106 protein-coding genes (1 of these 106 running past the window's edge) are annotated in these 115343 nt (G+C 59.2%); 57 read left to right on the plus strand and 49 right to left on the minus strand.

Translation table 11 applies throughout. The features are described 5' to 3' along the window. The 8 genes from ADS46_RS12995 to ADS46_RS13030 form a co-directional block, all read left to right on the plus strand. Positions 1-235 (plus strand): enolase C-terminal domain-like protein (locus tag ADS46_RS12995; protein ID WP_324611689.1); only part of this gene is annotated, 235 nt, incomplete at its 5' end. Between the two features lies 1 nt (position 236). Further along, entirely contained in the window at positions 237-1100 is an 864-nt protein-coding gene (locus ADS46_RS13000; RefSeq protein ID WP_066320778.1) for an amidohydrolase family protein, read from the plus strand. Positions 1101-1154: 54 nt separating this feature from the next. Then, positions 1155-1952 carry an NAD-dependent epimerase/dehydratase family protein gene (locus ADS46_RS13005; protein WP_066320779.1) on the plus strand — a complete coding sequence of 266 codons (798 nt, stop codon included), beginning with the start codon at positions 1155-1157 and terminating at the stop codon, positions 1950-1952. Between the two features lie 30 nt (positions 1953-1982). Then, entirely contained in the window at positions 1983-2999 is a 1017-nt protein-coding gene (locus ADS46_RS13010; protein WP_066320781.1) for an Ldh family oxidoreductase, read from the plus strand. Between the two features lie 98 nt (positions 3000-3097). Continuing rightward, a complete protein-coding gene (locus ADS46_RS13015; protein ID WP_066320782.1) occupies positions 3098-4423 on the plus strand; it encodes an enolase C-terminal domain-like protein in 1326 nt (441 codons plus the stop codon). A gap of 72 nt (positions 4424-4495) precedes the next feature. Next, positions 4496-5236, plus strand: coding sequence for a FadR/GntR family transcriptional regulator (locus tag ADS46_RS13020; protein WP_234346834.1), 741 nt, complete (start codon positions 4496-4498; stop codon positions 5234-5236). Between the two features lie 49 nt (positions 5237-5285). Beyond that, entirely contained in the window at positions 5286-6863 is a 1578-nt protein-coding gene (locus tag ADS46_RS13025; RefSeq protein ID WP_066320785.1) for an aldehyde dehydrogenase (NADP(+)), read from the plus strand. 147 nt (positions 6864-7010) lie between these two features. Further along, positions 7011-7613: a glutathione S-transferase family protein gene (locus ADS46_RS13030; protein WP_066320786.1), complete on the plus strand. Its 603-nt coding sequence runs from the start codon at positions 7011-7013 to the stop codon at positions 7611-7613. A gap of 16 nt (positions 7614-7629) precedes the next feature. On the opposite strand, the gene trmB is transcribed toward ADS46_RS13030, so the two are convergent. From trmB to thiS, 3 genes are read right to left on the minus strand one after another with little or no spacing between them, the layout of a single operon-like run. After that, a complete protein-coding gene (gene trmB, locus ADS46_RS13035) occupies positions 7630-8358 on the minus strand; it encodes a tRNA (guanosine(46)-N7)-methyltransferase TrmB (protein ID WP_066320788.1) in 729 nt (242 codons plus the stop codon). Positions 8359-8370: 12 nt separating this feature from the next. Then, positions 8371-9165: a thiazole synthase gene (locus tag ADS46_RS13040; RefSeq protein WP_066320789.1), complete on the minus strand. Its 795-nt coding sequence runs from the start codon at positions 9163-9165 to the stop codon at positions 8371-8373. Positions 9166-9176: 11 nt separating this feature from the next. Next, positions 9177-9398, minus strand: coding sequence for a sulfur carrier protein ThiS (gene thiS / locus ADS46_RS13045; RefSeq protein ID WP_066320971.1), 222 nt, complete (start codon positions 9396-9398; stop codon positions 9177-9179). Positions 9399-9538: 140 nt separating this feature from the next. Here thiS and ADS46_RS13050 point away from each other — a divergent pair, with 140 nt between their 5' ends. Next, positions 9539-9931 (plus strand): DUF423 domain-containing protein, encoded by a 393-nt coding sequence (locus tag ADS46_RS13050; RefSeq protein ID WP_066320794.1) that lies wholly within the window; start codon positions 9539-9541, stop codon positions 9929-9931. Between the two features lie 12 nt (positions 9932-9943). Here ADS46_RS13050 and ADS46_RS13055 read toward each other — a convergent pair whose 3' ends face one another. The 3 genes from ADS46_RS13055 to ADS46_RS13065 all read right to left on the minus strand — a co-directional run bounded on the left by ADS46_RS13055 (position 9944) and on the right by ADS46_RS13065 (position 15967). Continuing rightward, positions 9944-11677 carry an HD domain-containing phosphohydrolase gene (locus tag ADS46_RS13055; RefSeq protein ID WP_066320795.1) on the minus strand — a complete coding sequence of 578 codons (1734 nt, stop codon included), beginning with the start codon at positions 11675-11677 and terminating at the stop codon, positions 9944-9946. A 178-nt stretch (positions 11678-11855) separates the two neighbouring features. Continuing rightward, positions 11856-13352, minus strand: coding sequence for a methyl-accepting chemotaxis protein (locus tag ADS46_RS13060; RefSeq protein WP_066320796.1), 1497 nt, complete (start codon positions 13350-13352; stop codon positions 11856-11858). Between the two features lie 101 nt (positions 13353-13453). After that, positions 13454-15967: an EAL domain-containing protein gene (locus ADS46_RS13065; protein WP_066320797.1), complete on the minus strand. Its 2514-nt coding sequence runs from the start codon at positions 15965-15967 to the stop codon at positions 13454-13456. Positions 15968-16228: 261 nt separating this feature from the next. Between ADS46_RS13065 and ADS46_RS18895 the strand changes: the two genes are divergently transcribed. Together ADS46_RS18895 and ADS46_RS13070 are read left to right on the plus strand one after the other, a co-directional pair. Next, entirely contained in the window at positions 16229-16378 is a 150-nt protein-coding gene (locus tag ADS46_RS18895; RefSeq protein ID WP_199825235.1) for a hypothetical protein, read from the plus strand. Beyond that, on the plus strand, positions 16375-16818 hold the full coding sequence (locus ADS46_RS13070) for a DUF411 domain-containing protein (protein ID WP_066320799.1): 444 nt from the start codon (positions 16375-16377) through the stop codon (positions 16816-16818). The genes ADS46_RS18895 and ADS46_RS13070 overlap by 4 nt, the downstream gene beginning before the upstream one ends. Before the next feature lie 12 nt (positions 16819-16830). Here ADS46_RS13070 and ADS46_RS13075 read toward each other — a convergent pair whose 3' ends face one another. Together ADS46_RS13075 and ADS46_RS13080 are read right to left on the minus strand one after the other, a co-directional pair. Further along, positions 16831-17247 (minus strand): PaaI family thioesterase, encoded by a 417-nt coding sequence (locus ADS46_RS13075; RefSeq protein WP_066320801.1) that lies wholly within the window; start codon positions 17245-17247, stop codon positions 16831-16833. Between the two features lie 66 nt (positions 17248-17313). Beyond that, positions 17314-19488, minus strand: a complete 2175-nt coding sequence (locus tag ADS46_RS13080; RefSeq protein ID WP_066320802.1) for a malate synthase G — start codon at positions 19486-19488, stop codon at positions 17314-17316. A gap of 230 nt (positions 19489-19718) precedes the next feature. On the opposite strand from ADS46_RS13080, the gene ADS46_RS13085 reads away from it, so the two are divergent. Continuing rightward, positions 19719-20750, plus strand: a complete 1032-nt coding sequence (locus ADS46_RS13085) for an alpha/beta hydrolase (protein WP_066320803.1) — start codon at positions 19719-19721, stop codon at positions 20748-20750. 105 nt (positions 20751-20855) lie between these two features. Then, positions 20856-21437 (plus strand): NADPH-dependent FMN reductase, encoded by a 582-nt coding sequence (locus tag ADS46_RS13090; protein WP_066320804.1) that lies wholly within the window; start codon positions 20856-20858, stop codon positions 21435-21437. On the opposite strand, the gene ADS46_RS13095 is transcribed toward ADS46_RS13090, so the two are convergent. The 5 genes from ADS46_RS13095 to ADS46_RS13115 form a co-directional block, all read right to left on the minus strand. Beyond that, the gene (locus tag ADS46_RS13095) at positions 21434-22942 is read right to left on the minus strand and encodes a YifB family Mg chelatase-like AAA ATPase (protein ID WP_066320806.1); all 1509 of its coding nucleotides are present in this window, start codon (positions 22940-22942) and stop codon (positions 21434-21436) included. The genes ADS46_RS13090 and ADS46_RS13095 overlap by 4 nt on opposite strands. A 99-nt stretch (positions 22943-23041) precedes the next feature. Next, a complete protein-coding gene (locus ADS46_RS13100) occupies positions 23042-23926 on the minus strand; it encodes an ABC transporter substrate-binding protein (protein WP_066320807.1) in 885 nt (294 codons plus the stop codon). A 136-nt stretch (positions 23927-24062) separates the two neighbouring features. Continuing rightward, positions 24063-26117 (minus strand): TonB-dependent siderophore receptor, encoded by a 2055-nt coding sequence (locus ADS46_RS13105; protein ID WP_234346837.1) that lies wholly within the window; start codon positions 26115-26117, stop codon positions 24063-24065. Positions 26118-26270: 153 nt separating this feature from the next. Further along, positions 26271-27245: a helix-turn-helix transcriptional regulator gene (locus ADS46_RS13110; protein WP_066320809.1), complete on the minus strand. Its 975-nt coding sequence runs from the start codon at positions 27243-27245 to the stop codon at positions 26271-26273. 129 nt (positions 27246-27374) lie between these two features. After that, positions 27375-27737 carry an accessory factor UbiK family protein gene (locus ADS46_RS13115; protein ID WP_066320811.1) on the minus strand — a complete coding sequence of 121 codons (363 nt, stop codon included), beginning with the start codon at positions 27735-27737 and terminating at the stop codon, positions 27375-27377. Between the two features lie 332 nt (positions 27738-28069). Between ADS46_RS13115 and ADS46_RS13120 the strand changes: the two genes are divergently transcribed. The 3 genes from ADS46_RS13120 (at position 28070) to glnK (ending at position 30207) form a co-directional block, all read left to right on the plus strand. Then, entirely contained in the window at positions 28070-28408 is a 339-nt protein-coding gene (locus tag ADS46_RS13120) for a P-II family nitrogen regulator (RefSeq protein ID WP_027337181.1), read from the plus strand. Between the two features lie 45 nt (positions 28409-28453). Beyond that, positions 28454-29701, plus strand: a complete 1248-nt coding sequence (locus ADS46_RS13125; protein WP_066320812.1) for an ammonium transporter — start codon at positions 28454-28456, stop codon at positions 29699-29701. 167 nt (positions 29702-29868) lie between these two features. Next, positions 29869-30207 (plus strand): P-II family nitrogen regulator, encoded by a 339-nt coding sequence (gene glnK, locus ADS46_RS13130; protein ID WP_066320813.1) that lies wholly within the window; start codon positions 29869-29871, stop codon positions 30205-30207. Between the two features lie 124 nt (positions 30208-30331). Here glnK and ADS46_RS13135 read toward each other — a convergent pair whose 3' ends face one another. Further along, positions 30332-31108: a ferredoxin--NADP reductase gene (locus ADS46_RS13135; protein ID WP_066320814.1), complete on the minus strand. Its 777-nt coding sequence runs from the start codon at positions 31106-31108 to the stop codon at positions 30332-30334. A 175-nt stretch (positions 31109-31283) separates the two neighbouring features. Here ADS46_RS13135 and ADS46_RS13140 point away from each other — a divergent pair, with 175 nt between their 5' ends. Beyond that, complete coding sequence (locus ADS46_RS13140) at positions 31284-32210, plus strand: LysR family transcriptional regulator (RefSeq protein ID WP_066320815.1); 927 nt, start codon at positions 31284-31286, stop codon at positions 32208-32210. Positions 32211-32225: 15 nt separating this feature from the next. Here the strand turns inward: ADS46_RS13140 and ADS46_RS13145 are convergent, their stop codons facing one another. The 3 genes from ADS46_RS13145 to ADS46_RS13155 all read right to left on the minus strand — a co-directional run bounded on the left by ADS46_RS13145 (position 32226) and on the right by ADS46_RS13155 (position 36741). Next, positions 32226-34325: a methyl-accepting chemotaxis protein gene (locus ADS46_RS13145; RefSeq protein WP_066320816.1), complete on the minus strand. Its 2100-nt coding sequence runs from the start codon at positions 34323-34325 to the stop codon at positions 32226-32228. Between the two features lie 14 nt (positions 34326-34339). After that, positions 34340-36187 carry a methyl-accepting chemotaxis protein gene (locus tag ADS46_RS13150; RefSeq protein ID WP_066320818.1) on the minus strand — a complete coding sequence of 616 codons (1848 nt, stop codon included), beginning with the start codon at positions 36185-36187 and terminating at the stop codon, positions 34340-34342. A 122-nt stretch (positions 36188-36309) separates the two neighbouring features. Beyond that, positions 36310-36741 carry a host attachment protein gene (locus tag ADS46_RS13155; protein ID WP_066320819.1) on the minus strand — a complete coding sequence of 144 codons (432 nt, stop codon included), beginning with the start codon at positions 36739-36741 and terminating at the stop codon, positions 36310-36312. A 137-nt stretch (positions 36742-36878) separates the two neighbouring features. On the opposite strand from ADS46_RS13155, the gene ADS46_RS13160 reads away from it, so the two are divergent. Further along, complete coding sequence (locus ADS46_RS13160; protein WP_066320820.1) at positions 36879-37472, plus strand: histidine phosphatase family protein; 594 nt, start codon at positions 36879-36881, stop codon at positions 37470-37472. Here ADS46_RS13160 and ADS46_RS13165 read toward each other — a convergent pair. The 7 genes from ADS46_RS13165 to hemE all read right to left on the minus strand — a co-directional run bounded on the left by ADS46_RS13165 (position 37469) and on the right by hemE (position 44434). Further along, a complete protein-coding gene (locus ADS46_RS13165; RefSeq protein WP_066320821.1) occupies positions 37469-37867 on the minus strand; it encodes a RidA family protein in 399 nt (132 codons plus the stop codon). The genes ADS46_RS13160 and ADS46_RS13165 overlap by 4 nt on opposite strands. Before the next feature lie 127 nt (positions 37868-37994). Continuing rightward, a complete protein-coding gene (locus ADS46_RS13170) occupies positions 37995-38756 on the minus strand; it encodes an amino acid ABC transporter ATP-binding protein (protein WP_281244494.1) in 762 nt (253 codons plus the stop codon). Between the two features lie 48 nt (positions 38757-38804). Beyond that, the gene (locus ADS46_RS13175) at positions 38805-39905 is read right to left on the minus strand and encodes an amino acid ABC transporter permease (protein WP_066320822.1); all 1101 of its coding nucleotides are present in this window, start codon (positions 39903-39905) and stop codon (positions 38805-38807) included. A gap of 15 nt (positions 39906-39920) precedes the next feature. Continuing rightward, the gene (locus tag ADS46_RS13180; RefSeq protein WP_066320823.1) at positions 39921-41111 is read right to left on the minus strand and encodes an amino acid ABC transporter permease; all 1191 of its coding nucleotides are present in this window, start codon (positions 41109-41111) and stop codon (positions 39921-39923) included. 91 nt (positions 41112-41202) lie between these two features. Further along, positions 41203-42228, minus strand: a complete 1026-nt coding sequence (locus ADS46_RS13185; protein ID WP_066320825.1) for an amino acid ABC transporter substrate-binding protein — start codon at positions 42226-42228, stop codon at positions 41203-41205. A gap of 227 nt (positions 42229-42455) precedes the next feature. After that, the gene (gene speE / locus ADS46_RS13190) at positions 42456-43322 is read right to left on the minus strand and encodes a polyamine aminopropyltransferase (RefSeq protein WP_066320827.1); all 867 of its coding nucleotides are present in this window, start codon (positions 43320-43322) and stop codon (positions 42456-42458) included. Beyond that, on the minus strand, positions 43319-44434 hold the full coding sequence (gene hemE / locus ADS46_RS13195) for a uroporphyrinogen decarboxylase (protein WP_066320829.1): 1116 nt from the start codon (positions 44432-44434) through the stop codon (positions 43319-43321). Before hemE ends, speE begins: the two co-directional genes overlap by 4 nt. Before the next feature lie 228 nt (positions 44435-44662). Between hemE and ribA the strand changes: the two genes are divergently transcribed. Beyond that, a complete protein-coding gene (ribA, locus tag ADS46_RS13200; protein WP_066320830.1) occupies positions 44663-45298 on the plus strand; it encodes a GTP cyclohydrolase II in 636 nt (211 codons plus the stop codon). A gap of 23 nt (positions 45299-45321) precedes the next feature. Then, positions 45322-46017, plus strand: a complete 696-nt coding sequence (gene trhA / locus ADS46_RS13205; RefSeq protein ID WP_066320832.1) for a PAQR family membrane homeostasis protein TrhA — start codon at positions 45322-45324, stop codon at positions 46015-46017. On the opposite strand, the gene ADS46_RS13210 is transcribed toward trhA, so the two are convergent. The 6 genes from ADS46_RS13210 to ADS46_RS13235 form a co-directional block, all read right to left on the minus strand. After that, positions 46014-46637 carry a glutathione S-transferase family protein gene (locus ADS46_RS13210; protein ID WP_066320834.1) on the minus strand — a complete coding sequence of 208 codons (624 nt, stop codon included), beginning with the start codon at positions 46635-46637 and terminating at the stop codon, positions 46014-46016. The genes trhA and ADS46_RS13210 overlap by 4 nt on opposite strands. Then, positions 46634-47011 carry a hypothetical protein gene (locus tag ADS46_RS13215; RefSeq protein WP_066320835.1) on the minus strand — a complete coding sequence of 126 codons (378 nt, stop codon included), beginning with the start codon at positions 47009-47011 and terminating at the stop codon, positions 46634-46636. Before ADS46_RS13215 ends, ADS46_RS13210 begins: the two co-directional genes overlap by 4 nt. A 73-nt stretch (positions 47012-47084) precedes the next feature. Beyond that, positions 47085-47846, minus strand: a complete 762-nt coding sequence (gene djlA / locus ADS46_RS13220; RefSeq protein WP_066320836.1) for a co-chaperone DjlA — start codon at positions 47844-47846, stop codon at positions 47085-47087. Positions 47847-47876: 30 nt separating this feature from the next. Then, complete coding sequence (dxs, locus tag ADS46_RS13225) at positions 47877-49814, minus strand: 1-deoxy-D-xylulose-5-phosphate synthase (RefSeq protein ID WP_066320838.1); 1938 nt, start codon at positions 49812-49814, stop codon at positions 47877-47879. Positions 49815-49855: 41 nt separating this feature from the next. After that, on the minus strand, positions 49856-50749 hold the full coding sequence (ispA, locus tag ADS46_RS13230; RefSeq protein WP_066320839.1) for a (2E,6E)-farnesyl diphosphate synthase: 894 nt from the start codon (positions 50747-50749) through the stop codon (positions 49856-49858). Then, positions 50743-51030 carry an exodeoxyribonuclease VII small subunit gene (locus tag ADS46_RS13235; RefSeq protein ID WP_066320840.1) on the minus strand — a complete coding sequence of 96 codons (288 nt, stop codon included), beginning with the start codon at positions 51028-51030 and terminating at the stop codon, positions 50743-50745. The genes ispA and ADS46_RS13235 overlap by 7 nt, the downstream gene beginning before the upstream one ends. Positions 51031-51294: 264 nt before the next feature. Between ADS46_RS13235 and serA the strand changes: the two genes are divergently transcribed. Next, entirely contained in the window at positions 51295-52539 is a 1245-nt protein-coding gene (serA, locus tag ADS46_RS13240) for a phosphoglycerate dehydrogenase (protein WP_066320841.1), read from the plus strand. Between the two features lie 70 nt (positions 52540-52609). Here the strand turns inward: serA and ADS46_RS13245 are convergent, their stop codons facing one another. Continuing rightward, positions 52610-53299, minus strand: coding sequence for a pirin family protein (locus ADS46_RS13245; protein ID WP_066320842.1), 690 nt, complete (start codon positions 53297-53299; stop codon positions 52610-52612). Positions 53300-53495: 196 nt separating this feature from the next. Here ADS46_RS13245 and ADS46_RS13250 point away from each other — a divergent pair, with 196 nt between their 5' ends. From ADS46_RS13250 to ADS46_RS18770, 5 genes are all read left to right on the plus strand, one after another. Continuing rightward, complete coding sequence (locus tag ADS46_RS13250) at positions 53496-54461, plus strand: rhodanese-related sulfurtransferase (RefSeq protein WP_066320843.1); 966 nt, start codon at positions 53496-53498, stop codon at positions 54459-54461. Positions 54462-54600: 139 nt separating this feature from the next. Next, positions 54601-55425, plus strand: a complete 825-nt coding sequence (locus tag ADS46_RS13255; protein ID WP_066320848.1) for an IclR family transcriptional regulator — start codon at positions 54601-54603, stop codon at positions 55423-55425. Next, on the plus strand, positions 55425-55856 hold the full coding sequence (locus tag ADS46_RS13260) for a YqaA family protein (protein ID WP_066320849.1): 432 nt from the start codon (positions 55425-55427) through the stop codon (positions 55854-55856). Before ADS46_RS13255 ends, ADS46_RS13260 begins: the two co-directional genes overlap by 1 nt. Before the next feature lie 121 nt (positions 55857-55977). Further along, complete coding sequence (gene ybiO, locus ADS46_RS13265; RefSeq protein ID WP_066320850.1) at positions 55978-58368, plus strand: mechanosensitive channel protein; 2391 nt, start codon at positions 55978-55980, stop codon at positions 58366-58368. Between the two features lie 153 nt (positions 58369-58521). Next, positions 58522-58881, plus strand: coding sequence for a hypothetical protein (locus tag ADS46_RS18770; protein ID WP_156524520.1), 360 nt, complete (start codon positions 58522-58524; stop codon positions 58879-58881). A gap of 232 nt (positions 58882-59113) precedes the next feature. Here the strand turns inward: ADS46_RS18770 and ADS46_RS13275 are convergent, their stop codons facing one another. Then, positions 59114-59860 carry an SDR family oxidoreductase gene (locus tag ADS46_RS13275; RefSeq protein ID WP_066320854.1) on the minus strand — a complete coding sequence of 249 codons (747 nt, stop codon included), beginning with the start codon at positions 59858-59860 and terminating at the stop codon, positions 59114-59116. 158 nt (positions 59861-60018) lie between these two features. On the opposite strand from ADS46_RS13275, the gene folK reads away from it, so the two are divergent. The 7 genes from folK (at position 60019) to ADS46_RS13310 (ending at position 69115) form a co-directional block, all read left to right on the plus strand. Continuing rightward, positions 60019-60462: a 2-amino-4-hydroxy-6-hydroxymethyldihydropteridine diphosphokinase gene (gene folK / locus ADS46_RS13280; RefSeq protein ID WP_066320856.1), complete on the plus strand. Its 444-nt coding sequence runs from the start codon at positions 60019-60021 to the stop codon at positions 60460-60462. Between the two features lie 77 nt (positions 60463-60539). After that, a complete protein-coding gene (locus tag ADS46_RS13285; RefSeq protein WP_066320858.1) occupies positions 60540-61361 on the plus strand; it encodes a flagellin in 822 nt (273 codons plus the stop codon). A 170-nt stretch (positions 61362-61531) separates the two neighbouring features. Next, entirely contained in the window at positions 61532-62443 is a 912-nt protein-coding gene (locus ADS46_RS13290) for a DUF4123 domain-containing protein (RefSeq protein ID WP_066320860.1), read from the plus strand. Further along, positions 62440-65913, plus strand: a complete 3474-nt coding sequence (locus ADS46_RS13295) for a toxin VasX (RefSeq protein WP_199825236.1) — start codon at positions 62440-62442, stop codon at positions 65911-65913. Before ADS46_RS13290 ends, ADS46_RS13295 begins: the two co-directional genes overlap by 4 nt. Before the next feature lie 13 nt (positions 65914-65926). After that, positions 65927-67258 carry a hypothetical protein gene (locus ADS46_RS13300; RefSeq protein WP_066320862.1) on the plus strand — a complete coding sequence of 444 codons (1332 nt, stop codon included), beginning with the start codon at positions 65927-65929 and terminating at the stop codon, positions 67256-67258. A gap of 7 nt (positions 67259-67265) precedes the next feature. Next, entirely contained in the window at positions 67266-68609 is a 1344-nt protein-coding gene (locus tag ADS46_RS13305; RefSeq protein ID WP_066320863.1) for a hypothetical protein, read from the plus strand. Positions 68610-68656: 47 nt separating this feature from the next. Then, complete coding sequence (locus tag ADS46_RS13310; RefSeq protein ID WP_234346835.1) at positions 68657-69115, plus strand: LysR substrate-binding domain-containing protein; 459 nt, start codon at positions 68657-68659, stop codon at positions 69113-69115. A 39-nt stretch (positions 69116-69154) separates the two neighbouring features. Here ADS46_RS13310 and ADS46_RS13315 read toward each other — a convergent pair whose 3' ends face one another. After that, complete coding sequence (locus ADS46_RS13315; protein WP_066320864.1) at positions 69155-70714, minus strand: BCCT family transporter; 1560 nt, start codon at positions 70712-70714, stop codon at positions 69155-69157. A gap of 174 nt (positions 70715-70888) precedes the next feature. After that, a complete protein-coding gene (locus ADS46_RS13320; protein ID WP_066320865.1) occupies positions 70889-71641 on the minus strand; it encodes a DUF481 domain-containing protein in 753 nt (250 codons plus the stop codon). Between the two features lie 122 nt (positions 71642-71763). Between ADS46_RS13320 and ADS46_RS13325 the strand changes: the two genes are divergently transcribed. The 10 genes from ADS46_RS13325 to urtE all read left to right on the plus strand — a co-directional run bounded on the left by ADS46_RS13325 (position 71764) and on the right by urtE (position 83571). Then, positions 71764-73461, plus strand: a complete 1698-nt coding sequence (locus tag ADS46_RS13325) for an ATP-binding protein (RefSeq protein ID WP_066320866.1) — start codon at positions 71764-71766, stop codon at positions 73459-73461. Positions 73462-73519: 58 nt separating this feature from the next. After that, positions 73520-74251 carry a response regulator gene (locus ADS46_RS13330; protein WP_066320867.1) on the plus strand — a complete coding sequence of 244 codons (732 nt, stop codon included), beginning with the start codon at positions 73520-73522 and terminating at the stop codon, positions 74249-74251. A gap of 230 nt (positions 74252-74481) precedes the next feature. Beyond that, positions 74482-75483, plus strand: a complete 1002-nt coding sequence (locus ADS46_RS13335) for a Bug family tripartite tricarboxylate transporter substrate binding protein (RefSeq protein ID WP_082926084.1) — start codon at positions 74482-74484, stop codon at positions 75481-75483. After that, positions 75483-75935 carry a tripartite tricarboxylate transporter TctB family protein gene (locus tag ADS46_RS13340; RefSeq protein ID WP_066320869.1) on the plus strand — a complete coding sequence of 151 codons (453 nt, stop codon included), beginning with the start codon at positions 75483-75485 and terminating at the stop codon, positions 75933-75935. Before ADS46_RS13335 ends, ADS46_RS13340 begins: the two co-directional genes overlap by 1 nt. Next, on the plus strand, positions 75935-77461 hold the full coding sequence (locus ADS46_RS13345; protein WP_066320872.1) for a tripartite tricarboxylate transporter permease: 1527 nt from the start codon (positions 75935-75937) through the stop codon (positions 77459-77461). The genes ADS46_RS13340 and ADS46_RS13345 overlap by 1 nt, the downstream gene beginning before the upstream one ends. Positions 77462-77792: 331 nt before the next feature. Further along, positions 77793-79145 (plus strand): urea ABC transporter substrate-binding protein, encoded by a 1353-nt coding sequence (urtA, locus tag ADS46_RS13350; RefSeq protein ID WP_066320874.1) that lies wholly within the window; start codon positions 77793-77795, stop codon positions 79143-79145. Positions 79146-79298: 153 nt separating this feature from the next. Beyond that, the gene (urtB, locus tag ADS46_RS13355; protein WP_066320875.1) at positions 79299-80888 is read left to right on the plus strand and encodes an urea ABC transporter permease subunit UrtB; all 1590 of its coding nucleotides are present in this window, start codon (positions 79299-79301) and stop codon (positions 80886-80888) included. Between the two features lie 6 nt (positions 80889-80894). Continuing rightward, a complete protein-coding gene (gene urtC / locus ADS46_RS13360) occupies positions 80895-82028 on the plus strand; it encodes an urea ABC transporter permease subunit UrtC (protein ID WP_066320877.1) in 1134 nt (377 codons plus the stop codon). Beyond that, positions 82025-82861 (plus strand): urea ABC transporter ATP-binding protein UrtD, encoded by an 837-nt coding sequence (urtD, locus tag ADS46_RS13365; protein ID WP_066320878.1) that lies wholly within the window; start codon positions 82025-82027, stop codon positions 82859-82861. Before urtC ends, urtD begins: the two co-directional genes overlap by 4 nt. After that, a complete protein-coding gene (gene urtE / locus ADS46_RS13370) occupies positions 82861-83571 on the plus strand; it encodes an urea ABC transporter ATP-binding subunit UrtE (RefSeq protein ID WP_066320879.1) in 711 nt (236 codons plus the stop codon). The genes urtD and urtE overlap by 1 nt, the downstream gene beginning before the upstream one ends. A 27-nt stretch (positions 83572-83598) precedes the next feature. Here urtE and ADS46_RS13375 read toward each other — a convergent pair whose 3' ends face one another. Genes ADS46_RS13375 through ADS46_RS13390 form a run of 4 tightly spaced genes read right to left on the minus strand, consistent with a single transcriptional unit; the run spans position 83599 to position 87400 of the window. Continuing rightward, positions 83599-84519: a metal ABC transporter permease gene (locus ADS46_RS13375; protein WP_066320880.1), complete on the minus strand. Its 921-nt coding sequence runs from the start codon at positions 84517-84519 to the stop codon at positions 83599-83601. Continuing rightward, positions 84516-85622: an iron chelate uptake ABC transporter family permease subunit gene (locus ADS46_RS13380; RefSeq protein ID WP_066320882.1), complete on the minus strand. Its 1107-nt coding sequence runs from the start codon at positions 85620-85622 to the stop codon at positions 84516-84518. Before ADS46_RS13380 ends, ADS46_RS13375 begins: the two co-directional genes overlap by 4 nt. Positions 85623-85625: 3 nt before the next feature. Beyond that, positions 85626-86408, minus strand: a complete 783-nt coding sequence (locus ADS46_RS13385) for a metal ABC transporter ATP-binding protein (RefSeq protein WP_066320884.1) — start codon at positions 86406-86408, stop codon at positions 85626-85628. 23 nt (positions 86409-86431) lie between these two features. Beyond that, positions 86432-87400, minus strand: a complete 969-nt coding sequence (locus ADS46_RS13390) for a metal ABC transporter solute-binding protein, Zn/Mn family (protein ID WP_066320886.1) — start codon at positions 87398-87400, stop codon at positions 86432-86434. A gap of 441 nt (positions 87401-87841) precedes the next feature. Between ADS46_RS13390 and ADS46_RS13395 the strand changes: the two genes are divergently transcribed. The 8 genes from ADS46_RS13395 (at position 87842) to ADS46_RS13430 (ending at position 95243) form a co-directional block, all read left to right on the plus strand. After that, entirely contained in the window at positions 87842-88726 is an 885-nt protein-coding gene (locus tag ADS46_RS13395; RefSeq protein WP_066320887.1) for an urease accessory protein UreD, read from the plus strand. 23 nt (positions 88727-88749) lie between these two features. Further along, the gene (gene ureA / locus ADS46_RS13400; protein ID WP_066320888.1) at positions 88750-89052 is read left to right on the plus strand and encodes an urease subunit gamma; all 303 of its coding nucleotides are present in this window, start codon (positions 88750-88752) and stop codon (positions 89050-89052) included. A gap of 24 nt (positions 89053-89076) precedes the next feature. After that, positions 89077-89397, plus strand: coding sequence for an urease subunit beta (locus tag ADS46_RS13405; protein ID WP_066320976.1), 321 nt, complete (start codon positions 89077-89079; stop codon positions 89395-89397). Next, positions 89394-91109, plus strand: a complete 1716-nt coding sequence (gene ureC, locus ADS46_RS13410; RefSeq protein WP_066320889.1) for an urease subunit alpha — start codon at positions 89394-89396, stop codon at positions 91107-91109. Before ADS46_RS13405 ends, ureC begins: the two co-directional genes overlap by 4 nt. A gap of 156 nt (positions 91110-91265) precedes the next feature. After that, positions 91266-91814 carry an urease accessory protein UreE gene (ureE, locus tag ADS46_RS13415; RefSeq protein ID WP_066320890.1) on the plus strand — a complete coding sequence of 183 codons (549 nt, stop codon included), beginning with the start codon at positions 91266-91268 and terminating at the stop codon, positions 91812-91814. Then, positions 91804-92517, plus strand: coding sequence for an urease accessory protein UreF (locus ADS46_RS13420; RefSeq protein WP_066320892.1), 714 nt, complete (start codon positions 91804-91806; stop codon positions 92515-92517). Before ureE ends, ADS46_RS13420 begins: the two co-directional genes overlap by 11 nt. Positions 92518-92529: 12 nt before the next feature. Next, positions 92530-93159 carry an urease accessory protein UreG gene (gene ureG, locus ADS46_RS13425; RefSeq protein ID WP_066320893.1) on the plus strand — a complete coding sequence of 210 codons (630 nt, stop codon included), beginning with the start codon at positions 92530-92532 and terminating at the stop codon, positions 93157-93159. Positions 93160-93458: 299 nt separating this feature from the next. Then, complete coding sequence (locus ADS46_RS13430) at positions 93459-95243, plus strand: methyl-accepting chemotaxis protein (RefSeq protein ID WP_066320894.1); 1785 nt, start codon at positions 93459-93461, stop codon at positions 95241-95243. A gap of 100 nt (positions 95244-95343) precedes the next feature. Here ADS46_RS13430 and ADS46_RS13435 read toward each other — a convergent pair whose 3' ends face one another. From ADS46_RS13435 to ADS46_RS13455, 5 genes are read right to left on the minus strand one after another with little or no spacing between them, the layout of a single operon-like run. Beyond that, positions 95344-95589: a formate dehydrogenase subunit delta gene (locus tag ADS46_RS13435; protein ID WP_066320896.1), complete on the minus strand. Its 246-nt coding sequence runs from the start codon at positions 95587-95589 to the stop codon at positions 95344-95346. Positions 95590-95600: 11 nt separating this feature from the next. After that, entirely contained in the window at positions 95601-96449 is an 849-nt protein-coding gene (gene fdhD, locus ADS46_RS13440; RefSeq protein WP_066320897.1) for a formate dehydrogenase accessory sulfurtransferase FdhD, read from the minus strand. Then, positions 96446-99352, minus strand: coding sequence for a formate dehydrogenase subunit alpha (gene fdhF, locus ADS46_RS13445; RefSeq protein ID WP_066320898.1), 2907 nt, complete (start codon positions 99350-99352; stop codon positions 96446-96448). The genes fdhD and fdhF overlap by 4 nt, the downstream gene beginning before the upstream one ends. Continuing rightward, complete coding sequence (locus tag ADS46_RS13450; RefSeq protein WP_066320899.1) at positions 99349-100905, minus strand: formate dehydrogenase beta subunit; 1557 nt, start codon at positions 100903-100905, stop codon at positions 99349-99351. Before ADS46_RS13450 ends, fdhF begins: the two co-directional genes overlap by 4 nt. Further along, entirely contained in the window at positions 100902-101396 is a 495-nt protein-coding gene (locus ADS46_RS13455) for a formate dehydrogenase subunit gamma (protein ID WP_066320901.1), read from the minus strand. The genes ADS46_RS13450 and ADS46_RS13455 overlap by 4 nt, the downstream gene beginning before the upstream one ends. A 129-nt stretch (positions 101397-101525) precedes the next feature. Here ADS46_RS13455 and ADS46_RS13460 point away from each other — a divergent pair, with 129 nt between their 5' ends. Then, positions 101526-102581 (plus strand): substrate-binding domain-containing protein, encoded by a 1056-nt coding sequence (locus tag ADS46_RS13460; RefSeq protein ID WP_066320902.1) that lies wholly within the window; start codon positions 101526-101528, stop codon positions 102579-102581. 69 nt (positions 102582-102650) lie between these two features. Here the strand turns inward: ADS46_RS13460 and ADS46_RS13465 are convergent, their stop codons facing one another. The 3 genes from ADS46_RS13465 to ADS46_RS13475 are packed head-to-tail and all read right to left on the minus strand — an operon-like array spanning position 102651 to position 106798. Beyond that, entirely contained in the window at positions 102651-104642 is a 1992-nt protein-coding gene (locus ADS46_RS13465) for an aconitate hydratase (protein WP_066320903.1), read from the minus strand. Between the two features lie 26 nt (positions 104643-104668). Then, complete coding sequence (locus ADS46_RS13470) at positions 104669-105586, minus strand: hydroxymethylglutaryl-CoA lyase (RefSeq protein WP_066320904.1); 918 nt, start codon at positions 105584-105586, stop codon at positions 104669-104671. 15 nt (positions 105587-105601) lie between these two features. Further along, positions 105602-106798: a CaiB/BaiF CoA transferase family protein gene (locus ADS46_RS13475; RefSeq protein ID WP_066320905.1), complete on the minus strand. Its 1197-nt coding sequence runs from the start codon at positions 106796-106798 to the stop codon at positions 105602-105604. A gap of 175 nt (positions 106799-106973) precedes the next feature. Between ADS46_RS13475 and ADS46_RS13480 the strand changes: the two genes are divergently transcribed. The 5 genes from ADS46_RS13480 (at position 106974) to ADS46_RS13500 (ending at position 113115) form a co-directional block, all read left to right on the plus strand. Further along, positions 106974-107888 carry a LysR family transcriptional regulator gene (locus ADS46_RS13480; RefSeq protein WP_066320908.1) on the plus strand — a complete coding sequence of 305 codons (915 nt, stop codon included), beginning with the start codon at positions 106974-106976 and terminating at the stop codon, positions 107886-107888. Positions 107889-107999: 111 nt separating this feature from the next. Then, complete coding sequence (locus tag ADS46_RS13485; RefSeq protein ID WP_066320909.1) at positions 108000-108896, plus strand: LysR family transcriptional regulator; 897 nt, start codon at positions 108000-108002, stop codon at positions 108894-108896. Between the two features lie 229 nt (positions 108897-109125). Then, entirely contained in the window at positions 109126-110103 is a 978-nt protein-coding gene (locus ADS46_RS13490) for a TAXI family TRAP transporter solute-binding subunit (protein WP_066320911.1), read from the plus strand. A 100-nt stretch (positions 110104-110203) separates the two neighbouring features. Then, a complete protein-coding gene (locus ADS46_RS13495) occupies positions 110204-112165 on the plus strand; it encodes a TRAP transporter permease (protein WP_066320913.1) in 1962 nt (653 codons plus the stop codon). Beyond that, the gene (locus tag ADS46_RS13500) at positions 112162-113115 is read left to right on the plus strand and encodes a D-2-hydroxyacid dehydrogenase family protein (RefSeq protein ID WP_066320915.1); all 954 of its coding nucleotides are present in this window, start codon (positions 112162-112164) and stop codon (positions 113113-113115) included. Before ADS46_RS13495 ends, ADS46_RS13500 begins: the two co-directional genes overlap by 4 nt. A 22-nt stretch (positions 113116-113137) precedes the next feature. On the opposite strand, the gene ADS46_RS13505 is transcribed toward ADS46_RS13500, so the two are convergent. The 3 genes in view from ADS46_RS13505 to ADS46_RS13515 are tightly spaced (each overlapping or abutting the next) and all read right to left on the minus strand, a layout consistent with a single transcriptional unit that may run on beyond the window. After that, positions 113138-114397, minus strand: a complete 1260-nt coding sequence (locus ADS46_RS13505; protein ID WP_066320916.1) for a TRAP transporter large permease — start codon at positions 114395-114397, stop codon at positions 113138-113140. Then, a complete protein-coding gene (locus ADS46_RS13510) occupies positions 114394-114918 on the minus strand; it encodes a TRAP transporter small permease (RefSeq protein WP_066320917.1) in 525 nt (174 codons plus the stop codon). The genes ADS46_RS13505 and ADS46_RS13510 overlap by 4 nt, the downstream gene beginning before the upstream one ends. Further along, positions 114919-115343, minus strand: partial view of a TRAP transporter substrate-binding protein gene (locus ADS46_RS13515; protein WP_066320918.1) — the 3' end only. 568 nt of this gene lie beyond the right edge of the window; the window shows 425 of its 993 coding nt (coding positions 569-993); the start codon falls outside the window, past its right edge — the gene reads right to left on this strand; its stop codon occupies positions 114919-114921. It abuts the gene before it with no gap.

Below are 115343 nucleotides of genomic sequence, written 5' to 3' on the forward strand. Positions count from 1 at the left end.
GGTTTGTATTGCCGCCAGCCTGCAATTTATGGCGGCATTATTACCGAACCCGCCGCGGCGAGAGCCACGCCCACCCATTCTCGAATTTGACCGTACGGAAAACCCTTTCCGGCAAGCCGTGGTGAAAACCCCGATTGAACACCACCAAGGCATTGTGAAAATACCCGACGGCCCAGGGTTGGGCATCGAGATTGATCGTCAGGCACTTGAAACCTATGCCATGAAGGAGGTGTAAGTTGGCCCTCATTCCAGATAATACACGCCCCCTCGACGGCCCTCAGCCAGCGTTAGCGACGCCGCCGGGGGCAACCGACTGCCATATCCATCTTTATCTCCCGGGTTATGAGGCACAGCCCGGCGGTCCTCAAATACCAGAGCTTGCCACCGTAGAGCACTATCGGCGCGTACAAAAGCGGTTGGGCCTTGAGCGCGTTGTGGTGACACAGCCGAATGCTTACCAGTTTGATAATGGCGCTTTGCTTGAAAGCTTGAAAACCCTTGGAGCAAATGTGGCACGAGGCGTTGCCGTGGTAAGCCCTGATACACCCGTACATAAGCTTGAGGAGTGGCATGCAGCGGGGGTTCGTGGTGCGCGCATTATGAACTTGCCCGGTGGGGCGGTAACAACCGAGAAGATGCACGCGGTGGAGCGCCTTATTCGCCCGTTCGGGTGGCACTTAATGGTGCAATTCAATGGCGTTCACCTTGACGATTACCTGGATGGCCTGCGTCAGATCGAAAGCGATTACATCATCGACCATATTGGCAAGTTCATGCCACCGGTGCCTGCTGACGACCGCCGTGTCGATGAGATCCTGCGTCTTCTGGACCGTGGCAATGCGTGGTTCAAGATTTGTGCAGGCTATGAGGCGAGTGTCACCGGAGGCCCCCATTATGAGGATATCGGGGCGATTGCCAAGCGGGTTATCGCCCATGCACCTGAGCGCATCATCTGGGGTAGCAACTGGCCGCATGTAGGGGTACCCCGCGAGCAGTATCCCGACGATGCCGAGCAGCTCGATGTTCTTTTGCCCTGGGCAAGCGAGCCTGTCCGGCAAAAGATATTGGCCGAAAACCCGGCCTACCTTTATGGATTTTAGAGGATTTATCGCAGTTTTATGCTGTGATTTATTATTTCATTCAAGGAGAACAACATGCTCGAACGTCTTTTAGTGACCGGCGCCGCGGGTGGTTTAGGCAGTAGCTTGCGCCCTCATCTGGCAACACTAGCCAAACGGGTAAGGCTTTCAGATATTGCAGATTTGGGTGCTGCCGATGCGCACGAAGAAGTCGTGCAGGCCGATTTATCTGACCCGCAGGCAGTTAACGCATTGGTAGACGGCTGTGATGGTATTATTCATTTAGGCGGCATGTCGGTAGAAAGCCCTTGGGAGGCCATTCTCAACGCCAACATCATGGGCACTTACCATCTTTATGAGGCGGCAAGAAAGCAGGGCAAGCCACGTATTGTATTTGCCAGCTCTAACCATGCCATCGGCTTTTATCCACGCACCACACGACTTGATACCGACGCTGCGCACCGCCCTGATTCTCTATACGGTGTCTCTAAGTGCTTTGGCGAAGACCTGGCCAGCCTGTATTTCCACAAGTTCAATATTGAAACCCTGAGTGTACGCATTGGCTCATGTTTCCCTGAGCCTGCCGACGCGCGAATGATGACTACCTGGATGAGTGTCGAAGACTTTATGAGCCTACTTGAACGCGCCTTTGTCGCGCCCAAGCTAGGTAACACCATCATCTATGGTGCATCCGCCAACCATGAATCATGGTGGGATAACAGCAAGGTGTCTTTTCTGGGTTGGGTGCCGAAGGACAGTTCCGAACCATGGCGCGGTAAAATCAACCAACAGCCTGCTCAGGATCCGGATGATCCGGCGGTTGTGTATCAGGGTGGCAAGTTCGTCGCCGCTGGTCACCCTGATGATGCCTAAAAATGACGGGCAACTAGGCTAGGAATGGATATGCAAAAAACGGCGAAGCTCTCGCTTGAGGAGGCCTGGACCTTGAGCGTCAATCTTCTCGAGCGTCATGGGTTTGCAGCTGCTCACGCTCAGGCGATTGCGCGCAGCGTGGTGGCTGCTCAACGTGACGAGTGCCACTCACATGGCTTATATCGGCTCCTCGATTGCGTGCGCACCTTAAAACAGGGAGGTGTTGAACCACACGTTGTTCCCGAAATCATTGATCAGGCACCTAGCGTGGTCCGGGTTGATGCTAAAAGAGGGTCTTCACTGTTGGCGTTCGAACACGGGCGTCGGCTCTTAGTAGAAAAAGCGCGTGCAAGCGGTGTGGCGATACTGGCTATCAATAATGCGTTTCATTTTTCGGCGCTGTGGCCAGAGGTGGAAGCATTGGCTGAGCAAGGCTTGGTGAGCTTGGCGATGACACCGAGCCACGCCTACGTTGCGCCTGCAGGTGGGGATTCACCGTTGTTGGGGACGAACCCGGTTGCCTTCTCATGGCCACGGCCCGAGGGCCCGCCCTTTACGTTCGATTTTGCTACCAGCGTGGCTGCCAGGGGTGAAATCGAGCTTCATCGCCGAGCCGGAAAATCACTTCCTGCGGGTTGGGCGCTGGATAATAAAGGTCAGCCAACCACCGACCCAACGGACGCGCTCGCCGGGGCATTGCTGCCGTTTGGCGGCCATAAAGGCTCTGCGTTATCGATCATGATCGAGTTACTTGCCGGGCCGTTGATTGGCGATCAGTTAGGGCACCAAACACGCCCAGCGGATGGCAGCCGAGAAGGGGGGCCGCAACACGGTGAGTTTATATTGGCGATAGATCCTGCTCGTCTGCTTGGTCCTGAGGCAGAGGCGCGCCTGGCCCAGGCCGAGGTACTGTTCGAAGGGATTATCGATCAGGGAGCTCGCCTACCGTCACAGCGTCGTCACGAAGCAAGGCGTCGCAGCCAGCTTGAAGGCGTCGAAATTCCGGCTGAACTCTATCAAGAGCTGACTGAGCTAATGACTGGTTAGGCATTCATAACGACCTAGTCCTTTTTAAACCAGCCTTAATGACCGGATCTCAGTAGGCCGTTATTTCGCAGTATCAATGCTTTAAGAGGTAAAAGTGCATGTTTCCTTCTATCAAGACGATGCGTGTTGTGCCGGTGGCTGGCTACGATGGTTTTTTGCTCAACCTGAGCGGCGGCCATGCCCCCTGGTTCATCCGCTGCGTGCTGATTCTAGAAGATGACGCTGGCAATAAAGGGGTCGGGGAAATCCCGTCCAGCGACGGTATCATCAAGGGGTTGGAGCAGTGCCGCTCCCTTGTTGAAGGCTCGCAAGTCAACAACGTCAAGCAGACACTGAACCAGGCGCGCCATATCCTGGCCCAAAATGGGCGTGAAGAGCGTGGCCGTCAGACCTTCGATCTACGCGTTGCGGTTCACGTTATTACCGCTATTGAATCGGCATTGTTCGACCTGTTCGGTCAGGCGCTGGGTATGCCGGTGGCAGATTTGCTGGGGCAGTACGGGCGCCAGCGCGATGAAGTCGAAGCGCTTGGGTATCTCTTTCTGCTGGGTGACCCTGCAAAGACGGACCTGCCGTACCCCAAGGCCGAGAATCCCAAGGATGCCTGGGACGAGGTGCGCTACAAAGAGGCGCTCACGCCAGACGCCATCGCTAACCTGGCAAAGGCCGCCTATGATCGCTACGGCTTCAAGGACTTCAAGCTCAAGGGCGGCGTACTGCGCGGCGAGGAAGAGGCCGACTGCATTCGAGCGCTCCACGAAGCTTTCCCGGAAGCGCGTTTGACCCTCGACCCCAACGGCGCCTGGAAGCTCGACGAAGCGGTACGCGTGCTCGATCCGATCAAGCACCTGCTAAGCTATGCGGAAGACCCCTGCGGTCAGGAAGAGGGTTACTCCGGTCGCGAGACCATGGCCGAGTTCAAAAAGCGCACCGGTCTGCCTACAGCAACCAACATGATCGCGACCGACTTCAAGCAATTACAGTATGCCGTGCAGCTTAATTCCGTCGACATTCCGCTGGCGGACTGCCATTTCTGGACCATGCAGGGCGCTGTGATGGTCGGCGAGCTGTGCAACGAGTGGGGCATGACCTGGGGCTCGCATAGCAACAACCACTTCGACATTTCCCTGGCGATGATGACCCACGTAGCGGCCGCCTGCCCTGGCGAGATTACCGCCATCGATACCCACTGGATCTGGCAGGATGGCCAACGCATCACCAAAGAGCCGTTCCAGATCCGTGATGGCAAGCTGACCGTACCAAAAACGCCAGGCCTCGGCGTCGAGCTGGATGAAGAGAAGCTGAAAGAGGCACATGCGCTTTACAAGAGTCTCGACGTGACTCAGCGCAATGACGCCATGGCCATGCAGTTCTTGATTCCAGGATGGGAGTTTGACCCCAAGCGTCCTGCGCTTGTGAGGTAAGAGCCACTCTGCTCTGATATGATGTATATCATCATACTTTAGGCGAAGGTGTTTATGGTCAAGGAAAGCGAAATGACATCGGTTCAACCTCCCCTTAACGTAAGCAAGGTCGCGAAGCAGGGTAGCCTCTCCCAATATGTCGCCGAACAATTGGAGGCCTTGATCGTGCAGGGCAAGGTGGCAGTGGGCAATAAGCTGCCCACCGAAAACAGCTTGTGCGACTCCTTCGGTGTCAGCCGCACTGTGGTGCGAGAGGCCATTACCCACCTGAAGTCCCTGGGGCTGGTAGAGACGCGCCGGGGAGTGGGCACCACAGTGCTGCGGGCCAAGGCAGAGGAGCCAAGACCCGCGCAGCATATCAACCCGACGACCGTGGCCGATATTCTGCACCTGCTCGAACTGAGGTTAACCCTGGAGCCTGCCGCGGCCGAACTGGCGGCGCTGCGCCATGACGACGCCGACCGAGAGCAGCTGAGGGCCCAGCATAACGCCTTTATCAAAGCCCATGCCGAGAAGCGGCTGGCGCGGCAAGAGGATTACCTTTTTCACTTTGCGATTGCAAAGGCGACCAAGAACCCCTTCTTTGCATCTTTTTACGAGCAGTGGAGCAAGAGTGTCATTCCCCGTGCCAAGCTGCTCAGTATCGAAATCGACCCTAAATCATCCGATCGTTACCTGGAGCGTGTTCAGGCCGAGCATGACGAGATCATCGAGGCGATTCTGTCGCGTGACGCACAAAAAGCCCGCGAAATGATGTTTCGGCACCTTGATCGCGCCAAGAACATGTATGCCCAGTATCGCGACCAAACGTAGCACCATCGGGCATCCAAAGCGCCCGATAAACTAAGCTAAGGAGGAATCTATGACGATCCGTGGTGAAATGCTGATCGGTCAGCAAGCCGTTAGTGGCAATCAAGCCGACATTCATGCGGTTAACCCCGCTACCGGCGAGACGATGGAGCCGACCTACGTGGGAGGTAGCAAGGCAGAAGTTGAGCGTGCCTGCGAACTCGCCGAAACCGCCTTCGCCAGCTACCGCGAGACCGGCCTTGAAGCGCGTGCCACCTTCCTCGAAACCATTGCCTCCGAAATCGAAGGCATCGGCGATGAGCTCATCGAGCGTGCCATGGCCGAAACCGGTCTGCCTCGCCCACGCCTGGAAGGTGAGCGCGGCCGTACCTGCGGTCAGTTGCGCTTGTTCGCTTCCGTGGTACGCGCTGGTGAGTGGCTCGACGTGCGCATTGACCCGGCCCTGCCAGACCGTTCGCCCATGCCGCGGACTGACCTTCGCCAGCGCCATATCGGTCTTGGCCCGGTCGCCGTTTTCGGCGCCTCAAACTTTCCGCTGGCGTTCTCCGTGGCCGGTGGTGATACCGCTTCAGCGCTTGCCGCTGGCTGCCCGGTGGTGGTCAAGGGCCACTCCGCCCACCCCGGTACGTCCGAACTGGTGGGCCGCGCCGTTCAGCGCGCCGTGGCCAAGTGCAACCTGCCTGATGGTGTCTTCTCGCTATTGTTCGGTTCGGGTAAAGAGATCGGCCAGGCGCTGGTCAATGACCCGCGCATCCAGGCCGTTGGCTTCACCGGCTCGCGCAGTGGCGGCACGGCGCTGATGGCCACGGCCCAGGCGCGCCCGCAGCCGATCCCGGTCTACGCCGAGATGAGCAGCATCAACCCCGTCTTCCTGCTGCCGGAGGCCCTGGAAGCGCGTGGCGAGAAGATCGCCGAAGGCTTTGTAGGGTCTCTCAACATGGGGGCTGGTCAGTTCTGTACCAATCCAGGGCTTGTGATTGCTGTTAAAGGCAAGGCGCTGGACGCCTTTATCGACGCCGCTGGCGACGGCGTTAAAGCGAGTATCAGCCAGACCATGCTCTCTCCGGGCATTCATCAGGCCTATGAGCAGGGGGTTAACGCCCTCTCCTCGCATGCCAAGGTACGCGAAGTGGCGCGTGGTCAGGTTGGCGAAGGCGCTAACCAGTGCTGCGCGGGCTTGTTCGTTGCCTCTGCGGCCGACTTCCTCACCGATGAGGCCCTGCAGGCCGAGGTATTCGGTGCCAGCTCGCTGGTTGTGGAGTGCGCCGATCAGGCTGAAATGATGCGCGTGGCCGCCGAGCTCGAGGGGCAGTTGACCATTACCCTGCAAATGGATGATGGCGATGTGGACGCGGCCAAAGCGCTGCTGCCGACCCTGGAGCGCAAAGCGGGCCGTATCCTGGCCAACGGCTGGCCGACCGGTGTCGAGGTGTGCCACGCCATGGTTCACGGCGGCCCTTACCCGGCCACATCGGATAGCCGTACGACCTCGGTGGGCAGCGCGGCGATCCATCGCTTCCTGCGCCCTGTTTGCTACCAGGCACTGCCGGAAGCGCTGCTTCCCGACGCCCTGCAAGATGCCAACCCCGAGGGTGTCAGCCGCTTGGTGGATGGTAAGCGCGAAGCCTGATTCAGCAAGCTGTCAATCGTAAAGAGACGGTTTTGTAAGCACTCAACTAAGCGGCCTTCGGGCCGCTTTTTTTTACCGATTGGCCTATTGCGTTGCGCACGTTAGCCACGCAAGCTGCGGTTAACGTGCCCATCCAAGGAGACTCCCATGCAACTCTACCTGAACGCGACTTCCCCTTATGCCCGCGTGGCGCGGGTTTGCCTGTATGAAAAGCAGTTGATCGAGCGTACCGAGCTTTGCTGGTGTGACCCCTGGGCGACGGATAGCGAACTTTTGCAGATTACCCCGCTCAGTCGCATCCCGACGCTGGTCACCGATGATGGCGAGGTGCTGACCGAGTCGCTTTTGATAGCGCTCTATTTGGATGCCCAGGGCGAAGGGGATTCACTGTTGCCACACAAGACATATGCGGAAACCCTGGCGCTGGCCGGGCTTGGCCATGGCTTGACGGACGCGGCGTTCAATGTGGTGATTGGCCGCAAGCACAATGGCCATGAGGTCGATACAACGGTATTGGGCAGCCGTCGCTTGAAAGCCATCGAGCGCACGCTGGCAACGCTTGATGCGCACCCCAGCGTGCTGGCGGGCAATGCGGAACGAACGCTGGGGGCGATTACCGTTGCCGTGGCGCTTTGCTATATCAGCTTTCGCTTACCGGCCTTTGATTGGCCTAACCGCTTTCCGACACTTCAGGCCTGGCATGCCAAGGTGGTGGAGTGCGAGAGCTTTGCGATGACGGCGTTTGAGTAGCGGCTAAGACAAGCAGCTAGTCTTCTCGCCGGTAAATCAAATCCCACACCCCATGGCCGAGCTTTTCGCCGCGGGCTTCAAACTTGGTCAGCGGGCGGAAGGCCGGGCGGGGCACGTAGGGAGCGGTGTCAGCGCCAGCCGTATTGGCGTAGCCAGGGGCGTTTTCCATCACGTCTGCCATCCACTCGGCATAGGCTTCCCAGTCAGTGGCCAGATGAAAGGTGCCGCCGGGCGTAAGACGGGTGCGAATCAGCTCAACAAACGCAGGCTGAACGATGCGCCGCTTGTGGTGCTTCTTTTTTGGCCAGGGGTCAGGGAAGAACAGCTGAACGGTGGTCAGTGAGCCTTCCGGTAGACACTGTTCCAATACTGCCAGGGCGTCTTCGCGGTAAACGCGCAGGTTGGTGAGGCCGCGTTTATCCGCTTCATCGAGCAGTTTGCCCACGCCGGGGGCATGCACTTCAATGCCGATAAAGTCGGTTTCCGGATGGGTTTCGGCCTGCTCAATCAATGAGTTGCCCATGCCGAACCCGATCTCGACGACGCGAGGCGCCTGGCGGCCAAAGAGGGCGTCCGGATCTTGGCGACCGTCGGCGATTGTCAGCCCCAGGCGTGGCCAAACGTCTTCCAAACCCCGCGTTTGTGCTGGTGTCATGCGTCCGGCGCGAATCACATAGCTTTTAATGCCCCGTCGGTGCAGTGGGGCGTCGGCGTTTTCGGGCGCGGTGTCTTTCGTATCGGTCATGGTGTCTCTGTATCAGCCGTTAATCCGGCCAGCAAAAGGCGAAGAGGGGTCGGCGGTCTGGCGGCGCGGCATGCGGCCTGACAAAAAGGCGTCTCGGCCTGCCTGCACGGCAAGCTTCATGGCGTTGGCCATGCGCAGCGGGTCGCGGGCATGGGCAATCGCGCTGTTCAGCAGTACGCCGTCGCAGCCCAGCTCCATGGCCATGGCGGCATCGGAAGCAGTGCCAATGCCTGCATCCACCAGCACCGGCACCTGGCTTTGTTCAATGATCAGGCGCACATTGTGCGGGTTTTGAATGCCGTGGCCGGAGCCAATCAGCGAGCCCAGCGGCATGATGGCGCAGCAGCCCATGGCTTCCAGCTCGCGTGCCACAATGGGGTCGTCGCTGGTGTAGACCATGACGTCGAAACCGTCGGCGAGCAGCGTTTCCGCGGCTTGCAGGGTTTCAACCACATTCGGGTAGAGGGTGGTGTCATCGCCCAGCACTTCCAGCTTGACCAGGTTATGGCCGTCAAGCAGTTCGCGGGCCAGTCGGCAGGTGCGTACGGCGTCTTTGGCGGTATAGCAGCCAGCGGTGTTGGGCAGCAGGGTGTAACGCTTGGGCGAAATCACATCCAGCAGGTTGGGGGCCTCGGTATCCTGACCCAGGTTGGTGCGGCGCACTGCAAAGGTGACGATTTCAGCACCGCTTTGGGCAATGGCCGCACCGGTTTCGTCGAAGTCCTTGTACTTGCCGGTGCCGACCAGCAGGCGAGAGCTGAAGTCGCGTCCGGCAATGGTAAACGGTGTGTCAGTGAGTGACGTCATCATGGGTTCCTTTAGCCGCCGCCAATAGCGTGGACGACCTCTATATGGTCGCCATTGGCCAGGCGGGTGTCGGCAAGCTGGCTTTTGGGCACAATTTCTTCATTGATCTCAACGGCAATGCGTCGGCCACTGAGCCCTAGTTCTTCCACCAGGTCAGCCGCCGTCGCCCCCGCAGCGAGAGAGTGCGGGTCACCGTTGAGCGTAAGCTGTATTAACTCATCAGGGGTAGACATAAACTGGCGCGTCCCATTGTGTGCAACAAAACGTGTAGGGCCAAACATCGTCTATTGTAGCGGTTTCGTGCCGCTCAAGGTATGTGGCAGCGTTAAACTGCACAATGAAAGCTGATAAATCGGTAGACAAGGAGTGCAAGGTGCAGCGAATAGATAAACTGTGGTGGCTCGGGGTCGCGCTTTCAGGGGCGTTGTTGGTATTGCTGGGCGCCTACGCTGCCCATGGACTGGCGTCGCGGACCAGCGCTGATATGGTCAGTGCAGTAGAAACCGGGGTGCGCTACCAGGCCTGGCATACGCTGGCCATGCTGGCGGTATTGGTATGGCGGAGAAGCATCCCAATCGCCGGGCAGCGCTGGGTGCTTTCACTCTGGGCGCTGGGCATCGCGGCCTTTTCGGGCTCTCTTTACCTTATGGCGCTGGCGGGCTGGAACCTGGGTATCGTGACCCCCATTGGCGGGCTTTTGCTTATCACCGGCTGGCTGGCGCTGGGCGTAGTGGCGATGTTCGATCGCCTTCCTGCCAAGCCCTAGCCGTCACACGACTCAGTGCTTTAACACCTTCACCCCGTAATCTGCAGGGTTGACGATACCTTCTAGTTTACCAATCTGCGATAAATCCCCCTGGGTGATAACACTGCTGATGTTCGTGTCAGGAAAGCGCAGATTCTTGACCACGTGAACCTGGCTCGGCATGCCCTTGCCGTTGATGTCCATGACCCAGGCGAGGAAGCCACCCGAGAACTTGGCCAGGCTGCCAATGGGGTACAGGCCATAGATCTGGATATATTCCACCAGAACGGTTTTGTCGTAGGCGGCGCCTGCTTCGTGAACTTTACGGTAAGCGTCAATGGGCGCGCGGGGTGGTAAGCCGTTGCGAGCGTGGAGCAGTTTGTTGATCGCCTTGATGACTGAAACGAGCCGCACGGTCTCCGATAGCTGTTCGCCTCGCTTGCCCGCCGGGTAGCCAGAGCCGTCCAGGCGCTCGTTGGCATTCTCGATCACATCGCGGCAGATGGGGCTGGGTGTCCAGTCCAGTTCATGCAGCTTATCGAGTAGCTGATGGACATGGCCGCTGAGAATGTCCTTCTGTGCCGGGTTCATATTCACCTTGAGTGATGGCAACTGTTCGCTGATCAGCAGCGGCTTGCCCATGGTGTGCAGCAAGGCACCCAGGGCGGCCCCACGTACATCTGGGGAGTGCGGGTCGCGGGCGACGAGCATGTCGATAAGTTGGCCGGTTACCTGCACGGCGTGTCTTACCCAGTCTGGTTCATCACGCAAAAGCGCCAAGGCGAATAGAAACGTCTTGCGATCCTGCTCCACAAGATAGCGCAGGGTATCGACACAATCGTAAAAGAGCTCGGCCGGAAAAAATTGGCGGGTCTTCATGTACATCAGCCCTATTTGCAGCTGATGAGACACGTCCATGACGCCGCGTTCCATGGGTGATTGATGAGAGCGCTTTTCACTCTCCTGAGCCTCTCGATGCTGGATACTCTTCTCCTTGGTACCGGGAATAAACAGGGGAGAGTGATACATCATTTTGTCGTTGGTGCCGGTGCGGTAGGCGGCCTCTCTTTCCGACTCATTCACGTAATGGAACAGGGCTTCACTTTTGGCCGTTGATACATTGGTGAACTGAATACCGACGGCGGCATAACCGTGGTGCCCGAAAGGGCGTATATGGCGGATATTGCCTTCAGTAAAAAAGTTCTCGCCGTTTGGAAACGAAAGCGTAATGCCGGGAATTGCTTGCCCTACGCCGATTGCAATGCTGTCGGCCAGATCGATATCGACCATGCAACCGCCAATAGACAGGTTACGCAGCCTGCCCGGTACGTTGAGCTCATGCAGATACACTTCGATGTTGACACGGGCATGCATGCCTAGAATGAAAGGAATACGCACGGCGCCTCGGTTTTCATGAACGAAAACCGATTCAGGCAGTTGGCACTCCAGGCGGTACAGCGTACTGTCTGCCTTGAGCAGCTTGACGGCGACGTTGCTGAGGCTATAAGTCTCGCGCTCAACGGCATGTGGTCCTTTCAACGCCTCCAGGTCAAAACTCAGGCTATCGCTGGTCAGGTAGCGCTCGATATCCGAGCCAGCGTATTCCACCTCCAGTACCATTCGCCCATTACCCAGATTCAGCTCAATAACTTCAGCCTTCAGGGCATAAGGCATGGCATGGGAATAAATAGACAGTTCGTGGGTGTGCTGAAGCAATGAGCGAATCACGCTTGCTGAGGGATTTTCGTGCAGGGTTGGAGCCGCCATTTGAAACACCTCAGTGATTAATTATTATTCGCCTATTTTCAAGATATAGGTCATTTTTAATGAGTATGGACGACTATATAGACTTTAAGTAGCAGGACAATCACTCCAACGGTAAATTTTTGTTCCTGCCCCTTCAATGGAAATCTCTTGATGAAGGAAGAGGGAAAAACGCCTGGTGCTAAACCGTGGACGGTGCGATCAGCATTTGTTTATTGGCCAGTGAGGAAGATGCTGGGAGTGTGAAGCCGCTCACTGCCTGCATCATGGTGTCGGCAGTCGCTGAGAGCTGCTCGGCCATGCTGTGCGAGTTATCCACCGCTTCGCGTGAAAGCTCCAACGCATTATAAATTTCATTAACGCTTTGCTCGAGCTCTTCGACGCCCTGATGCTGCTGCTGGACAGCGTTGTCCATATTGGTCAAGCGCATCGCCACTTGCTCAAAACTTTGAATAAGTGACTGTGTGGTGTCGGCAATCGTGGACGTCTGGCCAACACCTTGCGAGACCTGGTCGGTCGTGTTGGCGATGGTCTGGCGTATCCGAGACGCCGTGTTTTGGGTGTTCTTTGACAGCGTACGGACTTCGTTAGCCACAACGGCAAAGCCCAGACCGTGCTCACCCGCACGTGCGGCTTCCACCGAGGCATTCAGCGCCAGCAGGTTGGTCTGGAACGTAATGTTATCAATTTCGCTGAGCATTTCATGGATGTTGCCAGTGTGCTGATTTAGCAGGTGCATCATTTCGCGCATTTCTTCAACTTGCTCGCCGTTTTGGCGCGCGATTTTTTCGGCGTGCTGCGCCAGCGTGCGTATCTGCTGGGATTCTTCCGCTGTCTCGCGCGTTGTCGCAGCAAGTTCCGCGGTGCTGGTCGATATGCGTTCGGTTTGGCTGCTATTGCGCGCCGTTTGCGTCCGTAACTGTTCCTGAGCAATGAAAAGCTGCTGGCTGTAGTCCGTAACGTGGCTGGCCGCCGTTTGTGTTTTGCGCAGGCTTTCGGCGACCTGGTCGCGCATGCTGACCACTGCGGCGACGGCTGGAAGCTGCTGCTCTTTATCACTGAAGCTCATGTCCAAATTACCTCCGCCTGCGGCGACCGCAAAGCGGGTGACGTGAAGCCCTTCTTTCACCATGCTTTCCAGCACCTTGGCCAAGTAGCCAAGAATGATCACCTGGACAACCACAGCACCACCATGCATCAACAAACAATAGAGCAAATCCGTAAAGCCTTCACCACCACTGGTCATGCCCTCCATATCGCCCATGCTGGTATAAAGCTGGACAACGCCCTGGTATTGAAGCCAGGTAAACAAGGCGTGGTGCAACGCAATCACCAAGCCACCCAATGCAATGACTCGCCAATCGCTATAGAGAATCAGGACGGAGAGCAGGATAAAGATACTGAAGTGGGCTTCGATCAGCCCGCCGCTTTGTTCGATTAATACCGCAGACCAGGCCATCATGACGGCGGCTTTGACAAAGCCATTGGCGATATGACCGCGCCACTGGTGTTGGACGATATACGTCAACGGTAGCGTCATTACCCCCGCCACAAGGGCCAATAGCAAGGTTTGGGTGAAGATACCCACGATGACGCATAAAAAAACGACAAAGCCCAAGGGGAACCACATGAGTCTGTCGGTGCGTGCGATATGCCTGGAAAGGGATGCATCAGTCATTGTTGTAATGTCCTTTCGTGTTATGGGAAGCGCTAGGGTTGTATAAGTTTTGTAAAGCTTTTATAAAATTATATTTATAATAATGAGCTAGATGCAAGAAGTCATTTGTGTGGAAGGCTGGCGTGGTCGGCGGCGGGGTCGTCTTCGACAATGGTGCGCAAAAACGCGTCTACAGGGAGGGGGCGACCAAACAGAAAGCCCTGATAGATATGGCAGCCCAGTTGAGCGAGCACCAGGCGCTGGTCATCGGTTTCCACGCCTTCGGCCACTACTCTAAGCCCCAGGCTTTGTGCAAGGGCGATGATGGTGGCGGCAATCGGCGTGGCTTGCATGCCCAGGGCCAGATCCCTGACGAAAGCAATGTCGATTTTAAGCGTGTCGAGGGGCAATACCTTGAGATAGGCAAGCGATGAATAGCCCGTGCCGAAGTCATCCAGAGCAAAGCTGACGCCTGCACGCTGTAGCTGCTGCATTTTTTCGATGGTGCCATCAGGGTCACTTAATAACAGCGACTCGGTAAGCTCCAGCGTCAGGCGTTCGGGGGGCACATCATGTTGTTGGATGACTGACAGCACCTGATCGGCAAAGTCAGGCTGCTGGAACTGGCGAACGCTGACATTCAAGGATAGCTGAAGCCCTTGAAGCGCCGGAATATTACGCCATTCGCCCAGCACCCGGCAGCCTTCCTGAATGACCCAATGCCCCAACGGCAGAATAAGCCCGGTCTCCTCGGCGATGGGGATAAAGTGACCCGGTGAAATCATGCCGCGCTCGGGATGCTGCCAGCGAACCAGGGCTTCAGCGCCTATTATGTTTCCAGCCTCATCGACTTGAGGCTGGAGATAAAGGCACAGCTCATCGTGGTCAATCGCGAGTCGTAGTTCGCGTTCAAGGCTCAAGCGTTCTTCTAGCTCGTCTTCTTGCGCTTGACGAAAGAGCCTGGGTTTACCATCCCGCTGGCGCTTGGCTTCCAGCAGGGCCAGACCGGCGCGTTTGAACAGCTGCTGTGTCGCCTCCCGGTCGAGGGGCTGGAAGATAAGCACGCCCACATTAAGCCTGCACGGATAGGGATGGCCTTTTAGCAGATAGCCAGCGGTCAGCGACGCCACTATCTCATCAATGAGGCGCGTCATTTCCTGCTCGGCGCTGGGCGCGTCGCGGCTGGCAAGCGTGCCCACCAAGGCGAACTCGTTGCCGTCCAGCCGGGCGACCAGCCACTCAGCCTCTGCCCATTGCTGAAGGCGTCCGCCCAGTTGGCGTAGCAGTTCATCGCCAATATCCTGGCCCATGCTGTCGTTGAGTACCTTGAAGCGGTCAATATCAAACAGCGCCAAAAAAGCGAACGGGTGGGTAAGTGTCCTTGAAGAACCAAGCCCGGCGAGCCGCTCCTGCAGCGCCCGCCGGTTAGGCAGCTCTGTCAGTATGTCGTGATAGGCGAGGTGGCGAATACGCTCCTGGGCCTGCTGTTCTGTAGAGCGGTCGCTGAGCAGCGCGACGTAGTCACGGTCTTTACTATCGGCATAGGTGACGCGGCTCACGCTCAGCCAGGCGGGAAAGCCTTCACCGTTGGCATCCAGGGCGGTGATCATGCCGCTCCATTCGCCCTTTTTTGCCAATGCTTGGCGTATGTGCTGGCTGAGTTCGCGGCCTTCTTCGGCGTAGTCAAGTTGTGAGGCCGACATGCCTTCAAGCTGCTGGCTGCTGAGGCCCATCAACCGTTCAAACGCTGCGTTGCAGAGGCGAATCCGGGCCTGTTCATCGAGCAGTATCACGCTATCCTGCAGTGCAGAAATGACTTCGAGCAGGCGCGTCTGTGTCATGTGTTCATGGCGCTTGCTGTCATGCAGGCGACGCTGTACGCGGGTGGCGACTAACGCGAGTATGGCGGTCAATACGGCCGCGCCACTAATAAGGAAAATAATCCAGTGGGAGGCTGGCGATACCGAAGGTGCCACGGCATCCGGGGTAGGCACAAACCAGGCGGCCTGCATGGCGACGTAATGCATCCCACAGACGGCAGTGGCGAAACACAGTGCCGCAATGAACGCACAGGTTCTGGCGCGTTTTATGCCCCACTCGTGCTGGCATAGGCGGTAGGCATAGACGCACGACATGCCTAAGCCCACCGCGACCAGCAGTGAGACCACGAACAGCCCCGGGGCGTGATGCAGCTCAGCGGGCATACGCATAGCGGCCATGCCGCTGTAGTGCATTAGACCAATGCCGGCACCAAGGCCGACACCTGCCAGTAGAAGCGCTCGCTGCGGCGGTTTTTCATGGGAAAGTGCGACCATCACGCCAAAGCTACCCAGAATGGCGGGCACAATGGATATCAGGGTAAGCCCCGGTGCATGGCTTACCGGAAAATCAAGCTGATAGGCGTGCATGCCGATAAAGTGCATGCTCCAGATGCCAAGCCCCATGGCGCTGGCCCCGGCGAAAAGCCAACCCAGGCGCCACCAAGGGTTAGATCCCTTTCTCACCAGCTTGATGATATCCAGGCCAGCGTATGAAGCGGCCAGGGCGACCAGCCAAGAAACCAGTACCAGGAAATTATCGTGTTCTCCCTGAACCGCATTTAAGGCGCCAGGGTCTGACAAAAAATTGATTAACATTTATAGACCGCCGACCCTTTAACTAGTGGTAATACGGTTAATATCGACACATGACCTTTAATCTGTAATAGATTTGTTCAATAGCGTTTGAAACGATGACCTTGGTGGAAACGGTCTAAGCTAACATGAACAAAGCGTGATCGGCGTCATGTCGATCAAACGGTAGGAACTGGCGAGTGGGCAGATCGCAACGAGCGCTTGACCTTGGGGTAGCCCCAGGGTTGTAAGCTTGGGCTGTGCCCACTTGTCAGGAAAGTTGCCATGATGAATGCAGATTGTTTTGCTTTGATGAGTTCCATGGGCTGGTTTGGCTGGCTGATGCCGCTGGCTTTTCTACTGCTTGTCGGCTTGGGTATCGCCGCGCTGGCAAAATATGTGTTTAGCCGTACCTCCAAGGGAGAGCCCTCATGAACCGTTTAACTGCCTCGCTGCTATCCAGCGCATTGCTTTTCGGTGCCACTGCGGCCCAGGCCGCGCTGCCCGATGAAGCCACGCTCTACAAAAACCCCCAGTGCGGCTGCTGCGATGAGTATGCGCGTCATCTGGAAGAACAGGGCGTTGACGTCACCATTGTCGATGATGCTCAACTCGGCGAGATCAAGCAGCAGGCGGGCGTGCCCTATGGGCTTGGCTCCTGCCACACCATCGAGATGGGTGAGTACTGGATTGAGGGCCATGTGCCGATGGAAGCCGTTACCAAGCTGTTTGAAGAGCAGCCTGACGTCGATGGTATTGGCCTTGCCGGTATGCCCATCGGCACGCCGGGTATGCCAGGTTCGCAGGAAGCGCCCTATGAAGTTTACAGTTTTACCGATCAGCAAGACGCGCCGTTTATGACGCTTGAGCCCTGATTGAAGGTCGCGTCACGGTTTATCCGGCAGCACATAGCTGGCGGTAACGTGGATGACCGGTTTGGTTTCATCGGCGGTTGAGACGATCTGCACTTCGCCCACCGCCAGGCGGCGGCCGAGCTTGATCAGCTTGGCGTGGGCGATGATGTCGTGATCGCCGGAGGCGGCGCGAAGAAAGTGGCAATTCAGGTCGCTGGTCACGGCCATCGGCTCCGGGCCAATCTGCGCCAGAATGGCGACGTACATGGCCACATCGGCAAAGCCCATCATGGTAGGGCCGGAAACACGCGGCCCTGGTCGCAGGTGCTCGTTACCAATCGTCAGGCGCATGGTGGCGCTCATTTCCCCCACGCTTTCAATCGTGCCCATGCGCTGGGGAAAGACCTCATCGAGAAAATGTTCGATCTGTTCGACGGTCATCACGGTCATTGTTGTTTTCCTTCATAAAAAAGCCCCGAGGCAAACGCCCCGGGGCTGATAGTACCTTTGGCGAGTTTACTTCGCCTTGTGCACCTGGCGCCACTCGTGGAGTAGCGGTTCGGTGTAGCCAGACGGCTGGACGCGGCCTTTGAAGATCAGGTCGGACGCCGCCTTGAAGGCCGTCGAGTCGGCAAAGTTAGCGCTCATGGCGGTGTAGGTAGGGTCGCCGGCGTTCTGCTCGTCCACTACCTTGGCCATACGCTTGAGCGTCTCTTCGACCCGTGGGGCGTCGACAATGCCGTGATGCAGCCAGTTGGCAATGTGCTGGCTGGAGATACGCAGCGTGGCGCGGTCTTCCATCAGGCCGACGTTGTGGATATCCGGCACTTTCGAGCAACCCACGCCGTGCTCTACCCAGCGCACCACGTAGCCCAGAATGCCCTGGCAGTTGTTGTCCAGTTCCTGCTGAATTTCCTCGTCGGACCAGTTGGCGTTTTCGGCCACCGGCACGGTGAGCAGGTCATCCAGGAAGTCCGGCTCGCCCTGGGCTTCCAGTTCGCGCTGAACGTCGGCGACGTTGACCTGATGGTAGTGCAGCGCGTGCAGCGCGGCGGCGGTGGGCGAGGGCACCCAGGCCGTGTTGGCGCCTGCTTTCGGGTGACCGATTTTCTGCTCAAGCATGTTGTGCATCAAGTCGGGCATCGCCCACATGCCCTTGCCGATCTGGGCGCGACCGCGCAGACCACAGGCGAGGCCGACCTGGACGTTGCTCTTCTCGTAGGCCTGGATCCAGGCGGCGCTCTTCATGTCGCCCTTGCGCACCATGGGGCCCGCTTCCATGGCGGTGTGCATTTCGTCGCCGGTGCGGTCGAGGAAGCCGGTGTTAATGAACACCACCCGCGACGTGGCTTCGGCAATACACGCCTTGAGGTTGACCGTGGTGCGGCGTTCTTCGTCCATGATGCCCATTTTCAGGGTGTCGCGGTTCATGCCCAGGATGTCTTCCACGCGGCTGAACAGCTCGTTGGCAAACGCGACTTCTTTGGGGCCGTGCATCTTTGGCTTGACGATATACACCGAGCCCGCACGCGAGTTGCGTGGCTGGTCGGCGTCTTTCTTGAGGTCGTGCAGCGCCAGCAAGGAGGTAACGACGGCATCGAGGATGCCTTCCGGCAGTTCGTTGCCGTTCTCGTCCAGTACCGCCGGGGTGGTCATCAGATGGCCGACGTTACGCACGAACATCAGCGAGCGGCCTGGAAGCGTCACGCTGCTACCATCGGTGGTTTGCCAGGTCCGGTCGGCGTTCAGCTTGCGAGTAAAGGTCTTGCCGCCTTTCTCGATTTTCTCTTCCAGGTCGCCCTTCATCAGGCCGAGCCAGTTGCTGTAGACGCCCACTTTATCTTCCGAGTCGACGGCGGCCACTGAGTCTTCGCAGTCCATAATCGCGGTCAGCGCGGCTTCAGCCACCACGTCTTTGACACCCGCCGGGTCGGTTTTACCGATGGCGTCGTTGGCGTCGATCTGGATTTCCAGGTGCAACCCGTTGTTGCCCAGCAGAATCGCGTCAGGTTTGGCCTGTTCGCCGGTAAAGCCGATCAGTTTATCCGGGTCTTTCAGGCCGGTTTCGCGGCCACCTTCCAGGGTGACGACCAGGTGCTCATCGCGAATCGCGTAGTTCACCGCATCACGGTGAGAGCCGGTTGCCAGCGGCGCCGCGCGGTCGAGGACGCCACGGGCATAGGCAATGACCTTTTCGCCACGCTTGGGATTAAAGCTGGTGCCCTTTTCCGCGCCGTCTTCTTCGGAAATCACGTCGGTGCCGTAAAGCGCATCGTACAGGCTGCCCCAGCGGGCGTTGGCGGCGTTGAGCGCATAACGGGCGTTGCTCATCGGCACGACCAGCTGCGGACCCGCCTGAACGGCGACTTCACGGTCTACGTTGGCAGTGGTGGCGGTGACGTTGGCGGGCGCGTCGACCAGGTAGCCGGTGTCTTTCAAGAAGCGACGGTAGGCGGGCATGTCCGCGACCGGGCCGGGGTTTTCGCGATGCCAGGCGTCCAGCTTCTCTTGAAGAACATCACGTTCTTCTAGCAGTTGACGGTTTTTGGGGGTTAAATCGTGAAATAGAGCATCGACGCCCGCCCAGAAGGCGCTTTCGTCGACGCCGGTGCCGGGCAGGGCCTGCTCGCTGATGAAACGATCTAGGTCGGCTGCCACCTGTAAACGGTGACGCGTGATACGCTCGCTCATGGAGACTCTCCTGTTAGGGTGGCTGTGACGCCGTGTTGCTCGGCTGATGCCCCGTCACAGTCAGATGAAAACGCATTTAAAAACTATTTGTGGAAAATAATTCCATATCTGTGTGGGCATGTAAACAGCATAGACGCTAAAGCGCTATCATGCTCGACCAAAAGATAAGGAATGACGCCATGGGTGATTGACTGACCGGTGGCGAAAGAGCGGTTTAAGGAGAGGTGCGAATGCGCGAGTTCGATCATTTAGAAGCATTGTTTCGCCGCCATGCTGGCGACTCAGCACTCTCCCGCTTGGTGCCTGGTGACATCCTAGCCACGGCGATGAATGACTATTTTCAGCACTACGGCCTGGAAGCGCTGCGCCTTGACACCCGGGACGTATACGCAGGGTTTATCGATACCGGGCGTTTCTCGCTGTGGTGTCAGGTATGGAGCCCGCCTGCACCAAAAGGCACCGCCTTTGTCGTCCACGGTTACTTCGACCATCTGGGGCTTTATCGCCATCTGCTTGAACGCCTGTTGGATAAAGGCTGGCGCGTTGTACTGTGGGATTTGCCCGGCCATGGGCTTTCCAGCGGTGCGCGTGCCGCCATCGATGACTTTGACGACTATCAGCACTGCCTGACCCATGTGCAAACCATCCTGGCCCAGCAGTCCATGGCGCCTGCCCCCTGGTTGGGCATCGGGCAAAGTACCGGTGGGGCGATCCTGGCGACCGACGCGTTGAACCGTCGCCATGCAGCGGGGTGGGATGGACTGGTGCTGTTGGCACCGTTGGTTCGCCCCTGGGGCTGGAGCCAGGCCAGCTGGCTGCACCTGATCGCCAGCCCCTTTGTGAAGGCGCTGCCGCGCAAGTATCGGCCCAACTCGACTGACGAAGAATTTACCGAGTTTCTACGCGAGCACGACCCTTTGCAGCCCAATCAATTGAGCGTGGCCTGGGTCACCGCAATGCGCCGCTGGATTCCCAGGTTGTTGGCCCGCGACCCGCTGGATTTGCGGGTGATGATTTTACAGGGCGAGCAGGACGTTACCGTGGACTGGGAATGGAACCTGGCGATTCTGCAGGATAAATTTCCCGGCGCGCAGATCTACCGGCATCCGGACGCCAGGCATCACCTGGTGAATGAAGCGGAGCCGATTCGCCGTGCGTTGTTCGATGCCCTGGACGCGTTCATCGATCAAGTGGCGGCGTCCAGGACAAAAGCGTCAGCCGAGCAGCCGCCTTCATCGTCAACGACAGATGATAATCTTTGACTATTGACTCCTTTATATGAGTGGGGGTTAATGCTATCGCTCGATGCTTGTGCGAAACTCGCAATGACTTATTTACGTTAGCCCATTTTCAATCAGGATCGTGCGATGACATCTAACACACCGAAAGTACTGGTATTTGCGGGTAGTGCCCGCGAAGGGTCACTCAACAAACAGTTGGCCCAACTGGCTGCCAAACGTATCGAGGCACTGGGCGGCCAAGCCACCTTTATCGATTTAAAGGATTATCCCTGCCCGTTATTTGACCAGGACATTGAGGCGCAAGGCATGCCGGGCAATGTGCTGAAGCTGCGCGCTATCCTCGCCGAGCACCAGGCGGTATTTATTGCCTCGCCGGAATACAACGGCTTTATCACGCCGCTGCTCAAGAACACCCTGGACTGGCTATCGCGGCCCTATGAAGGCACCCCGGGCCTGGGGCTCTTCGCGGGCAAGTGGGCGGCCCTGGTGGCAGCATCACCCGGTGGGTTGGGCGGTATTCGCGCCATGCCCCTGGCGCAGCAGCTACTCGCCAACCTCAGCCTGACGGTACTGCCGCAGCCGTTATCGCTTCCCCAGGCAGGCAGTGCATTCAACGACAGCGGCGCGCTACATGATGAGGCCACCGGCCAAAAGCTTGATGCGCTCTGCCAGCGCCTGGTCGATTCGCTGGCCAAAACCCACGGTTAAGCGCCTTTCAACAACCTATCCAGCTGCCGGTAGCCAACGGCTTCGATCAAGTGGGGCTGGGTGGGTTTGGGTTCGCCCTGCAGGTCGGCGAGAGTAAGCGCGACGCGCAGTACGCGGTGGTAAGCGCGGGCAGAGAGCTTGAGTTTTTCCAGCACCCCCGCCAGCCAGGCGCGCTCTTCGTCATTTAGCGCGCAGGCGGTTTCCAGGGATTTGCCGCTGAGCTGGCTGTTGAGCGCACCTCTTGCCATTTGCCGTTCACGGGCGGCCATGACGCGCCGACGCACGGCTTCCGACGATTCGCCTTGTGTCTGTGCGGTAAGTTGCTCCGGTGGCAGTGCCGGGACTTCCACCTGCAGGTCGATGCGGTCGAGCAGCGGGCCTGACAGTCTGTTTTGATAGCGCTGGATTTGGCTGGCGGTGCACTGGCAGCGGTTGCGCGGATCGCCCAGGTGCCCGCAGGGGCAGGGATTCATTGCCGCCACCAGCTGAAATTTCGCCGGGTAACGGCGCTCGTGGCTGGCCCGGGCGAGATGAATTTCGCCGGTTTCCAGCGGTTGTCTTAAAACTTCCAGTACGCTGCGGGAAAATTCCGGCAATTCGTCCAGGAACAGCACGCCATGGTGGGCCAGCGAGATTTCGCCGGGTTTGGGTTTTGAGCCGCCGCCCACCAGTGCCGCGGCGCTGGAACTGTGGTGGGGTTGCCTGAAGGGCCGCTGGCCCCAGTCGGCTTCCAGCGGCAACCCGCACACCGAACGCACCGCCGCGACGGCCAGCGCATCCTCTTCCGAGAGTGGCGGCAAAATACCGGGCAGGCGACTGGCGAGCATGGTCTTGCCGGTACCTGGCGGCCCCGCAAAAAGCAGATTATGGCCGCCAGCGGCGGCGACTTCCAGCGCACGCCGGGCCTGTTGCTGGCCACGCACGTCGGCCAGGTCGGCCATTGGCGCCGGGCTTTTGACTGAGGCTGGCAGTTGATGGGGCGGGATTTTCTCCTGGTCGAGCAGGTGGGCGACGACATCCCATAGGGTGTCCGCAGGCAGCACCGGCAAATCACCTGCAAGCGCGGCTTCATCGGCGCAGGCGCGGGGGATGATCAGTGCCTTCTTGGCGCGCCGCGTGGCCAGGGCAAAGGGCAGAATGCCGGGTACCGCGCGCAGCTTGCCGTCCAGGGCCAGTTCGCCCGCAAACTCCATGCCTTCCAGGGCGTCGACCGGAATCTGCCCGGAGGCGGCAAGAATGCCTAGCGCGATGGGTAGGTCGAAGCGGCCACCTTCCTTGGGAAGGTCGGCAGGGGCCAGGTTGAGGGTAATGCGTCGGGTGTTGGGGAAGTCGAAACCGGCGTTGACCAGGGCGCTACGCACCCGTTCGCGGCTTTCTTTGACGGCGGTTTCCGGCAGGCCGACTAACGTCAAGCCAGGCAAACCGTTGGCCAGGTGCACCTCCACGTGCACCGCCGGTGCGTCCAGACCGACTCCGGCCCGTGTCGCCACAATGGCAAGCGTCATGCGCGTTCCCTCGCTGGTTGTTAATTACCGTATGCTGATTAACCTACCGTATTTATCAGAGGGTGAGTAGCCAAATGCGCGGTGCGGCACAGGCCGCCATCACTCCGGGCTTAGCGTTTCCTTGGGCGCGTCTTCCAGCGCGGCGACCAGTTCCCTGGCGAAGCGCTGGGCTGAGGGCAGTGCGCCAAAGCTCCATACCGGCGGCAGGCGTAAAAGGCGGTCGTTCTTGACGCTGGGTAGCTGCTGCCACAGGCCGCTTTCGGCGAGTTGCGCCTCGACGCCAGTAGGCAGCGGGTCGACGATCACCAGGGTGGCGTCCGGGTAACGGGCCAGGGCCTCGACGCCCACCAGCGAAAAGCCCCAGGCGTTGGTCTCCTGATCCCAGGCATTGGGCAGAGCAAGCTGCTCCAGTACAGCGTTGTAGAGGCTGTTATCACCGAACACGCGCACGTGGCGGGCATCCATAAACTGGATCATCAACAGCGGCGCCGTGTCGGGGCGTTCGTCACGCAGCCGGGCCATCAGTGAATGCGTCTGCTCGATCAGTTGCGCCGCTTGAGGTGCGCGGTCCGCCAGTTCGCCTATCTGCTCGGTGATGCTTTGCATTTCTTCCCAGGTGTCGCTGCCGGGCGTGTAAAGCTCGACAGACGTGACGGGGGCGATGCGCTCCAAACGCGACGTTAACCCGGCAAACATGGGCGATATCAGGGTCCGCTCGGGTTGCATCTTTGCCAGCAGCTCCATGTTGGGCTGGCTGCGCAGGCCCAGGTCGGCGGCTTCGTCGGGCAGCCGTGGCTCACCCACCCATTCATGGTAGGCCTGTTTTTGGGCGCCACCGACAATGGGGGCGTCCAGGGCAATCAAGGTTTCAGCCACCGTCCAGTCGATGGTGGCCAGTTGCGCCTGGGCGGGCGAGCCGCCGAGCAGGCACACGACGAGCAGGCCAATACGAGTGATCAGAGAAGACACAGCGGAACAACGCATGATGGCGGCATCAATAGGAAATAAGGGCTGTATTTAAACGATAATATTTATTGTTTGCAAACAAAACGCCCAGGCGAGTGCCTGGGCGCGGTGCTGACGTGCCTGATTTAAAGCTGCCGCCGTTAAAGCGCCAACATTAAAACCGATAGTGCACGCTGGCGGTAATGCCGCGTTCGGCGCCGAAGTAGCAGTACTCGAGCGAGTTACACGAGGCGACGTACTCTTCATCCAGCAGGTTGCTGACGTTGAGGCGGGTCTCGACGCCTTGCATGCCTACCTGACCAAGATCGTAGCCGAGCGTGGCGTCGACCAGGGTGTAATCCGGTACCGTTTCGGTATTGGCACGGTCAGCGGCAATATCGGCGTAGTGGCGCACGCCTGCGCCGATGTCGGCGCCGCTCAGCCAGCCGTCGTTGAACGCATACTGTGCCCACAATTGAACCTGGTGACGCGGCGAATAGATGGCGTCATTGCCCTCGTTGCCGTCATCGCTCTTGGCGTAGGTAATGTCGGTGAAGCTGTACCCAGCCTGGAGCGACAGCGCATCGGTGAGTTGCGTACGCGCCTCCAGCTCGATGCCCTGGGACTCGATTTCACCCACTGCGCGGTAAGGGTCGGTGGGCTGTTCCTTGGTGGCCACGTTTTCCTGGCTGATGTGGAACACGGCGGCGCTGTACTGGCTGGCGCTGTCGTTGGGCTGGTATTTCACCCCGGTTTCCCATTGCTCACCTTCCATGGGGGCCAGCAGGTCGCCGTCGGCATCCACAAAGCTGGTGGGGGTGAAGGCCGTGGAGTAACTCAGGTAGGGGGCGACGCCGTTCTCGAACAGGTACACCGCCCCGGCGCGGCCACTGAACTGGGTGTCGTCGAGGGTGCTCGATTGGCCGGTATCCTGATTGGTGTTGTCGATGTCGACCCAGTCGTAGCGCCCGCCCAGGGTGAAGCGCCAGTTATCCAGCGCGATCAGGTCTTGCAGGTAGACGCCGGTCTGTTCCAGCTCGTGACGCTCGTTGGTGGGCGCATACATCGCCGTGGGGTCGGCGCCGTATTCTGGGTCAAAGGCATCCAGCGACGGAAATGCCCCTGACGGCCAGCTGACGTCGTTGTCGCGCTGCTGATAGTCGACCCCGACCAGCACGGTATGGTCCATAAAGCCATCGTTGAGGTTGGCTTCAAGCTGGTTATCCACCGTCCAGGCGTCGAGCGATTCTTCGCTGCCGGAGTAGTAGCGGGCCAGTTCATTGGAGGTGGGCGACGTCCAGCCAAAGCCATACACCTGATTCAGGGTCACATCGGAGTTGAGATAGCGCAGCTGCTGGCGCGCGGTCCAGTCGTCATTGAAACGGTGCTCCAGGGCATAGCCCACCATGCGCTGGGTCCGCTCATAGGCCTCATAATCTTCCTCGCCGTCGAAGAAGTTATTGCTTATCTTGCGTCCGTTGCGCGGGACCACGGCGCCTTCGTAAGGCACGCCGGAGTGGTAGCCGCCCTCGGGTTCGTCCTGCAGGTAGGCGTCCAGGGTCAGGCTGGTGGCGTCGCTGATATCCCAGGTGAGCGACGGTGCAATGGCGTAGCGTTCCTCCTCTGTCGGACCAAACTGGGTATCGGCGGCACTGGCAATGCCCACCAGTCGATAGGCCACGCGCTGTTCTTCCCCGAGTGGGCCGGTCAGGTCAAAGGCGGCGCTGCGCTGGTTGTTGTTACCCACGCGGAAGCGTAGCTCGCCGCCGGACTGGAACTCTGGGCGCTTGCTGTTAAGTGCCACCACGCCCCCTGGCGAGGCCTGGCCGTAGAGCACCGAGGCGGGGCCCTTGACCACTTCGATACTGTCCAGAAACCAGGGGTCGACGCGCAGGGAGCTATGCGAGTTGGTATCGCCGATGAGTTTCAGGCCGTCGAGAAAGGTGTTGCTCAAACTGCCATCGGAGAAACCGCGCAGCACCAGGTAGTCGAAGCGGTTGGAAGCGCCGATCTGGTTACTATAGACCCCGGGCGTGTAGTCGGTCGCCCGCTGTACGGTGCTAATCCCGCGGTTGTCCATATCCTCGCGGGTAATGGTCGATACGCTCTGGGGCGTTTCGATCGACGGCGTTTCCACCTTGGTGGCCGCCTGCTGGGCGGTGACGGTCACCGTGCCCAGGTTGTCGCGCTGGGTTTCCTGAGCGGCTGCAAAGGGGACGCTGCTGGCCATGGCGACGGCAATGACCAGCAGCGATGGGCGGAAGTGGCAAGCTGAAATTGGCATGGTAACGATCCCTTGATAATTCTAGTAATGAGAATTGTTACTTTTTAATGCAGGAAGTAGGTATGCGATCTGCCAAATTGGCTATGCGCAATGCCAAATTCATCGGGGGGCGCGCTGTGAAATGACGTCATGAGGAGCGATGCCAAAGCGGCGACGAAACGCCGTGGCGAAATTGGTGGCGTGGCGGTAGCCACAGGTGTGGGCGGCTTGCTGAACGCTCATGCCTCGTTGCAGGGCTTGATAGGCCCGTGCCAGGCGGCATTGGCGCAGGTGATCAAAAATTGAGCAGCCATAGCGGGCACGAAATTTCTGGCGCAGGCTGCTTGGGCTCATCGCCACTTCCCTTGCCAGCTCGCTGAGGCAGTACGTGCGCTCGGGATGAGACGCCAACCGGGTATGGAGGGCGGCTAAGCGCGCCTCGTCACGAGCCGGTATAACCGGCTGAGCCTGTGCCGCCAGCGGTTTAGCCGGGTCTTGCCGCGCGCAATTCGGTAATCCTTCACCTAGCAGCTGTAGGGCCAGGCCTTGCCAGATCAGTGGCTGGCGCCAGTTGGCCAGCGGCTCGGCGGCGGTATCGCGTAATAGTTGCGTGAAGGCGGTCGATAAGCGCCAAGGGTACAAGCCCGGTGAGGGGGGGACCGATGGCAGGTCCAGGGTGTTGGTGGCGAGCACCGCCAGATTTACCGTGTGCAGCCTTGCCTGGGCCGGTTGGAAAACCGTAAGCGGCTGCTCGGCAGTGAAATGGGCGCACATGCCGTCGCCTGCGTTAAGTTCGATGCGTTGGGAGCCCAGGCAGGCGCTGATATGACCTTCCAGCACCACGCTGATAAACCAGGGCGCCGTCTGGCGGGAGGCCGAGCTATAGGCGCAGTTCACGCACAGGTCGGAAAGCGTCAAGTGCATGGTTTGAGGCAGGGCAACATCGCGAACGCTGCCGGTGGCGACGCTCGCTCCGGCAGGGGCATTGCGAATGCGATAGTCGATACCGAAACGCTGGCCTAGCTGGGCAAGCGTCCCTGGCGTTAGCTCATAAAGCGGTTGGCTGGCTTGGGGGCCGAAGGTGGCGGTGGTCATGCGTGCATCACGGTAACGGTGAAATTCGGCAATGCATCAAAATGGGGCATTGATGCATTGCCCGCATCATTGGATGCGAATTACGTTACCACGTGCACAGTAGTAGTCAATGATATTTATTCGCATTCATCATTGCGATTTGGGTTTGTCTTCATCGCCTTTGGTGTCGGCGTTATCGGAATCCGCCTGGGGCTCTGCGGGTAGCGGCGGTGCCTCGGCTTCGACGGGCGTCGAGGTATCGGCTGCCTGGGCGTCCACCGCGGCTTCCAGGCTTGCGACCTGGCGTTCCAGCGCTTCTACCCGTGAGCGGGTGCGCTGCAATACGTCCATCAAAATATCGAAGTCCTCGCGGGACACCAGCTCCAGGCGGTCGAAGGCCCCGCGGACCACCTGATGAACTCCCTTCTGGATATCTTCGGGCGCTTGGGAAGCGTTCTGCAAGCGGTCGCCGATTTGCTGGGCGAGTCGGCTAATACGGTCTTGAGGCGCCATGGCTTTCTCCTATCGGTCAATGTCTCGATATGGCTATCTGATATCAGGATACGCAACCCAGGCGGGATTCGCATGCTTCTTGGGCTAATTTGTGCCTCCCGTTTATGCCCTACGGTGGGGCGCTTGCGTTTTGCCTTTGATCAATTTTGGTGCAATAGCCGACTTGTTAGCGCGTGTTGCTGGCGGTGAGTCGCCAGCATGCCTCACTCTATTACATTTAAAGCAATGAAATATAAGTAAAAAAAATCAGATGGCACGGTATGCGCATTAGTGGAGCAGGCACTTTTTTTGGGCGGCTCGGCCGCTCCTTAATCCAGCAGGGGAGATTCGGGATGAAACTCATCACCGCCATTATCAAGCCATTCAAGCTCGACGACGTTCGCGAAGCACTGGCCGACAACGGTGTTCAGGGCATTACCGTCACTGAAGTCAAAGGCTTCGGCCGCCAGAAAGGCCATACCGAGCTATATCGCGGCGCCGAATACGTGGTCGATTTCTTGCCCAAGGTAAAAGTCGAGGTCGCCGTCGACGACGGTCGCCTCGAAAGCGTGCTCGATGCGATCTGCAGCGCGGCCAACAGCGGCAAGATCGGCGACGGCAAGGTATTTGTCACGCCGCTTGAGGACGTTATTCGGATTCGGACGGGTGAACGCGGTGCGGACGCCGTTTAAACCTGACGTTACGGATCATTTCTTTAGTTCAACGGGGAACTTACAATGAATGAGTTGACTGATCTGAGCTACGCGCTCGATACGTTTTACTTTCTGATCTGCGGTGTGCTGGTCATGTGGATGGCCGCTGGCTTCTCCATGCTGGAAGCTGGCCTGGTGCGTTCCAAGAACACCGCTGAAATTCTCACCAAGAATATCGCGCTGTTTGCGATTGCCTGCACCATGTACCTGCTGGTGGGCTACTACATCATGTACTCCGGCAACGCCGGTGGCTTCCTGCCCAATCTGGGCTTCCTGATCGGCGCTGAGAATAGCGTGGATGCGGTTACCGCCGGTGGCGATGACGCACCTTACTACTCCATGCGTTCCGACTTCTTCTTCCAGGTCGTCTTTGTTGCAACCGCGATGTCGATCGTCTCGGGTGCGGTCGCCGAGCGCATGAAACTGTGGGCCTTCCTGGCGTTTGCCGTGGTGATGACGGCCGTGATTTATCCGGTGTCTGGCTACTGGACCTGGGGCGGCGGCTGGTTGGCCGAAGTCGGCTACTCTGACTATGCCGGTTCGGGCATCGTGCACCTCGCCGGTGCTGCAGCCGCGTTGGCAGGCGTTATCGTACTGGGGCCGCGTAAGGGCAAGTACGGCAAAGATGGCTCCATCCATGCGATTCCGGGTGCCAACATGCCGCTGGCGACGCTGGGTACCTTCATCCTGTGGATGGGCTGGTTCGGCTTTAACGGCGGCTCTGAATTGAAGCTGGCCGCTGTCGATTCCGCCAACAACGTCGCTCAGGTGTTCGTGAATACCAACGCTGCGGCCGCGGGTGGTGTGATCGCCGCGCTGATCCTCGCCAAGCTGTGGTTCCGTAAAGCGGACCTCACCATGGCGCTCAACGGCGCGCTGGCTGGCCTGGTTGCCATTACCGCTGACCCGCTGTCGCCTTCGGCACTGGGCGCGACGATTATCGGCGCCATTGGTGGTCTGATCGTCGTGGCCGCCATCGTCACGCTGGATAAGGTGAAACTGGACGATCCGGTCGGTGCCATCTCCGTTCACGGTGTCGTCGGTATCTGGGGCGTGCTGGCCGTGCCGTTGAGTAATGATGGCGCATCGTTCGGCCCTCAGCTCATCGGTATCGTGGGCATCTTCGCCTGGGTCTTCATTGCCAGCCTGATCGTTTGGCTGATCCTGAAAGCCATCATGGGTATTCGGGTCAGCGAAGAAGATGAGTACGAAGGCGTCGATATCGCCGAGTGCGGTCTTGAAGCCTACCCTGAATTCGGTATCAAGAAGTAATTCAATGCCAATCAGGTGAGCACAAGCGCTCGTCACTGGCCTCCCTTCGGGGAGGCTTTTTTTATTCTGCGCCGGTAGCGGTGTATGCTGATAGGTAACGGATAACGAGCAGCGCGCTAGGCTTGTTATCTTTCATTTTCATGGCTACCCAGCTAGAGGATCTCGCAATGAAACTAATCTCTGCCATTATCAAGCCCTTCAAGCTTGATGACGTGCGCGAATCGCTCTCCGACATTGGCGTACAGGGCATTACCGTCACCGAAGTCAAAGGTTTTGGTCGTCAGAAGGGCCATACCGAGCTATACCGGGGCGCTGAATATGTGGTCGATTTTCTGCCCAAAGTGAAGCTCGAAGTGGCGGTTGACGACGACATGGTCGAGCAGGTCATCGAGGCGATCACCCAGGTAGCGAATACCGGCAAGATCGGCGATGGCAAGATTTTCGTCATGCCGCTCGAGCAAGTGATCCGTATTCGTACCGGCGAGACCGGTAAAGACGCGGTATAACGCCCCGCGCGCCAGAACACGAAAACCCCCGCCAAGCGCTGCTGTTAGGCACCGAGTGGCGGGGGTTTTTATTGGGCGGTCTGCTGCTGAGCGAGTCGCCCGTTGAGCGTGTTACGTTTCGACCTTACTTTTCAACGAAGGCGCGTTCGATAACGTAGTCGCCCGGCTCGCCCATGCGCGGCGAGATGTTCAGGCCCAGCTCATCGAGCAGCGCGCTGGTGTCGTCGAGCATGGCGGGGCTGCCGCAAATCATTGCACGGTCCTGGCGCGGGTCGATGGGCGGAAGCCCAGTGTCCTCGAACAGCTTGCCGGTGCGGATGTGGTCGGTCAGGCGGCCCATGGTATGAAACTCTTCACGGGTGACGGTGGGGTAGTAGACCAGCTTGTCAGTGATCTCCTCACCCAGGTACTCGTGGGCAGGCAGCTCTTTAGTGATAAAGTCGGCGTAGGCCAGTTCAGAGACTTCACGCACGCCGTGAACCAGGACCACTTTCTCGAACCGCTCGTAGACTTCCGGGTCCTGAATCAAGCTCAGGAAGGGGGCAAGACCGGTACCGGTGGACAGCATGTAAAGGTTGCGCCCTGGCAGTAGATCATCGGTGACCAGCGTGCCGGTGGGCTTGCGGCTGACCATGATCTGATCGCCGACCTTCAGGTGCTGCAGGCGCGACGTAAGCGGGCCGTCGGGCACCTTGATGCTGAAGAACTCGAGGTGGTCTTCGTAGTTGGGGCTGGCAATCGAGTAAGCGCGCATCAGTGGTTTGCCGTCGACTTCCAGGCCTATCATGACGAACTGGCCGGTCTTGAAGCGCAGGCTGCGTTCCCGGGTGGTGCGGAAGCTGAACAGGGTGTCGTTCCAGTGGTGAACGCTGAGGACATCTTCCAGGGCGAACTTACTCATGCCATTTCCTCCGTCAGTGACGCCATCAACGCCACGAATATTCAAAAAAAGAATAAAAAATAGATATCAAGTTGCCAGCAAGTCTAAGCAAAGGATGGTATATCTGTTAAGTAAATAATCTTGATAACGCTTATCTTTAAAATAGATATAGCGTCCTGGTGATAGGTCAGACCCCATGCACTATACCCTGCGTCAGTTGGAAGTCTTTGTTGCCGTTGCCCAACACGAAAGCGTCTCCCACGCGGCCCGCGCCCTTGCCATGTCCCAGTCGGCGACCAGTACGGCGCTTGCCGAGCTGGAGCGTCAGTTCGACTGCCAGTTGCTCGACCGCATCGGTAAGCGCCTCAAGCTCAATGCCCTGGGCTTCCAGCTGCTGCCCAAGGCGGTGGCGCTGTTGGACCGCGCCGAAGAGGTGGAGGAGTTACTGCGTGGCCAGCAAGGCGTGGGATCGCTGGAGGTTGGCGCGACCCTGACCATTGGCAATTATCTGGCCACGCTTTTGATCAGCGATTTCATGCAGCGCTATCCCGGCAGTCGCGTGCGTCTGGCAGTGCGCAATACACGGCATATCATAGAGGGCGTTCGCCAGCACTCGCTGGATCTGGGGTTGATCGAAGGGCCGTGTGACGACGATATGATCATCAGCCAGCCGTGGGTCGAGGACGAGCTGTGCGTGTTCTGCTCACCGCGCCATCCGCTGGCGGGCAAGACGCATCTGGAGCTTGACCAATTGATGCGGGAGGACTGGATCATGCGGGAGGAGGGCTCGGGGACGCGGGTGACCCTGGAGCATGCCGCGCGTCATCGCCGCAGTCGCTTCAATACGCTGCTGGAGCTCGAGCATACCGAGGGCATCAAGCGTGCGGTGGAGTCGGGGCTGGGGATCGGCTGTGTCTCGCGCCTGGCACTGCGCGATGCCTTCCGGCGGGGCAGCCTTGTACCGCTGCCCACGCCGGAGTTGGATCTCAAACGCCAATTCACCTTTATCTGGCACCGCCACAAGTACCTCACCACCGGGGTGCGCGAGTTCCTGCGGCTGTGTCGGGAGATGACCGCTGACGCCAAGCGCAGCGATGACATCCCCATGCCGCCGATTCCTTAACGGCGTTCTTCCTCCTTAACGGTGCTTTTCAGGGGCTGGTAATGCCGACCGGTGCCGGTCTTCCTCCAAGGTGAATCCGCCTACCAGCTCGGCAAGATAGTCGGCCTGGTCTTTCAGCTGTTCGGCAGCGGTGGTCGACTCCTGCACCAGCGCGGCGTTCTGCTGGGTCATCTGGTCCAGGTCGGTGACCGCAATGCTGACCTGACTGATACCGTCATTCTGCTCGCCAGCCGCCGTGCTGATATCGCCCAGCATCTGGGTGACCCGGGAGACGCTTTCGGCGAGCTCGTGCATCGCGGCCTCGGCGTCGCGCACCATTTGCGTGCCGCTTGCCACCTTTTCGGTAGAGGTATCGATCCGCTGGCGAATATCCTTGGCCGCGTCACTGGCCCGCGATGCCAACTGACGGACTTCGTTGGCCACCACGGCAAAGCCACGGCCCTGTTCACCCGCCCGGGCGGCCTCCACCGAGGCATTCAGCGCCAGTAGATTGGTCTGAAAGGCAATCCCGTCGATGACGCTGACGATATCCTGAATCTCCGCCGAGGTGGTGCGGATGTCGTCCATGGTGGTCACGACCTGCCCAAAGGCTTCGTCGGTACGCCCTGCCAGCTGCGAGGCGGTTTTGGACAGGCCGCTGGCTTCCTGCGAGGCGCTGGTCGTATGCGCCACGGTGCTGCTGATCTCCTCCATGGCGGACGACGTTTGCTGCAGGCTGGCCGCGGCTTGTTCGGTGCGCCGTGAAAGGTCGCGACCGCCCTGGGTGATTTCATTGGCGGCGTGATTGACGGATTCACTGCTGCGTCGGACGTCGAGCAGGATGGCCTGGATCTTGTCGGCAAAGGCATTGAATTGCTTTGCCACCGCCGCGCTCTCGTCACGCCCTTGTACCGGCAGGCGTTGGGTCAGGTCGCCGTTGCCGGAAGCGATCGCCTGCATGCGGCTGGCGAGGTGCTTGAGCGGACGAGCGATACGGCCACCAATCCACCACAGCGCGAGCAATCCGAGCGCGGCCACCACCAGCCCCACCAGCGTCATGCCGGTGGCATCCTGGCGGCGCTGCTCGCCCAGCACATCCTGCAGGTCATTGATATCGGCCAGTACAGCTTCTTCGGGCAATTGGACCATCAGCACCCAGGGCAATTCGCTGTCGCCGATGGTGATCGGCTGGTAGCGTTCGATCATGCCGTCGTGGGTATCGCTTTGCAGACGTTGCTGCTGGGCGGTACTGGTTATCCGGTCCAGTATGTCGGCGCCAAGGGCCTCTTCGGCGTGCTCGCCCAATGCATCGACCCCCTGAGTATCCGCCACTAACCCGCCACGGCCCGCTACCAGTGCCATTCGGCCAGCGCCGTCGTAAAGCGACTGGTTGGCCTCCTCAAGAAGCGCCTGGATAAAGTTGAGCGACAGGTCGACCCCCGCCACACCACGAAACTCACCGTCGACAAGGATGGGCGCATTGAAGGAGGTCACCAACAGGGTTTCGCCGTCGTAGTCATACGATGCAGGGTCGATAATGCAGGGGGCGAGCGTTTCGCGAGGGCACAGGTAGTACTCGCCCTCGCGTACGCCGGAAGCCATCAGGGATTCGCTTTCCATGGTGTCGCCCAACGGGAGTACCGCCAATTCACCGCTATCGGTGCGGTACCACCAGGGCATGAAGCGGCCGCTGTCGTCATGACCGTAGCGCTCGTCACCGGCAAAGGGGGCATCGCTGCCGAAGGCATCCGGCTCCCAGCCGATAAAGGCATCCAGCAACGCAGGGTTCTGGGCAACGGTGTTGCGCACCATGTTGGACAATTGGCGGCGGCTCAAGGACAGCGCCTGCCGACCTTCTGCGTCTTCCTGGCCCATCAGGGCATTGGTATTGGCCAGTTGGGCAGCAAGCGTCATGGCATTTTCCAGCTCGCGTTGGATACGCTCGCCTTCGGCACTGGCGACGGCATCCAGGCGCGCCCCCAGGGCATTTTCCAGAAGCTCGCTGGTGTGCTGTTCCACGGTTTGTTGAGTTCGCGAAGTGGCGATCAGGTTATAGACCACCAGCGCTACCACAATGGCCAGCAGGCATGGCCCGGCAAGGGCAATCACAAAGGTGCGTAACGAACGAAAGTGCATCATTGATCTCCTGATCAGTGCGCCTTAGGCGCATTGAGCGCAGGAGCAGAGTTACCTTGCGACAGTTTAAATCGGCTGATGGTCTCGGTGAGATGGTCGGCCTGATCCTTGAGCTGCTCGGCGGCGGTGGTCGATTCTTCCACCATGGCCGCGTTTTCCTGGGTCATGCGGTCAAGGTCAGCCACCGCAGTGTTTACCTGGCCGATACCGTCACTTTGTTCTGTCGTGGCGGAGGTGATTTCGCCGAGCACGTCGGTGACACGGGTGATGTTGCTGACGATTTCGTCCATGGTTTTACCTGCGTTGTGCACCAGTTTGGAACCGTTTTGGACTTTGCCCTGGGCGTCTTCGATCAGGTTCTTGATGTCGTTGGCGGCGTCATTGCTGCGTTGGGCAAGCTTACGGACCTCTTCCGCCACCACGGCAAAGCCACGGCCGTGTTCACCGGCACGCGCGGCTTCTACCGAGGCATTGAGTGCCAGCAGGTTGGTCTGGAAGGCGATGTTGTTCATCAGTGAAACGATATCGCCAATCTTGCCCGAGGACTCGGCGATATCTTCCATCGTCGTGATGACCTCTGATACCGCCTGGCCGCCACGACCGGCAACGTCGGACGCCGCCTGGGAGAGCTGGTTGGCTTCCTTGGCGGACGCCGATGTGTGCTCAACCGTACTGGTGATCTCCTCCATCGAGGCAGATGTCTGTTGCAGGCTGGAGGCGGTGTTTTCAGTACGCCGCGACAGATCCTGGCCGCCGTTGGCGATTTCCGTAGCGGCATTGTGGACCGCTTCACTGCTGGAGCGTACATCCTGCAACACCGTGTCCATGGTGGCCACAAAACGGTTGAAGGCGGCGGCGATCTGGGTGATCTCGTCGTTACCCTCTTCCGGCAGGCGCTGGGTCAGGTCGCCTTCCCCCGAGGCGATGTCATTCATCGCATTGCGGGCCGATAAAAGGCGGCGCAGTAACCATTTAAGCAGCAGGCTAAGAACGATGGCGGTGATCACCGCGACAATCAGGAGCGTAATGATCGACGTGGTGGCAATCCCGCGTAGCCCGGCGGTGGCCTCGTGCTCATCCATTGCCACCATGAGGTGCCAATCGCTGTTGCCGCCCACGGCGCTCCCTTGCAGCAACATCTCACGACCCTCCAGCGTCAGGGCCTGGGGCTCGTCGCCGTCGGCAATCTGCTGGAGATAACCGGCATCCAACTGGTCGCTGAGCGCGGTGGAAGGCTCCAGTGCCAGCTCGGCGTTGGGGTGCGCGACCAGCGTGCCGTCGCCGGTGGTTAAAAAGCCGAAGCTTGAAGGGGTAGGTTCAATGCTCGAGACGATGTCGATGACATCCTGGATGGTAATATCGCCACCGACCACTGCTGCCAGTTCGCCATTCTGGTAGTAGGGGTGCGCGAAGGTCACGATCAAGCCGCCGGTTTGGGCGTCCACGTAAGGGGCGGTGATGATCGTGTCTTTGGCCTCGACAGCATCCTGGTACCAGGGACGTTGGCGTGGGTCGTAATCACTCGGTGGCTCCCAGCCGTCAGAAAACACAGCGTCAGATGTCTCGGGGTAGGCCATGTAGGCCGTCATGAAGTCCCCGGAGTCGGCTAATTGCCGCAGGGCGGCTAACGGGGCGTCACTAGTGGCTGCCTCATCCATACTGGCAAGCATGTTGTATCGGGCGTTAAACCATTCGTCAATCGCCAGGGTATTCCCATTGGCGACGGCATTCAGGTTGCGGGTGACCTGCTCGGTATTGTGGTGCTTGACGGTGGTATAGCTGGCAATGCCATTGATGACCAGGGCAAGGATAATCGCCACTAGGGCTGCGAGTAATAGTTTGGCGCGTAGGGATGCAAACATGGTCGCTCTCAAGTCGAAGTGCATATCAGGGCGCGGTGCCACGCCCTGTCATTGATCACGCACGTCTATCGGCAAGAGCGACCGTTTCTTTAGGTAATTGCGAGGTGGATGTCGTCGCTGGATTAGCGCAGGTCGCGCACGGCTGTTTGAATATCTGTCAGCGACGCCTTGCTCAGGTCTTTGGAAAGGGTATGAATCACAAGCTTTTGCGTGGGGCCATCGAGTTTATCGCGCAGCAGGCCCAAGAATTTGGGTGGCGCGACCACAATGAGCTTCTCCAGGCTGTTATCGACCCGAGCATTATAAAGGTGGCTGGCGACCTGCTTGGCGAACAGTTCGTTCTCGTGCTTTGAGGCGGCTCCCTCCTCACCGGAGCTGCGCGCGCTGGTCGAGCTTGACTCGTGGACGTCGGCGCCCGGGCGGTCGGTGACCAGGTCGCCTTCGTGCAGGCGCCCTTCGGCGTGTACCAAGCTTTCCTGCTCGGTGAGTGTCAGCGCTTCGCGGGTAAAAATGCGCGCACGCGCGGCATCAGCGACAACAATATAGGTGGTCATCGTGACGCGTCCTCCTTGTCGTTAGTGGTCACTTAACCATGGCAAGCGTTTAGCATAAGGTCAAACCCCATACCCGCTTCTGGACAGCGCTGAGCGCCTTGCCTATGGTAGCTCGTCGGCTTTTTTCGGAGTTTGCCATGTCAATATTGTCGCTCGGTGCGCCCAGCCAATGGCGCAATCGCTATTTATTAATGCGCCATGGTCATAGCCAGGCCAATCAACAGGGCGTGATAGTCAGCTCGCCTGCGCGCGGCGTGGCAAATTTCGGCCTTTCAGAGCTGGGCGAGCAACAGCTTGCCCAACGGGTGGCCGATTGGCAGTGGCCGACGCCTACCCGCGTCGTGCACTCGGATTTTTTGCGCACCGCGCAAACGGCTGCCCACATTGCTGACGCGTTTGGACTCACGCCAAGCGTGGAGACGCGCCTGCGAGAGCGCTATTTTGGCGAGCTGGAGGGGCAGGGCGACGATCGTTACCCCAGCATATGGGCCTTGGATGCCCAGAACGCGGAGCATCAGCATCATCAGGTAGAAGCGGTGAGCGCGGTGGCAAAGCGCATGTGGGCGGTGATAGACGACTGGGAGCAAACGGCCAGCGGGGAAACCATCGCGCTGGTCAGTCATGGCGATCCGCTGCAGATCCTGCTCACGGCGCTGGCCGGAAAGCCGCTGAGCCAGCACCGTGAGCGGGAAGTGCTATTGCCTGCCAGTATTACCTTGATAGGTGCCTAGGCGCTGCTGTCTTCAGACGGCGGAATCCAGGCAATCATGTCGACTTCAACGTCGGCACCGCCGGCGAGTCCCGTGACGCCAATGCAGGTCCGCGTGGGTAACGGCTGCGGGAAGTAGCTCGCGTAGACCCCGTTGACCTCGTCGAAGTGGCCCATGTTGGTAATAAACACCCGCGACTGCACCACGTGCTCGAAACTGCTTCCCACTTCCTCCAGCACGATCGCCAGGTTCTGCATGACACGATGAGTCTGCTCGGTGAACGTGCCGAGCAGCATTTCGTTGGTTTCCGGCACGGTGGGCATTTGCCCGGTAATAAATACCAGATCGCCCACGCGGCAGGCGTGGGAAAAGGGCGCGATAGGCTGGGGCGCCCGGTCGATAAATAACTTTTCCATGGTGTCGCGTTCCTTTGTCGATTGTTTTTAACGGCGTGTTTAAACGTCTTATTACGCATTATGGGCCTCAAGCGAGGCCCATAACGACGAACTTATCAACAGCTGCTTTGTGCAGAGGGGGTGTGGATTAATGCCCCAGGATCTGGCTCAAGAACAGCTGAGTGCGTTCGGACTGCGGGTTGTTGAAGAACGGCTCAGGGGCATTCTCTTCAATGATTTGCCCCTGGTCCATAAAGATCACCCGGTCGGCGACGGTTTTGGCGAAGCCCATTTCGTGGGTCACGCATATCATGGTCATGCCTTCTTCGGCCAGTTCCACCATGACGTCCAGCACTTCCTTGATCATCTCAGGGTCGAGTGCCGAAGTGGGTTCATCAAACAGCATTACCTCGGGGTGCATGCATAACGAGCGGGCAATCGCCACGCGCTGCTGTTGACCACCCGAAAGTTGGCCGGGGTACTTGTCCGCTTGTTCCGCAATACGCACCCGCTCCAGGTATTTCATGGCCAGCGCTTCGGCTTCCTTGCGGGGCTTCTTCTGTACCCACATCGGTGCAATACAGCAGTTTTCCAGCACCGATAAATGGGGGAACAGGTTGAAGTGCTGAAACACCATGCCGACGCTACGGCGAATCTGTTCGATACGTTTAACGTCCTGAGTCAGTGCGACACCGCCTACGGTGATGTCGCCTTTCTGGTGCTCTTCAAGGTGGTTGATACAGCGAATCAGCGTCGATTTACCCGAGCCCGAGGGGCCGCACACCACGATACGCTCGCCGCGCTTGACCTCAAGGTAGATATCTCGCAGTACGTGGAAATCGCCGAACCACTTATTGACGTTGTGCATCTCGACCATCAGGTCGGAGGCGTTGGTGGCTGCTTGTGTCATATTGAAATCCTACTCAAAACCTGAAGGTTTAAACGTATAAAAGCGACATTACTGCTTATGACCGGTATTTAGCTTGCGTTCCAGGTACTGGCTGTAGCGCGACATGCTGAAACAGAAGATCCAGAATACGAACGCGGCAAACACATAGCCTTCTAGCGAGAAACCCAGCCAACGCGAGTCGGAAAGCGCCGCTTGCACAATACCCAACAGATCAAACAGCCCGATGATCATCACCAGGGTGGTGTCCTTGAACAGCGAGATGAAGGTGTTGACGATACCGGGAATCATCATCTTCAGCGCCTGCGGCATGATGATTAGCCCCATGCGTTTCCAGTAGGTCATCCCCAGTGCGGCCGCTGCTTCATCCTGGCCTTTGGGGATGGCCTGGAGCCCCCCGCGGATCACCTCCGCCATATAGGCGCTCTGGAACAGGGTCAGGCCGATCAGTGCGCGGATCAGGCGATCGACACTCAGCTCTGTGGGCAAAAACAATGGCAGCATCACTGATGCCATGAACAGGATAGTGATGAGCGGAACGCCGCGCCAGAACTCGATGAAAATGACACAGAACGTTCTGACAATGGGCATTTGGGAGCGTCGCCCAAGGGCGAGCACGATGCCGATGGGCAGCGCGCCAATCATCCCCACACTGGCGAGCAGCAGCGTCAGCATCAAGCCGCCCCAGCGGTGGGTGGAAACGCGCGGCATATCGAAATAGCCGCCGTGCAGCAGCACATAGGCGATGACCGGGAAAGCCAGCAAGGCAAACACGACCACCCAGCGCTTGAGCGGCAGCCTGGGGATCACCAGCCAGGCGATAATGCTGGCGAACATGGCAAACACGATGTTGGCGCGCCAGTACTCCTCGCTGGGATAGAGGCCATAAATGAACTGGGAAAAGCGTGCGTTGACGAACACCCAGCAGGCACCTACCCGGGAGCAGTCTTCGCGGCTATCGCCCACCCAATCGGCATCGATAAAGGCCCATTGAATCGTCGGCACCACCAGCAGGTAGAGAACATAAAGGCCCAACAGCGTGAACAGGCTGTTGATCGGGCCGTTGAACAGGTTGCCGCGTAGCCAGGCAATGGGGCCAATGGTGCCTTTGGGGGCCGGCTGCTCGGGTATCACTTCTTTGTTGTGAATCATAAAGTCGCCTCCGGCCTAGCGTTCGACAAGCGCAACGCGAGCGTTGAACCAGTTCATGAACATGGACACCAGCAAGCTGATGATCAGATAAACCGCCATGGTCATGGCAATCACTTCGATAGCCTGACCAGTCTGGTTGAGCGTGGTGCCAGCAAACACCGAGACCAGATCGGGGTAACCGATGGCGGTGGCCAGTGAGGAGTTCTTGATCAGGTTGAGGTATTGGCTGGTGAGCGGCGGAATAATGACCCGCAGGGCTTGGGGAATGATCACCAGACGCAGGACGAGTTTGCGCGGCAAGCTGAGTGCCTGAGCGGCTTCCGTTTGGCCATGGGGAATCGCCTGAATACCCGAGCGCACAATTTCGGCAATGAAGGAGGCGGTATAGATGGATAGTGCCAGCCACAATGCCAGGAATTCCGGGATGATGGTGATGCCCCCCGCGAAATTGAAGCCGCGCAGTTCGGGCATTTCCCAGGTCACCGGGACACCGGTGACAACCAGTATCAGCAATGGAAGGCCGAAAATAAGCACCAGCGATATCCAGAAAACCGGCAGGCGCTTGCCAGTTGCCTCGTGGCGGCGTTTATTCCACACCACCAGCGCGATGCTGGCAACAATGGCGACGACGAAGGTGGCGGGAATCAAGCCAAAGCCGGATTCAAACAGCGGCTCGGGCAGATACAGCCCTCGCACGTTCAGAAAAATCGCCTCGCCAAACGCCATGCTTTCCCGAGCGCTGGGCAGAGCCCGCAGTACCGCGAAGTACCAGAAGAAAATCTGCAGTAACAGCGGGATGTTACGAAACGTTTCGATGTAGGCGTTGGCCAGCTTAGCGATCAGCCAATTGGGCGACAGCCGCGCAATGCCGACAATAAAACCGATAATCGAGGCAGCCAGTACCCCCAATCCACCGACCAGCAGTGTGTTGAGCAGGCCTATGATGAAGGTGCGGCCGTAGCTGCTTTGCGAGGAGAACTCGATCAAGGTCTGACCAATACCGAAGCCGGCTGTATTGCTCAAAAAGCCAAAGCCGGTGGTGATACCGCGGGCATCCAGGTTGGCTTGGGTATTGCCGATAATATAAATCAGAAACGCCACAACGGCGGCGATTAGAATGATCTGGAAAATAAGCGCGCGCTTTGCGCGGTCTCGCCAGAACGGCGGCTTTTGGCCGACGGGGCGAGCGTTGGGTCTTACGGACATGGGTGGCGTCTCCGCGATACGGAAGGTCAATCAAATGGCCCGCCTATACCCTGGAAATAGGGAATGGCGGGCCAGGGGTCAAGCGAGACGCTTAGCGGATCGGCGGCGCGTACTGCACGCCACCGTCAGTCCACAGGGCGTTAACGCCGCGTTCAATCTCAAGCGGCGAATCCATGCCCACGTTACGGTCAAAGCTTTCAGCGTAGTTACCGACCTGGCTGATGATGTTATAAGCCCAATCGGCTTCCAAGCCCATTTCTTCGCCGTAGTTGCCGTCCTGGCCAAGCAGACGTGCGATGTTGGGATCTTCGGATTCGAGCATCTCATCGACGTTTTCACTAGAGATGCCGTATTCCTCGGCATTCAGCATGGCAAACAGCGACCATTTGACGATGTTGAACCAGGTGTCATCGCCTTGGCGAACGACCGGGCCCAGGGGCTCTTTGGAAATGACATCCGAAAGAATGACGGAGTCTTCCGGGTTCTCAAGCTGGATACGCAGGGCGGCCAGCTGAGAGGTATCGGAGGTCAGCACGTCGCAACGACCCGCCTGGTAACCACCTACCGTCTGTTCGGAGGTATCGAACACGATGGGGTTGAATTCCATATCGTTGGCGCGGAAATAATCGGCCAGGTTCAGTTCGGTGGTCGTACCGGACTGAATACAAATCGAGGCACCGTTGAGTTCGTCAACGCTGGAAATACCCAGGTCGCGAGCGACCATGAAGCCCTGACCATCGTAGAAGGTCACGCCGGTGAAGTTGAGACCCAGCGTTGTATCCCGCGTCGTGGTCCAGGTGGTGTTGCGTGACAGTACATCCACTTCGCCGGACTGCAGCGCCGTGAAGCGCTCTACGGCGTTGAGAGAAATGTAGTCGACCGCGTCGGCATCACCGAGGACGGCGGCGGCGACGGCACGGCAGACGTCGACGTCAAGGCCTTGCCAGTTGCCATCGTCGTCAGGAGCAGAAAAGCCGGGTAGGCCGTCACTCACGCCACAACGAACGGCGCCGTTATCCCGGGTATCTTCCAGCGTGTCAGCCTGAGCGGTTGTCATTCCCGCAAGGGTAATCGAACCAGCAGATACCAGCAGCGCCAAGTGTTTTTTCTTCAACATTTAGGTTCCCTCGAATTGTTTGAAATCTTTATGCATGCCGTAGCATGTCACTTAACCTAGCAAGGAAGATGCCAAAAGGGGTACAGCCGTTGATTCAGCGCTTTTCAACGCTAAATCGAACGTTTGATACGAACGTCTAGGTGCAAAAAAATAAAAATGCCCACCCTTCATGCACCTTTATGGGGCGACGAGGGGTGGGCAGTGATGCAAAGCGATCTCGGGCGGTATTATTCGGCGTCGAAGGCCCTGCGCATAAATGGCGGTAACGCCAGTGCGCCGCGATGGGCTTCCAGCGTATAGTACTCGAGCGGCAGGTCGTGGTTGGCAACTGCCTGCTCGCGAAAGGCGTTGACGTCGACGTTCTTGCCCGCCAGCGTCACGCTCCACCAGCCGGACGGATACACCGGCTGCGGGAAGGGCAGCGTGGCGACGCTGTCAAACCCCGCTTCCCGCATGTCGTTGCGCAATTCACGGATGATGGTGCCGCTGTGGTAAAGCGGTGATTCACTCTGCTGCACCATGACGCCGCCGTCTTTAAGGATGCGATGGCAGCGCTGCAAGAAATCGGTTTTAAACAGGCCCTCGGCAGGCCCCACCGGGTCAGTCGAGTCGATGATCAGCACATCGATGCTCTCGTCGGGGGTATCATCCACCCACTTGACCCCATCGGCAAACAGCAGCTCGGCGCGGGGGTCGTTATTCGATTCCACCAGCGTTGGAAAGAAACGCTCGGAGGCTTTGGTGACTTCTTCGTCGATATCGATCTGGGTAACGTGCTCGACCCCAGGGTGGCGCAATACTTCCTTGAGCGTACCGCAGTCGCCGCCCCCAATGATCACCACCCGCTTGGGATCCTGATGGGTGAACAAGGCCGGATGGGCAATCATCTCGTGATAGAGGAAGTTATCGCGGTCGGTGAGCATCACGCAGCCGTCCAGCACCAGCAGGTTGCCGTAGGTCTCGGTGGCGTAGACCTCCAGGTGCTGATAGGGGCTTTGCACATCCAGCAGTTTCTCAGTGACTTTCAGCGAGAAAGCACTGCCGTGGCTATCAAAGACTTCGGTAAACCACTGGTCGTCACGTAATTCGCTCATTGTGAGGCTCCCGGGTGCGCATCGTCCGATTGCGTCGCGATGCTCTGATGATATTGCGGGCTAAGGTCGTGCAGCGCTTCCATGAAGGCGGTGACATGGTCGGGGTTGGTGAACTGGCTGATGCCGTGGCCCAGGTTAAAGATATGCCCGGGGCCATGACCGTAGCTTTCCAGCACGCGGGCGACTTCGGCGCGGATCGCGGAAGGCCGCGCAAACAGCACGTTGGGGTCCAGATTACCCTGCAGCGCGACCTTGTGGCCGACCCGGGCGCGGGCATCGGAAAGCTCGGTGGACCAGTCGATGCCCACGGCATCGGACCCGGCACAAGCGATGTGTTCCAGCCACTGGCCGCCATTCTTGGTAAACAGAATCACCGGCACCCGGCGCCCGTCGTGCTCGCGGATCAAGCCGGCGACAATCTGCTCCATGTAGCGCAGCGAAAACTCGAGGTACGCCGGGGTGGTCAGCGCGCCGCCCCAGGTATCGAAGATCTGAACCGCCTGGGCGCCCGCACGGATTTGCGCGTTGAGGTAGTCGGTCACCGCATGGGCCAGGGTGTCCAGCAGCTGGTGCATGGTATCCGGCGTGTCGTAGAGCATGGTTTTCAGATGGCGGAAATCCTTGCTCGAACTGCCTTCGACCATGTAGGTGGCCAGCGTCCAGGGGCTGCCGGAGAAGCCGATCAACGGCATGCGGCCGTTCAGTTCACGGCGAATCGTGGACACCGCACGCATCACATAATCCAGGTCGCGCTCGGCATCGGGGACGCGGAGCGCGGCGACTTCCTCAGCGGTACGCACAGTCTTTTTGAATTTGGGGCCTTCACCGGTTTCGAAATACAGTCCCAGACCCATGGCGTCGGGGATTGTCAGGATATCCGAAAACAGGATGGCGGCATCCAGCGGGAAACGCTCAAGGGGCTGCAGCGTTACCTCGCAGGCCAGGTCATGGTTCTGGCACAGGTCCATGAAACTACCTGCATCGGCGCGTTTAGCGCGGTATTCCGGAAGGTAGCGGCCTGCCTGGCGCATCATCCACACCGGCGTGCGGTCAACGGGCTTGCGCGCCAGCGCGCGAAGAAAACGATCGTTTTGCAAAGGTGTGGGGTTCATAGACACTTGCTCTTGAGAAGTTTGCCCGCATTGTAGAGGAGCTATTGTACTGGAAGATAGACCGCAAGGCGGCGCGACCCATGGCAAAAATTGTCGCACCACGCCGATTTTTCTCGACGTTTTTCCGTCACGCTAATCGTGAGCCGACCGCCGCTTCCTGCTAAACTACACGACCATTTTGCCAACACTGGTGTGGTTAACTGGTTTGGTTAATCAGCGAGGTAACCTGTGACCATTCGCTTCATCGCCGCTTCACGCCTGCCCACGCCCTGGGCCACGTTCACTATGCATGGTTTCGAAGACGAAGCCACCGGCAAGGATCACATTGCCTTGACGTTGGGTGATGTGACCGGCGATGAACCGGTGTTGGGGCGTGTTCACTCGGAGTGCCTGACCGGTGACGCCTTGTTTTCGATGCGCTGTGACTGCGGCTATCAGCTACAGGAAGCGCTCAAGCGAATAGCCGAGGAAGGTCGTGGCGTACTGCTATACTTGCGTCAGGAAGGCCGTGGCATCGGCCTTCTGAATAAAATTCGCGCCTATCACCTGCAAGACCAGGGAGCCGATACCGTCGAGGCGAACGAGCAGTTGGGCTTTGGTGCCGATATGCGCCGCTATGACCTATGCGTGCCGATGCTTGATCATCTGGACATTACGTCATTGCGGTTGATGACCAACAACCCGCGCAAGGTCGATGCTCTGACCCGTGATGGTGTTAATGTGGTCGAGCGCTTGTCCATTACCACAGGGTTGAACCCCCACAACGAGCAGTACCTCACTACCAAGGCGGGCAAGCTGGGGCACATGATGGTGCTGGATGATTTTACCCAGGCAAGCGACGTGGATATTGAGCGCAAGGGGTGATGTGTCGGTCAGGAGCGCCCAGAATGGCTACCTTTCGTGATGAACAGCATGAAAAACCCTTGGCTGAGGGTAAATTCAGCGTTATCGAAGAGCGCCTGAATAGCATCTCCCACGGGCTGGGGGCGGTGCTCAGTCTGATCGGTATGGTCGTGTTGTTGGTGTTGGCGAGCCTGGCGGCCCACGTAGACCCCTGGAAGATCGTCAGCCTGAGTCTCTATGGGACGACGCTGATTCTACTGTATACCGCCTCGACCCTTTACCACGGCATCCCCCATCGGCGCTGGAAGCAGCGCTTTCAACTGCTTGATCACTGTGCGATCTACCTGCTGATTGCCGGTACGTACACGCCCTTTCTGCTTGTCAACATGCGCGGCCCTACGGGCTGGGGACTGTTTACCGCCGTTTGGTCGCTGGCGCTGGTGGGAATTGCCTGCAAACTGCTTTGGCCCCAGCGCCTGGCGGTACTGCGCGTTCTGATTTACCTGCTCATGGGCTGGATGATCGTACTGGCTTCAGAGGAAATGGCGGCGAGTCTGTCGTCGACGGGTATTGTACTATTGGCCACTGGAGGCGTCGTCTACACCCTGGGCGTTATCTTTTACGCCGTGAATGCCATCCCCTTCAACCATGCCATTTGGCATCTGTTCGTGATCGCGGGCAGCGCCTGCCACTACGCGGCTATTTTCAGCACCGTTCTGCCTCACGCTACCAACGCTTAACTTTCAGCCGCCGCTTTTTCACGCGCGATGGCGCGAGCCATTGCCGGGCGCTTGGCGTGGCGTTCACGGTAGGCAATAAACGGATCCGGCAGGCGATGTTTCATACTGGCGGCCCAGCTTAGCGTGTGAGTCAGAAACAGATCTGCCAGGGTAAAGGTATCCCCCACCAATGTTTCCTGGCCCTGATAACGCCGTTCCAGCGCTTTCATGGCACGCTGAAACTCCCAGGCACAGGTGGGTAGAATGGCGGGAATGCGTTTATCCGTGGGCAAGGCAAACTGGTGCTTGGCCTGATTCCACAGTGGCTGCTCCAGTTCGGTGACGATAAAGCTCAGCCATTGATCGACCTGCGCCCGTTGGATGGCGTTGTCGGGGAGCAAGTGGCCATTGCCATGCTGTTCGGCCAAATAGCGGCATATGGGCAGCGACTCAAACAGCATGACCTCGCCGTCGTCGAGTACCGGTACTTTTCCGTCGGGGTGGCGGGCCAAGTGCTCCGGGGTCTGGCCTTCGCCCTGATCCAGCGCGACGTGCTGGCATCGGTACTCAAGGCCCAGTTCCTCGAGCGTCCAGGTGGCTCTCAGGGAGCGAGAGTTAGGAAAGCTATAAAGTGTAATCATGGGGCATCGCTGATTGTGCCGTAACCGGCCACTTCATCGTCTTTGATCCATTCGATCTTGCCTTCATTGTTGCGGCGGACACCATAGCAGTCAATGTCATCACCGCCATAATCGAAGCACATGGTGTCATCAACAATGGTGGCCTCTCCAGAATAGCCGTCGCCCACAATTTCGCCATCGGGAAGATAGACTTCGCTGTAAGCTTCACCGCCAGCCATCTCGCCTTGTACCTGGTTTCCCCATACCAGCTCACGAATTTCTTCGCCGGAAAGTCGTTCGCCTTCGCTATCGGCGTTTGCAAAAGCGCTTGCTGATAGTGTGCTTAGTGCTGCCGCCAGGCAGATCCCGGTGATGCTAGAAACTTGTACACGCATGATATGAAGCCTTTGCTTTGAAGTGGTGTGTACAACATTAGCCGAGATAACCGGCAATTGCGAATAGACAAGGTTACTGGCCCCTTGCCTCGCGGATACGTTCATAGGCGTTACTGATCTCGCTGGTGCGCGCCTGGGCCACTTCGCGCATGCTTTCGGGCAACCCTTTGCCGGCCAGTTTGTCCGGATGGTTCTGGCTCATCAGGCGGCGGTAGGCCTTCTTGACCTCGGCATCGCTGGCGTCCTCTGAAACCCCCAGCACCCGGTAAGCGTCCTTGAGGGCTTCTTCGCTGGCGCCCTGCGAATTGGCAGCGGCGCCGTGCAACATGGCTTCGATCTGCTGGACCTCGGTCTCGCTACAGCCCACGCCACGGGCGACGCGCAGAATCATCTCGTGTTCGGCGTCATGCAGAACGCCGTCCGCGGCAATGGCCGACAGCTGCACCTGGAGAAACACCTGACGCATGACGGGCTGATGCCGGGTGAGGCGGTTGACGCTGGCAAGCTCGGCGTCCAGGTCAAAGTCGTCGCCGCGGCCGCGTTCAAAGGCGGCGCGTGCCCGGGTGCGTTGTTCACCCTGCAGGCGCATCTGGTCGAAGAGTTTCTCGGCGACGTCCAGTTCGCCGTCGGTTACCTTACCGTCGGCTTGGCACAGGCAACCCATGACCGAAAAGATCGAGTCCAGAAAGCCTTCCTGGATGCGCATCCGCGCCACATTCAGACGCCGCTTGATACGTCGCCCCAGCCACCAGCCCAGGCCGCCACCCACCAGCAGGCCAATGGGGCCGCCGAAAGCGAGGCCGATAAGCGCAAAGATAACAATCAGAAATAACATGGCAGTCTCTAACGTTGATAAATAAAAAGATTACGGCAGTCGGGCACGAATCGCGCGTTCGATGCCGTCGGCATCCAGGCCGCAGTCACGCAGCAGCTCGGCAGGGGTGCCGTGTTCCACAAAGGCGTCCGGCAAGCCGAGGTTGAGCACTTCGACTTGAACGCCTTCGGCATGCAGGAGCTCATTGACGGCGCTTCCGGCACCACCGGCGATGACGTTTTCTTCCAGCGTGACCAGCAATTCATGTTCGTCGGCGGCGTGTAGCACGGCATCGCGGTCCAGCGGTTTGATGGAGCGCATATTGATGAGTGTGGCATCGAGTGTTTCAGCCACCTCGGCGGCGGCACTGTTCACGCTGCCAAAGGCGAGTAACGCAATGCTGGGGCCGTTGCCTGAGGACTTGCGGCGCACTTCGGCCTGGCCAATGGGCAGCGCTTCCAGGTGCTCGGGAATCGCCACGCCCGGGCCGGTGCCACGCGGGTAGCGCACGGCGGCAGGGCCCGGGTGATGGTAAGCCGCACTGAGCATGGCGCGACACTCGGCTTCATCCGCGGGCGCCAGAATCACCATGCCGGGTACACAGCGCAGAAAGGACAAGTCCATGCTGCCATGGTGGGTGGGCCCGTCTTCGCCGACCAGGCCTGCGCGGTCGATGGCAAAGGTGACGTCCAGACTTTGTACCGCCACGTCATGGATCAGCTGGTCGTAGCCGCGCTGCAGAAAGGTAGAGTAAATGGCCACCACAGGCTTCATGCCTTCGCAGGCCATGCCTGCCGCGAGGGTGACGGCGTGTTGTTCGGCAATCGCCACATCAAAGTAGCGCTCGGGATACTCCTTGGAGAAACGTATCAGGTCAGAGCCTTCGCGCATCGCCGGGGTAATCCCCATCAGGCGCTCATCGGCGGCGGCCATGTCGCACACCCAGTCGCCGAACACGTTGCAGTATTTTTTCTTGGCCACTTTTTTAGCGGCGCTTTTGGGGGCCTCTGGCGGGGCGGTCGGCGTTTGATGAGCGGTCGCGCTGGGCTTTTCCAGCTTGGTAATCGCATGGTAGCCAATCTGGTCGGCTTCGGCAGGTAAAAAGCCTTTGCCCTTGACGGTTTTGATGTGCAAAAACTGCGGGCCGTCGAGGTCGCGCAGGGTTTCCAGCGTCTCGGTGAGTGTCTCGAGGTCATGACCGTCGATGGGGCCGACGTAGTTGAAGCCCATCTCTTCAAACAGCGTGGCGGGGCTGACCATGCCTTTCATGTGCTCTTCAGTGCGCCGGGCAAGCTCCAACGCGCCGGGAAGGTGTGAGAGCACCTTTTTGCCTTCTTCACGCATCTTTAGATAGGGCTTGCTGGAAAGCACGCGGGCCAGGTAAGTCGCCATGCCGCCGACGTTTTCGGAGATCGACATCTCGTTATCATTGAGGATGACCAGCATGTTGGCATCCACGTGCCCCGCATGGGTAAGGGCTTCAAACGCCATGCCGGCACTCAGGGCGCCGTCGCCGATAATCGCGCAGACGCGGCGTGGCTTGTTCTGGGCCTGGGCGGCAAGCGCCATGCCCAGCGCGGCAGAAATCGAGGTGCTGGAATGGCCGACGCCGAAGGTATCGTAATCGGACTCGGTGCGGCGCGGAAACGCCGCGAGACCGCCATGCTGGCGAATGCTGAGCATGGCGTCGCGCCGCCCGGTGAGAATCTTGTGCGGGTAGGCCTGATGACCTACGTCCCATACCAGACGGTCGTCGGGCGTGTCGAACGCATGGTGTAGCGCCACGCTCAGCTCTACCACCCCGAGGCCTGCGCCAAAGTGGCCGCCGGACACGCCAACGCTGTAAAGCAGGTAGGCGCGCAGCTCATCTGCCAACTGGGCAAGCTGCTTGGCGTTCATGGCCCGCAGGGCTGCGGGGTGGTCAAAGGAGTCGAGCAGCGGCGTTGCCGGGCGCTCGCGGGGTATTTCGTCGAACAGCTTCATGGGCATGTTTTCATAGACGTGGTGTTGGATAGTGGCATGGACATCGCTTAGTGGTCGCGCTCGATCATGTAGCGGGCTAGATCGGCCAATGGTGCGGCGTGTTCGCCCAGCGGAGCAAGGGCGGCGATAGCCTCGTCAATTAGAGCCTGGGCTTTTTGCTGTGCGCCTTCGAGCCCCAGTAAACCGGGGTAAGTGGGCTTGGCGCGAGCAGCATCGGCCCCTGAAATCTTGCCGAGCGTGGCCGTGTCACCAGTCACGTCGAGGATATCGTCATGAATCTGGAAGGCTAGTCCAATGGCGCGTGCGTAGCGAATCAGCGCCTGTAGCCGGGTGTCTTGCTCGTCAACGGCTGTGAGCCCGCCCAACTGGACGGCGGCAACGATCAGCGCGCCGGTCTTGTGGGCATGCATGTGCTCCAGGGCTTCGACATTGGGATGGTTGCCGACGGCGGCGAGATCCAACGCCTGGCCAGCCACCATGCCATGACGGCCAGCGGCGCTGGCAAGGGTGGCCACCAGGCTGCCCAGCCGCGGGTGCCCTGTACGGGCCAGCACTTCAAACGCCAGTGCCTGAAGGGCATCGCCTGCCAGGATGGCGGTGGCTTCATCGAAGGCCTTATGGACCGTTGGCTGGCCGCGGCGCAGGTCGTCGTCGTCCATGGCGGGCAGGTCGTCGTGGATCAGCGAATAGGCATGGATCAGCTCGATGGCGGCGGCAGGTGCGTCGAGCGCGTCGTCGCTGGCCCCCAGCGCCCGGCCAGCCAGATACACCAGCAGCGGGCGTAGCCGCTTGCCACCCACCAGCAAGCCATGGCGCATGGCGGCTTCCAGGCGTGGCTCGGTAGCCGGTTGCGCATCGAATAGCGCGGCCAGGGTGGCGTCAACGCGCGTATTGCTTGTGTCACGTAACCTAACCAGCCCAGCGGCGGCGGGCGCTACCATGGCGGCGTCTCCTTGTTGCTGTCGTCAGGGTCTTCCGTGGGCGCGTCTGGGCCGTCAAAAGGGGTAACGTTCAGGCGACCATCGTTGTCTTCGCTAAGGGCGCGAACCTTCAACTCGGCGTTATCCAGGCGTTGCTGGGCATCACGGGTAAGTCGAACGCCTCGCTCGAAGGCGGTTAATGCATCCTCCAATGAGAGTTCACCAGATTCGAGTCGTTCCACGATCGTTTCGAGCTGCTCGACCGTGGTGGCAAAGTCTTGTGGGGGTGTGGTGTCGCTCATTGGGCCATGCCTACCGTTTTCCTGACGCCCTGACCGGGCGGCGCGTGTGTCTGCAGAGAGTCGGCCAACAGTATACACCGAGGGCAGGGGGTGACGTCTGCCCTCAAGGCGCTGCCAGAGAGACGACTTGTGCCGCGTTCATCTTGACAACGCACACTTTTCATCATGCCAGCCCAGCGTGAGCACAGGCGAATATGCTACCATACGGGCCTTCCGTGAACCGTTACACGGCGCACGCCGCCGATCATAGAGGTTGATTCAGCCATGGCCAAAACGTCCCTGGACAAGAGCAAGATAAAGATCCTGCTGCTCGAGGGCGTCCACCAAAGCGCGGTGGACAATTTTCAAAACGCAGGTTATGAAAACATCGAGCATCTGCCCACATCGCTGGATGAAGAGGCGCTGATCGAGAAGATCCGCGACGTTCACTTCATCGGTATTCGTTCTCGTACTCAACTGAACGAGCGCGTGTTCGCAGCGGCAGAAAAGCTGGTGGGCGTTGGCTGTTTCTGCATTGGCACCAATCAGGTCGACCTCGACGCGGCGCTCAAGCGCGGGATTGCGGTATTCAACGCGCCGTATTCCAACACCCGCTCAGTCGCTGAGTTGGTACTCGCCGAAGCCATCATGCTGCTGCGCGGCATCCCGGAGAAAAACGCCCGGGCCCACCAGGGCGGCTGGTTGAAATCGGCGAAAAACTCCCACGAAGCCCGCGGCAAAACGCTGGGCATCGTGGGGTATGGCAGCATTGGCGCGCAGCTTTCCGTGCTGGCCGAGTCGTTGGGCTTCAACGTCATTTATTACGATGTCATCACCAAGCTGGGCATGGGCAACGCCAACCAGGTGGCCAGCCTTGAAGAGTTGTTGGGACGTGCCGATGTGGTCAGCCTGCACGTGCCTGACCTGGCGTCCACCCGTTGGATGGTAGGCGAAAAAGAAATCGCTGCTATGAAACCCGGTGCCATCCTGATCAACGCCTCGCGGGGCAGCGTGGTGGAAATCGAGCCGCTGGCGCAAGCGATCAAGGCGGGCAGGCTGAACGGGGCGGCGATCGATGTGTTCCCCGTCGAGCCGAAGGGCAACGCCGAGGAGTTCGAAAGCCCGCTACGCGGCCTGGAAAACGTCATCCTCACGCCGCATATTGGCGGCTCGACCCTGGAAGCCCAGGAAAATATCGGCATCGAGGTGTCGGAAAAACTGATCACCTATTCCGATAACGGCACCACGGTGACCTCGGTCAACTTCCCCGAAGTGGCGCTGCCCGCGCACCCGGACAAGCACCGTCTGCTGCACATTCACGACAACGTGCCCGGCGTCCTGTCGCAGATCAACCGCGTATTGTCCGAAAACGGCATCAATATCTCGGGCCAGTACCTGCAAACCAACGACAAGGTTGGCTACGTGGTCATCGACGTGGACAAAGCCTACGGCCCCCAGGCGCTGGAAGCGTTGAAGCAGGTCGACCATACGCTGAAGATTCGCGTGCTTTACTCGGCGCAGAATAGTTAATCGCATCAGCGGTCATTAACACCAAAACGGCCCCAGTGGGGCCGTTTTGCATGGTGCTTGGTTCAGTGACTTAGGCCAAATCAAACAGCAACACTTCCCCCGCCTTCTTGCCGGTAAGCGTGAACGTTTCGTCCGGTTGAAAGGCCGCGGCATCGCCTGCGCTCAGCGTCTCGCCGTTGACCTCCATTTCACCGTTTACCACATGCAGCCAGGCATAACGGGTACTCGGTGTATTTGCCTGTTCGCCTTCATTAAACAAGGCGCTATACAGGTTAACGTCCTGGTTCACGCTTACCGAGCCATCCTGGCCGTCAGGTGATACGACCAGCCGCCACTGGCCCTGCCGCTCGGCGTGCGGAAAGGCTTTCTGTTCGTAGCTTGGCGCAATACCGCGTTTGGCCGTTTCGATCCAGATTTGCAGGAAGTGGAGGCCGTTTTCCTTGGAGTGGTTGAACTCGCTGTGCAGCACGCCGGTGCCTGCTGACATGCGCTGGACGTCCCCCGGGCGCATCACTTCGCCGTTGCCCATGTTGTCCTGATGGGCCATTTCGCCTTCGAGCACATAGGAGATGATCTCCATATCCCGGTGGGGGTGAGCGCCGAAGCCGTGGCCGGGGGATACGCGATCTTCATTGATCACCCGCAGGGCACGAAAGCCCATGTGGTCAGGGTCCATGTAATTGGCAAACGAGAACGTATGGTAGGAACGTAGCCAGCCATGGTCGGCGTAGCCCCGCTCGTTTGAACGACGGATCTTCATCATAAGCTCCAGAGTGTTGGGAGAATGATGATTAATATACGCCTGCTGACTGAGGGTGTGGGGTGAAGGTTTCTCAACGATCAGATCGAATAAATCGACGTATCAGAGAGGGCGCCTTGTGCCCGACTTTTTGCTAAAATGCGCCCGTTAATTCACCTGGTCCGCCTTTTACGGGGGCGACTACCTGGAGTTCGTCATGTCAGTACCTACGTCATCAACTACGTCATCACCGCGTATTGTGGTCGCGGCGTTATATAAGTTTGTCACCCTGAACGACTTTGAAGCGCTGCGTGAACCGCTGCGCCAGACCATGCTGAACAACGGCGTGAAGGGCACGCTGCTGCTTGCCAAAGAGGGCATCAACGGCACGGTTGCCGGTACCCGCGAGGGCATCGATGCGCTTCTCGCCTGGTTGACCGCCGACCCGCGGCTAAGCGACATCGACCATAAAGAATCGTTTTGCGACGAACCGCCGTTCTACCGCACCAAGGTGAAACTGAAAAAAGAGATCGTCACCCTGGGCGTTCCGAACGTCGACCCTAACGACACCGTGGGCACTTACGTCGAGCCGGAGCAATGGAACGACATTATTGCCGATCCGGAAGTGCTGGTTATCGATACGCGCAACGACTATGAAGTGGAGATCGGTAGCTTTGAAGGCGCCGTCGATCCCAAGACCACGACCTTCCGTGAGTTCCCTGAATATGTGCGCGAGCACTACGACCCGGCGAAGCATAAAAAAGTCGCCATGTTCTGTACCGGCGGTATCCGCTGCGAAAAAGCCTCCAGCTTCATGCTCAAGGAAGGTTTCGACGAGGTCTATCACCTCAAGGGCGGTGTGCTGAATTACCTGGAGAAAGTCCCCGAGGAGCAGTCGCTGTGGCGTGGCGAGTGCTTCGTTTTTGATAACCGGGTGACCGTCCGCCATGACTTGAGCGAAGGCGAGTTTGAACAGTGCCATGCCTGCCGTCGGCCGATCTCCGCAGAAGATATGCAGTCATCCGCTTATGAGCCCGGTATCAGCTGCCCCCACTGCATCGACTCGCTGCCCGAGAAAACCCGCGCGGCGGCGCGCGAGCGTCAGCGCCAGATCGACCTCGCCAAAGCCCGTGGCGAACCCCATCCATTGGGCCGTGATATGCGTAAAGCGTCGTCTATTTAGTTGCTTAGCGGCGAACTGGTGGTGATGGAATTCGTTTCCGTAAGCGCGACAGCGGCCGCACAGGCACGTTATCCTTACGCTCTTTGCGCCTACCTATAAGTAGAGGTGCCTTCAGGAGAGCTTTTCAGGAGAGAGCCAGGTGAGTGACGTAAAGCGCAGGACCGTTGGCCGCCCGGCCAATTCGGCCAAAGCAGGCGGTGGGCACAGCCAGTCGTTGGTGCGTGGGTTAAATCTGCTGGAGTACCTGGCCAGCAGCCCCGAGGGCTTGGCGCTTTCCGCCCTGGCGGAAATGGCCGATCTCGCGCCCTCGACGACCCACCGTTTGCTTCAGGCGCTGCAGAGTCAGGGCTTCGTCACTCAGGAGAATGAACAGGGCCTGTGGCGTATTGATGTCAAGACGTTCCGCATCGGCAACAGTTTTCTCGAAGCGCGGGATGTGGTCGCCACCAGCCGTCCGTTCTTACGTCGCCTGACAGCCGAGACCGGCGAAACCGCCAACCTGGGCATCCGCGATGCTGATACTGCGGTGTTTCTTGCCCAGCATGAGTCGCCGCAGATGATGCGCATGATTACCCGGCTAGGCTCGCGGGCACCCTTGCACGCCTCCGGTGTCGGCAAGGCCTTGCTGGCCTGGATGCCCGAGGACGAACGCGCCCAGCTGCTCGCTAAAGGCGAACTGCCCCGGGTGACCGAAAACACCTTTTACCAGCCCGACACCCTGCTCGACGAGATGCAGCGTATACGTGACCAGGGCTTTGCCTGCGACCGTGAGGAGCATGCGATTGGCCTGCATTGCGTGGCGGCATGCGTCAATGACGAGCATGGCATGCCCCTGGCAGCCATTTCGGTGTCTGGTCCCGTGGCGCGCATCCCTGAGGTTCGGCTGCTGGAACTGGGCGCGCTGGTGCGCCGCGTGGCGGATGAGATTACGCTGCAGCTGGGTGGTCAACTCCCCGCGTCCTGATGCTGAGTCTTTTTTGGGTAGCGCTGCTCAGTGCCACCTTGCTGCCCGGCGGGTCGGAGGTCTGGCTCGCGCGACAATGGTGCCAGGGCCATTCGGTCCTGGCATTATGGTGTGTCGCCACGGCTGGCAATACCTTGGGCAGCCTGGTCAATGTGGCCTTGGGCCGATACGCACGGCGCTTTCAGGATCGTCGCTGGTTTCCGGCTTCCCCCGCGCAGCTGGCCCGTGCAGAGCGATGGTACCAGCGCGTTGGCGAAGCGAGCCTGTTGCTGTCCTGGCTGCCGATCATTGGCGATCCGTTGACCGTCGTGGCCGGCGTATTACGCTTGCCCTGGTGGCGCGCGCTGGCATGGATACTGGTCGCCAAAGGTGCCCGCTATGCGCTGATACTCGGTTTGGCAGCGTCCTGGCTCGGGCCTTTGTGCAGGTAATCATGTTAAGCTCAATATCCTATACAATGCTTATATGTTCCTTGGCATGTATGATTAGTCGCAACAATCAGCTCAGCCGTCAGGTTGATGCAACGACTCACCATCAAAGGGAGGTTACGGTGTGACGCCACTACGTTTATTACCCTGGCTCAGCGTCTGGCTGCTAGCGCTGATGACGCTGTTTGCTGCGCCCGTGTTTGCGCAAAGCAGTACACCCAGTGAAGGTGGCAGCGACGGGGCAGAGACCACTGAACCGCAGACCTATGAATCCCTGGCGAACTTACTCGAAGACGAGCAGGCTCGCCAGGAACTCATCGACTTGCTACGCAGCCAGGCGTCAGAGGTAGCCGAGTCGTCGGAGCAACCCGGGGGCGCTGCGCAGGGCAGTGATATCGCTCCCGAGGATGTGTCGCTGCCGCGCCAACTGGCTCAATTGACCAGCAACGTCGTCGGCGACGTCGGCGGTCAACTCGAGCAAATAGCGCTGCTGGTGCGTAGCCTCTTTGTCGGGGGAGGTGAGAGCGTCTTCGACATGGCGATTTTCATGTCCGCGGCCATCAACCTGGGCATCGTGATCGCCGCCACTTTCGCCATGTTTTTCATTTTCCGCCGTTTCGCCAAGCCGCTTTTCACTAAAATCAGTGGCTGGTCACAGCAGGGGGCCGGGCTGACGCCCGTGCTGCGCCTGGTCGTTTGCGTGGCGATTGCCGCCGTGATCGATGTACTGCTGGTGGCGCTTGCCTATGTGGGCGGTAACCTTGTCGCCACCTTTGCGGTCGGCGAAGTTGGCGACCTCTCCACCCGGGCATCGCTGTTTCTCAACGCCTTTTTAATCATTGAGCTACTGAAAGCTGCGGTGCGGATGCTGTTTTCCTCGCGCTATGAAGGGCTGCGGCTGCTGCCGATTTCAGCGCAGGAAGCCTCCTACTGGAACCGCTGGTTGGCCCGCCTGATTGGCATGGTGGGGTACGGCCTGATGGTCGTGGTGCCGCTGGTCAACTTCTATGTGTCGGCGGCCATTGGTCAGGCGGTCGGTACCTTGATCATGCTGCTGGCGTTTATCTATGCCGTGGCGGTGGTGCTGAAAAACCGCGTGCGCCTGCGCGACAACCTCAATGCTATCGGGACACGCTCCTCCTTGGCGGCTAGCCGTGTATCGCTTCAGCTGTTTGCGCGCACCTGGCACTTTTTCGCACTGCTCTATTTCCTGATGGTGTTTGTGCTGACGCTGGTTCGCCCAGGCGATGCCTTGCCGTTTGTGCTGTTTGCGACGCTCAAGACCCTGGCAGCGGTTGTCGTAGGACTCTTGGTGTCGTCGTTCCTGACGCAGACCATTGGCCGCCGTATTCAGCTCTCGCCTGATATGCGCCGCAAGCTGCCGATGTTGGAAAAACGCCTTAATAGCTACGTGCCCAATGCGCTGCGTATTCTGCGCACGGTGATTGTGGTGGCGGTGATCATGGTGGTGCTGGATGCCTGGGGCGCCTTTGATCTGGCCGCCTGGTATGCCTCCGAAGCCGGGGCTGGCCTGGTCAGCAAACTAATCAGCGTCGCGATTATCCTGATCGTGGCCATTGGCGCCTGGCTGGGGCTTGCCAGCCTGATCGAGCACAAGCTCAACCCGGATACCGGTGTGGGCGAGCCCACCGCCCGTGCGAAAACGCTGCTCAGCCTGTTCCGCAACGCACTGGCCATCGCCATGGTGACGATTACCGGCATGATCGTGCTATCGGAAATCGGCATCAATATCGGCCCGCTGATAGCCGGTGCCGGTGTGCTTGGCCTGGCAATTGGTTTCGGTGCGCAAAAACTGGTTCAGGATGTCATCACCGGCGTCTTCATCCAGGTGGAAAACGCCATGAATACCGGCGATGTGGTCACCGTTGGTGGCATTACCGGCACGGCGGAAAAACTCAGTATCCGCTCGGTGGGTATCCGTGATCTTAGCGGCACCTTCCATATCGTGCCGTTCTCCAGCGTCGATACGGTCTCCAACTACATGCGCGAGTTCGGTAACCACGTCGGCGAGTACGGCATTGCCTATCGCGAAAGTATTGACGATGCGATCGAGCAACTGAAAGTCGCGTTCGAGGACCTCAAGGCCAGCGAAGAGCATGGCCACAAGCTGCTCGAAGATATGACCGTTGCTGGTGTCATCGCGCTGGCGGACAGCTCGGTCAATATCCGTGTGGTCATCAAGACCACGCCTGGCGACCAGTGGGCGGTTGGGCGCGCGTATAACCGTTTCGTCAAGCTACGCTTCGATGAAGCCGGTATCGAGATACCCTTCCCGCATACCACGCTGTACTTCGGCGAAAACAAGGACGGTAGCGCACCGCCCGCAAACGTCCGGGTTATCGACTCCACCGCCGAGGAAACAGACGGCAAGCAGACTCCCCGCCAAGACGCTGGGGAACAGCAACCGGCATCCCATCAGGATGTACAGCAGACGTCGGATTCGGATCACATCAAGCCCGACCACGACGACGTTGATACGCCTGACGGACGCTAAACGCCGCATCGTAATACGCAAAGGGGCTGCCCGCTGGCAGCCCCTTTGCTTTGTGCAGGAAGTCGCTGTGTTGGAAAGCGCACTTGAGTGGCGACGCCAATAAGCGGCCCGGCAGCGACAGGTACTCGAAGCACGGGAAGCCGAACTGCAGCGATGACACTGAACTTGCGCAACTTTTTAAGCTCCATTAATCTGTACATTATCAATGCACACATCACAGCATCATTTTTCAGTAAATTGGAAATGGTTACTGAGATGTATGAAGCACTTTCGTACATTCCGTATGTTAGTGAAATTAGGAGCAAAACCATGAAATCTCACTACAAGATTCCGCGCACTGTGCTTGCGGCTGGTAGTGTCATGGAGATCTGGCCAACAGGTGATTACTCGCAGCACATGCCGAAAGGTACCGCTCAGGATCGTATCGGCCAACATTGGGCCAATGCTGGCTCTCATCTGTATAAAGCGGTAAGCGATTATCAGAAGCGGGTACAGCATGCCGGATCAGCCTGATTTTATAGCTCCTCGCGTACTTGAAAAACGGCGTAACAAAAAAGCCGTTGAAGACGCTGAGTAGATGATTAGATGGTTCGTTTGTAAAGCCCCGTTTTGACGGGGCTTTTGCTTTGCGCGCCAGGCATTGCGCCTAGCGCCTTGATCGACGCTGTTGCTGGGAGTGGTGCCCCATTCTTGCCGAGAAAATGGTTCAATCATCAGGGGCTGATCTCGGTACTCGATACGGGTATTACCCCGGGTAGTTTTCCGAGTGACGCCCTTCCACATTGATCGACTCGCCGCCGTCGACAAATAGAATCTGCCCGGCGACAAAGTCGTTGTTGAGCAGGTAATGCAACGCCTGCACGAGATGGTCGGGTTCGCCTTGCTGCTTGACGGGAATCCCGTCGATGCGCCAGTCAATGTAGTCGCTGGTACGCTGGGAGGCGGGCAGCACGACACCCGGCGCGATGCCGTTCACCCGGATGCGCGGGGCAAATTCCAGCGCCGCCATGCGGGTCATCTCTGCCAGGCTCTTTTTGGACAGCAAATAGGCGGCGTAGGGGTATTGGTGGTAGGCCACTTTGTTGTCGATAATATTGATGATCTGGCCCGTATCGACCGCGCTGGCGAAGTGCCGGGTTAACAGCAGTGGGGTAAACAGGTTCACCCGGAACTGGGTTTCCAGCATTTCCAGATCGGTCTCGGCAAGGGGCGCGGGCGTATAGGCGGAGGCACTATTGAGCAGAACACTTAGTTGGGGGAATCGCTGTGTAACCTGTTCGATCAGTTGGCCCACATCGTCGTGCAAGAAATCGCAGCTGAATAGCTCGCAAGCCCGACCTTTTGCGCGGATGCCTTCGGCGACTTCCTCTGCCTCATCCCGGGAGCGGTTAACGTGCAGCGCGATATCATAGCCCGCGGCGGCCAGTGATTCGGCAAAATGACGACCCAGGCGCGTCGCGCCGCCGGTGACCAATGCGGCCGGTGTACTCATTGAACAATCCTCATCGTGGTAGGGTACTTAGTCTGTGCAGGATGACACGACTGTCTGCGTGAGGGCAGCGTTTGTCAATAAATTGTACAGTACTTGCACAAACGATGTGGAGCGTTAGGCTAGTAGCCAACGGTGCCCCCGATCAAGGATGGATAGCCATGTCTCAGTCACGCTTGTATGCCCAACCCGATACTTCGCTTCACGAATGCGTCATTTCCCTGGGTTCCAATATAGAGCCCGAACGCCACGCGGCCGAGGCGCTGGCAATACTTGGCCAGGAGTGTGAACTGGTTGCCCGCTCCCGCGAGATCGTTACCACCCCGGTCGGCTATCAAGAGCAGCCCAACTTTCTCAACGCCGCCTTGCTGGTACGCACCCGCCTGTCGATGGATGACTTTCGCGACTACCTGAAAAGTGTGGAAGACCGTCTGGGGCGCGTACGCGGCCCGATCAAATCGGGGCCGCGGACCATGGACCTGGACATTGTCGCCTGGGATGGCGAGCTGGTGGATGAGGGTTATCTTGACCACGATTACGTACGGGTCCCCGTTGATGAACTGCTGGCGAACAGTGGCCGCACCCCCATCTCGCAAAAGTGTTAATGATTTTTGCTTCCAGGCCGATAATCTCCTTGAAGCCGCCAATCAATCGGGCGGGCTAACTTCCCTGGAGGCGTGCGTTGCTCAGCCTTAATACCAATTTGATGTCGCTAATCGTGCAGAACAATCTGCGCGGCAGTCAGCAGGCTATGCAGACCGCAATGCAGCGCCTCTCTTCCGGGCTGCGCATCAATAGTGCCAAGGATGATCCTGCCGGCCAGGCGATTGCCAACCGGATGACGGCGCAAATCAAAGGCATGACCCAGGCGATCCGCAATACCAATGATGGCATCTCCATGGTGCAGACAGCGGAAGGCTCGCTCAATCAGATTAACGACAACCTACAACGCATCCGTGAGCTGAGCGTTCAAGCAGCGAACGGCACCAACTCTTCTGACGACCTTGTCTCTATCCAAGACGAAATCGATCAGCGTTTAGAAGAGATTGACCGCATTGCCGGGCAGAGTAATTTCAACGGCATAGGGCTGATTGACGAGTCAAAGTCGTTAAACATCCAGGTGGGGGCTAACGATGGCAGTAGCATCGCAGTACGTTTTGAAGGAATGGGGTTGCAGGCCCTGGGCCTGGAAGGCTTTAGCGTGCTTGATGATGGTAGTGCCACCGACAGTCCGCTAGCTACCCTGGATGACGCTATCAAGGGCGTAGACCGTCAGCGCAGCTATATGGGCGCCGTGCAGAATCGCTTTGAAAGCGTGATTGACGGGCTTAATACCAACATAATCAACACGTCCGCCGCCCAGTCGCGCATCCAGGATGCCGATTACGCCAAGGAAGTTTCAAATCTGGTGCGCGCCCAGATCCTTCAGCAGGTGGGCATCGCTATTTTGGCCCAGGCCAACCAGCAGCCGCAGATGATTCTGCGGCTACTGGAAGGTTTGTAAGCTATTTCTTACACCGTGTAAGAGATTTCTGAAACTTTACGACGTGCACTTGTCCTGCCTGCCCACTCGGTTATTCTCTCAGTCTCTTGGCCATGCTAATGCTTCTCGAAAACGCTGATCAGGCAGTGACGGCTATCGAAGAGCAGCGGTATCGACGAAAGAGATGAGTCATGGAAAGACGCATTGGAATGCCACCTTCGATCACAAGTCAGTCGGGCTTGAGTCACTATCTATTGCTGGATGGCGTAACGCTTCAGCCACTGGAGCGCTGGCTATACGAGCATATAGCGTCCCCTCACTATGAGCCGCTCTATTTAGGTACGCCACTCCATGAGTGCCGTAGCCTGTCACCCTGCCTGGTTCAGTTAGCGCCTAACGACCCTTTATGGCAAACGTTTATCACAACGGGGGGCCGACAGGGCTGGGGATGGGCGTTTTCCAGTTCGGCGTCTTTCGATGAGCTCTTGCAGCATCTGCGCTGGCTCTTGTTCGTCGAGCATCCGCATGAAGGTACCCAAATACTTTGCTTTTCCCAACCCTCTGTGATGCATGGCCTGCTGGACGCCGAGCCCCATCCTGAGCGCAGTCTGCTCATGGGCGCCATGCAGCAGGTATGGATACCCGTTAACGCCCATGGAAGCGTGACGTGGTACGCCGTTGCCAATACGCGCTCTGATCATGTTCTCCCCCGCGAGCGATTTCGCTTGCAGCAAGCCCACCTGGAGACGTTCAGTCGCCTCGACTGGCAACGTTTCAGCCGTGAACTGAGCGAGCATCTAGCTACCTTTTTTAGTGATGGCCAGCTATTGCGTGAGTATGGCACGGCGATGGCGGCAGCCGAGCATGTCACTCTAATGACTGAATCGCTGGGTTTCACAGGGCGGCGAGCGCACTTCCACCTGGCCAATATTCTGGGGGTACACGGCCAGCGCGCACTGGATAAAGACGCCATGCCGGACATCGCGACACCCCTGACACAGCCGGATGGCCGACCCCCCATGCAGCGTTTACTGGCCGCATCGGCAGCCGCCGAACAGGCCGCGCTGGAAAGCACTTCCCCGCTGACAGGAGGCAGGCAATGAACACCACACTGCCCATCGGACAGCGCATGGCCGAAGCGCGCCGTGTGGCCGAGAGCCAATCCGATAACGACCCAGGCCAGGCGATGGGCACCTGCCCCATCACCCGTAGCGACCTTCAGTTAGTGCCTGTCCGTTACGCCATCGTCGAACCGCCAGAAGCCCAGCGTGCCCAGACGTTTCCCGAGTTCGCACCGTGTTACAGCGGGCACTTTCGGCCTTCAGGCATTCGCCCTATCAGGAGCGGCTGGCTCTACCTCGTGCATAGCCTGTCACCGGAGGACATTAAAGTCTTTAAAGTAGAGCCCGATGGCAGTGGCGACCCCATCATCATCAAGCGGGAAGGTACTTTACAGGTTCTGTTCAGCCCGCTGGAACTGACGCCGCTGCACGTTTCCATGCTCCGGCAGGAAGCATTCCGCTCCCATGTCATGATGCGGGTGAACATCGGCGCGTATTGCCCGGGTAATGGCACCGCTCATTTGCTCGATCCCGATAGCCTCGAGGAAGCGCTCGCCGATGCCCATGGTGAGCATCAGGACATACCTCCCGCTCCCGACATGACGTCCGACGACACGGCGCTGGAGACGGGCCGTTATGGCTGGTGTGATGCCGAGAGCCAACCGCAGGAGTGGCAAATGACCACTGCCGCAGGGATCAACGCTGCCATTGGGGAGACGTATCGCGACGACAGCGCCCTCTTGATCGTCGAAGACATTCCGGGACGCATCAAGGACCTGACCCAGGCATGGGCCCAACTGGCCGACCAGCAAGGCAACTGGCACGATAAGTATCAAACCGAGACCTTTGCGGCGCGCACGATTGATGGCCTGATGACCCTCGATTTTGCCCCTCATGCGGCCAATGCAGGCCAGGGCAATATTCCTGAATGGTTAGGCAATGCTGACAGTGATGACCAGGCGGATCTTCGTGAGCTGGCCGACCTGTACGAGCAACACCGTGAAAGGGAAGAGGAGGTAACCCGCAGTTCCGGCGGCCATCGTGGCGTGATCGGCAACGCCTTGCAACCTATCGAGAACGATATCGACGCACTCAGCCAGCAGATAGCGGGCAACCTAGGCACGAACGCTGAATCCGTAAAAGCGTTTGTCGAGCAAAGTGAGCAGGCTCATTTCAATGAAGTGATTGGTGGGCACTATGCTTGGGCACCCAATGGCATCGTGGATGTCATTCGTCGGCAGGAATTGGAAGACTTTTTAGCGTATGTCCACGCGCTTGAAGAGACCTGGCAAACGGCTTACCAAGCCATCGGGCAAGATTTGGCAGTCCTATTACCGGCATGGCACCACTATGCACTCTTGCTGGATAAAGAAGACGAACTGCATATCAGCTTTACCTGCAAGTTGGAACAGTGTGCTCACGAAACCCTGGCGTTGTGCGGTCAGGGTGATTTCCTCGCTCAGCACTATATGGGCAGCGCGCCCACTGCGGCGCACTTGCTCCACTACCAGCCCACCGAAACCTTTATCGAACGCTATTTGAGTGAATCGGATGGCACTCAGAAAGCCTTGACCCAGCTAGCGGCCCTGATGGCGGCTTCAGGTGCGCTCAGCAGTTACCAGGAGTGGCGTAGCACACTTGAGCAGCAAACCGGGCTGCGTTTCCGCAGTATGGCGGGTCTCGCCGATGAAACCGTTGCCGACATTGCAGGTGAGGTCTATTTCAAGGAGAAGATGCTGGGCGAGGCAGTGGTCAAGACCCTGCTGGAGAAAGCGCAACAACTGGAGCTGCCGCAACGCTTTGCTAATTTGGCAGGCATGTTACCCGAAGGTCAGCGGCTGATGTTTGTCGAGCGCCTGGGGCTGCTGGAAGCGGGCTGGGAAATACCTGACCAAGCGGTCCTGGGCAAATTGCAGCAGGCGGTCAGCCAGTCAGAGCGCTCCTTGTCACAGCTCCAGCGGCTGGAGCAAGAGATGGAGCGCTATTATCAGGAGCGTGATGCACAGATGCAACAAGCGTCCAGACGAGGTGCAAGCCAAGCCCATCGCCGCGCCGCTGACCAATACCACGCCCACAATATCCGCAACAAAGCCTCGGAAATCAACCAGCAAAAGCAGTTGATCAGCGAGGCGTTGGACGAACTGGCAGAACATAGTTTTCCTGCCAATGAAAACGGTACGCATGCGTTGAAAGTGGGTGGCTTGAGCCAGGCGGCTACCCGTGCCGCGCTGGCGGAGCGCACTGCGCTCAAGGAGCTTGCCCACCAGCCCCGTGAGACGATGCGCAGCACGCTGGATACATTGATACGTAACGAGCAGAACGATGTATCGGTAGCGCGAGCGGTAGGTGTCTTGGTAAACGGCAGTTTGTCGGCCTTGGGGGCTATTGCGGCATGCGTGGCAATGAAAGAATTGATGCAGGCAGGTCGAGGCCATGAGCGGTTCCTAGAACATCTTGGTAATACTGGTGCTCAAGGCTCTGGTACTGCTGCAGCCCTGATGGCTATACGAGAGATGTTAGTCGATGCCCGTCACCGCAAGCTGTATGAAGGGCGTGCCTTTCAACAAGTCGCTCAGGCTGAACTGAGGGCAGCAGCAGGTAGTCCTGCCCAGTTGGAGCGTTGGGCGCGAGTGGCAAATAAAGCAATGAGTGCTGTTGCTCTGGTTGGTGGTGCCTCGGGCGTTTTTGAATCGATTCGTCAGGCTCAGAAGCTTGGGCGAGCAGAGACACAGGCGGAGCGCTTAGCCACCCAAGTGGCGCTGGTAGGAGCGTCAGGGACAGCCTTGGGTGGCACCTTCTTGGGCGGTATGGGACTTGTTGGCAAAATATTAGGTGCCCCTGCGGCACAGTGGCGGCTGTTATTGCTTAAGTTTGCCGGGCCTGTTGGCTGGTTCGTTGCGGCCAGCACCTTGCTGCTGGTGGTGGGAGATTTATTGGCCAGCCGCTTTTCGCTAAGCCCGGTTCAGCAATGGTGCCAGCGTTCCTGCTGGGGGCTGAAAAGAGAATATACGGGGCTGGAAGAACACGAGCAGGAACTGGGCAAACTGAGCGGCAGTGATCCCGTGGTAGAGCGACAAGGGGTAGCCGCAGCCCATGCAGGCCCGGGGCCTGGCTCTGCTCCCAGCGATCTCGCATTCCGGGTGACCCTGCCGGGCGGCCAATCACCCGATGAGGAAAATTTCTCGTTTGGCCTGTGGGGCGTTCCCATGGGCGGCCATCACCAGGAGCTTACCCAGGACGTGCTGGCCTATTCACATCAGGCCACGGAAAGGCAAGAAGCAGGGGTCACCTATCACTTTGCGCCTGAAGTACTGAGCCAGTTCTACTTTGTGCGGCTGGTGGTGCGCCTGCGGCTCAACGGCGCATCCTCCAACCAGGTTTACGAGTTGCATCGCCGTGGCCGCTCCCTTTCCAGCGAATGGCGTCCTGTCGAAGCCCTGACGGACAGTTTTTTCAGTAGCGTTAAATTAGGCACCTGGCCCAGCATGCCGCTGACCCCCTGGGCACTCTGAACAAGGATGAAGCATGTTTAAAACGACGCCCAAGAAAGCGTTGCCCCCCATGCGGGCGGGTGAACGGGAAAGCCGCGCCGGGGGCGAGCAGTACTGCCTGAGCCCCTTGCCGTTACCGGTCAATAGTGAGTACGCCGTCGATGTGGCCCATATTGATGTGCGCCACGATGAAGCCACCATGGATATTCGCCAGGGGGCTAGCCCGGATAGCATGCTGACGGCGGGGCATATGCTGAGTGTAGGGGTTGTATTCATGATGGCTTTCTTCCTGATTGTATGGATAGGCATCGGTGGTTTCCCTCCTGACCCGCAGTTAGCCGCCGCATGGGTGGGGGGGGGGTATTTTTCTTTTCTATTTGTATTTACTCTGGCAATTCTCTGGCTCAATACGTTATTCAAGCGAATGCCGCCCATTCGCTTGAATCGCCAGCGCCGGGAAGTGGCCTTTGTAGTCGATCCGCCCGGTCGCTTCTGGCTGCCTGTCCCGCACAATCTTTGGCTCGCCTCGACGGCTAGCTTGGCGGTGACTGCCTCTGGGTTTATGGGCACCATTGAAATAGGCGAGTGGCTGCGCGGGGCGCGTGAGGGGTTTCCTTTTGGCTTTTTGCTGATGCATGTGGGTGGGTTTGTCTTTTTCTTCGTGTATCCCCCTCTTTACGATCTCATCTGCCGACTCTGCAAGCGCGAGCGCCGCACAGTACTGGTGCCCTGGGAAGACGTGGTGGCGGTGTGTGGTTTCAACCCGAGCCTGGGGCCGGGGGCCATCACCGGGTTTAGCTGGAACTTTGCGCTGCTACCCCCGGACCCGGAGCGGCCGGGCTACACCTTGCCGGGGGCGGGGATCATCGTCAGCGTGGGCGGGCTGCCGGGGGCGTTGTCCCAGTGGGAGTACCTTCGCCGCTTCATGGAAGAAGGCGCTGATGCCATCACGCCTGCCGCCCAGGAGTGGGGCGTGGAATGGTACGACGCCTACGTGGCCCGTGAAAAAGCCGAATGCAAACGCACCAATGATATGGCCCGCTGGCGGCGCTTTCGGCGCAAGCGGCTATGGGAGCATGCTCGCTTCGCCCACTGGTACACCGAGTACCGCATGAAACATATCCTGCCGAAAGCCGTGCCCAAGGATTGGTTGGCGGAGTGGTCGAAGCCCCTCCCCAAATCTCAATGGGCCAAGCCTTCCCAAGCCGTGAGTGAACTGAGTGAGCACCTGCGTGCCGCCTACCAGCGCGGTGAAAAATTTGTGGAGATGGGCGATATCGAACAGCGCTTTGGGATAGCCCCCCCACCTGCTGCACAGGCCCCTTACCCGTCGTTTCCATTCCGCGCGAAGGCGGAGAGGGCATAATCACCACATGTTTAAAACAACGCCCAAGAAAGCGTTGCCCCCCATGCGGGCGGGTGAACGGGAAAGCCGCGCCGGGGGCGAGCAGTACTGCCTGAGCCCCTTGCCGTTACCGGTCAATAGTGAGTACGCCGGCGATGTGGCCCATATTGATGTGCGCCACGATGAAGCCACCATGGATATTCGCCAGGGAGCAAGCCCAGATAGCATGATGACGGCGGGGCATATATTAAGTGGTTTAACGCTGTTTATGAGTGGCTTTGGCTTACTGCTTTTAATGATAGCGGTTGCCAAAAATTCTTTGTACAACATGGTGTTTATCGGTTGGGGGGGAGGGCTTTATACAGGCTTCCTGTTTGTGTTTATGCTCAGCATTGTCTGGATGAATACGCTACTCAAGCGTATGCCCCCTATACGCTTGCATCGCCAACGCCGTGAAGTAGCTTTTGTGGTCGATCCTCCTGGCCGCTTTTGGCTTCCTGCTCCTCAAAATCTATGGGTAGTCTCTATCGTAGGGGCGATCGCTATGGGGAGTGGGTTGGTTGTGGTGGTGGACTTAGGCGAGTGGCTTCGAGGTGCCGAGGATTTGTTTCCGCTGACAGTCTTCGTTATCCATACGTCCTCCATGGCTTTTCTCTTTGTTTATCCCTCTATCTACGATCTCATCTGCCGATTCTGCAAGCGCGAGCGTCGTACGGTACTGGTGCCTTGGGAAGAGGTGGTAGCGGTGTGTGGTTTCAACCCTAGTTTAGGGCCGGGGGCGATCACCGGTTTTGGCTGGAACTTTGCGCTGCTGCCCCCGGACCCAGAGCGCCCAGGCTACACTCTGCCTGGGGCGGGCATCATCGTCAGTGTGGGCGGGCTGCCAGGGGCACTGGCCCAGTGGGAGTACCTTCGACGCTTCATGGAAGAAGGCGCCGAGGCCATTACTCCTTCCGTCCGGGAGTGGGGCGTCGAATGTTACGAGGCCTACGTGGCGCGTGAAAAAGCCGAATGTAAACGCACCAATGATATGGCTCGCTGGCGGCGCTTTAGGCGCAAGCGCCTGTGGGAGCATGCCCGCTTTGCTCACTGGTACACCGAGTACCGCATGAAACATATTCTGCCCAAGGCCGTGCCCAGTGACTGGCTGGCAGAGTGGTCGAAGCCCTTACCCAAATCCCAATGGGCCAAGCCTTCCCAAGCCGTGAGTGAGCTGAGTGAGCACTTGCGTGCCGCCTACCAGCGCGGCGAAAAATTTGTGGAAATGGGCGATATCGAACAGCGCTTTGGGGTGGCAGCTCCACCCTCTGCGCAGCAACCCTATCCCTCCCTGCCGTTCAGAGCCAATGCCGAAGGGGTAGACTCTCTCTAGGGCCGAGCCATGTTGAACAATAACTCCAAAAGCGCATTCCCCAATGTGTGCTGATCGCCTTCTTTTTTGGCCATGGGGTATGGCCGCGTGCCGAATGCGTCAAGTTATTGGATGAGGAAGTCGTGCCTGTCTGCGCGCCTGGGGTGATGGAGCAAACCGATGTCAATGACCCGCTCGCGCTCACCAGGATGATCCTGTTGCAGGTATCGACGCGCCCGGAAGCCTGGCACGACTGGTTTGAAGCCCAGAACCTATATACCGAGCATAGCTACCACGGGCCAAGGTTTGACACCTTTTATATGGCACTAAGAGCCGCGCGAGCAGGGTGTGGTGTCGCGTTAGTGCCGCGATTTCTTGCTCAAGAAGAGCTTGATGAGGGGAAACTGGTGATTCCCTGGCCGTTCTCACTCAACAGCCAGGATGCTTACTATATGGCCTACCCAGAACACATGGCGGATCTGCATAAGGTCAAATCATTTACTGAATGGATCAAAGCGCGACTTTAATTGCCAAGCAGCGTTGCTCGCTGCCTGGCACTTGATGCGCTACTCGATAATGCCCTGCTCCCGCGCCATGGCATAAGCAGCCTTTGGGCCATGCCATAACGTGGGCAGCAGGATCAGCGACACGGGAATGGCGGTGATCACGATAAACTGCTGTAGCGCGCTGATCTGTCCGGCGCCCATGTTGAGCAATATCGCCGCCATCAGAGCCATGGCGATCCCCCAGAAGGCGCGGATGTAAGGGTTGGGGTCATCATGACCGGCGCCCACAACGGCGATGGCGTAGCTCATCGAGTCGCCGGTAGTTGCCACAAAAATGGTCGTTAACAGCAAGATCGCCAACGCCATCCAGGTGCCGCCGGGCAGTGCTTGCGCGACGGTCAGCGTGGCCACGTCAAACTGGAAGTTGTTCAGCGCTTCGGTCAGCTCGATGGCACCGCTGAGCTGATAGTAGATGCCCGAGCCGCCGAGCAGGGTAAACCACACGCTGGTGGCAATCGGCGCGATAACGGCGACGGCGACAATCATCTGGCGAATGGTGCGGCCACGGGAAATGCGCGCCACGAAAATCGCCATCAGAGGCGCATAGCCGATAAACCAGGCAAAGAAGAACACCGTCCACCACTGCATCCACCAGTCGGGCGCGGTGTCCGCCGTGGTGGTCGCCATGGTGAAGAACTCGCCCACATAGGTGCCCATCCCCGCCACATAGCTGTTGGTCAGGAACAGGGTCGGGCCGAAGATAAAGATGACTGCACCAATCGTGAGCGCCAGCAGAACGTTGAACCGGCTGAGTAATTGAATGCCTTTATGGACACCGCTCATCGAGGACAGAACGTAAATGCTGCCCAGCGCCGCAAGAATGATCAGCTGGCCGGTATAGCCTTCCGGCAGGCCAAAGAGTTCGTGTAGACCAAAACTGACCTGGGTCGCCAGGAAGCCGATCGGCCCTACGGTGCCTGCCACCAGGGCAATCACGCAGCAGGCATCGATAATGCCGCCGAGCGGCCCACGTAGCAGGCGCTCGCCAAATACCGGATACAGCAGGGTGCGCGGCTGAAGCGGTTGGCCTTTCACATAGTGGGCATGCGCCAGCACCACCGCCGAAAGCGACCCGAGGACTGCCCACGCCAGGAAGCCCCAGTGGTTAAATGACTGGGCGAGGGCGTTCGCCACGGCTTCTGGTGTGCCCGCCTCGCTGTCAAAGGCGGGAGGAGTGACCACAAAGTGATAGATCGGCTCGCCTGCCGCGAAAAACACCCCACCCCCGGCCAGCAAGGTGCACAGAATGATCGATAGCCACTTGAAAGTACTCATTTCCGGCGCATCGAGGTTGCCGATTTTGGCGTTGGCGGCGGGGGTAAAGGCCAGGCCAATGGCAATGAAGAAGGTGGCGATCAGCAGCAGTTGAAAGTAGGTGCCAAATACCCGTGCCGTCCAGGCAAAGCCGGTACTGATGCTGTTGGCAACGAGGTCGACGTCGTAAAGCGATAGGCCAACAAAGGCCACGATAAAGCCGATGCTGAGCAGCAGCACCAGAGGGTCACCGAGGGCGCGTAGACCGCTAGGTGGCACCACGTCTTGAGTTGATTGTGTCGTCATGAGAGTCCGTTGTGGGGTTGGGCAAGATGGTCTGTCAAACTTAACAGCTTGCCGCGTTGAAAAGTGGGCGCAAAAAAAAGCGCCATTCATGGAATGGCGCTAGGACAGGAAACTGTGCACATTGTACCGTCTTTATAGACCAACGTCTAACGTCGGTTGCTGCATTTTGGTGCATTACCAGTGGAAAAGCAGCGACGCGCTGGTGGTGGTGTCGCTGCGCTTGTCGGCATCGTCAGGGGGCTCTGAATTGTGTTTGATCTCGTAGGAGAGGCGTAGCGAAAGTTTTGAGTTCAGTCGTGTCGTCAGGGCGGTGAGGGATCGGGAGGTGACATTCTGGCGCGTGTATTCCACCGACGCTTCCTGACGGATATCGGCGTAGTCGGCAAATTCCCAGCGATAATCGATGGCCGAATAGGCAACGCCCAGGCGTTCATTACCGTGTTCGCGAAGCCGGTCGTGGCGATAGCCGGGGCCGGCTTCCAGCGACAGCGTATGACGGTCGTTGTCGAGGATCTGCCGTCCGTAGCCGCCAATGGCGCTTAGCTGCTGGTCGTAACCGGCGAAGCGGTCTTTTTCCCAGCGGGCAAAGCCAAACAGGTAATGTGGCCCGCTGAAGTCGTAGCGTTCGCGGGCCGCAAGCAGGTACTGTTCGGCGGCAGTGTCGTCTTCCTTGCTGACGTGGCGCACCTCGCCGCGCAGCGAGTGGGTCAAGTCGCCCGTCAACCATTGCAAGCGGGTTTTGCCGATGAGCGTTTCACTGTTGGTATTGCCCGTCAGGCGGTTGTAGCCCAATTCAGAGTCGCCGCTGAAAACGGGGGTATCGTCGGACGGAGGGTCAGGGGCATAAAAGGGGCTGGCGACGGCTGACGCGCTCCAAAGAATACCCAGGAGGATGACAACTCCCTTTCCCCAATCCTTCGCTAGCATACCGCTCTCCCTGATCTGGCAGTGCAAGGCCTGTTACCCGTCAAGTTGCCCAAAGCAGCGAAGTTTAACGCCCTCTGCGTGCGCATGCCATAATGAGGCCGTTACCGCTTGTGAGTGCCGTCATGCCATCCTCCCGCCCGAACAAAACATTAGCTGAGCTGCAGCGCTGGCGTCGAACGCGCTCCAGGCGGCGCTGGTACAAGCGCAGCTTTCGCCTTCAGGTCATGCTGCTTGTCGGCCTGTTGCTGGCGGGCATGCTATTGGCACAAGGTACCTACCTGAATCACCGTAAAGCCGAGATCATCAGCACGCAAATGGGGGAGCGGGCCCTGGCGGTGGCCAAGACGGTGGCCTCGATGCCCGAACTGATCGATGCCTTTGACGATGAAAATCCTGCCAGCGTGATACAGCCGCTGGCCGAACGCGTGCGTCGCGAAACCGGCGCGCGGTACGTGGTGGTCGGCAATAACCAGAGCGTGCGCTATTCGCATCCGGTACCCGAGCGTATCGGCCTGACCATGGTGGGCGGCGATAATGCCCGGGCGCTTGAAAACGGCGAGTCTTATGTGTCGGAAGCGACCGGCACCCTGGGTTCCGCCATGCGCGGTAAAACCCCGGTGCGCGATGAAGCAGGCAATATCATCGGCATCGTCTCGGTTGGTTTCATGCTTGACCGCGTCGCAATGGACATCGCCCGCTATAACAGCCTGGGCTGGACGCTGGTGGCGCTGATGATCGTGCTGGGGTTTGCCGGTGCCTACTGGCTTTCCCAGCACCTGAAACGCGTTATTCTAGGCTTGGAACCCTACGAAATTGCCCGCCTGGCGATGGAGAAAGAGGCCATTCTGCAATCGATACACGAGGGTATCCTGGCGGTGAACCGCGAAGGCCAGATTACGCTGGTGAACCAGCAGGCTCGCTGGTTCCTGGGGTTGGCCGACGAACATATTCTGCTTGGCCAGCCGATCCGCGAGGTGGTTCCCAACTCGAGGCTCCAGGAAGTGCTCAAGTACGGTCAGCAGGAGTTCGACCAGCAAATGTGGCTGGGCGATCATCCGGTAGTGGTGAACCGCGTGCCGATCATCCACGAGGGCGAGATCGAGGGGGCCGTGGCGACGTTCCGCAGCCGCCGGGAAATTGTCGATCTTTCCCAGGCGCTGACCCAGGCCAGCCGGGATGTCGACATGCTGCGTGCCCAGGCGCACGAGTTTTCCAACAAGCTCTACACCATTTCCGGCTTGCTGCAGCTCGAACGCATTGATGAAGCGCTGACGCTGATTCACCAGGAAACCAAGCGCGCTCAGGCGCAGATGAGCTTCTTAATGCGTCACGTCGCCGATACCGTTTTGAGCGGCACCCTGATGGGTAAACTGACCCGAGCCAGGGAGCTCGGCGTGACGCTTGAGATTGACGAACAAAGCTCGCTTGGCTGTCCGTTAACCCCCACCGGGCAGGAAGTGATGATGAGCGTGGTGGGCAACCTGCTGGATAACGCCTGCTACGCAGCCTTGCATGGGCCGAACGACCCACCGCGTGTGCGCTTGTTTTTCACCGACCTGGGCGAGCAATTGCTCATTGAAGTGGAGGATAACGGGCCCGGCGTTATTCCTGACCATGTCGAATCGATTTTCAGCGAGGGCTTCTCGACCAAAACCGGCCAGCATCAAGGGCTGGGCCTTGCGCTTGTGGCACGGCTTTGTCGCCAGCATGGCGGCACGGTCACCCTGGAAGACAGCGAACTCGGTGGTGCCTGCTTTATCGCGGTGCTGGACCGCTCGCTATGTGCCGACGTTGACGCGTCATCGTCCGTGATAAGCTAGCCGGCGCAGATTCTTACAATGATAACTAATGGCCTGTAATTCGGTTAAAGGAAGCCTTATGTCGGCGCACGAGTACGGTATTTTGGTGGTAGAAGACGACTTTCGCATTGCTGATATCCACCGCGCTTTTATCGAGCAAAGCGAGGGTTTTCATGTTGTCGGCATGGCCCGCAACGCCGCTGAAACCAATGCCTTGATGGCCGAGCAAGGCCAGCACGTGCAGTTGATTTTGCTGGATGCTTATCTGCCCGATGTGGAAGGGCTGGAGCTGCTTTGGGCGCTGCGTCGCGATTACGTCCAGGTGGATATTGTCATGGTGACCGCTGCCCGTGAGGTGGATACCATCAGCGAGGCGCTGCGCGGCGGCGTTTTTGACTACCTTATCAAACCCATAGAAGCCGGTCGTATGCAGCAGATGCTGGCGCGTTTTCGCCGTGAGCGTGAGGCATTGGCCAGCCGCGCCGAGATGAATCAAGCCGAGCTTGACCAGGTGCTGGCTCGCGCAAAGCCCGTTGAACCCAATGCCCCCAGTGGGCGAAGCCTGCCAAAAGGTATCGACCGTCTGACGTTACGGTCGGTGGTTGAAGCACTCAAGCAAGCGCATCAGCCGTTGGCTGCCACCCAGGTGGCACGGGGTATGGGCGCAAGCCGTTCCACCGCACGCCGCTATTTAGAGTTTCTGGTCTCAGTGCACGTGGTAGACGCCGAATTGGGCTATGGTGATGTAGGGAGACCCGAACGCCGCTACCGTTTGCGGGCCGATGCCAACGCTTGGCTGGCGGACCTTTAGCCAGGCGCTAAAACTAGGTCCTTAAAACAAGCCCTTTAAAACAGTGAACTTGAAAAAGTCCTGTTAGCGCCGTGAACAAAATGAACACAATGCGCGGAATGAATTTTTTGTGCTTAATGTTCACAAGCTTGTCACACGGGTCTGCCTTCTTCTAACGTTCACAGCGTGAAGCGCTATGCATCAAGACAATACGCATCACTACAACAACAGATCAAAACGTGGAGAACGCTATGACTTTCAAGTCTTCCTTGAAGTACGTAACGCTGCTGGCTCTGCCGCTGGCCGCGATGACGACTTTTTCCAGTACTGCCGCTGCCTTCGAACCGGAAGGTAAAGTCGAGTGTATCGCCCCCTCTGACCCTGGCGGCGGCTGGGACTTTACCTGCCGTAGTGTCGGTAACGTGCTCCAGGAGCTCGACCTGGTGTCGGGTAACGTTCAGACCATCAATATGGCCGGTGCCGGTGGCGGTGTGGCCTACGGTCATACCATCAGCAAGCGTGCCGGGGATGAGGAGCTTCTCGTCGCGGCATCCACGGCCACTACGACCCGCCTTGCTCAGGGCCAGTTCCCTGACATGACCGCGGATATGGTCAACTGGATCGGGGCGCTGGGCGCTGACTATGGCATCATCGCCGTCTCCGCCGATTCCGAATACGATGACCTCAATGAGCTGATGGATGCCCTTAAAGAGGATCCACGCAGCGTCAAGTTTGCAGGCGGTAGCGCCAAAGGCGGCTGGGATCACCTCAAGGTATTGATCGCGGCTCAGGCGGCCGAGGTCGAGAACCTGCCCCGCATCGCTTACCTGTCTTACAACAATGGCGGCGAAGCACTGACCCAGGTGATCGGCGGCCACGTTGAAGCGTTCACCGGCGATATTACCGAGGCTCAAGGCTTCATGGAGTCGGGTGATCTCAAGGTGCTCGCGGTACTGTCGGAAGAGCGCCTGCCCGGCGACCTGTCCGATATCCCCACCGCACGAGAGCAGGGCATTGATGCGCTGGGCCCCAACTGGCGCGGCTTCTATATGCCGGCGGATATCTCTGACGAGGCCAAGCAGTACTGGGTCGATGCCATGGATACCATCTATGCCAGCGACGAGTGGAAGAACGTCATGCAGCAGAATGGCCTGATGCCTTTCCACATGAGCGCCGGTGAGTTCGAGACCTTCGTTAAAGAACAGATCAAAGATATCGAACAACTGTCCACGGATATCGGGCTGATTCAGTAATGGTTTTCAACGATCGTATCTTTGGGATCCTGATGATCGTCCTGGCCGTCGCGTACGGCTGGGGCGCCACCCAGTTTCAAGAACCCTTTGGCGGGTCCGAGGCGGTCGGGCCCGATACTTTTCCTCTTTTACTGGCCGTCGTCCTGGGGCTGTCCAGTCTGTACATGGTCGTACGGCCGGACCCGGATAATGCCTGGCCATGGAGCCGTACCGGCATCGAGCTGATCGTTGCGGTGGTCGTGCTGATCCTGTATGCCATGTTGCTGCAACCGCTAGGCTTCATCATCAGCACGGCCCTGGCTGTGGGCACCCTCTGCTGGCGCATGGGCTCACGTCCGGTCAAGGCCTATATCACCGGAGCGGTTTCCGGTGTGGTGGTGTACCTGGTATTCAGCTATGCCCTTGATCTGGCGCTACCGCTAGGCATATTGTCGTTCTTGGAGGTGGGCTAATGGAAACGCTTGGCTTCTTGATGGACGGGTTTGGCGTCGCGCTGCAGCCCCATAACCTGATGTTTGCACTGATCGGTGCCTTTTTGGGCACCTTGATCGGTGCCTTGCCAGGCCTGGGCCCGGCCAACGGGGTGGCGATCCTGATCCCGCTGGCCTTTACCCTCGGCCTGGCGCCGGAAACCGCCCTTATCATGCTCACGTCGGTGTATGCCGGGGCGATGTATGGCGGGCGCATTTCCTCGATACTGCTCAATATTCCCGGTGACGAACCGGCGATGATGACCTGTCTCGATGGCTACCCGATGGCACAACAGGGCAAGGCGTCCGAGGCGTTGGCGATCTCTGCCGTGGCGTCCTTTATCGGTAGCCTGGTGGCCACCATAGGCCTGATTATATTGGCCCCCTTGTTGGCAAAATTCGCCCTGACCTTCGGGCCTGCCGAGTATTTCGCGCTGTTCCTGTTGGCGTTCGCAACCCTGGGCGGTATTACCGGCAAGAATCCGATGAAGACCGTGGTGGCAGCCGCCATCGGTTTGATGATTGCCACGGTGGGTATCGATTCCACCGGCGTGCAGCGCTTTACCTTTGGAACGCTGGAACTCTACGAAGGCGTGGATTTCATCATTGCCATTGTGGGCCTGTTCGCCATTTCCGAGCTGTTGTTCTTCATCGAAGAGAAGGCCGGTGGTGGCAAGGAAAAAATGGCGGTCAACAAGCTCTCGCTCAAGTGGAAGGATATCCGTGAGATCCTGCCTTCGAGCTTGCGTGGTGGGGTCCTGGGTTTCATCGCTGGCGTACTGCCGGGTGCCGGTGCGTCGCTAGGTAGCTTTATCGGTTATACCCTGGAGAAGAAAGTCGTCGGCAAGAAAGGCTACTTCGGCAAGGGGGATCCTCGCGGTGTTGCAGGTCCTGAGGCCGGTAACAACGGCGCTTCAAGCGGCGCGCTGGTGCCCATGTTGACCTTGGGTGTGCCGGGTAGCGGGACGACGGCGGTATTGCTGGCGCTGTTGATTTCGCTGAACATCACCCCCGGCCCGCTGATGTTTACCCAGAACGCCGATATCGTCTGGGGCGTGATTGCTGCCCTACTGGTGGGTAACTTCCTGCTGCTGATCCTGAACATTCCGATGGTGGGAATCTTCGTCAAGCTGCTGTCGGTACCCCCCATGTACCTGCTGCCGATCGTTACCATGATTGCCTTTGTCGGCATCTACTCGATCAGCAATACCGTCTTCGATCTCTACTTCATGGTGATCTTTGGCGTTGCCGGTTATCTGTTACGCAAGCTTGAGATTCCCCTGGTGCCGATCATCCTCGGCCTGTTACTGGGGCCGGAGATGGAAAAGAACCTGCGCCATGCCATGGATATTTCCGACGGTGACTGGACCATACTATGGAACAGCGGCCTGGCCATTGGCCTGTGGGTCTTTGCCGGTCTGGGCTTGATCCTGCCCTATATTATTGGGCCCATCCTGCGCCGCCGGATGCGCAATCCCATTGAAGAGGGTACGTCTGGCAGCGATTAATCCTGGAAGGGATCCATCGACCCGGGAAGAAACGGGGCGTCGACGAGAGTCGGCGCCCCGTTTTTGCACGGTCGCAGTGCATTGAGCGCCAGTGGTGCATAATCAGCGTGCGCTCGCCAACAGAAGCCGCGCCATTTTGGTGCTTCTGGCCTTTTGGGGGTTTTTTAGACTTATCTTAAGTTGCTGATTGTGCGCTTATAAGTTGCTTATGTGCCAATCTGGCGCAGCCCTTGCAAATTGTTTGTTGCTAGTGGACGTATACCAGCCTTTGTTGCTTGGCATACGACGCCAATAAACGAGCCCCCAGCATAAGGGGTGCAAGGAGATTCAAGTGACCACTTTCCTACGCAAGACACACCCAAAGACGTCTCGAGTGTTCTCAACTGCCCTGCTAACCGCCGCTGTGATGGGGGGCAGTACCCATGCCATCGCGCAAGACGATGACCCGATCAAGGTCGGTATCCTGCACTCGCTCTCAGGCACCATGGCCATCAGCGAAACGGTTCTTAAAGACACTGTCGAGATGCTGATCGAACAGCAGAACGAAGCGGGAGGTCTGCTTGGCCGTGATATTGAAGCGGTGGTGGTCGACCCTGCCTCTGACTGGCCGCTGTTTGCCGAGCGCGCCCGCGAGCTGCTTGAACAGGAAGAAGTGGACGTCATTTTCGGTAACTGGACCTCCGTATCGCGTAAATCGGTACTGCCCGTGGTGGAAGAGCTGAACGGTCTGCTGTTCTATCCGGTGCAGTACGAAGGTGAAGAGTCGTCCGAAAACGTCTTTTACACCGGCGCGGCGCCCAACCAGCAGGCGATCCCGGCCGTCAACTACCTGCATGACCAGGTCGGCGTGGAGCGCTGGGTGCTGGCGGGTACCGACTACGTCTATCCGCGCACCACTAACCGCATCCTGGAAGCCTATCTGAAAGAAGAGTTTGGCGTGGCCGACGAAGATATCATGGTCAACTACACGCCCTTTGGTCACTCCGACTGGCAGAACATCGTGTCGGAAATTGGCCGCTTCGGCAGCGAAGGCAAGAAGACCGCCGTGGTATCCACCGTTAATGGTGATGCCAATGTGCCGTTCTACCGTGAGCTGGGCAACCAGGGGATCGACGCGGCGGACATCCCGGTGGTTGCCTTCTCGGTGGGCGAGCAGGAGCTCACCGGGATCGATACCGGACCGCTGGTGGGCCATCTGGCGGCCTGGAACTACTTCATGAGCGTGGATACCGACGCCAACTACGACTTCATCGACGCCTGGCTTGAGCATACCGGCGAAGACGACGCCGTGACCAACGACCCGATGGAAGCCCACTACATCGGCTTCAACATGTGGGTAGAGGCGGTTCAGAAAGCCGGTACCACCGATGTGGACGCGGTTAAAGATGCCATCATCGGCGTGACCGTGCCCAACCTGTCGGGCGGTTCGGCCGCGATGATGCCCAACCACCACATCACCAAGCCGGTGATGATCGGGGAAATTCAGGACAACGGCCAGTTCGCCGTGGTGTGGGAAACCCCGTCGACCGTAGCGGGCGATGCCTGGTCAGACTACCTGCCCGGTTCGCGTGATTTGATCAGCGACTGGCGCAAGCCCATGGAATGCGGCAACTACAACGTGGCGGAAAACCGCTGCATGGGTAGCGATGCCGAAGAGCAGGCAGAAGAAGCACTGGCCGAGTAAGCCCGTGTCAGGGGCGGTGCAAGCCGCCCCTTGTTTGATCCGTTTACCTTATTCATCTACCCAGGCGATGTCTCGTTTGAGGCGACGCCTGGGGCACGCCACTCGAAGGACTCACCCATGAGGATGCCTTGCTATTCGTGGACGGCACGCGTCATGCCAAGGATCGTCACCTGCCTGCTCATCAGCCTGCTGGCCTGGTTGCCCATGTCGGTTCAGGCGCAGGAAGACGATGGTCAAGCGCTTCTTGAAGCGCTGGATACCCGCTCATTCGACGACAAAGCCATGGCCATCAACGCCATTATCGAAAGCGAGCAAGCGCGCGCCGATGTCTGGTTGCAGGCCCTGCTGGACAGTGATCTGCAGCGGCTGCAAGACGATGGGCGTTTTGTCATCGCGCTGGAAACGACGGGCCTGGACGTCACCATTGAAGATGCGCTGACCGGGGAGGCCATGGGCGAGGTCAGCCGCCGCGACCTGGATCGGTTGACCATCAACAACGCACTACGCACCCAGCTGCGCTCGGCGATTTCGCTGGTCGAGCTGTATAACGGCGATCAAGAAGCGCGTTTGGACGCGGCGAAACGGCTGATTGGCGAGGTTGAGGAAGCTCAGGTCGAGCCGCTCACCAACCGGCTGGAAAACGAACCCTCGGCCGCGGTACGCGATCGGTTGAATCAAGCGCTGGCGGTCTATCGCCTCAACCAGGGCGACGCCGAGGCCGTCGAAGTGCTATCGGGCAGCCTGAACAGTAACGTTCGTGTGGCGTTGAGCCGCGCTGCCCAGTCAGACGACCCGCTGGTGGCCGACGCTGCCACCGCCGCACTGGCCGATATCGAGCAAAACCTTAAAATCAACCGCGCCGCCGAGACGCTCTACTTCGGCCTTTCCATGGGCTCGGTGCTGGTACTGGCGGCCATTGGCCTGGCGATCACCTTCGGCGTGATGGGCGTGATCAACATGGCCCACGGCGAGCTGATCATGCTGGGGGCCTATACCACCTGGGCCATGCAGCAACTGCTGCCCGGCCAGCCGGGGCTGGCGCTGATACTGGCGATTCCCGCCGGGTTCATGGTATCCGCCCTGGCGGGGGTGGCGATCGAGCGTGGCGTGATCCAGTTCCTGAAAGGCCGCCCGCTGGAGACGTTGCTGGCCACCTTCGGTGTCAGCCTGATTCTTCAGCAGCTGGTACGCACGGTGATTTCACCGCAAAACCGTACGGTGATTACGCCGGAGTGGATGAGCGGCTCGCTGGTGGTGAACGACGCCCTGTCGCTGACGCTTAACCGGATGTATGTGCTGGGTTTTGCGCTGGTGGTGTTTGCGGGCCTGATACTGATCATGCGCCACACACGGCTGGGGCTTGAAGTGCGTGCGGTCACCCAGAACCGCAACATGGCCCGCTCGATGGGCATTCGCGCCACACGCGTGGATATCATGACCTTTGCGCTGGGCTCCGGCGTGGCAGGGCTTGCCGGTGTGGCACTCTCCCAGCTCACCAACGTTGGTCCCAACCTCGGCCAGAACTACATCATCGACTCCTTCATGGTGGTGGTGTTCGGCGGCGTCGGTAATTTGTGGGGTACGCTGGTGGCGGGCATGTCGCTGGGTATTATCAACCAGGTGCTGGAACCCTGGGCGGGGGCGGTACTGGCCAAGATTATCGTGCTGGTATTTATCATCCTGTTTATTCAAAAGCGCCCCCGCGGACTCTTTCCGCAGAAGGGCCGGGCGGCGGAGGGCTAATCGATTATGTGGCTAACACGACCCTTCAACGAACGCTCGACGCAGATCTTCCTGTTGATTCTGACAGTCGCGGTCATTGCCGTAACGGCGCTCCACCTGGCGGTACCCGCCGGGCACCCGCTGTACGTATCGGGCTATACCGTCGGGCTACTGGGCAAGTATTTAACCTACGCGCTCCTGGCCGTTGCGGTGGACCTGGTATGGGGCTATCTGGGGATTTTGAGCCTGGGGCATGGCGCCTTTTTCGCTATTGGCGGCTATGCCATGGGCATGTACCTGATGCGCCAGATCGGCGATCGCGGCACCTACGGCGACCCCATCCTGCCCGACTTTATGGTCTTCCTGAACTGGGACAGCCTGCCGTGGTACTGGTACGGCTTTGATATGGCCTGGTTTGCCTTTGCCATGGTGTTGATAGCACCGGGGCTGCTGGCGCTGGTGTTTGGCTGGCTGGCCTTTCGTTCGCGGGTCACCGGGGTGTATCTGTCGATCATCACCCAGGCGATGACCTTCGCGCTGATGCTGGCCTTCTTCCGCAACGAGATGGGCTTTGGCGGCAACAACGGCCTGACCGACTTCCGCGAGCTGCTGGGCTTCGACCTGCGCAGCGAGGCCACCCGGCTCGGCTTGTTCATTGCCTCCGGCGTGGCGCTGGCACTGGGCTATGTCGTATGCCGATCGATTGTCGGCAGCAAACTCGGCCGGGTGTGCGTGGCCACCCGCGATGCCGAGGCGCGGACGCGCTTTCTCGGCTACCGGGTCGAGCGTTTCCAACTGTTCGTGTTTGTCGTCTCGGCCATGCTGGCGGGGGTCGCCGGGGCGCTCTACGTGCCCCAGGTGGGGATTATCAACCCCAGCGAGTTCGACCCGATTTTCTCCATCGAGGTGGTCCTGTGGGTGGCGCTGGGTGGCCGCGCCTCGCTTTACGGCGCGGTGATCGGCGCGGTGCTGGTGAACTACGCCAAAACCGTGTTTACCGGGGTCATGCCCGATGCCTGGCTGTTTGCGCTGGGTGGGCTGTTCGTTTTCGTCACGGTGTTCCTGCCCAAAGGGGTCGCCGGACTGCTGGGCCATTTGAAGCGGCGGCAAGACCATGAGCCAACGGAATCAGAGACGCCGGACAAGGAGGCAACCGCATGAGTTTTTTCCAAGCGCTTACCGAACGCGACCGGGTGTTTGACTTCATGACGCCCCAGGCCTCAACGGTCGATGTGCGCCACGGTCCGATTCTCTACATGGAAGATGTCACCGTCAGCTTCGATGGGTTCAAGGCCATCAATAAACTGAACCTGACCATCGACGATGGCGAACTGCGCTGCATTATCGGCCCCAACGGGGCGGGTAAGACCACCATGATGGACATCATTACCGGCAAGACGCGCCCCAATGAGGGCAGTGTATGGTTCGGCAGCCGTCATAACCTGTTGCACATGAACGAGCCCGAGATTGCCAGCCTGGGCATCGGGCGCAAGTTCCAGAAGCCCACGGTGTTCGAGGCGCTCTCGGTGTTTGAAAACCTGGAGCTGGCGATGGCGGCGGACAAGCGGATCATACCGACCCTCACCGCCCGCCTGACCGGCGAGGTCAAGGACCGCATTGACGAAGTACTGGAGACCATCGGCCTGACGGCGCTTCGCTATCAACCCGCGGGCATTCTTTCCCACGGCCAGAAGCAGTGGCTGGAAATCGGCATGCTGCTGATGCAGCGCCCGCGCTTATTGCTGGTAGATGAACCGGTCGCGGGCATGACCGAACAGGAAATGGAGCGCACCGCCGAGCTGCTTACCGGCTTGGCGGGGCAGCAGTCGGTCGTCGTGGTCGAACACGATATGGGCTTTGTGCGTTCGATTGCCCGCCAGGTGACGGTACTGCACCAGGGCAGCGTGCTGGCGGAAGGCACCATGGATCAAGTCTCCAGCGACCCCAGCGTGGTCGAGGTCTATCTGGGTGCCGATGACGAGGAGGCCGCCTGATGCTAGCCATTGAAAAGCTCAACCAGTTCTACGGCGAAAGCCACACCCTATGGGACCTGGACCTTGAGGTGCCCGCCGGGCAGTGCACCTGCGTGATGGGCCGTAACGGCGTGGGTAAAACCACGCTGCTGAAAGCCGTGATGGGCGAAGTCGCGGTAAAAAGCGGTGCACTACGTTACTCAAGCGGCGAAGCGGGCGAGATCGAGCTGACCCAGAAAGCCGTTGAAGAACGCTCTCGGCTGGGCATCGGCTATGTACCCCAGGGCCGCCAGATTTTTCCGCTGCTCACCGTGGAAGATAACCTGCGAACGGGCCTTGCCGCGCGCCGAGACGGGGTGAAAAAAATCCCCGAGCGGGTCTATGAGCTGTTTCCGGTGCTCAAGGAAATGAAAAACCGCCGTGGCGGCGATCTTTCCGGCGGCCAGCAGCAACAGCTGGCCATCGGCCGCGCTCTGGTCATCGAGCCTAAATTGTTGATCCTGGATGAGCCCGGCGAGGGCATCCAGCCCAATATCGTCTCGCAAATCGGCCAGGTGATTCGCCAGTTGATCAACGAGGACGGCTTGACGGTACTGCTGGTAGAGCAAAAACTACCCTTTGCGCGTAAATACGCGGACCGCTTTGTGATCATGGATCGCGGCCAACCCGTGGCAAATGGCGATATCGGTGAGCTTTCCGATGAACTGATCAAACAGCATTTGACGGTATGAGTTATCCGCGCCCGGACCGCCTGCTCTTCAAACGCTGGGCGGCGGCGCCATGGGCGTCTGACGTGCCCGGCGGCGTTTGACCAGTTGGGTAATCACGCCGTAGCGTGGCCCCGCCAGAAAGGCGAGCATCAGGAATACGCCGGTCATGACGGCCATCATGCCGCCAATGGAGACGTTGAGACACACGGCGAGGTAGTAGCCGGAAATACTCGAGGCGATGGAAATGAGCGCCCCGATGATAAACATCATCCACAGCCGGTCGGTCAGCAAATAGGCGGCGGAGGCGGGCACAATGGCAAAGGCGATAAACAGCACTGCCCCCACGGCATCAAAGGCCGCTACCGCAGTGGAGCTTGTGAGCATCAGCAGCACATAGAAAAGGATCGAGGGCATAAAACCAAACGTTTTGGCCAGCGCCGGATCGAAGGTGGCCAGCTTCAGCTCCTTATAAAAGAGTCCGATAAACGCGTAGTTGAGCACCGTCATCACGCTCATCGATACCAGCGCCTGGGGGATGGGCAGACCGAAGATGTCGAGGGTATCCAGCCAGACAAAACCGATCTCACCGAGCAGCACAGTATGCGTGTCGATATGCACATCATTGGCATAAATATTCAACAGCAGCACACCGATCGAGAAAAGTGCCGGGAAGACCAGCCCAATAGCGGTATCCTGCTTGACCCGCTTGGTGTTCGCCAAGGCTTCGGTGAGCAGGACGGTCAACAGCCCCGTGAGGGCGGCCCCGATCAATTGTACCGGTCCGCTCTGCTGCTTGGTCAGCAGCCAGACGATGACGATGCCAAACACAATCGAGTGGCTGATGGCGTCGGACAACATGCTGTTGCCGCGCAGCACTAAAAAGGTGCCCACCGCCGAGGAGGCGATGCCCACCATCGCGCCAACCAGAATAATCGGCAGGGCAGTGGTGGTCAGTAGCTCTGCCATCATGATGCTGACTCCCCAAAGGCCGCGACCACGCTTCTCGCCTCTGCCTGGCCCAGTGGCGTTAGCTCCCAGCCGTTGTCGCTTAGGGTGGCGCTGCGGGGAGAGCGGGTTAGGTAGCCCTGCTGCTTAAGCTTGTTGAGCATTCTGCGTGAACCGAGTGTTGAAGCAGCGCGTGAGGGGTCAGCCGAGTGTTTATACAGCGCATAAAGTAGCTGCTGTTTCTGCAGCGCTGATTTCTGGCGATAGTGCTTTATCACGCCCCACAGCAGGCCACGGTCGGGCGCCAATGCCAACGATATAAGCACGATGGCGGTTGCGGTCAGGACAATCAGCGGGCCGGTTGCCAGGCCTCGCGATAGGGTGCTGATGGTCGCCCCTGATACACCACTGACAATGCCGACCCCTGCGGCGATGGCGAGCATACCGCCCAAGTGGCGGCTCCATTGCCGGGCGGCGGCCGCGGGCGCCACGATCATGGCCGCCATCAAGATCACGCCGACCATCTGCAGGCCAACCACGACCGCCAGCGCGACCATAGCGGTGAGCGATGCCTCAATGGCGGTGGTGCGCATGCCGAGCGTGCGGGCATACTCCGGGTCAAACGTGACCAGTTTGGCCTGTTTCCAGAAGACGGCGAGCAGCAGCAGCGTGACCAGCGTAATGCTGCCCATCACCCATAAATCAGAGCGCAGCGTCGCAGCGGCCTGGCCGAACAGGAAAGCCTCAAGGCCGCCCTGGGAGGCGTTATTGGTGCCCTGGATATAGGTGAGCAGCACGATGCCCACGGCAAAAAAGATGCTCAGGCAGGCGCCCAGGCCTGCGTCGGTTTTGAGGCGGCTCAAACGCGTCAGCATCAGCATGATCAGCGCGGCGGCTGAGCCCGTGATCAGTGAGCCAATAATGATCCCGCCCATATCGCGGCTACCGGTAATGATAAAGCTCAAGCAGATGCCGGGAAGGGCGGCGTGGGAGATCGCGTCTCCCAGCAGGCTTTGGCGACGCAGCACTGCAAAACAGCCTAGCGGGCCGCTGATCAGCCCCAGCAGTGAGGCGCCAATGACGACATTCTGAAAGGTGTAGTCAGATAAAAGCTCAAGCCACGCCATGGGTTACTTCACCTTTGAGGCGGAAAACATTAACGATTCATTGTCGTCAAGTAGCGCAATCTGGCCGCCGTAAGCCTGGCGCAGGTTATCAATCCTGAATACTTCCTCGGCCTTGCCGCTGGCGATGACCCGCACGTTTAACAGCAGCAGCCAATCAAAGTAGGTGCGAACCGTTTGCAGGTCGTGATGTACCACAATCAGCGTCTTGCCCGCATCGCGCAGGCGGCGCAGGATATCGATAATGGCCCGCTCGGTGGTGGCATCGACCCCTGCCATGGGTTCGTCAAGAAAATACACATCGGCCTGCTGCACCAGCGCACGGGCCAGAAATACGCGCTGCTGTTGACCACCAGAAAGCTGGCTGATCTGGCGGTCGCCGAAGGCGCTCATACCGACCATCTCCAGCGCTTCCTGCGCCTCGTTCCGCTCTTTGCGACCCGGTCGTTTGAGCCAGCCTAGACGCCCGTAAAGCCCCATGGTGACCACATCCAGTGCGGTGGTGGGAAAATCCCAGTCAACGCTTGAGCGCTGGGGCACGTAGCCCACCCGTTTACGCTGTGCGGCGTAGGGCCGCCCATGCACCCTCACCTCGCCTGACAACGACGGTACCAGCCCCAGCAGGCTTTTGATCAAGGTGCTCTTGCCCGCCCCGTTAGGGCCCACAATGCCCGCCATGACACCGGCGGGAATATCCAGATCGATATCCCACAGCACGGGCTGGTGATGGTAGCTCACCGTCAGGTTTTTAACGCTCAGTGCGGTCTCAGCAGGGTCGGATGTCGCCATGTGTGTACTGCCTTGTCGAATGCTTATTGAGCGAGTTGCCACTCGCTGGCCCAGTCATCCAGCGCCTTTGGCAGCGGCGCCAAGGAACCGCCTAGCGCCTCGACAATATGCTGGGTGTTACGGTAAATCATGCCCATATAGGTACCATCCACCGTGCCTTCATCGCCCATGGCGTCGGAGTAAAGCTCGCCGCCGATCATGACCTCATGGTCGCGCTGCTTGGCGGCATCAATCACGGCCTGAATGGTGCGGGGATTGATCGTGCTCTCGACAAATATGGCGGGCACGTTATTAGCGACAACGCTATCCGCCATGCTGCGAATGTCCGCGATCCCGGTTTCGGTTTCGGTACTGATCCCCTGAATCCCTTCCACCTCAATGTCATAGGCACGGCCAAAATAGCTGAATGCATCGTGGGCGGTGACGAGAATACGCTGCTCTTCCGGGATGCTGGCAATGCTCTCTTTAACCCACTCATGCAGGGCTAGCAATTGAGCCTGATAACGCTCGGTATTGGTTTCAATCGTCGTGGCGCACTCAGGGCGTGCTTCCTTGAAGGCATCGCTCAGGGTGGGCAGTGTTTGGGCCCATAAAGAGACATCCATCCACAGGTGAGGGTCGACCCCGTAGACATCCTGAGCGGTGATCAACGACGCCGGCTCAATGGAAGCGGGCGCCACGGCAAGGGTGGGTGTTCGTTCCGAGAAATTCTCCAGCACACTCCCCAGCTGTCCTTCCAATGAGTAGCCTGAATAGAGAATGTGGTCGGCACTCCGTAGCAAGGCCACGTCGCTAGCGCTTGCCTGATACAGATGGGGGTCGACGCCTGGGCCCATCATGGCGTCAACCTTGACGCATTCGCCACCGACTTCCTGCGCCACATCGGCAATCATTCCAATCGTTGCCACCACGTTTAAAGGTGCTTCATCAGCAGTTGCCAACGCACTTAAAGGCAGTGTTCCCAACAACATCACAGCATGTCTTGTGACCATGATTAAGCTCCAGACTCGACAGGCGTTGGATGGTAGATAACGCAGGGTTTCTTATTGAAAGTTTATTTCATTTAAGTAATAAGTATAGCCTTGGCTAAGTTTGTGGCGCAATGAATTCAATGTCAAGCACCCCGCAATGAGCTGATCAAGCAGCATCTGACGGTGCAAGGTACCCCACATCTCAAGGTCTTGGAACGGGTCGACATGGCAGTGCCTCGGCCGTCGCGACGCCTCAGTGTGGCAGAAGGGATATTCACATGGCGTGCCATTTTGGTGCTTTAAAGGGTTCGCCTGTTCTTGATTGGTGCAAACAGCCCTTGCTGACCACCTCGACTGTCCACTGGGAGCCCCGTGAGTTCGGTATGCCATCACTTTTCACCATTTTGGCGCATAAATTGCATTTGTTAGTTAAAGGTCACTGTAAGGACGCGATAGCTACCTATGATGCTTTGCGATATCGCCAAACCGCCCGTTGCCTCGGGCCATCGTTTCGATGATCAGCGCCACTGGGCAGCCTCGCTGGCATTGCGCTTTGCCCACCGCGACGGCGCCACCCGCATGGTGCAGGCGCGCCACTCGGGGCCATTACGGGTACAGCGGCCGTTCTACCCGGAAGGCCGGGGCGAGGCCTGCCACGTTTACCTGTTGCACCCGCCGGGGGGGCTGGTGAGCGGTGATGCGCTGACTATTCAGGCCCATGTAGAAAACGGCGCCCAGGCGCTGCTGACGACGCCTGCCGCCAACAAACTCTATAAAGCCGACAGTCAGGGCGTCGCCTGGACCCAGCATACCCAGTTGAGCGTTGGCGACGGAGCCACCCTTGAGTGGCTGCCCCAGGAAACCATTGCCTTTGACGGCTCGCGGGGTGAGCAGCGCACCTCGATTGATTTGCATGGCAGTGCCCGCTGCCTGGGCTGGGAAGTCATGGCGCTGGGCCGCCCGGCAAGCGAGCTGCCCTATGTGTCTGGACGTATTGAGCAGCACTTTCGTTTGACCCTGGACGGCAAGCCGCTGTGGCTGGAGCGTCAGCCTCTCGACCCTTTGCACCCGCGCTTTATCGGGCGCTGGGGGCAAGGGGGTGCGACGGTACAGGCTACACTCTGGGCAGTGGGCATAGCCGATGTGGCGGGGGCTATCGAGGCCCTGCGCGAAGCGCTGCCCGACAACCCTCGCTGGGCCGTCACGGTGCGTCACGGCGTATTGTTGCTGCGCTATCTGGGCAACTCACGCAACGAAGCCTGGGCGCTGTGCGAGCAGGCCTGGCATCTGCTGCGCCCTCTTTGGATCGAGCGTGAAGCGCATACACCGAGAATCTGGCTAACCTAATAACTCGCTAACGGAGACGCCCCATGGAATTAACCCCGAGAGACAAAGACAAGCTGCTGCTGTTCTCTGCCGCCCAGCTTGCCGAGCGCCGCAAAGCTCGCGGTTTGAAGCTCAACTACCCCGAAGCGGTTGCGCTGATCAGCTTTGAAATCATGGAAGGCGCCCGTGACGGTCGCAGCGTGGCCGACCTGATGAGCTACGGCCGCGAGATATTAAGCCGCGACGACGTGATGGAAGGGGTGGCCGAGATGGTCGACGAGGTTCAGGTGGAAGCCACCTTCCCCGACGGCACCAAGCTGGTCACTGTTCACACCCCCATTAATTAGGAGGTCGCCATGATTCCCGGCCCAATGATTCCAGGACAGTATCAGTTAAAAGACGGCGATATCGAGCTGTGCGTCGGCCGTGAACGTATCAGCGTCGAGGTGGCCAATACCGGTGACCGGCCGATTCAGGTGGGGTCGCACTATCATTTTGCCGAGACCAACCCGGCGCTGGTGTTTGACCGTGACAAGTCGCGTGGCTATCGCCTGGACGTCGCGGCGGGCACGGCGATTCGCTTCGAGCCCGGCCAGACCCGCGAAGTTACCTTGATCCCGTATGTCGGCAAGCGGGAAATTTACGGTTTTCGCGGCGATGTGATGGGTGCGCTTGATGGAGGTAAGCAATGAAACCGGATAACCAGATCAGTCGGCAGGCCTACGCCGATATGTACGGCCCCACGGTGGGTGACCGCGTGCGGCTGGGCGACACCGAGCTATGGATCGAGGTCGAAAAAGACGCCACCCACTATGGCGATGAAGTTAAATTCGGCGGCGGCAAGGTTATCCGCGACGGCATGGGCCAAAGCCAACGCGCCGACGACACGGTGATGGATACGGTCATCACCAATGCGCTGATCTTGGACTGGTGGGGCATCGTCAAAGCCGACGTGGGCATTCAAAATGGCCGCATCGCCTCGATTGGCAAAGCCGGTAACCCGGATACCCAGCCGGATGTCGAGATCGTGATTGGCCCCGGCACCGAAATCATCTCCGGGGAAGGCAAGATTCTCACCGCCGGGGCGCTGGATGCCCATATTCATTTCATTTGCCCGCAGCTGGTAGAAGAAGCGCTTATGAGCGGCATTACCACCATGCTCGGCGGCGGCACGGGACCGGCTACCGGCACTAACGCCACCACCTGCACCCCTGGCGCCTGGCATATCGGCAAAATGCTCCAGGCGGTGGACGATATGCCCATGAACATTGGCTTGCTGGGCAAGGGTAACGCCAGCCTGCCCGAGTCGCTGGAAGCCCAGCTGAATGCAGGCGCCATGGGCCTCAAACTGCACGAGGACTGGGGCACGACACCCGCCTCGATCAACAACTGCCTTAACGTGGCGGATGTTTATGATGTGCAGGTTGCCATCCACACCGACACCCTGAACGAGTCGGGCTTTGTGGAAGACACCCTGGCGGCGTTCAACGAGCGTTGTATTCACACCTACCACACCGAGGGGGCCGGGGGTGGTCACGCGCCGGATATCCTCACCGCCTGCGCCAAGCCCTATGTGCTGCCGTCGTCCACCAACCCGACGCGCCCCTATACGGTCAACACCATCGACGAACACCTCGATATGCTGATGGTGTGCCACCACCTGGATCCCAATATCCCTGAAGACGTGGCCTTCGCCGACTCACGCATTCGCCGGGAAACCATCGCCGCCGAGGATATTCTCCACGACCTGGGCGTGATCTCGATGATCGCCTCGGACTCCCAGGCCATGGGGCGGGTCGGTGAAGTGGTCTGCCGCACCTGGCAAACGGCGCATAAAATGAAGGTTCAGCGCGGCCTGCTGCCGGAAGACGAGGCCCTGGGCGCCGATAATTTCCGCGCCAAGCGCTATATCGCCAAATACACCATTAACCCGGCCATCACCCACGGTATCGCCCACGAAGTCGGCTCCATCGAAGTCGGAAAAATGGCGGATCTGGTGCTTTGGAAACCGGCGTTTTTCGGTACCAAACCGGCGATGATCATCAAGGGCGGCATGATTGCGGCGGCCCCCATGGGCGACCCCAATGCGTCGATTCCCACGCCACAGCCGGTGCATTACCGTTACATGTTTGGTGCCCTGGGCCGCGCGGCCAGCCAGACCCGGCTCAGCTTTGTCAGCCAGGCGGCGCTGGATGCGGGGATTAAACAAACGCTAGGGCTGAACAGCGAGCTAGCGGCGTGCAAAAACGTGCGCCAGGTGCGCAAGCAGGACATGAAGCTCAACGATGCCTGCCCGGATCTGACCGTCGACCCGCAAACCTACGAAGTGCGCTGCGATGGCGAAATTTTAACCTGCGAGCCTGCTACCGAATTGCCGCTGGCCCAGCGGTATCACTTGTTTTGAGCGAGGCTATTTTATTTAGGTAGAGGTGACGGGGGTAGGTCGTAGAGAGGGTCTTTTGCCATGGATGGCAAAAGTAGCTTACAGGGAGGTATTCACAGCGCCCTCTCGTAGACCTACCCCCGGCACAGCCCCATAGATAGCGAAAGGACGGTAGCAATGCTGAAACTGATAGAGCGTTTAGGGCCGATAGACGAGAGCGCCGCTAGCGACACGCTCACGCTGCCCTTTGAACTGCGCATCCGCGGACGCTTGAAAGCCCAAAGCGACAGCGGTCGTGAGCTGGGGCTGTTTCTGGATCGCGGCCCGGTGTTGCGTAGCGGCGAAGGCCTGAAAGCCGAAAGTGGCGAAGTCGTGCGTGTCTGCGCCGCCGTAGAACCGGTGGTGACCGCGCGAGTAAGTGCTGGCTTACCACTGGCGCGCCTTGCTTACCACCTGGGCAATCGCCACGTACAGCTGGCACTGGGGGAAGATGAAAAAGGTGGCTGGGTGCGCTTCCCGCCGGATCATGTACTGGAAGAGCTCGCCGAGTTGTTAGGTGCAGAATTAGAGCACCACAACGCCACCTTCGACCCGGAGCCGGGCGCCTATAATCAGATAGGCGGCGGTGGTCACTCACATGGTCATTCCCACGGGCACGGCCATTCTCATGACCACGGCCACCCTCATGACCATTCACACGACCATGAGCATCACCATGCCCACTGATGTCACCGCGCAAAACAGCCAAAACGATGAGCTGGCACTGCTGGGGCTGATGCAACTGGTCAGCCCGTCGCTGCCCATCGGTGCCTTTGCCTTCTCGCAAGGCCTGGAAAGTGCCTTTGAACTCGGCTGGGTAAGTGACGAAGCAAGCCTCGCCGAGTGGTTAAGCGGCGTATTGGAAGACGGCTTAACCCGTTGCGAGTTACCCGTGCTGGCGCGGCTGCATCAGGCCATTGGCAAAGGCGATAGCGATACGATTGCCCAGTGGGATACGTGGTTGGCGGCGACGCGGGAAACTGCCGAGCTGGCCGCTGAAGACAGTCGCCTGGGTGCCTCACTCAAGCGTCTGCTGGGTAGCCTGAACTTGATGCCAAGTGAAGACTCACTAGCGCCCTTGTTACCGGCTCAGGCAGGCTATGTAACGCTGTTTGCTTTCACGGCCCATACCCGTGGCGTATCCGTTCGACAAACGCTGCTCGGCTTTGCCTGGGCGTGGCTGGAAAACCAGTTGGCCGTCGCCTGCAAGGCCCTGCCACTGGGCCACACCGCTGCCCAGCGGGTGAACGAGCAACTGCGCCCGGCACTTGTCACTGCCGTGGATCAGGCGCTTTCGCTTGATGACGATGAGCTCGGCCCGGTGCTTCCTGGCCTGGCGCTGGCCAGCGCCTTGCACGAAACCCAATATTCACGACTGTTTAGAAGTTAGGAGATATTCATTATGACGCACTGTTTACGCGTTGGCGTGGGTGGCCCGGTTGGCTCGGGCAAAACCGCGCTGTTAAAGCAGCTCTGCCTGGCGCTGCGCGACCACTACGATATCGCCGTGGTGACCAACGATATCTACACCCGCGAAGACGCCGACTTTCTGCTCAAGCACGATGCGCTGCCGGCCGACCGCATTCTAGGCGTGGAAACCGGCGGCTGCCCGCACACCGCCATTCGAGAAGATGCCTCCATGAACCTGGCGGCCATCGATGAGCTGCAGGAACGCCACCCCAAGCTGGAACTGGTAATGGTGGAATCCGGCGGTGATAACCTGTCGGCAACCTTCAGCCCCGAGCTTTCGGATCTCACCCTCTACGTGATCGACGTCTCCGCTGGGGACAAGATTCCACGTAAAGGTGGCCCGGGCATCACCAAATCCGACCTGCTGATTATCAACAAGATCGACATCGCCGAGCAGGTGCATGCCTCGCTGGAGGTGATGGAGCGCGATTCCAAGAAAATGCGTGGCGAACGGCCCTTTGTGTTCACCAATCTGTATGACGGGGTAGGGCTTGAAGAGATTATCCGCTTTATTCTCGATAAAGGGATGTTGGATGAGCGGCGCACGGCCATTGCGGGCTAACCTGGGGCGGGCACAATAAAAAAGTCGCCCCGACCAGGCGGTTGAAGGGTCGAGGCGACTGAACAAAGGTGGGTGGCATCAAGCCTTAAAACGGGCCGTCCCTGGCCACCACACCTTCACTGTGGACGCCAAGGCTTTCCATCACCTTAACGTATGTTATGAACCTTCTAATTTTGCTCTGAATAGGCCACAAACCATCGAATGGTCCTGAATAATTAAAGTTTAAACATCGTTTGTCGATAAAAGACGAATAATAATTTTAATACTTCATAACTCACAAACGTTGGAATTCGCTCACAATGACTACCTCTGAATCTCCCTCTCGCTGGGCCTTGGGCCTGCAAACCAAGGTGCTGATACTGGTCTTGTTACCCTTGTTCCTGGTCACGGTTGCACTGGTCGGGTTTAAAGCCTATAGCACAACCCAGGACGCCCGCGACGCGCTGGCGGAACAGCGTGAACAATTGATTGAAGAACGCCGCAGAGCGGTGCGCGACGTTGTGCAAATGGCGAGGACTGCCATCGAACCGATTTACGAAGACGCCGGTGTCAACGATGAGGAAGCCAAGCAACAGGTTGCCGAGATCGTGCGCTCCATGCGCTTTGAAGATAACAACTATATTTTCATCTACGACTATGATGGTAACAATATCGTGACGGCCCCCGCGCCGGAGCGTGAAGGTACCAACATGATCGACGCGCAAACTCCCGATGGCACCTATCTGATCCGCGAGATCATCGACGTTGCCCAGAGTGGCGGCGGCTTCTATAACTATGTGTGGGAATACCCAGGTACCGACGAATTTGAACCCAAGCACTCTTATGTCGACCGCCTCGAAAAATGGGATTGGTTAATTGGCGCGGGTGTGTACGTGACCGATGTGGATGAAACGATGGCAGCACTAGAGGCCGAGACAGCTGCTGATATACGTCAAAGCATCCTCTTTGCCGCGCTGCTGGGGCTGGTGCTGTTTATGGTGGTGGCGCTGGTCGCGTATGTTTTTGTTCGTCGTACCGTCGGGCCGATCAAGCGCACCTCTGCCGCCATGCACGATATCGCCCAGGGCCGGGGTGACCTGACCCGCCGCCTCGCGGTGGAAAGCAACGACGAGATCGGCGAGCTGTCCATGCAGTTCAATGCCTTTGTCGAGCGTATGCAGGACACGCTGCGCGATGTTCGCCACAGTACCTCCAGCGTATATGATTCCGCTGGTGAAATATCCCGCAGCAGCGAAGAACTGTCGACGCGGACCGAGCAGGCGGCTGCCAACCTTCAGGAAACCTCCTCCTCTATGGAAGAGATTACCTCGACGGTCAATCACAGCGCCGACAGTGCCCAGCAGGCCAATAAGCTGGTGCAGTCCACTGCGGAAGTTGCCCACAAGGGCGAGCAGTCTATGGAGCAGGTGGAACGCACCATGCAGGATATCAATGAGTCGGCCAGCCGTATCAGCGATATCATTACCATGATCGATTCCATTGCCTTCCAGACCAACATCCTGGCGCTCAACGCTTCGGTGGAAGCCGCCCGAGCGGGCGAGCATGGCCGTGGGTTTGCCGTGGTAGCGCAGGAAGTTAGAACCCTGGCGAGCCGTTCCAGCGATGCGTCCAAGGAAATTCGCACGCTCATCGATGCCTCGGTGCAGCACACCCATTCCGGCGCAGAGCTGGTGCGTGATGCGGGCACCACGATGCGGGAAATCGTCGAGAGCGTGGCCAAGGTGACCGACGTGATCGGCGAGATCAGTGCCGGGGCGAAAGAGCAGAGCAGCGGTATCAGCCAGATCAATACCGCCGTGGCCGAAATGGATACCATGACTCAGCAAAACGCCGCCATGGTGCAACAGTCGACCACTGCTGCCGCCGACATGCGCCGCCATGCCGAGCACCTGAGCGAGCTGATCAACTCCTTTGTGCTGGGCGAAGGCGAGCCACAGCATCAGGCGCTCGCCTCTCCGGCGTCTCAGAAGCGTGGCAGCGATAACGCTATGAAGCGCCCTGCGCTTTCATCCCACGCCTCATCACAGCCATCATCAAAGCCCTCACCGGCAAAGCATGCTGCAGATGAGTGGGAAGAGTTCTAACGTTCACTACCAGTGCTTGTGATATCAGCACTTGGGAAAGATGGGTATAAAAACGGGGCTTGCCATTTGGCAAGCCCCGTTGCGTAACCGCCAGTGATGGTTATCCGGTATGGCGCCTGGCCAATCTTTCCGCCAGCAAGGTGACGGCGCGCTTTGCCAGTGGTGAAAGCGCAGTATCCTCGCGTTCCAGTGTGGCGACCAGGCGATGCTTCATGGAGCGCGCCCAGAAGGTTTCCAGGTGGCGGCAGGTGGCCGCGGCTGCCGTTTCTTCATCGCGACCGCCGCCCAGGTTAGCGGCGATCTGGTTGGTCATGTGAATCAGGTGAGTCTCTTGGTTCGACGACATTGCGTGCCTCCTCAGCCGTGTGCCATCGCCGCCGCCGTGGGGCGATGGTAAATCAGGTGGCGGCCGGGCCGCGCAAAGCCTGCCAGTAGCAGCCCCGATGCCTGGGCCTGCTCCACGGCCAGGGCGGTGGCCGCCGATACCGCCACCAGGGCGCCAATACCGGCACTGGCACATTTGTGCACCATCTCGTAGCTGGCGCGACTGGTGACCAGCGCGAACCCTTCGCCGAGGGGAAGGGCTTCGCGGGCAAGGGCACCAATCAATTTGTCCAGGGCGTTATGCCGACCCACATCCTCACGCAGCCGTTGGATGCGCCCCTGGGCATCGCACCAGGCGGCACCGTGGCTAGCGCCAGTGGCTGCCTGCAGCGGCTGGTGGGCGGCCAGTTCCTGCAGGGAGCGCTGGATGGCGGCGTCACTCAAGGGCGGCGCCAAGACAGGGGGAATCGGGCGGATGGCCTGTTCCAGTGCTTCGGCACCGCATAACCCGCAGCCAGTGCGTCCTGTCAGGCTGCGCCGCCGTTGTTTGAGCTCGGCCATTCGCTGGCTGGCAATAGTGAGGTGAACGGTGAGGCCTTGGGGTGCTTCGTGGATATCGAGATCGTAGCACTCGTCGACGTTGGCCAGGATGCCTTCTGACAGGCTGAAGCCCAGGGCAAACTCCTCAAGATCCGTTGGGCTGGCCATCATCACCGCGTGGGAGATGCCGTTGTAGACCAGGGCCACCGGCCTTTCCAGGGCCAGTCGATCCTCCTGACTATCGGCGTACCAGCCGTTAGCGCCCCGGCGCACTTCCACTGGCTGGTGTGCTATGCCTTTTTCCGGGGCTGGCGCCGTGTCGTTTATACGTGAGGCGCTCATGGAACCTCCTGCTGGGCCTTGGCCAGGTAATCACGCTGGGCCAGGTCAAAGGCGCTAAAGCGTTGCTGCCAGGCCGACGGTTGGCTGACTTTTTCCACCTGCACCGCCGTGACCTTGTACTCCGGGCAGTTGGTGGCCCAGTCCGAGTTGTCCGTGGTGATGACATTGGCGCCACTGCCGGGGTGGTGGAAGGTGGTATACACCACGCCGGGCTGCATGCGCTCACTGAGTCGCGCGCGCAGTACTGTCTGGCCCGAACGGCTGGTGATGCCCAGCCAGTCGCCGTCGCGCACGCCGCGCAGCTCGGCGTCTGAAGGGTGCAGCTCCAGCACGTCCTCATCGTGCCAGCGCTGGTTGTCGGTGCGCCGGGTCTGGGCCCCCACGTTGTACTGGCTAAGGATCCGGCCGGTGGTGAGCAGTAGCGGGAAGCGGCGGTTGGCCCGCTCCTCGGTGGCCACGTACTCGGTAATCGCAAAGCGTCCCAGCCCGATGGGGAACTCAACCTCGTGCATGGTCGGCATGCCCAGCGGGTACTCGGCGTTGCAGGGCCACTGCAGGCTGCCGCGTTCCTCCAGCTTTGTGTAGCTGACGCCCGCGAAGCTTGGCGTCAACTGGGCGATTTCGTCCATGATTTCGGAGGGATGGGTATAGTGCATCGGGTAGCCCAGCGCATTGGCCAGATCCTGGGTGACTTCCCAGTCTTCCTTGCCGGCCACCGGGGCCGTCACCTTGCGTACCCGGTTGATACGTCGCTCGGCGTTGGTGAAGGTGCCGTTCTTCTCCAAAAAGCTTGAACCCGGCAGCAGCACATGGGCGAACTTGGCCGTTTCGTTCAAGAAGATATCCTGCACGATCAGGCAGTCCAGCGACGTGAGCGCCGCCTCGACGTGCTGCGTGTTAGGGTCGGACTGGGCAATATCCTCGCCCTGCACATAGAGCGCTTTAAAAGTCCCTTCGATGGCGGCGTCGAACATGTTGGGAATGCGCAGCCCCGGCTCGTCGTCGAGCTTGACGCCCCACACCGTCTCAAAGCGGTCGCGGGCGATGGGGTCAGCCACGTGCTGGTAGCCTGGCAGCTCGTGGGGGAAGGAGCCCATGTCACAGGAACCCTGGACGTTGTTCTGGCCGCGCAGCGGGTTCACACCCACGCCCTCGCGGCCAATGTTGCCGGTGGCCAAGGCCAGGTTGGCAATCCCCATCACCATGGTCGAACCCTGGCTGTGTTCGGTGACGCCCAGCCCGTAGTAGATGGCACCGTTGCCCGCCGTGGCGTAAGTGCGTGCCGCCTGGCGCACGGCCTCGGCGGGCACGCCGGTGATGGCTTCGGTCGCCTCCGGCGAATGGCGAGCCTCGCCGATAAAGTCGCGCCAGGCGCGGTACGCTTCGGTATCGCAGCGCTTGGCGACGAACTCCGCGTCCTCGAGGCCTTCGGTGACCACCACGTGGCCCAGGGCGTTGACCAGCGCCACGTTGGTGCCCGGGCGCAGCGGAAGGTGCTGGGCCTCGCCCAGGTGCGGTGTTTTCAATAGGTCGATGCGGCGAGGGTCGGCGACGATCAGCTTGGCCCCCTGTCGCAGGCGCTTGCGCATCATGGAGCCAAACACCGGGTGGGCGTCGGTGGGGTTGGCGCCGATCACGATAATCGCGTCCGACTTCATCACCGAGTCAAACGTCTGGGTGCCCGCCGACTCACCCAGCGTGGTCTTCAGGCCGTAGCCAGTGGGTGAGTGGCAAACTCGTGCGCAGGTGTCGGTGTTGTTGTTGCCGAAGGCGGCGCGGATCAGCTTCTGCACCAGGTAGGTCTCTTCGTTGGTGCAGCGCGATGAGGTGATACCGCCGATGCTCTCGCGGCCGTGTTCGGCCTGAATCGCCTTGAGACGGTGCGCGGCAAAGCTGATCGCCTCTTCCCAACTGACTTCGCGCCAGGGCTGGTCGATTGAGTCACGAATCATCGGCGTGGTCAGGCGATCCGGGTGGGTGGTATAGCCGAAGGCAAAACGCCCCTTGACGCAGGAGTGGCCGTGATTGGCGTCGCCGCCCTTGTAGGGCACCATGCGCACCAGCTGGTCGCCCTTCATCTGGGCCTCGAACGAGCAGCCCACGCCGCAGTAGGCGCAGGTGGTGACCACGCTGTGATCCGGCACGCCGTGGTCGATCACGCTTTTTTCCATTAGCGTGGCCGTGGGGCAGGCCTGCACGCAGGCGCCGCAGGAGACGCAGTCCGAGTCCATGAAGGCGTCGTTCTGGCCTGCTGATACTTTGGATTCGAACCCGCGGCCGTCGATGGTCAGTGCGAAGGTGCCCTGCACTTCGTCGCAGGCGCGCACACAGCGCGAGCAGACGATGCATTTACTCGGGTCAAACGTAAAATAGGGGTTGGACTCGTCCTTGACCGCCTCCAGATGATTCTCGCCCGTAAAGCCGTAGCGCACTTCACGTAGGCCGACGCTACCCGCCATGTCCTGCAGCTCGCAGTCGCCATTGGCTGGGCAGGTCAAACAGTCCAGCGGGTGGTCGGAGATGTACAGCTCCATCACGTTGCGGCGCAGCTTGGCGAGCCGCTCGTTCTGGGTGGTCACCTTCATGCCCTGCACCACCGGCGTGGTGCAGGAGGCGGGAAAGCCCCGGCGCCCCTCTACCTGCACGGCGCACAGGCGACAGGAACCAAAGGCTTCCAGGCTATCGGTGGCGCACAGTTTGGGGATGTTGATATCGGCCAGGGCCGCGGCGCGCAATACCGAGGTGCCTTCAGGCACGCTGACGGTGACGCCGTCGATCTCGAGAGTGACCGGGGCGGCATCGGCATTCGGGGTGGGCGAGGGCGTGCCATAGTCCTTGTTGAAATAGTCTTTATTGAAATCGACGCTGTTGGCATGACGCCGTGGATCGAAATGTTCAATCATGATCTGTCTCCGTTCGCCGCCTGCTGGAAATCCTCAGCAAAGTGTTTCATCGCGCTCTGCACCGGGAAGGGGGCCATGCCGCCCATGGCGCAGAGCGAGCCATCCACCATCGTTTCGCAAAGATCGCTCAGCAGGACGAGATTGGCCTCGCGATTGTCGTTGGCGCGAATGCGGTCGATCACCTCCACGCCACGGGTCGAGCCGATACGACAGGGCGTACACTTGCCGCAGGACTCCACCTTGCAGAACTCCATCGAAAAGCGTGCCTGCTCGGCCATGTCGACGCTGTCATCAAACATCACCACGCCGCCGTGACCCACGCCTGCACCGACTTCGGCGAAGGTTTCGTAATCCAGCGGCATGTCCCACTGGCTTTCCGGCAGATAGGCACACAACGGGCCGCCCACCTGCACGGCACGTAGCGGTCGACCGCTTGCCGTGCCACCGCCGAAATCCTCCATCAGCGTACGCAAGGTGGTGCCAAAGGCGAGCTCCACCAGACCGCCGCGCTGAACGTTGCCTGCTAGCTGCAGCGCCAGCGTGCCCCTGGAGCGGCCCATGCCGTGATTGGCGTAGGCCTCGGCGCCTTCGGCAAGAATGAACGGCACGGCGGCCAGCGAGAGCACGTTATTGACCACGGTGGGGCGGCCGAACAGCCCCTCGATGGCGGGCAGCGGCGGCTTGAAACGTACCAGGCCCCGCTTGCCCTCCAGGCTTTCCAGAAGGGATGTCTCTTCGCCGCAAATGTACGCGCCGGCGCCCAGACGTACTTCCAGATGGAAGGTACGGCCGCTGCCGCGCAGGTCGTCGCCGAGATACCCGGCGGTCTCAGCACGGCAAATGGCTTCGTCGAGGATCTCTTTCGCCAGCGGGTACTCCGAACGCAGGTAGATATAGCCTTGGGTGGCGCCCACCGCGAGCCCGGCGATGGTCATGCCTTCGATCAGCATGTAAGGGTCGCACTCCATTGCCAGCCGGTCGGCGAAGGTGCCGGAGTCGCCCTCGTCGGCATTGCAGACGATATATTTTTGGTCGGCGGACGTGTCGAGCACCGTCTGCCACTTGATGCCGGTCGGGAAGGCGGCCCCGCCGCGTCCGCGTAGGCCGGAGGCTTTGACTTCCTCAACGATGTCCTGGGGCTCACGTTGCAGCGCAGCCTCCAGGCCGCTAAAACCGTTATGGGCGCGATAGTCCTCAATCGATAGCGGGTCAGTGATGCCGATACGCGCGAAGGTTAAACGCTGCTGCTTGGCAAGGTAGTCGATTTCCTCTGTGGGACCCAGCGCCAGAGGGTGGCTGACGCTGCCTTCCAGCAGGCCACTGTCGAGCAGTGTGGTGACGTCGCTGGGCGTCACCGGGCCATAGGCGAACCGGCCGATGGGGGTGTCGACTTCCACCAGCGGCTCAAGCCAGGCAAGGCCACGGGAGCCGTTACGTACCAGGGTGATTGTCTGGCCGCGTGCGGCGGCCTCTCTTATCAGTCGGCTGGCAATCATATCCGCACCCAGCGAAAGCGCGGTGGTATCGCGGGGGACATAAACGCGAATGCTCATCCCATCACCTCCAGCGGCCGGGTCTGCAGCTCATCCATCAATTCATCGAAGGCTTCCGGTGTGACGCGGCCGCGAATACTGTCGTCCACGCGGATCGACGGGCCGCAAGCGCAGTTGCCCAGGCAGTAAACGGCTTCGAGGGTAATTTCGCGATCCGGCGTGGTCTGGTGGTAGTCGACCCCCAAACGCGCTTTTGCGTGGGCTTCGAGCTGCCGCGCCCCTACCGACTGACAGGCCTCGGCACGGCAGATCTGCACCACGTGGCGCCCCGGCGGTGTGGTGCGAAAGTGGTGATAGAAGCTGATGACACCGTGCACCTCGGCACGTGTCTGGTGGAGGGCATCGGCGATGATCGGCACCGCTGCCTCTGGGATGAAGCCGATGCGATCCTGAAGGGCATGGAGGATCGGCAGTAGGGCGCCGGGCTTGTGCTTCAGGGCGTCGACCTCGGCCTGAATTACCTGCGGCGCCCACTCCTGGGAATGGTTCATGATGCCTTCCTCACGACTGCTTATTATGTTTTAAATATGCACTGCTTTTCATATTTAAAAAGACGTGCATCACGGTTAATACAAAGCTAGCATCAAGTTATCGGCTTAAAAATATGAAATAGTGTGCCTATGAAACGGATCAAGGTAACGCCCTCCTGGTGCTTTAGTGATGAAGAGGGGCACCGTCTCGATCCCCACCTTCTGCGCTTGCTGGGGGCAGTGCATCGTCATGGCAAGTTGACCCATGCCGCCGAAGAGGCGGGTATTTCCTATCGCCACGCGTGGAATTTACTGCGCCAGGGCGGGGAGTTTTTTGGTGTCACTTTGGTAGAAATGGCGCGTGGACGCGGGGCGCGGCTATCGCCGCTGGGTGAGAAGCTGCTGTGGGCCGAGCAGCGCGCCACCGCTCGGTTAAGCCCGCAGCTCGATAGCCTGAGCTCAGAGCTGAACCTTGCCATTCAGCAGCACCAGGAAGGCGTGCACCCGGTACTGCGCCTCCACGCCAGCCACGGTTTTGCGATAGAGCTGCTGCCGCAGCATCTTGGTGAACTGCAGCTTTACCTGCAGTACTGCAGCTCGATGGAAGCGCTTGCAGCCCTGAACCAAGACCGCTGTGATCTGGCGGGCTGCCACCTGCCCAGGGGAGCTGTGGGGGAAAAGGCACGGCGCAAATATCGCCGCCTGCTCAAGCCCCGCTATCATCGGCTGATAGGATTTATCGCCCGCCAGCAGGGACTAATGGTGGCGCCGGGTAACCCGTTGGGCATTGATGGTGTTGCCGCACTGGCCGACAGGCCGGTGACCTTTATCAACCGTCAGGCGTCGTCGGGAACCCGGGAACTGCTGGACAGCCTGCTGGCCGAGGCCGGTATTTCAGCCGCCAACGTCAATGGTTACGGGGTTGAGGAGTACACCCACTCGGCGGTCGCGGCCTATGTGGCGGCGGGTATGGCAGATGCAGGCTTTGGTGTCGAGGCCGCCGCGCAGCGGTTTGGGCTTGATTTTGTGCCGCTGGCCACGGAAGACTACTTGCTGGCCTGCCATCATCGTTCCCTGAAAGAGCCTAAATTTGACGACTTTTTGCAGGTGCTGCGCAGCGCTTCCTTCCAGGAAGCGGTGCAGTGTCTGCCAGGCTATAGCCCCAGCCAGTGTGGCGGCGTGATCGAGATCGGCAGCTTTTTATAAGGGTGTACTGGTTGATCATGGGCCTGTCACTGGACAAACCCTTTTCGATGGTTATCTGCCGGGCGGTGGCTAGCCGCTGGTCGACGTCGCTTGTTGAGCATTGCGCTCACGCAGGTGATTAATGACACCGCCTTGCGCAATCAACGTTTTCTGGCGCTCCGTCAGCCCGTGGTGCAAGGTCATTGTCCCCTTGCCGGGAATCTCGGCGATCAGGTCATCGCCTTTGGCGAGTTGGTTGTAAAGGTCCTTGATCACAATGATGTCTCCCTGACTCAAACGCCCGCTATCTTCGGGCTGGCAAAAAGTGAGCGGTAAGGCGCCAAAACAAATCAGGTTCTGCCAATGAATGCGGGCAAAACTCTTGGCGATCACCACCTGCAAGCCCAGGTATCGGGGCACCAGCGCGGCATTCTCGCGACTTGACCCTTGGCCGTAGTTAACACCGCCGACGATCACATGACCGCCCTGGGTGCGGGTGGTGTCAGCGCGGGTCGCATAGGTGTCATCGACGGCTTCAAACGTGAAAGGAGCCGACGCATAGATGCTGCTCCAGTAAGGCAGCACCCGCTGCCCGGCGGGCATGATGTCATCGGTTGAAATGTTGTCGCCGACGACCAGCAATACGGGCACTTCCAGCGTATCGGGGAGGGGGCTCAACGCCGGTAATGCCGGTGTGTTGTCGGTTTTTTGCAGGGGCTTGAGGCGGGCTTCTTCAACAGGCAGCGGCGCGTTAAACAGCGCGCGGTTAATGACTATCTTGTCCGGCTCGGTAATGCGCGGATACGCCATGGAAAGCGTTCGTGGGTCGGTAATGACCCCGGCCAGTGCCGAGGCCGCCGCCGTTTCCGGGCTGCATAGAAAAACGCTGTCTTCCCGTGTGCCCGAGCGCCCCGGAAAATTACGCGGTACCGTGCGCAGGCTGTTGAGCCCCACGGCTGGGGCCTGGCCCATGCCGATACAGCCGTTGCAACCTGCCTGATGGAGTCGCGCGCCACTGGCAACGAGATCAGCCAGATAACCCTGCTGAATCAGCGTGGTGAGCACCTGGCGGGAAGACGGGTTGATGTCCAGGGAGACGCCGTCGGCCACCTGGCGGTCGCGGACGATTTCCGCCACCACCGCAAAATCACGATAGCCCGGATTACCTGAAGAGCCGATATAGGCCTGATGGAGTGGCTGGCCTGCCGCTTCGCGGACGGTGACGACCTTATCCGGGCTGGAAGGCAACGCGATCATGGGTTCGAGGGTCGCGAGGTCCAGATGATCGTTGAGTTCATAGCGACAGCCGGGCTCCGCGGCCAGTGGCTGCCAGTCACTCTCCCGTCCACGAGCCGCCAGAAAGCGACGGGTTTCTTCGTCGCTGGGGAAGACCGTGGCCGTCGCGCCCATTTCAGTGCCCATGTTCGCCAATACATGGCGGTCCATAGCGGAAAGGTGGGCAAGCCCGGGGCCGTAATATTCGATCATCGTGTTCTTGCCACCGGCAACGCCGTGTCGGCGTAACAGTTCGAGAACGATGTCCTTGGCGGACACCCAGTCGGGGAGTTGGCCTTCCAGCTTAATGCCCCAGATCTTGGGCATGGTGATATACAGCGGCTCCCCCGCCATGGCCATGGCGACTTCAATACCGCCTGCGCCGATGGCCAGCATACCCAGCGCCCCTGCCGCCGTGGTATGGCTGTCGCAGCCGACGATCGACTGACCGGGCACGCCGAAGTTTTCCATATGCACCGGGTGGCTGATGCCATTGCCGGGCCCCGAGTACCACACGCCGAAACGCTCGCAGGCACTTTTCAGAAACAGATAGGTTTCCGCGTTCAGGTTGTCCGCTTGTACCAGGCCGTGGTCGATATACTGCACGCTGGGCTGGGTGTGGACGCGGTCCAGGCCCATGGCTTCGAGTTCCAGCATGACCAGTGTGCCCAGCACGTCCTGAAGCAACGCCTGGTTGATATCTAGAGCGATTTCACTGCCCGGGATCATCTCGCCGCTGACGAGATGGCGCTGGATTAACTGCTGGGAAAGGTTCAAGGGTTGGGCGGATGTCACGGACTGAGTCATTGTTATTTACCATCGGTGGGGTTGCGTTACGCCTGGGCAGGCAGAGGATGGCGACGATCGGCGCTGCCTGCTTTGCCTACCTGCCCAGGGGTGTCGTGGCCGATCAAGTCGGGGAGAGTGGCAGAGGCCTCGAGCAGTGCGGGCAGGTTGACGCCCGTGTTGACGCCCATCTGCTCAAACATGTGTACCAGGTCTTCCGTGCACACATTGCCCGTGGCGCCGGGGGCAAAGGGGCAGCCGCCAAGCCCTCCCAGCGAGGCATCGAAGCGGGTAATGCCGACCTGCCAGGCGGCCAGCGCGTTGGCAAGGCCCATGCCCCGGGTATTATGAAAATGCAGCGTAAACGGTACGCCAGGGAAGTGTTTCAGTACCTGAGCACACAGTGCGCTCACCTGAACCGGATTGGCAACACCGGTGGTATCGCAGAGCGTGACACCCTCTACGCCCAGCGCCAGCTGTTGTTCGATGAGGTCGAATACCCGCGCTTCAGGCACATTGCCTTCAAACGGGCAACCAAAGGCCGTCGACAGCGAGGCGTTGATAAACACGCCGCTGCCCCTGACGGTATTGATGATGTTGGCAAACTGCTGGAGTGACGCGTCGGGCGTCATGCGCAGGTTGGCCCGGCCGTGGGCATCGCTTGCCGACATCACCAGGTTGATCTCGTCGACACCGCAGGCAAGCGCACGCTCGGCACCTTTCAGGTTAGGGACCAGCACGGTTACGTCGACCCCTTGACGACGTTGAATGGCGCTGACGACCTCGGCGGCATCACGCAGGTTAGGAATCGCCTTGGGCGACACGAAGGAGGTGGCCTCGATGCGCGCAATGCCGGTGGCGGTCAAGGCATCAATCAACGCCACCTTCTGGTCGGTGGGTATAAAACGCGATTCGCTCTGAAAGCCATCCCGGGGAGCGACTTCATTGATTTGTAGCGTCTCCATCCTGCCCTCTCAAGGTTAGATAATGCCTGCATGGCGCAGTTTTTCACGGGTTTCGGTGTCGATGCCCAACTCATCAAGCACTTCATCGGTATGGGCACCCAGCGGCGGGCCACCTTGCCCAAGCCTACCGGGCGTGGCGCTCAATTTGGGCAGGACGCCCGGCACCTTGAGCGGACGGCCGTCGGCACGCGTCACGGTCTGGATCATTTCGCGGGCCAGGTAGTGGGGGTCGCTGGCGATATCCGCTGCGGTATAGGGGTAGCCTGCGGGGACCCGGGCCTCCTCCAGGAGGCGCAGTATCTCGTCACGCTCCCGGGTCTGGGTCCAGGCCTCGATAGCGGCATCGATTTCCTGGGCATGTTGGGAACGGCCATCGTTATGCGCCATGGCAGGGTGCTGCGCTAGGTCGTCGCGGCCGATGACCTGCATAAGACGCTTGAAGATGCTGTCGCCGTTGCCTGCGATGAGCACATAGTCACCCTGCTGGGTACGGTAAGCGTTCGAGGGCGTGATGCCAGGCAGTGCGCTACCACTGGGTTCGCGCACATGGCCGGTGGCATCGTATTCGGGCAGCAGGCTTTCCATCATGGCAAAGACGGACTCGTAGAGCGCGACGTCAATTTCCTGCCCCAGGCCGCTACGCTGTCGCTCCTGAAGGGCAAGCAGCGTGCCTATCACGGCGTATAGCGCGGATAACGAATCGCCGATGCTGACGCCGACCCGTACCGAGGGTTCATCTGGCTGGCCGGTCAGGTAGCGCAACCCGCCCATCGCCTCGCCGATGACCCCGAACCCTGGCTTGTTACGGTAAGGGCCGGTCTGGCCGAAGCCGGAAACGCGCACCATGATCAACCTGGGGTTATGCGCGGCCAAGTCTTCATAGCCAAGCCCCCAGCCCTCTAGCGTGCCGGGGCGGAAGTTTTCAACGATGACATCCGCCTCTGTCGCCAGGCGGCGCACCATGTCCTGGCCCTCTTCAGTGCGCAGGTCGAGGGTCACCGAGCGCTTGGTACGGCTTTGCACATGCCACCAAAGCGAGGTGCCTTCTTCGAGAATCCGCCATTTGCGAAGGGGGTCGCCAGTGCCGGGGGGCTCGATCTTGATCACGTCAGCGCCGAATTCGCCGAGAAGTTTGGTGGCAAAGGGGCCTGCAATTAGCTGGCCAAGCTCTACGACTTTAAGCCCATCGAGGGGAAGCTGGCGGGTGGTCATAATATAAGCTCCTGATAACCCTGTTCATGCAGCTTTTGTCAGTTTGTTTACCCACCAGCATCGGCGAGCTGGCGCGTGAGAACAATTAAGCAATCAGGAACTAGGTGTTCGTCATGGACGAAGCCTAAGATGGCGAAGGACGTTCTTTTACCCCAATAGCAGGGCGGTCAGCGCGATGCAGCGATTTGATTTTGTCACCTTGAAACTGTTTGTCGCCATTGCCGATGAGGGGCGGCTCACCGCCGCCGCTGAGCGTGAGCACCTTGCCGTGGCCGCGGTCAGCAAGCGCGTCAGCGACCTGGAGGCGCTGGTGGGCACCGAACTCTTGTATCGCCGCCCCCGGGGGGTTGAGCTCACCCCGGCAGGCCGGGCGTTTTTACACCATGCCCGACGCATTCTCGAAGACGTGGCGCGAATGCAGGCCGAGCTGAGCGAATATGGCGAAGGGGTGCGCGGTCATGTGCGGATACATTCCAACACCTCGGCGATCATCGCCTTTCTTCCCCAGGATTTAAGTGCCTTCGCCCTGACCTACCCCCAGATCAAGATCGACCTGCAGGAACGTACCAGCAGTGAAGCGATTACCGCCGTGCGCGATGGCGTGGCCGATATCGGCATTTTTGCCAGCCATGTGGCGGCGGATGAGCTGGAGGTAATGCCCTATCGGCGCGATCAACTGGTGCTGGTGACCCCGCAGGATCATCCGCTGGCTGTTCATCGGGAGCTGCATTTGCATCAGGCTGCTGAATACGACTTTGTGGGCTTGCAGCAGGACACCTCGCTGCAGTCGCTGCTGCATGAGCAGGCCAGCCAGGCGGGAAGAACCCTGCGCATGCGAATCCAGGTACGCAGCTTCGATGCGATTTGCCGCATGATTCATTACGGCATGGGCGTTGGTGTATTGCCCCAGCAGACGCTGTATCGCGATTTGAAAGATTTAAAGTTATGCATGATCCCCTTGGCCGACGAGTGGGCCAAGCGCGAGCTGGTGGTGGGAATGCGCCATTACGCTACTCTGCCACTGGTGGCCCGTCATCTGGTCGACCACCTGTTAGCGCCCCATACCCCGAACAGCCTCTATAGTATTTAAGCACATGAGTATTAACCGCATGAGCAAAGCGCTAACGTGCATGAACATCACAACACAGGAGAAGGGCATGCGCTCCGCCTTGATCAAGCGCCCCGTGGCGCGACAACTGCCATGAAACTCGACCCGACCTCACTCAGGCTGTTCGTGCGCGTGGCTGAAACGGGCACCATCAGCGGCGCTGCCGATGCTTCGTTCATGGCGACCTCGGCCGTCAGCAAGCGGCTTAGCGAGCTGGAAGCCTACTTCAACACGCCACTGCTCAAGCGCAACAACCGGGGCATCGTGCTGACGCCCGCCGGGAGTGCACTGCTGAATCTATCCCGGGGCGTGCTGCATAATCTGGAAGACCTCGATCTGCAGATGCGCGACTATGCCAGTGGTCAGCGCGGCATGGTGCGGGTGTTCGCCAACATGTCAGCGATTACCCAGTACCTGCCCAATGAAATGCGCGTTTTTTTCGAGCAGCACCCGGATATTGGCGTGCAGTTGGAAGAGAAAGTAAGCCCCGTCATTACCCGCGAAGTCATGAACAACAATGCAGATATCGGGGTGTGCGCCCAACTGCTGCATGGCTATGACCTCATCGAGTTTCCCTACCACGTTGATGACCTCGTGCTGGTGGTCCCCAAGCAGCATCCGCTTGCCGAGCGGGAGCAGATCGATTTTCGCGAGTGCCTGGACTATCCCCATGTGGGGCTGCATACCGCGAGCGCCATCAACCTGGAAATCATGCGCGCCGCCAGCATGGTCAACAAGACACTGCGCATCCGCATACAGGTGACCAGCTACGACGCGCTATGCCTGATGGTCCAGGAAGGCCTGGGGATCGGCGTATTGCCCCGCGGCGCCATTCGTCAGTACGTCGATGGCCTCAACGTCAAGGTGTTGGCGATTCGGGACAGCTGGGCACGGCGTCGGCTGAGTATCTACGTGAAAGATTTAGACAAGCTCTCCATGGCCGCCCGGGTGTTGGTCGACCATTTGGTGAATGCCGCCGAGGTGCGTTGATTGGTGGCTCGCCAAGTCAGACGGCGTGCGCCTTCCTTGTCCAGCTTTCGCGTTTGGAGAAGGCAGGTTCATCAATCACCAATATACAGCCACCCACCTTTAGCGCTATCACTCTAGCAACCATCAAGCGATGTTCCCCTGCTTGGTGAGTTTTCGGGAGGGGCGCGACCTTGGCCTCCCACAGCACACAACAGCACAACATGCTTCCCGACGCTGAGAGGAAATAACAATGACTGCAATAAAACTACGCCACCTACTACCCGCTTCCCTGTTGGTCGCCGGTGCGCTGACGACCGGCACTGTTCAGGCACAGACCGCGCTTAACATGGGCGCCGTGCCCACCGGTACCGGCTGGTTCTTTGGTATCTCGGAAGGGGCGCGCGTGATAAGCGCCAATTCAGATTACGAAATTACCGTACGTGAAACGGGCGGCACCCGCGAAAACGCCATTCGACTGAATAACGGCGAGCTTGACCTGGCGTTCACCGAAGCCCTGGTGGGGTATGAGCTCTATAACGGCGTCGGCCGTTTCGAGGACACGCCCAATCCGGATGTGCGGCTCGTTTACTGGATTGCGCCGTCCACCATGCACTGGGCAGTTCGCCAGGATAGCGATATCGAAACCTTTGAAGACCTGAACGGCGAACGCTTCAACCCCAGCAGCATTGGTGGGGGCGGTGAGTACATTACCGAGCAGGTATTCGACATCCTCAATATCGAGCCGGACTTCCAGCGCATGCGGGTGAACGATGCGGCGGAAGGCGTGACCGATGGTCGCCTGGTCGGCTTTAGCTACAACGGTGTGCCGCCGATCCCGCTGTTTACCGAGGTGCATTCCTCACGCCCGCTACAGCTGCTGTCGCTGACGGACGAACAGGTGGACACGGTGATTGAAGAGTTGCCCTTCCTGTCGCCTGCCATTGTACCGGCGGATACCTATACCGGGATGAGCGAAGCCCAGTCGCTGGGGATCTACATGGGCGTGGCGGCAAGCACCGAGCTTGACGCCGATACGGTGTACGAACTGACCAAAGCGTACTGGGAAAACCACGACGAAGTGGCGGCTTCTTTCAAGCCAGCGGCAAGCGTTGAGCCACAGACCGTGGTAGATACCGCCACCTTCCCGCTGCATGCCGGGGCGCTGCGCTATTACCAGGAGTTGGGTCTGGACATTCCGGAAGACATCATTCCGCCTGAAGCTCAGTAAGTACACTCTTGAGCCCCCGCCGGTATCCCGGTGGGGGCGTTAGCTATCAGTCTGACGCGTTGCTCGACCGCCTTGGGGCGGGCGGCGCGGGAGTTCCCCCATGGATACCGCTAAGAATCCCAATGTTGTTGAAAAGTATCAGGAGGATTCGGGCAAGCGACAGCTCTCGGGCTTCTGGTTTGTGGTGGTGCGCACAGCCGCCGTTGCGATGGCGATCTTCCACCTCTACACGGCCGTTACCGGGCCGGTGAATACGCAAAACGCCGTTCACCTGCTGTTTGCAATGCCGCTGATTTTTCTGGCCTACCATTGCCGGGTACGGGATGCCCAGAAGATCCCCTGGTTTGATCTTGTCCCGATTGTCATGAGCGTCGTGATCAGCGGTTACTACGTTTATCACTTCGACCGCATCATTTATCAACTTGGCTATTTAACGCCTACCGCGCTGGACCTGGTACTGGGCGTGAGTGCGATATTGCTGCTTCTGGAAGCCTGTCGCCGCGCCATCGGCCTAGCCTTCCCGATCCTGGTGCTGATCGCCCTGGCGTATGCGGCCTTTGGGCAACACCTGCCCGGCGTGTGGGGCCACGGCGGTTTTCGCTGGGACGACCTGGTGGCGACCTTCTACCTCGGCCCCACTGGCATCTTTGGCAGCCTGATGCGCACCTCCTCCACGGTGATTGTCATCTTCATCATGTTTGGAGCGCTGCTGGTCACGACCGGCGGCGGCGATACGTTCATGCGGCTTTCCACCGCCGCGACCGGCGGAATGGCAGGCGGGCCCGCCAAAGCGGCTACCTTGTGTAGTGCCATGTTTGGCAGTATCAGCGGTAGCACGGCGGCCAACGTGGCCACCACCGGGGTGTTCACCATTCCGCTGATGAAGAAAAGCGGCTATAGCCCGCGTTTTGCCGCGGCGACTGAAGCGTCGGCATCGACCGGCGGACAGATTCTGCCGCCCATCATGGGCGCGGCTGCGTTCGTCATGGCCGATGTGATATCAACCAGCTACCTGGACATTATCAGTGCTGCCCTGATACCGGCGCTGCTTTTTTACCTGGCTATCTGGATGAGCGTGCATTTTGAAGCCAAGCGCCTAGGGCTGGACCCGATTCCCAAAGACCAGCGGCCAAGCTTGCGCGAAGGGTTTTTCAACGTAGAAACCTTACTGCTGCCGCTGATCGTGCTGATTACCATGCTGATACTGCGCTATACACCGACAACCGCCGCGGTGGCAGCGTACTTCACGGCGATGGTGCTGTATCTGGTATCGCCACGCAGTCAGGGAACGCTATGGGAGCGGGTAAAATCCCTGCCGGCGGCCCTCGAAGCCGGGGCGATGACGGCGGCCATGATTGCCGTCATTATCGGCAGTGTCGCGCTGATTGCCGCGGTGATCAGCCTGACGGGGCTGGGGCTCAAGGTGTCCTCGCTGATCGTCATGGTGAGCGGTGGTGATGTGCTAATCACGCTTTTGCTGGCGATGGTGGTGGCCATTATTCTGGGGATGGGCCTGCCCACGGTCGCCGCTTATATGCTGGCGGCATCGGTGGTCGCGGCGGCCTTTATCGAAGCGGGGCTGCCAAGTCTTTCGGCACACCTGTTTATCCTTTATTTCGCGATTCTTTCAGGCGTGACGCCGCCTGTCGCGCTGGCGGCTTATATCGGTGGCGCGATTGCCGGTTCGCACTGGTTCCGTACGGCACTGACGGCCACCAAGATTTCGCTGGGCGGCTTCCTGATTCCCTTCATGTTCATTTATCACCCGCCGCTTCTGGGCCAAGGCACGAAGCTGGAAATTGGCATGGCAGTGGCATCCGGGGTGCTGGGTATTATTGCCCTGGCGGCATCGACCATCGGCTATTTTGCGCGCCCATGTTCCTGGTTAGAACGTGGACTGCTGCTGTTCGCCGCCCTGATGCTGATCAATGGGCAAGCCATCACCGATGTCGCCGGGATTGCCGTTATAGCAGGTATCTTCGCGTGGCAGCGTTTTGCGACCCATACGCCTAAAGGCGCTACCCCGCTAGCTTCTGAACCTTCCAAGGAAACGCACTCATGAAGGTAGTGATCCCCGACGATTATCAGGATTGCGTACGCACGCTGGATGCCTTTGCCAAGCTGGCAGGCCACCAGGTCACCGTCTATAACGACACGGTGACCGATGAAGACCAGTTGGTGGCGCGCTTTCAAGACGCCGAGGCCCTGGTGTTGATTCGCGAGCGCACACCGATAACGGCGTCGTTGCTGGCGCGGTTACCCAAGCTCAAGGTGATCAGCCAGACTGGCGGTGGGGCGGCTCATGTGGATATGGCGGCCTGCCGCCAGCACGGCGTGACCGTGCTGGCGGGCACCGGTTCGCCCTATGCGGCTGCCGAGTTGACCTGGGGGCTGGTGCTGGCGGCGATGCGGCATATCCCCGACGAGGTGAATAATCTCAAGGCCGGGCGCTGGCAGCGGACGCTGGGTACCGGCTTGAAAGGCCGCACGCTGGGTATTTTTGGCTACGGCAAGATTGGCCAGCTGGTGGCGCGTTACGGCCAGGCGTTTGAAATGGACGTGCTGGTGTGGGGTCGGGAGACGACCCGTGAACGAGCCGCGGCCGCAGGGCTTGAGGTGGCGGATTCCCAGGCGGATTTCTTCGCGCGCAGCGATGTGCTCAGCCTTCACCTGCGCCTAAACCCGGAAACCCGCGGTATCGTCACCGCCGAAAACCTCGCCAGCATGAAGCCCACGGCGCTGCTGGTGAATACCAGTCGCGCCCCGCTGGTGGAAGACGGCGCGCTGGAAGCCGCGCTCAACGCCGGGCGGCCGGGCATGGCCGCCGTGGATGTGTTCGATGACGAACCGGTGCGGGCGCACCCGTTGCTGGAACTGGCGAACGTCGTGGCAACGCCGCACCTGGGCTATGTCGAGAAAGACAGCTATGAGCTCTATTTTGGCGATGCGTTCGACAACGTCGTGGCTTTTGACACAGGCCAGCCGGTGCGTGATCTGGCCGCAGGGGAATAACGATTCCCCTGCATTTATCAACTCACCCCGACCAGCCAAGCCACATCGGCACGTAAACCACCAATAGCAGTACGCCGATCAACCCCAGTAGATATGGCACGATAGCCTGGGTGATGCGCTCCAGCGGCAGTTGCGTCACCGAGGAAGCCACATAGAGGTTGATGGCCACCGGCGGGGTAATCATGCCGATGGACAGCCCCACCACGATAATCAGGCCAAAGTGGATCGGGTCGATGCCCAACTTCAGCGCAAGCGGCAGCAGCACGGGGGTCAGAATGATCAACGCGCTGGCGGTTTCGATAAACACCCCGGTGAGCAGAATCACCGCCACAATTAACAGCATGATCACGTACGGGTCGGTGGACAGCGACAGCACCGACTGTGCAATCGCGCCGGGTACCTGCCAGCTGGACAGCGTCCAGCTGAGCACCGCCGACATGGCAATCACCAGCATGATCACCGACGTGGTCATCGCCGAGCGAATCAGCAGTTGGTACACATTGCGGATCGTTAAATCGCGATACACAAACAACGACACCATAATGGCGTAGTTGACCGCTACCACGGCGGCCTCGGACGGCGTGAAAATGCCCGAGAAGATGCCGCCAAGGATAATCACCGGCGTCATCAGCCCCCAACTGGCGTCTTTGAAAGTACGCAGAATCACCGGCCACGACAGCGGCGTGCCTTTGGGGTACTGCCGCCGATAAGCCTGGGTAATGGCGATTGCCATCAGCCCCAGGCCCATTGCCAGGCCCGGCAGAAAGCCGTTCAAGAACAGCTTGGAGACCGACTGCTGGGCGATGACCGCGTAGATGATCATCGGCACCGACGGCGGAATCACCACGCCGATGGTGCCGCTGGCGGCGATCAAGCTGGCGGCGGAGGCGGGGTCGTAACCCTTGCGCTTGAGCTCCGGCACCAGGCTCGAACCCACGGCGGCGGTGGTGGCCGCCCCCGAGCCGGAAATGGCGGCAAAGAACATCCCTGCCATGATCGAGACGAGCGACAGCCCGCCGCGCATGAAGCCCACCAATGAATCGGCAAAGCTCACCAGCTTTTCGCTGACCTTACCCTGGGCCATTAAATCCCCGGCCAGAATAAACATCGGGATTGCCACCAGGGCGAAGGAGTTAATCCCCTGGAACATCTGCTGGGGCACCACCATCAGCGGCACGCCCGCCTGATAAAGCGCAAACAGCGTGCTGGCGCCAATTGCAAAGGCGATGGGCACGTTGAGCAGCATCAAGGCAAAAAACAGCCCGAACAGGAGCATCGTCATGACGGTGTCTCCCTTGGCTCGTGGGTATCACCGGTGACGACCAGTTCGACGGCATCGACCAGGGCGTACCAGGCCATCACGGCGGCGCAGAAGGGCACCACGGCGTAGACATAAGACATCGACACGCGCAGCGCCGCCGATTTCTGGAAACTCTGTACCTGCATGTATTCCACGCTAATCACCGCCAGGGCAATCAGAAACGCCACCACCACCAATGTGGCCAGCAACCGCGCCAACTGTCGCAGCCGAGCAGGCAGGGCATCGACGGCAAAGGTGACCGCGATATGTCGGCCGCGCTGGAAGGCCAGGGTGCCCGCAAGAAACGTCAGCCACACCAGCAGAAAGCGGGCGACTTCTTCGGTCCACTCCACGGCGGTGAACAGTACGCGGGAAATGATTTGTAACGTGATAACGCCAATCAGGGCCGCCATGGCCATAAACACCACGGGCTGGATGATGGCATCCAGCCCGTGCTCAACACGGCGCAGCCCCGCGATCAGCGCGCGGGCGCGTTGGGTCACTTATTCCAATGCCTCCCGAATGCGCGGTAGATAGTCACCAAACTGCTCGGCGTATTCGTCATATACCGGCTGCACGGCTTTCTGGAAGGCCTCGATATCCGGCGAGTCATTGATTTCCATACCGGCCTCGCGCAGCTCGGCGAGCTGTTCGGCTTCCATCTCGGCATTGACCTGGCGTTCATGCTCGGCCGCTTCCTGAGCAGCTTCCTCCAGGATCACCTGCGCGTCTTCGGGGAGCTGGTTCCACGCGGAAGACCCCATGACAAAAATCGCCGGCGCGTAGGTGTGCCGGGATAGGGTCATGTAGTTCTGGGTTTCGTCCAGATTGAACGAGTGGATCACGTTGACCGGGTTTTCCTGACCGTCGATGGTGCCCTGCTGCATGGCCGTCAGGGCTTCGGTCCAGGCCATGGGAATGGCGTTGG

Origin of the sequence: Halomonas sp. G11 (assembly GCF_001663515.1) — a bacterium.
Taxonomy (GTDB): domain Bacteria; phylum Pseudomonadota; class Gammaproteobacteria; order Pseudomonadales; family Halomonadaceae; genus Vreelandella.

Coding starts and splice junctions, on each gene's coding strand:
- ADS46_RS13105 (WP_234346837.1), bottom strand. CDS start 26,117: ATGGCCAGCAGCGTCCCCTTTGCAGCCGCTCAGGAAACCCAGCGCGAC.
- ADS46_RS13135 (WP_066320814.1), bottom strand. CDS start 31,108: ATGAGTAAGTTCGCCCTGGAAGATGTCCTCAGCGTTCACCACTGGAAC.
- ADS46_RS13160 (WP_066320820.1), top strand. CDS start 36,879: ATGTCAATATTGTCGCTCGGTGCGCCCAGCCAATGGCGCAATCGCTAT.
- ADS46_RS13380 (WP_066320882.1), bottom strand. CDS start 85,622: ATGGCGTGGCTTGAGCTTTTATCTGACTACACCTTTCAGAATGTCGTC.
- ureA (WP_066320888.1), top strand. CDS start 88,750: ATGGAATTAACCCCGAGAGACAAAGACAAGCTGCTGCTGTTCTCTGCC.
- ADS46_RS13015 (WP_066320782.1), top strand. CDS start 3,098: ATGTTTCCTTCTATCAAGACGATGCGTGTTGTGCCGGTGGCTGGCTAC.
- ADS46_RS13075 (WP_066320801.1), bottom strand. CDS start 17,247: ATGACCGTGATGACCGTCGAACAGATCGAACATTTTCTCGATGAGGTC.
- ADS46_RS13085 (WP_066320803.1), top strand. CDS start 19,719: ATGCGCGAGTTCGATCATTTAGAAGCATTGTTTCGCCGCCATGCTGGC.
- ADS46_RS13170 (WP_281244494.1), bottom strand. CDS start 38,756: ATGACACAAGCAGCCACCAACGCCTCCGACCTGATGGTCGAGATGCAC.
- fdhD (WP_066320897.1), bottom strand. CDS start 96,449: ATGAGCGCCTCACGTATAAACGACACGGCGCCAGCCCCGGAAAAAGGC.
- ADS46_RS13070 (WP_066320799.1), top strand. CDS start 16,375: ATGAACCGTTTAACTGCCTCGCTGCTATCCAGCGCATTGCTTTTCGGT.
- urtD (WP_066320878.1), top strand. CDS start 82,025: ATGAGTTTTTTCCAAGCGCTTACCGAACGCGACCGGGTGTTTGACTTC.
- ADS46_RS13275 (WP_066320854.1), bottom strand. CDS start 59,860: ATGAGTACACCGGCCGCATTGGTCACCGGCGGCGCGACGCGCCTGGGT.
- ureG (WP_066320893.1), top strand. CDS start 92,530: ATGACGCACTGTTTACGCGTTGGCGTGGGTGGCCCGGTTGGCTCGGGC.
- ADS46_RS13435 (WP_066320896.1), bottom strand. CDS start 95,589: ATGTCGTCGAACCAAGAGACTCACCTGATTCACATGACCAACCAGATC.
- ADS46_RS13375 (WP_066320880.1), bottom strand. CDS start 84,519: ATGATGGCAGAGCTACTGACCACCACTGCCCTGCCGATTATTCTGGTT.
- thiS (WP_066320971.1), bottom strand. CDS start 9,398: ATGTCTACCCCTGATGAGTTAATACAGCTTACGCTCAACGGTGACCCG.
- serA (WP_066320841.1), top strand. CDS start 51,295: ATGGCCAAAACGTCCCTGGACAAGAGCAAGATAAAGATCCTGCTGCTC.
- speE (WP_066320827.1), bottom strand. CDS start 43,322: ATGAGCGAATTACGTGACGACCAGTGGTTTACCGAAGTCTTTGATAGC.
- ADS46_RS13340 (WP_066320869.1), top strand. CDS start 75,483: ATGGTTTTCAACGATCGTATCTTTGGGATCCTGATGATCGTCCTGGCC.
- ADS46_RS13505 (WP_066320916.1), bottom strand. CDS start 114,397: ATGACGATGCTCCTGTTCGGGCTGTTTTTTGCCTTGATGCTGCTCAAC.
- ADS46_RS13420 (WP_066320892.1), top strand. CDS start 91,804: ATGCCCACTGATGTCACCGCGCAAAACAGCCAAAACGATGAGCTGGCA.
- djlA (WP_066320836.1), bottom strand. CDS start 47,846: ATGTTATTTCTGATTGTTATCTTTGCGCTTATCGGCCTCGCTTTCGGC.
- ADS46_RS13500 (WP_066320915.1), top strand. CDS start 112,162: ATGAAGGTAGTGATCCCCGACGATTATCAGGATTGCGTACGCACGCTG.
- ADS46_RS13315 (WP_066320864.1), bottom strand. CDS start 70,714: ATGACGACACAATCAACTCAAGACGTGGTGCCACCTAGCGGTCTACGC.
- ADS46_RS13125 (WP_066320812.1), top strand. CDS start 28,454: ATGAATGAGTTGACTGATCTGAGCTACGCGCTCGATACGTTTTACTTT.
- glnK (WP_066320813.1), top strand. CDS start 29,869: ATGAAACTAATCTCTGCCATTATCAAGCCCTTCAAGCTTGATGACGTG.
- ADS46_RS13450 (WP_066320899.1), bottom strand. CDS start 100,905: ATGAGCATTCGCGTTTATGTCCCCCGCGATACCACCGCGCTTTCGCTG.
- ADS46_RS13385 (WP_066320884.1), bottom strand. CDS start 86,408: ATGGCGACATCCGACCCTGCTGAGACCGCACTGAGCGTTAAAAACCTG.
- ADS46_RS13155 (WP_066320819.1), bottom strand. CDS start 36,741: ATGACCACCTATATTGTTGTCGCTGATGCCGCGCGTGCGCGCATTTTT.
- ADS46_RS13485 (WP_066320909.1), top strand. CDS start 108,000: ATGAAACTCGACCCGACCTCACTCAGGCTGTTCGTGCGCGTGGCTGAA.
- ADS46_RS13295 (WP_199825236.1), top strand. CDS start 62,440: ATGAACACCACACTGCCCATCGGACAGCGCATGGCCGAAGCGCGCCGT.
- ADS46_RS13235 (WP_066320840.1), bottom strand. CDS start 51,030: ATGAGCGACACCACACCCCCACAAGACTTTGCCACCACGGTCGAGCAG.
- ADS46_RS13110 (WP_066320809.1), bottom strand. CDS start 27,245: ATGACCACCGCCACCTTCGGCCCCCAAGCCAGCCAACCGCTTTATGAG.
- ispA (WP_066320839.1), bottom strand. CDS start 50,749: ATGGTAGCGCCCGCCGCCGCTGGGCTGGTTAGGTTACGTGACACAAGC.
- ADS46_RS13150 (WP_066320818.1), bottom strand. CDS start 36,187: ATGTTTGCATCCCTACGCGCCAAACTATTACTCGCAGCCCTAGTGGCG.
- ADS46_RS13260 (WP_066320849.1), top strand. CDS start 55,425: ATGCTGAGTCTTTTTTGGGTAGCGCTGCTCAGTGCCACCTTGCTGCCC.
- ADS46_RS13215 (WP_066320835.1), bottom strand. CDS start 47,011: ATGCGTGTACAAGTTTCTAGCATCACCGGGATCTGCCTGGCGGCAGCA.
- ADS46_RS13145 (WP_066320816.1), bottom strand. CDS start 34,325: ATGCACTTTCGTTCGTTACGCACCTTTGTGATTGCCCTTGCCGGGCCA.
- ADS46_RS13250 (WP_066320843.1), top strand. CDS start 53,496: ATGTCAGTACCTACGTCATCAACTACGTCATCACCGCGTATTGTGGTC.
- ADS46_RS13060 (WP_066320796.1), bottom strand. CDS start 13,352: ATGACTGATGCATCCCTTTCCAGGCATATCGCACGCACCGACAGACTC.
- ADS46_RS13185 (WP_066320825.1), bottom strand. CDS start 42,228: ATGTTGAAGAAAAAACACTTGGCGCTGCTGGTATCTGCTGGTTCGATT.
- ADS46_RS13300 (WP_066320862.1), top strand. CDS start 65,927: ATGTTTAAAACGACGCCCAAGAAAGCGTTGCCCCCCATGCGGGCGGGT.
- ADS46_RS13475 (WP_066320905.1), bottom strand. CDS start 106,798: ATGACCACCCGCCAGCTTCCCCTCGATGGGCTTAAAGTCGTAGAGCTT.
- ADS46_RS13325 (WP_066320866.1), top strand. CDS start 71,764: ATGCCATCCTCCCGCCCGAACAAAACATTAGCTGAGCTGCAGCGCTGG.
- ADS46_RS13020 (WP_234346834.1), top strand. CDS start 4,496: ATGACATCGGTTCAACCTCCCCTTAACGTAAGCAAGGTCGCGAAGCAG.
- ADS46_RS13345 (WP_066320872.1), top strand. CDS start 75,935: ATGGAAACGCTTGGCTTCTTGATGGACGGGTTTGGCGTCGCGCTGCAG.
- urtB (WP_066320875.1), top strand. CDS start 79,299: ATGCCAAGGATCGTCACCTGCCTGCTCATCAGCCTGCTGGCCTGGTTG.
- ADS46_RS13405 (WP_066320976.1), top strand. CDS start 89,077: ATGATTCCAGGACAGTATCAGTTAAAAGACGGCGATATCGAGCTGTGC.
- ADS46_RS13210 (WP_066320834.1), bottom strand. CDS start 46,637: ATGATTACACTTTATAGCTTTCCTAACTCTCGCTCCCTGAGAGCCACC.
- ADS46_RS13320 (WP_066320865.1), bottom strand. CDS start 71,641: ATGCTAGCGAAGGATTGGGGAAAGGGAGTTGTCATCCTCCTGGGTATT.
- ureC (WP_066320889.1), top strand. CDS start 89,394: ATGAAACCGGATAACCAGATCAGTCGGCAGGCCTACGCCGATATGTAC.
- ADS46_RS13115 (WP_066320811.1), bottom strand. CDS start 27,737: ATGGCGCCTCAAGACCGTATTAGCCGACTCGCCCAGCAAATCGGCGAC.
- hemE (WP_066320829.1), bottom strand. CDS start 44,434: ATGAACCCCACACCTTTGCAAAACGATCGTTTTCTTCGCGCGCTGGCG.
- ADS46_RS13305 (WP_066320863.1), top strand. CDS start 67,266: ATGTTTAAAACAACGCCCAAGAAAGCGTTGCCCCCCATGCGGGCGGGT.
- ADS46_RS13140 (WP_066320815.1), top strand. CDS start 31,284: ATGCACTATACCCTGCGTCAGTTGGAAGTCTTTGTTGCCGTTGCCCAA.
- ADS46_RS18895 (WP_199825235.1), top strand. CDS start 16,229: ATGATGAATGCAGATTGTTTTGCTTTGATGAGTTCCATGGGCTGGTTT.
- ADS46_RS13025 (WP_066320785.1), top strand. CDS start 5,286: ATGACGATCCGTGGTGAAATGCTGATCGGTCAGCAAGCCGTTAGTGGC.
- ADS46_RS13430 (WP_066320894.1), top strand. CDS start 93,459: ATGACTACCTCTGAATCTCCCTCTCGCTGGGCCTTGGGCCTGCAAACC.
- folK (WP_066320856.1), top strand. CDS start 60,019: ATGTCTCAGTCACGCTTGTATGCCCAACCCGATACTTCGCTTCACGAA.
- ADS46_RS13390 (WP_066320886.1), bottom strand. CDS start 87,400: ATGGTCACAAGACATGCTGTGATGTTGTTGGGAACACTGCCTTTAAGT.
- ADS46_RS13395 (WP_066320887.1), top strand. CDS start 87,842: ATGATGCTTTGCGATATCGCCAAACCGCCCGTTGCCTCGGGCCATCGT.
- ADS46_RS13335 (WP_082926084.1), top strand. CDS start 74,482: ATGACTTTCAAGTCTTCCTTGAAGTACGTAACGCTGCTGGCTCTGCCG.
- ADS46_RS13480 (WP_066320908.1), top strand. CDS start 106,974: ATGCAGCGATTTGATTTTGTCACCTTGAAACTGTTTGTCGCCATTGCC.
- ADS46_RS13460 (WP_066320902.1), top strand. CDS start 101,526: ATGAAACGGATCAAGGTAACGCCCTCCTGGTGCTTTAGTGATGAAGAG.
- ADS46_RS13290 (WP_066320860.1), top strand. CDS start 61,532: ATGGAAAGACGCATTGGAATGCCACCTTCGATCACAAGTCAGTCGGGC.
- ADS46_RS13065 (WP_066320797.1), bottom strand. CDS start 15,967: ATGTTAATCAATTTTTTGTCAGACCCTGGCGCCTTAAATGCGGTTCAG.
- ADS46_RS13175 (WP_066320822.1), bottom strand. CDS start 39,905: ATGATTCACAACAAAGAAGTGATACCCGAGCAGCCGGCCCCCAAAGGC.
- ADS46_RS13490 (WP_066320911.1), top strand. CDS start 109,126: ATGACTGCAATAAAACTACGCCACCTACTACCCGCTTCCCTGTTGGTC.
- urtE (WP_066320879.1), top strand. CDS start 82,861: ATGCTAGCCATTGAAAAGCTCAACCAGTTCTACGGCGAAAGCCACACC.
- ADS46_RS13055 (WP_066320795.1), bottom strand. CDS start 11,677: ATGGCGGCTCCAACCCTGCACGAAAATCCCTCAGCAAGCGTGATTCGC.
- ADS46_RS13030 (WP_066320786.1), top strand. CDS start 7,011: ATGCAACTCTACCTGAACGCGACTTCCCCTTATGCCCGCGTGGCGCGG.
- ADS46_RS13040 (WP_066320789.1), bottom strand. CDS start 9,165: ATGACGTCACTCACTGACACACCGTTTACCATTGCCGGACGCGACTTC.
- fdhF (WP_066320898.1), bottom strand. CDS start 99,352: ATGATTGAACATTTCGATCCACGGCGTCATGCCAACAGCGTCGATTTC.
- ADS46_RS13455 (WP_066320901.1), bottom strand. CDS start 101,396: ATGAACCATTCCCAGGAGTGGGCGCCGCAGGTAATTCAGGCCGAGGTC.
- urtC (WP_066320877.1), top strand. CDS start 80,895: ATGTGGCTAACACGACCCTTCAACGAACGCTCGACGCAGATCTTCCTG.
- ADS46_RS13005 (WP_066320779.1), top strand. CDS start 1,155: ATGCTCGAACGTCTTTTAGTGACCGGCGCCGCGGGTGGTTTAGGCAGT.
- ureE (WP_066320890.1), top strand. CDS start 91,266: ATGCTGAAACTGATAGAGCGTTTAGGGCCGATAGACGAGAGCGCCGCT.
- dxs (WP_066320838.1), bottom strand. CDS start 49,814: ATGCCCATGAAGCTGTTCGACGAAATACCCCGCGAGCGCCCGGCAACG.
- ADS46_RS18770 (WP_156524520.1), top strand. CDS start 58,522: ATGACACTGAACTTGCGCAACTTTTTAAGCTCCATTAATCTGTACATT.
- ADS46_RS13080 (WP_066320802.1), bottom strand. CDS start 19,488: ATGAGCGAGCGTATCACGCGTCACCGTTTACAGGTGGCAGCCGACCTA.
- ADS46_RS13010 (WP_066320781.1), top strand. CDS start 1,983: ATGCAAAAAACGGCGAAGCTCTCGCTTGAGGAGGCCTGGACCTTGAGC.
- trhA (WP_066320832.1), top strand. CDS start 45,322: ATGGCTACCTTTCGTGATGAACAGCATGAAAAACCCTTGGCTGAGGGT.
- ADS46_RS13465 (WP_066320903.1), bottom strand. CDS start 104,642: ATGACTCAGTCCGTGACATCCGCCCAACCCTTGAACCTTTCCCAGCAG.
- trmB (WP_066320788.1), bottom strand. CDS start 8,358: ATGACCGATACGAAAGACACCGCGCCCGAAAACGCCGACGCCCCACTG.
- ADS46_RS13495 (WP_066320913.1), top strand. CDS start 110,204: ATGGATACCGCTAAGAATCCCAATGTTGTTGAAAAGTATCAGGAGGAT.
- ADS46_RS13165 (WP_066320821.1), bottom strand. CDS start 37,867: ATGGAAAAGTTATTTATCGACCGGGCGCCCCAGCCTATCGCGCCCTTT.
- ADS46_RS13180 (WP_066320823.1), bottom strand. CDS start 41,111: ATGTCCGTAAGACCCAACGCTCGCCCCGTCGGCCAAAAGCCGCCGTTC.
- ADS46_RS13120 (WP_027337181.1), top strand. CDS start 28,070: ATGAAACTCATCACCGCCATTATCAAGCCATTCAAGCTCGACGACGTT.
- ADS46_RS13470 (WP_066320904.1), bottom strand. CDS start 105,586: ATGGAGACGCTACAAATCAATGAAGTCGCTCCCCGGGATGGCTTTCAG.
- ADS46_RS13095 (WP_066320806.1), bottom strand. CDS start 22,942: ATGACGCTTGCCATTGTGGCGACACGGGCCGGAGTCGGTCTGGACGCA.
- ADS46_RS13100 (WP_066320807.1), bottom strand. CDS start 23,926: ATGCGTTGTTCCGCTGTGTCTTCTCTGATCACTCGTATTGGCCTGCTC.
- ADS46_RS13090 (WP_066320804.1), top strand. CDS start 20,856: ATGACATCTAACACACCGAAAGTACTGGTATTTGCGGGTAGTGCCCGC.
- ADS46_RS13245 (WP_066320842.1), bottom strand. CDS start 53,299: ATGAAGATCCGTCGTTCAAACGAGCGGGGCTACGCCGACCATGGCTGG.
- ADS46_RS13330 (WP_066320867.1), top strand. CDS start 73,520: ATGTCGGCGCACGAGTACGGTATTTTGGTGGTAGAAGACGACTTTCGC.